Below are 113,115 nucleotides of genomic sequence, written 5' to 3'. Positions count from 1 at the left end.
CGACAGTGCTCACCGGCCGGCGGCTCGGTAATCAGCCTCCCGCTCGAGAACCAAGATCCCCGTCAAGGACACGCTGATCGACTCCCATTAGGCGATGTCGAGGCCTGGGCGAAGCGAAATGGTGCGTGTGATGGCACCCCGTTCTTCCTTGATCCGTGGGGCCGGGCGGATGCGTTGGTGAACGCCTACTAGCGAGATCCCCTGGTGAGGGGACGAGCAACGGGGACGTTGCGTCGTTACGCCTTGTCGTTGAAGGTTTGGCTGGATTTTCTGCACGCGATGGGCGTTCGATGGGATCAGGCGTCGCGATCCGAACTGGCTGCGTTCAAGGAGTGGCGGCTGTCGGCTGAGAAGAACCCTCAGCACGCATAAGGACAACAACCGCCGGCTACACAGCGGCCCGCCAGAGTGGGTGGGCGACGAGAGTGCCGAGAAGTGGGCGCACGCAGTGATGCCGTCGTACCGCGATGTGTCCTAACGCGTTGGCCAAGATTGAGTCGACGACTACGAGCCAGCGTGCCGTCCTCGCCGTGCTGGCGGGGCACGGTGTCTTCGTCGTCGTTCGGGCACGAACAGCCAGACAGCTCCGAGTGCGAAAATTGCACCCCAAATGAACAGCCACTTCGAGGTGCCCGGCGCAAACGGCCCGAGGTGATGCCCGTAGACCTGGTATGCGCCGAACCCGAAGCACAGCAGTGAACCCACCGCACTCAAGACGCCGTGCACCCGATTTGACTTGGTCTGCCAGCGCCGACGGTTATCGAGTAGCTGCGATGCGACGGTCGGTTCCGGCGGCGCAGTCAGTCCCGACGTCGGGTTAGCGGGGCGTTGTGTGACCGAGAACTCCTGCAACTGGCCGGCCAGTTCTGCGGCGATGCCGCGGCCGCTGTGGGCCATTTCCAAGTCCAGTTCCGCCGAGTGGGCGCGGGATTTCAGGTGATAGAGCCACACCCCGTCGTCGTCGTGGACGGCGGTCATCTCGGCGTCTCCACGTAGAAGCGTGAGTATCGGTGAGCTCAAAACCGGCCGGTAGCCGGAAACGAACATGCCTCTCTTGGTGTCGGTGATCAGGACTCGCGTCGGCGTCATAACGAGGAACATCGTTTGCGGCAGTCGGGTGTGCGGTTGCCCATTGACAATCAACGACGGCCGCCACAACGGATTAAGACTCTCCATTTCCATCCTGTCGTGCATGGTCGCGGCGTGCAGCGCGATGCAGCGCAGGATCGGCTCGCCGAGCTCCGATGACAGTTGCGGCTCCAACCGTTGCTCATACTTTCGGAGAAACATGCTCACCGTCCCCACTCAGGTAGAAGCATGAATAAGCGGTGTCGCAGGCCGACGATGCTTCTTTGGGTACGCCTTTGCGACTGTGAAGGGTGGCCGGGTTACATCCCTCTCGGCATCCAGATGCATGCTCGTCCTCGCGCCGTGGCGTGGCGGTCAAAGCCCCCAAGCATCGCATTGCTGAGGCGGAAACTCGCTGCGGCACAGGAAAGGTGGAAGATTGGGCGGTGGGGCAGAGGCTGGCGGATCAGCACCTTCCCACATGTTGTCCAGCGGGGTGCCATCGGCGACGATAACTGTGCCGTCCAGATTGCCCTGCCCGTGATCGACCCTCCACCACGTGTGGCAGACACTCTGATCCCAGTCGACCTGGATGGGGCGCTGGCCTGGGCACCAGTGGTAGGGACCGACTGGTGATGCCTCGGCGGTGCCTGCGCCCAGGCCCGCTAGACCCAACCCGCCAGACGTCAGGACAGTCAAAGCCATTCCTACGAGTATTCGCTTCATCATGTTCCCCTTCGCTCGACACTGGCCCGAATTCCCCTGATCCCCGTGAGGGTTGCCCCGCCGGTGCCGTTGGTCAGAAGCAACCACGCCGGGGCCGCTGAGTCCCAACTACGGGCTTGACGCTAACGGTCTAGCGGGAGGCAGAGGAATAAGGAAAATCACTACAAACCGCCGATCGGGGTGAATCACAGCGCCTTCACAGTCGTCGCTGCGCGGCCGCGCCGCGAACCGGCTGCCGATAGGCTGTGTCGTTGCTGCAGTCCGCGCCTATTAGTGAGTTGCGAGTGCCCCGTTCGACGTCTCCGTGTCAGGAGTGGCTGTCGGCTGCGCGCGCGAGGTCAACCGAGTCGGTCGTCAGCGCTGACGCAGTCGGTCGCCAACGCGATGTAGGCGGCAGTGGTGGTCGCTGAAATCGAATCCGCGGCCGGCGGCGTGGTGAGCAGGGAACCGGAAGCGCAAGCAGTTGCCGACTTCCTGACGTCGGCATGCCACGGCCCCTCCGCCTTGATCATCGCTGGGGAAGCCGGCATCGGCAAGACCACCGCATGGCTAGCGGCCGTGGCGTCGGCGCACGAGCGTGGGTTCGTTGTGTTGTCGGCGCGGGCGGCGGCGGCGGAATCGGTGCTGGCGTATGCGGCGCTGGCTGACCTGCTGGCCGGCGTAGAACCAGCCGCGCTGTCGAATGTGCCTCTCCCGCAGCGCCTGGCGATCGATCGAATACTCCTTCGCGCCGGTGTAGGCGGGCCGCAAGTCGATCAGCATGCGGTGGCGGCGGGCTTCCTGTCCATCCTGGAAGGCCTCGGCGAACGGTCGCCGGTTCTGGTGGCGATCGACGACCTGCAATGGCTGGATCCCTCCAGTGCGCAGGTACTGGCGTTCGTTGTCAGGCGGCTCAACGGCCCGGTGGGCGTGTTGGGGACCGCTCGTGACGACGCCGACAGCGTGACGTCCTGGCTGCACCTACCCACGCCCGACGCGATTGGCCGAATTACGTTGCGCCCGCTGAGTGTGGAGTTAGCGCGTTCCGCTATGGCTCTGTTCGATGGACCAATCGCCGGGCCAGTTGACCGCGGGATTGGATGTCGAGTTTGCGGTAGACGCGGTACAGGTTGACGTCGACGGTCTTCGGGCTGATGAACAGCGCGGTGGCGATCTCGCGGTTGGTCATCCCCGATGCAGCTAGCTCGGCCACCCGCTGCTCCGACGGAGTCAGCTGCTGGTTGGTGCGCCCGCTCGGGCCGACCTTGGTTCGGGCCAACTCCTTGCGGACCCGGTCTGCCCACAGCGTGGTCTGCAGGTCCTCGAAGGTCTGCAGCGCCTCGGCGAGACTGGCTGTGGCGGAGCTCTTTTGGCGTTGCCGACGCTGGAGTTGGCCGAGCAGGAGCTGGGTCCGCGCACGCTCTAACGGCATGAGCAGGCGCTTGTGCTCAACCATTGCTCGTTCGACGGCGTCTACCGCCGCGTCGAGATCACCCTGAGCGGCCAGCAGCATACTGCGACAGCGAGCACCGACAGCCAACATCCAGGCCCTGTCAAGCCGGCAACCGTTGCGCTCCAACGTGTCGATCAGCGGCTCAGCCTCAGCGAGCCGGCCCAACTGGATCATGGCCTCGACGATGTCGGGCACAAACGAGGCGGCCACGATCTCCGTCGCCTCCGGTGCCGCGTCGAGGTGCGATAGCAGAGGTTGGAGCGCGGTCAGCGCCGCTCGATAGTTGCCCAGCGATACTTCCAGAAACCCCAGGATGGTGATCGGCCATTCCGCCAACCGATAGGAGCCGCAGCGCCGGCTGGCCGCCAAAGCCCCGGCAAGGTCACGACGAGCGTCGTCTTCGCGGCCGCCGTACGCGGTAGCCGCGGCCCGGATCGTCAACGCCACGGACAGTGAGACGTCCCCACCCAGCTGCATCGCGCGTTCCACAGCGTCCTCGGCGACGAGCATCGCCTCGATCAGGTCGCCCCGCCAGATCGCTACCAGAACGGCATGAAACGCGACGTACAAGAGGCCGCTCTCGTCGCCGTGATCGAGGCAGAGGCGCCGGATGGACAGCAACTCGTCGTGCGCCGAGTCAAGCTGCCCGGTCCAGCCCAGCATCATGGCGTTTTGCATGCTGGGGCGGAATGGCAGCGGAATACCCGTGTGGCGCCCTTCCATTTCCAGCGCGCGTCGCAGGCTGGGCTCATCGATGACGTCTCCGCGCATGAAGTGCATGATGACCCGCAAGCCCAGTGCCTGGCTCAGCAGATCAGGCTGGCCGAGGGACTCGGCACGCAGAACGGCGTCCTCGATGGTGTCCACGGCGGTACCGAGGTGACCAGAGTTGACCAACGCCCACGACAGCGCCACCAGCGTCTGGACCTGCATCACGAGATTGCCCTCGGCCTCGCCGAGCGCCCGTCGCAGCAGGTCGGCCGCCTCGACGAAGTTCTGGTCGAACACCCGCACCAAGGCAAGTTGGCACATCGCTTGGGCACGAAGCATCCCGGGTGCCAACCGCTCGATCGCCTCTCCAAGGAGGGCCCCGGCGCGTCCGGTATCGCCAGCATCGAAATGGTGTGCAGCCGAACCCATCTGGCGCTGCGGCGTGTCGTCGCCGAGCCGAAGGGCTAGGTCGAACAGTTCAGCTGCGGCCGCTGGCGCGCCACGGGTACGCGCCGAATCGGCCGCAGTATCGAGTGCGGCAAGCGTCAGCGGGTCCGGGCTAGTGGCACTCAGGGCGAGGTGGCGGGCGCGCAATTCGGGTTGATCCACGATTTCGCCCAAGCGGCGGTGCATCATCCGACGCTGCGCGGGCGCGGCATCGGTATAAACCCCGGTAGCCAGCAACGGGTGGGTAAACCGCAGCTGGTTGCCATCGATCCCGATGATTACCTTTTCCTCGGCCTCCGCGAGGATGTCGAGCAGCCGATCTGCGTCGGTACCGATCGCCCTCGACACCAACGAGACGGTCGGATCGGCCAGACAGGCCACGGCCAGCAAGGCGCCTCGCGCATCAGCGGTGAGACTGCCGAGCCGAGCCTGCACCAACTCGGCCAGCGACCTCGGCAGCAGCGGGTCAACGTTCGGCGACCTGGCGTCGATCCCCCGCGCCAGCTCGATGGCGTAGAAGGGGTTACCACCTGAGACTTCGTGGATGCGCTGCATCGTCGGACGCGAGAACGACCGCCCCAGCCGCTCCGAGATCAGCGAATACAGGGCGCCAACAGCTAACGGACGTAGCGTGATCCGCGCAATCGAGTCGAGTTTGGGCAGCTGTAGCCACGAGGCAGCACTGTCAGCATCCCCGCGCACGGTGACCAGTACGCCCACCGGTCCCGTGAGCCGCCGGGCAGCGAACGCGATCACCTGGGCACTGGAGGGATCGAGCCATTGCAGGTCGTCGATCGCCACCAACACCGGCGATTCCTCGCCAAGTCTCTCCATGACCGACAGGAATCCGGCCGATATCGCGTGCTGATCGACTGCGGCACCATCTGTGCTGGCGCGCAACAGGATCCGGTCTACTGCGAGCCGCTGTGGGTGCGGCAAATCTGCCAACGCGGCCGCATCAAGACCGGCCAGCAGGTCGGCCAACGCGCCATACGAAAGCACCGATTCTGCTGCTGCGGCGCGCGCGGACAACACTCGGAAACCACGTTGGCGGGCTGATGCCACAGCCGCCAACCACGAGGTGGTCTTGCCGATGCCAGGTTCACCCGCGATCACCAAGGCCGAAGGCGTACTACATGCCGAGGCCAAGAAATCGGTCACCGCCCGATCCTCGGGCTCACGGCTCACCACGCCGTCGGGCGTGCGCTCAACCTCAGCCGCAGTCGACATCGATACGTCCAATATGGCATTCGCAAACTCACTAGGAAGTGGCTCCAGCAACGGCTTAGCTTATCGGCACATGCGTTCCCGTGCGGCCCCGACAGGCATCCTGCGAGAAAGCTTGGAGTCAGCTGTTAAAACGTCGAGCAGATCGCTTCGGGTGATGCCGCGGTTCCATCGCGCAGGAAACGATCCCCGGCGAAGTGTCCGGGGTCGTTTCTGGTGCTTGCGGCGAGCACCTCATTTGTAGGGATATTCCTTATCCCATGTTCGGCAGTGGTTCGTTAGCGTCGACCGGGTACGTGCGGTATGGCAACTATTGTTTGGGGAGTCGAATGTCGAAGCGGGGCAGGGCAGTCGGCCGCAGTGCCGATGGTCGTCATCGGTGCGCACGTACGCCGTCGCGCAGTTTGGCGGCAGTCCGATCGGTGGGGCCGGTCTGGTGTTGGCCGTTCCGGCGGCGGCGTTGCTGGTGACGCCGGGGCGGGCGCAAGCCGCTCCGCTGTGTGTCCCGCCGACTTTGATCTGCAATGTGTCGGCGGCGGCTTCCCCGGTGGTGGCGAGCATCTTTGGGACAGCGTTTGGTGCGGCAGATCCGTTGTTGGACATTGCCGGTCAGATTCCGATCATCAATATCTTCATCGGCAACGGCGCAGCGGGCACCGCCTTGCATCCCGATGGCGGCAACGCAGGGATCCTCTTCGGCAATGGCGGGGCCGGCTTCAGTCCGACGACGGCGGGTACGGCCGGCGGTAACGGCGGCAGCGCGGGCTTCTTCGGCAACGGCGGGTCGGGTGGCACGGGTGGTCCCGGTGGTTTCAGCCCCCTTGGCGCGCCGATCGCGGGCGGTACCGGTGGCAACGGTGGTCGCGCGCGGTTCATCGGCAACGGCGGGAACGGTGGGGCCGGCGGCGCTGGCGCGACGGGGGCTGCCGGTGTGTATCTCGTCGGCGCCCCGAATCCGGTGCCCGGCGCGAACGGTGTGGGTCTGCAGAACGGTGGCGACGGGACCCCTGGCACCGGCCAAGCCGGTGGCAAGGGTGGAGACCTTGGCGGCGACGGCGAGATCGGCGGCAGCGGCGCGCCGGGCGGCAACGGCGGCAACGGCGTGACGCTCAGGCGGCAGGCGGCTCGGGCGGTATAGGCGGAGACGACGGCGGCCCCGGCACCAGCTCCGGGGACGGCGGCAATGGCGCGCCCGGAGCGAGCGGCGGCACCGGTACCAGTGGTGGCAATGGCGGGTCCGGTGGTACCGGCGGCGTGATCGGCCTCGGCGGCAATGGCGGCACGGCCGGTGCCGGTGGCAGCGGCGGAAACGGCGCGGGGGATGCTGGTGGTAGCGGCGGTGTCGGGGGCGGCGGCGGCTTCGGTGAGGGCGGCGGCGGCGGCGTGGGTCCTGGTGGCCAGGACGGTGACCACGGGTTGGGTGACTTCGGCGGATCCGGCGGTAAGGGCGGCACCGGGGGTACCAGCGGCACCGGCAAGACCGGTGACGGCGGGACCGGGGGTTCGGGTGGCAGCGCCAACAACACCTCCCTGGGCGGTGCGGGCGGCGCCGGTGGCGCCGGTGGCAACGGCGGGACCCCGTAGACCCCTGCGGCGCAACGACTTTAAGGGGCGCAAGTGGCGGCATGCAGGTAGTGGCGTTTGCGCCGTCGCTGAGGGCAGTCGTGGACGACCGCGGTGGAATCACCGCTGACGGCTTCCCGCTGACCAGTGCGCAGGTGGCGAGTTTCCCCGCACACATCACCGTCCCGATGGTCCTCGCCGTCCACACCCAAGGTGGCTCCGATCACGACCCACACCTCTACATAGTCGCCAGGTCCCAAGACGGCGAACGGCTCGGCTCGATCGCGTGCAGCTGGCATTGGCCCGACGTGCCAGGCTCGCCGGTCAAGTTCTGGGTGTCCGCCCCCCACCTACCGCTGGTGGTAACGGCTGCGGGAGTCGTCAACATCGGCCTGTACGGCAATCTCGACGACACAGAACCCTGGCACCTATTTCCGCTGCGCGTGTTCACCGCCAGTCCGCTACTGCGGCCACCGCCGCCGCCGTCGACGCGGATGTAATTGATTCCCGGACAGGCACATACGGGCGTATGCAGGCGCTCACTTGCACAGGTCGACGATCTGCTGTCTGAGCTGATCAGCGTGAACCAGCCGAGCTGCCTGACGTTGCCGTCGATCAGCTTCGCCTGCGACCCGATGGTCGTGGTCGATGGGTCGTCGGCAGCCGCGATGGGCGCCGATGATGCCCACGGAACCTGCTGGCAGCGGCTGCAACGTCGTCGCTGTTGGCAACGTGTCTGGGCACTGGGCCTTCCGGGTGAAGGGGCGGACGCGGCAAAAATCAGGCCGCGTTCAATTCGGCGCAGGGTCGGCGGCCGCGGGGTCTAGACGGCCGCCTCTCCCCCGAGGCGACCCTAGCCGAGGATGCGCAGGATTCCGTTCCGGCCGTCTCCGATGTTGACGGCACCGATGTTGCCCCCGCCGATCTGGACGAGGCCCAAATTGCCGCAGCCGACGTTGACGGCGCCTGCGTTCGCGCAGCCGACGTTGGCGACGCCCACCTGCCCGGCACCGATGTTGGCGATGCCCGACTGCAAGGTGCCGATGTTGGCGATGCCCCCCTGCAAGGTGCCGATGTTGAGCAGCCCGTTGTTCAGATTGCCCTGGTTGGCGATGCCCTGGTTGAAGGAACCGCCGAGCAGGCCGTTGGCCACCCCGAAATTCCCGGTGCCGGGGCCGAGGAGGTTGTTGGCGATGCCGGTGTTGCCCGTCCCGCCGTTGAGCAGGCCGTTGTTACCGGGCGTGAGGTTGATGCCGCTATCGGCGGTGGCGGCACCAGCGCCGACGAGGGCGATCGCACCTGCACCAATGAGCGCGCATCCGAAGACGATGCCTGAACGGATAGATGGCATGACCAAATCCTTAGCTAGCTGGAAACTGACGAGCATGACGTTAGGCCGCCAATTGACACCTGTAAACGCCGGTGGCAAACATTCTGAACAAGTATTTGCGTCATCAAGGAGCTGCGGCACGGCTATGCATCGGGTGTGCGAACCGCCAAGTCCAGAGGCGACTCATCGGTAGTCATGGCAAACATGTACTGGCATTGACATGAGTGCAGATTCGGCATTTACCTGCTTGTAAATAACCGAAAATGCCGTGACGAGCACCGGGTGACGAAATCTCAGCAATCAACCATGCAAGGCGTCGGCTACCGCAGGCGTGCTGTCGGGCGAAGAAACGCCCCCAGCGCGATTCGCGGAATCGCACGCGCCACCCTGGCGAATCACGCCAGCCGCTAGGAAACGTGCGTCCGTGGGCGTCGAATCCACTCCAAACGACTCTTGCCTACGCAAGGACTCTTTCGGGTGTTTGCTGAAACTGAATCGAGTTGCGGAATTCCGAGGAACTGAACCAGGCCCGACCGGCTCAGGCCGGGTTCAACTCGACGCCCGACAGCACGACGGCGTCATCGCGGCTGGGTGCCGTCAGCACCGCCACGAACCCGTCTTCGTGCTTCCAGATGCTGGCCTTGAGCGTCTCGCCGGGGAACACCACGCCCGCGAACCGGGCGCCGTAGGACCGCACCCGCGAGACGTCGCCGTCCAGGAAGGTGTCGACGATGGCCTTGCACCCGATGCCGTACGAGCACAGGCCGTGCAGGATCGGCATGGGAAACCCTGCGGCGGAAGCGAAGCCCGGATCCGAGTGCAGCGGATTGCGGTCGCCGCACAGCCGGTACAGCAGAGCCTGCTGCGGCAGGATCGGCAGGGCAACCTCGCCGTCGGGCGCGCGGTCGGGTGGCTCGACGGATCCGGCCGGGCCGCGGTCGCCGCCGAACCCGCCCTCGCCGCGGGCGAAGATCGACCGCTTCTGCGTCCAGAGCGGAGCGCCGTCCAGTGTGGTCACCGTGGTCTCGGACCAGATCACCGCTGCCTTGCCCTTGTCCCAGATCTCGGTGAAGCGGGTCACCGCCCGCCCCGTTCCCGACGGCGGGATGGGCCCTGGAACGGATACGGCCTCGCTGGCGTGCAGCACCTTGGACAGTTCGATGTCGATGCCGGGGTACTGCACGGTGGGCGGTTCGGTCTGATGGAAGGTCTGAGCCACGCTGCCGAACGTCGGCAGCACCTGCGGGGTGTCGTCGACGAGGTAGGCCAACTCGCGCGGGTCAAGAGGATCGGCACCCGCGCCGAGGCCCAGGTGATACAGCTGCACGTCGCTGCTGCTCCAGGAGAACTCGACCGGGGCGAGCTCGGCGCCGATGGCCTCGTCGAGATTGATCGGCACGCGCTACGCCCCTGGGCCTGCGGCAGCCAGGTGCAGCGCCGCAAGGTAGCCGAACGTCATGGCCGGGCCGATGGTCCCGCCGGGCCCGGGATAGGTGTGGCCCATGACTGGGGCGCTGACATTGCCTGCGGCATATAGGCCGTCGATGATCGAGCCATCGTCGCGCAACGCCCGGCCGTGTACGTCGGTGCGCACGCCGCCCTTCGTCCCGAGGTCGCCAGGCACCATCTTGGCCGCGTAGTACGGCCCGTGGCTGATCTCGCCGAGGTTGGGGTTGGGCTTGTTGGTCGGGTCGCCGTAGTAGCGGTCGTAGGCGCTCTCGCCGCGCTTGAAGTCCTCGTCGACACCCGTACGGGCGAAGACGTTGAACCGCTCGACCGTCGCCTTGAGCTCGTCGGCGGGCAGGCTCGTCTTCTCGGCCAGCTCCTCGAGCGTGTCGGCGATCAGCACCACGCCGGACTCCACCCACTTCTTCGGAATCCGTTGTCCCGGTTGCAGACCCGCGAAGATGTAACGGTCACGGTACTGCTGGTCGAAGATCAGCCAGGCCGGCACGTTCTCGCCGGGGCCCGCGCCCTGGCCGAACTCGCCGCCATACATCCGGTGGCACGCCTCGACATAGGGCATCGACTCGTTCATGAACCGCTTGGCGTTCACGTTCACGATGATCGAGCCGGGGGAGTTGCGCTCGGACAGCGCGAACCACGGCGCGCCGACCAGCGGCACCGTCGGCCCCCACCAGGCGTCCTCCATGATGTCGAGCGCAGCCCCGAGCTTCTCGGCGGCCAGGATGCCGTCGCCGGTGTTGGCGATCGCCCCGACGGTCCACTCCGTGGTGATCGGGGCGCGCTGGTACTTCACCCGCATCTGCTCGTTGTGCTCGAAGCCGCCGCTGCCGAGGATCACTCCGCGGCGGGCCCGGATCAGCCGGGGCTCAGACGATTCCGGGTCGCGGGCATCTCTCACAAAGACCCCGCGGACGACGCCGTCCTCCACGAACAGGTCCGTGAGCGCAGTGTTCAGCTGGACGGGCACGCCCGCCTTCTGCAGGCCGATCCGCAGCGGACCGATGAGCGCGCGGCCCATGCCGACGAGGTTCTTTCCGGTGACCTTGCCCCACGTCGCCCGGATGCCGACCTTGAGGCTGCGCAGCACACCGCGCGGGTGGCGCTTGAGCTGATTGAGCCGGACGTAGTCCTGCTGCATGACGACCATGTTCATCGGGACCTTGCCGTACGGCGGCTCGAGGCCAGGCATATCGGCGCCCAGCTTCTTGGCATCGAACGGCTTCGGCTCGATCGAGCGTCCGCCGGGACGCCCACCGGGTGCCTCCGGGTAGTAGTCGGAGTAGTTCGGCACCCAGCACATCTTCAACGGCGAGTGCTTCAGCACGAACGAGAGCATCTCCGGCCCGCGCTCGAGATAGGTGTCGATGCGGTCGGCGGGGACCACGTCGCCGACGATCGAGTGCAGGTATTCGGCGGCAGCGGCTGGACTGTCCTTGACCCCGTCGCGCTTCAAGATCACGTTGTTCGGAATCCATACGCCGCCGCCCGACCGCGCAGTGGAACCGCCATAGTGCGGGGCCTTTTCGACGACTAGTGTCGAGAGTCCGTGGTGGGCGGCAGTAAGGGCGGCGACCAGGCCCGCTCCGCCGCTGCCGACTACGACGACGTCATACTCCGTTTCCGTCATGTAGAACACGTTATAGAATTGCCCGGCCGACCCACAACTGTGCCGGTCGACGAAACGAGGGGACTTCACCGATGTTGTCCGAGGAAGTACGCGACGAACTGGCCGCCGAGCTGGCTCAGGCCGAGCGGAGCAAGGTGCCGCTGAAGCCGTTGACCGACGGTGTGCCCGGCATGGACGTCGTGGATGCCTACGAGATCCAGCTGATCAACATCAGGCAGCGGGTCGCCGAGGGCGCCCGCGTCATCGGGCACAAGGTCGGGCTGTCGTCCGAGGCGATGCAGAAGATGATGAACGTCGACGAGCCGGACTACGGCCACCTGCTCGACGACATGGAGGTCTTCACTGATAGGCCAGTCAAGACGGCGAATTATCTCTATCCACGCGTCGAGGTCGAGGTCGGCTTCATCCTGGCCGACGATCTTCCCGGCGAAGGCTGCACCGAGGACGACGTGCTGGCGGCGACGGCGGCGTTCGCCCCGTCGATCGAACTCATCGACACCCGCATCACCGACTGGAAGATCAAGTTGTGCGACACCATCGCCGACAACGCCTCGTCGGCAGGCTGGGTGCTCGGCAAGGAGCGGGTGTCGCCCAAGGACATCGACATCCAAAACATCGACGCGGTGCTGACCCGCAACGGTGAGGTGGTCGCCGAGGGCCGCAGCGATGCAGTGCTCGGCAACCCGGTCACCGCGGTGGCGTGGCTGGCCCGCAAGGTCGACCAGTTCGGGGTGCGCTTGAAGGCAGGCGACATCGTCCTGCCCGGATCGTGCACGCGCGCGATCGACGCCCGCCCCGGCGACGACTTCGTCGCCAAATTCGACGGACTCGGTTCCGTCCATCTGTCGTTCGAATAGAAGGAGCGCACATGCCGAACAAGGCAACCGTCGCGATCGTCGGATCCGGCAACATCAGCACCGACCTGCTGTACAAACTGCTGCGTTCGGAGTGGCTGGAGCCGCGCTGGATGATCGGCATCGACCCCGACAGTGAGGGTTTGGCGCGGGCCCGCAAGCTGGGCCTTGAGACCTCGCACGAGGGTGTGGACTGGCTGCTCGCACTGGATGAGAAGCCGGACCTGGTGTTCGAGGCGACCAGTGCCTACGTGCACCGCGACGCCGCACCGCGCTACGCCGAGGCGGGCATTCGCGCGATCGACCTGACCCCGGCCGCGGTCGGGCCTGGGGTGATTCCGCCAGCCAACCTGCGCGCGCACTTGGATGCGCCGAACGTCAACATGGTGACCTGTGGTGGGCAGGCCACCATCCCGATGGTCTACGCGGTCTCTCGCGTGGTCGAGGTGCCCTACGCCGAGATCGTGGCGTCGGTGTCGTCGGCGTCGGCCGGTCCGGGGACGCGGGCCAACATCGATGAGTTCACCAAGACCACCAGCAGTGGCGTCGAGGTCATCGGTGGCGCCAGGCGGGGCAAGGCGATCATCATCCTCAACCCCGCCGAGCCGCCAATGATCATGCGCGACACCATCTTCTGCGCCATCCCCGAGGATGCCGATCAGGACGCGATCGCGAAGTCGATCAAGGAGGTCGCCGCCGAGGTGCAGACGTATGTGCCCGGCTACCGGCTGCTCAACGAACCGCAGTTCGATCCGCCGTCGGTGCACTCGGGCGGGCAGGCGGTGGTCACCGTCTTCGTCGAAGTGGAGGGCGCGGGCGATTACCTGCCGCCGTATGCGGGAAACCTGGACATCATGACCGCGGCCGCGACGAAGGTGGGCGAGGAGATCGCCAAGGAACGGGCGTCAGTGTCCGAGGGAGCGCAAGCATGACCGATATCTTCTTCAGCCCAATCTGGGACGTCCGGCTGACCGATACGTCGCTGCGCGACGGGAGCCATCACAAGCGCCACCAGTTCACCGCCGACGAGGTGCGGGCGATCGTCGCCGCGCTGGACACCGCGGGCGTTCCCGTCATCGAGGTCACCCACGGCGACGGGCTCGGCGGGTCGAGCTTCAACTACGGCTTCTCCAAGACCCCGGAGCAGGAACTGATCAAGCTGGCCGCCGAGACGGCCAAGGAGTCCAAGATCGCGTTCCTGATGCTGCCCGGTTTGGGCACCAAGGACGACATCAAGGAGGCCCAAGGCAACGGCGGATCGATCTGCCGCATCGCCACCCACTGCACCGAGGCCGACGTGTCGATCCAGCACTTCGGGCTGGCCCGCGAACTGGGCCTGGAGACCGTCGGCTTCCTGATGATGGCGCACACCATCTCCCCGGAGAAGCTGGCCGCCCAAGCCCGCATCATGGCCGACGCGGGCTGTCAGTGCGTGTACGTCGTCGACTCGGCGGGCGCGCTGGTGCTCGAGGGCGTGGCCGACCGGGTCGCCGCGCTGGTCGCCGAGCTGGGCTCGGATGCCCAAGTGGGCTTTCATGGCCACGAGAACCTGGGCCTCGGCGTGGCCAACAGCGTGGAGGCGGTGCGTGCGGGTGCCAAGCAGATCGACGGCAGCACCCGTAGGTTCGGCGCGGGCGCGGGCAACGCGCCCGTCGAGGCGCTCATCGGCGTGTTCGACAAGATCGGGGTGAAGACCGGCATCGACTTCTTCGACATCGCCGATGCTGCCGAAGAAGTCGTTGCCCCCGCCATGCCGCAGGAGTGCCTGCTGGATCGCAACGCGCTGATCATGGGCTACTCCGGGGTGTACTCGAGCTTCCTCAAACACGCCATCCGGCAGTCCGAGCGCTACGGCGTGCCCGCGCACAAACTGTTGCACCGCGCCGGGCAGCGCAAGTTGATCGGCGGCCAGGAGGATCAGCTGATCGACATCGCACTCGAACTCAAGCGCGAGCAAGACGCAGCGGCCAGCTAAACCAACTCGCCCGACCGGGGCGGATCGTCGCTCGGCGCGCTTTCAACGGCCTGCCGCCGAGTTCGTCGACGCAGCGGTGTCTGCCTCCACGAAGTTTTTCGTTGCGTGTCACCAAAGTGGGCCGTACAGGTAGTACCATCAGCGAAGTCGAATCAAGTGCTCTCGTCATTAGCTGACGCAGATCTCTTGTGGACTGAAACGGGAGTGTTGTTCTTCACTGCCTTGCCACCGTGTCGGGGTCGAGGGAGGATTTGATGATCAGGACCGTTAGCTGTCTCACCAGTTTTGGAATCGCCGCGGCCGGCGTTGGGGCGTTGCTATTGACTCATTCCGGTTTGTTCACCGCTAACCCCGAACCTCGCGTCGTTCCCGAGGTTCAGCCTGCGGCCTTCAGCTTCGCCCAGATATATCCCTGGGTAGTTGCGCCGGGACCTGCGACCAGCACTGCTGGCGCCGCAGCCTTGTCGGCCAACGCGTTGACTGCCGCCGGTGGCGCCCTGCAGGTCGCAGCAAAGGGCGCCCTACAGACCGTCAATCAACTGGGTCCGCTCGCCTTCGATCTCAACTCGGTACGAGCATTCAGCGCCAGCCAACCGCCGCCAGGAAGCAACACGGCCACGGGCAACTACACCAGCATGGACCAGTGGGTGACCGGGGTGGCCGGCGTGGCCAACAGCACCGGCGCGGTGGGCTTCACCGACAACGTCGCCGCGTGGGACCCCATCCTCGCCACGCACGCCGGCGTCCTGCAGACCGCCAACAACGTCGGCCCATTCTTCTTCAACCTCAACGTCCTGAAGGCCATCGGCTTCACCCAGGCCGCGGGCGGTGGTCTTCTGCCGATCCCCAATGGTCTGAATGACAACTTCAGTGCCGTCGACATTGGCCGGTGGTCAGCCGGAATGCCTGGAGTCATCACGAATACCGGCACCACGGGCTTCGTCACCTCGACCAACTTCACGGGTGGCCCGCCAAACGACTTCCGGATCGGTGGCCTGCACACTACGACGCAGGTTGGCGGGATGCCCTTCGACTTCAACGTCCTGCCGTCCATCAGCCTCGGTCCGGGGGGCATCTCGTTCTCGCTGGCGCCCGACATGACCGCTGCCCCCACCCCGTTCGCGGGAATCACTCCGCCGACGCCCGGGGTGGTCCAGCCCGGTGGCGGCGTTCCGATTCCGTTGGCCGCACCCGTCAGTCCCCTTGCCGTCAGTAGTTCGGCACCGGCGGCCCTCGTCGACGACACCGAGACACCGAAGTCCGATACCTCGCGGGTCAGCACCCCAAAGCCAACGGTCGTGATCCCTGGCGTCAACGGGGCCCCCCTCGCCAAGCCACCGACGGGTACAGCCGGTGTCACCGGAGGCAATCCGTTCAACCCGCTCGCTCCCTTCACGCCGATCACCGACGCGTTCACCAACGGGATCGGCGCCATCACCGGCGCCCGCCCCGGGGCGGCCGGCGGCACCGACTCGAGCGGCGCGCCGTCTGGTGCAGGCACCGGCGGACCCAGTGGCGGTGCCGACTCTGATGGCAACGGATCCGGAGTGGGTTAGACCGGACGCTCCCGGCAACTCACTTGCAGAGTTCGACGACTCTCGCGCTGGTCGCCTCGAGGTCCTTGAGGCGCGCGACCTGCCCGGCGTCGCCATCGGTGGTCCCGGCCAATGCGTTGATCGCGAGACCTTGAAGGTCTGCCGCGACTGAACGGAGCAATCCAGCCAACTCGGACGGAACTGCAGGACTCAGACTGTCGACGAGATGCTGGCTACCGACGGCCATCGCCAAGCGCGCGTTCGCCGCGATCGCCTGTGCTGCGATCGGATCCGAGCCGGTGTCGGCACGAGTTTGGAGCGCGACCGCCGTGCGGGCCAGGCCGTAGGCGTCGCACGCACGCCCCTTCGCCTCGGCGATTTCCTGTGCAGTTGGCGACGGAGGGGCGGTGGACGGCCGGTCCGTCAGCGCCCAGATCGCGATCCCCAGAGCGACGACCGCGATCAGCGTGGGTGCGACGATGGCCAAACGCGACACGATGTCCGGTTTGGGTCGAGCCGGTGCGGCATCTGGCTCGGGCCGCGCGTGCGATACCGGCTGATGCGGCTGCTCGTCGTCCGGCTCAGCGCTATGGGTCATGGTCAACGGATCGTATCCGCTGGTTTTGCCACATACGCCACATCGGCACCGGCATGCCAGGCAATGTAGCCGGGCTAAGCAAGAAATTTCGGGTTTCCGACGCGCCGCGCTGGCCTGCACGGACGCCGTCGTTCCGGAATCGGACGGGTGGCTCGGGTGTTTGGCGTTCGGTGAGATGGCTAGGCCATGGGCTGCGATCAAACGCATCGCAGACCCAAGGAGGTAACCATGAGCACGACCGCTAAGACTGTTCGTCGCGGCCTGTACGGAATGATCGCCGGAGGCCTGCTCGGCGGTGTCGCCACCGCCACGATCGCACTGCCGAGCGCAAACGCCGCGCCGGACGAGTGCACCGCGAGCGGGGTGGCGACCACCCAGAGCTCGGTGCAGCTGTCGATGAGCACGTATCTGCAGACGCACCCGCAGACCAACCAGGCGATGACCGACATCGCCAAGCAGTCGCCGACGGAGGCGCAGGTGTCCTACCGCACCTACTTCGAGAAGAACCCGAAGGTCGCCGATGATCTCAAGGGCATTCAGCAGCCCGTCACCGACCTGTCGACGCAGTGCGGCATCGAGGTGTCGTCGAACCAGCTGACCGACGCGCTCAAGACGGCCGTCTAACAGCAATCAGAGGCAAGATGGGGCGGTGACGACCGCCGCCCCGACCGCGCACAAACGACGTGTCGGTTCTCTCGAGGTCTTGTTGTTCAGTCTCATCGCGCTGGCGGTTTCCGCCAGCGCGATGAGTGCGTTCGTGGCAGGCGATCCACGTCTGAGCACGGCGGCGACGGTGTTCTGCGGTGTGTTCGTCCAGGCGCTGCCGTTCCTGGTGCTCGGCGTCGTCGTCAGCGGACTGATTGCGGCATACGTCAACGCAGAGCGGCTGTCGCGGTGGTTGCCGCGCAGGCCCGCGTTGGCCGTCGCGCTCGCGGGCGTCGGAGGCGCCGCGCTCCCCGGGTGCGAGTGCGGATCCGTTCCCGTGGCGCGACGGCTGTTCGGCCCCGGCACGAATGGGGCTGCGGCGCTGACGTTCATGCTCTCGGCGCCCGCCATCAACCCCGTCGTCCTGGTCGCCACCGCCGTAGCGTTTCCCGGCCAGCCCGCGCTGGTGCTGGCACGGTGCGTGGCCTCGCTGGCCACCGCGGTGGTGATGGGGATGCTGTGGTCGCGCTTCGGGCGCGACGAGTGGGTGACGCGCGATCTGCCAGAGCCGCCTGCCGAGGGGTCCTCCCGGTGGACGGTCTTCACCGAGGCCGCTCGCCACGACTTCTTGCAGGCCGCGTCGTACCTCGTGGTGGGCGCCGCCGCCGCTGCGGCGATGCGAGTGTTGGTGCCGGCGTGGGTTTTTGAGCATCTTGCGGGCAACCTCATCGTCGGCGTGTTGACGATGGGCCTGCTGGCGGTGGTGCTTGCGCTCTGCTCGGAGGCCGATGCGTTCGTGGCGGCCAGCCTGACGATGCTGCCGCTGGTCCCGCGGTTGGTGTTCCTGGTCGTCGGCCCCGCGTTCGACGTGAAGCTTGCCGCCATGCAGGCGGGCATGTTCGGCAGGCGATTCGCGGTACGGTTCGGGCCCGTCACGTTCGTGGTGGCCACGGTGGTCGCGACGGCCGTGGGGCTGGCGCTGCTTGGCGGTGGCACGTGAGCCGGGGCACCCAGAACCTCGTCCTGCTGCTGGTTGGGCTGAGTACCGCGGTGATGCTCGTCAAGGGGACGTACCTGAACTACGTGAAACCGGGGCTGCTGCCGTGGCTGATCGCGGCCGCCGCGGTGCTCGTCGTCCTCGGGCTGGTGGCCGTCGTGCGTGACCTGCGGCATGCGGCAGCCGATCCCGATCACGACGCCGATCAGGATGAGCACGGCCATCGCCACCAGCCGTGGCTCGCGTGGCTGCTACTCATCCCGATCGCGATGGTGGCGTTCGTGGTGCCGCCCGCCCTCGATGCCCGCGGGGCCAGCCCGCAGGCCGCGGTCAGCACGCCGCACCGCAGGCCCTTCCCACCGCTGCCGCCGGGTCCCGCGCCGGTAGTTTCGCTGCCCGAGACGGTGATGCGGGCGGCCGCCGACTCAACCAATTCGCTTGATGGCAGGTCGATTACGCTGACCGGGTTCACGCTGCATCACTCGCAGGGAGTCGACCTTGGCAGGGTCGTGATCGTGTGCTGTGCGGCCGACGCGCAACTGGCGCGCATCCATCTCACCGGTCCCGGGCTCGACGCGGCGAAGGGGTTTCCCGACGACACCTGGCTGCAGATCCTTGGCGAGATCGTGCCAGGATCGGCGCAGGCGACCGACGGCTTCATCCCGACGATGTCGGTCGAGAGCGTGACGCGGATCGACAAGCCAAAGAACACGTATGCGTACTAGAGGCGATGAGTTCCGGCAGAGAGACAGGTCTGTTCCGATATGACCACCAATGATTCGCCAGGCCGCCCGCCCGTCGTCGACATGGCCACCTGGCAGGCCGCCCGTGACGAGCTCCTGATCCGCGAGAAGGCGCACACCCGCGAGGGCGACGCCATCGCCGCGGCCCGCCGTCGGTTGCCGATGGTGGAGTTCGACGGCACGGTCGAGGTCGTCGGGCCGGACGGGCCGGTCCCGTTCCTTGACCTGTTTCAGGGTCGCGACGAGCTCGTCGTCTACAAGCACATGTGGCACGACGGCGCGCCGCACCAGGGGCAGTGCGGCGGCTGCACCACCACGGCCTGGCACGTGAAGGACGCCGTCTACCTCAACGCCCGCGGCGTCTCCTACGCCGTGCTGACCGAGGGCCGCTGGGACGAGGTGGCTCCGTACGTCGAATTCATGGGCTACACGGAGCCCTGGTACTCGGTGCGCGATCTGGACGCGCCGATCGGCAACGACATGGGTTCGATCACCTGCTACCTGCGCGACGGTGACCGCGTGTTCCTCACCTACGCCACGACGGGCCGGGGCAACGAACCGGTCAATGGGTCCATGGGCCTGCTCGACATGACGCCGTACGGCCGCGGCGAGACGTGGGAGGTCAACCCCGACGGCTGGCCGGAGGGGCGCCAGTCGTGTTGGTACTGGTGCTCGGACGCCGACGGGAACGCCACCTGGGGTGAGACCAGCCGTCCCGTTCCGCAGTGGACTCGGCCCGGCGCCACCCCCGTTGAGACCCTTGGCAGGCACGGCGACCACGACTGATTTCACGCTGCACCACTCCGAGGGCATCGACCTGGGCAGGGTGGTCATCGTGTGCTGTGCGGCCGATGCGCAACTCGTCCGGCTTCATCCCGACGATGTCGGTGGAGAGCGTGACGCAGATCGACAAGCCGAAGAACACCTACGCGTACCAATGATGTTTGGATGACGCCCATGAGCACCTTTCCCGGCTTCGCCGACGAGGGCTTCGGACCGGTCGCCGACGCGTTCGTCGAGAATTTCCGCCGGGGCAGCGAGATGGGCGCGGGGTGCGCGGTGTACCACGACGGCCGACTGGTCGTCGACCTGTACGGCGGCACCGCCGACGCTGCTACGTCGAGACCGTGGACGGCCGACACCCTGACGATCGGCTTCTCCGTATCCAAGGGCTTGATGGCGCTATGCGGCTACCTGGCCCAGCAGCGCGGACTCCTGGACTTCGACGCTCCGGTCGTCACGGTGTGGCCGGAATTCGCCGGGAACGGCAAGCGGGACATCGTGATTCGCGACGTGTTCTCGCACAGGGCCGGACTGATCGCCCTCGATGCGGTGTTGACCCTGGATGACGTCCTGAACTGGGAGCCCGTGATCAGGGCCATCGAGGCGCAGCGACCGCTGTGGACGCCGGGCACGGCGTACTCCTACCACGCGCTGACCTTCGGATGGCTCACCGGCGAGATCCTTCGCCGCGCCACGGGCAAGATGCCGAGTGCGCTGCTGGCCGACTACCTCGCCGACGCCCTCGGCGTGAACGCCTGGATAGGGCTGCCCGCCGCCGAGCAGCACCGGGTGGCCCGGATGCATGCCCCTCGCTCGAGGATCCGGCGCACCGCCTTCCGCGTGCTGCCGAAGATCCTGCCGCGAATCGGTAGGGCGACCACGGTGCGGGCAGTCACGATGGGGGAAGCGTTCCCCTTCTCGTTGATCGACGGCTGCGCGGGTGATTTCAACACCCCCGCGGTGCATTCCGCCCAGATCCCCGCAGCCAATGCCATTCTCGACGCTCGAGCGCTGGCGACCATCTACGCCGCGGCGGTGTCCTCGGTGAACGATGTGCAACTGCTGACGGACGATTCCATCGCCGATGCCGTCAAGGTGCGCTCCGCTGGCCCCGGATGGCACGTTTCACTCACTCCGCCTGGCGTCCGCTTCTCGACCGGATTCCTCGTCAACGGCATCCCGTATCGACCGCTGCTGTCGGACTCGTCGTTCGGCCACGACGGTGCGAGCGGCAGCCTCGGCTTTGCCGACGCCGAGAGCCGCACCGGCTTCGGGTACGTCAACAACCTGATCGGCGGGGGCCGCGATCGACGCGCCAACGACCTGACCGCTGCCCTCCGGCGCTGCCTGGATCGTTAGCCGTCGGACCCTGCGGGCACTATTGCGGGATGGCGACCCGCGAGCAGGCGCAAGCAATCCTCGAGCAGCTGGCCGGACCGCGGGCCACGTTGCGCGACGATCAATGGACGGCCATAGAGGCGCTCGTCGTGCAACGCAGGCGCGCGCTCGTCGTGCAGCGCACTGGGTGGGGCAAGTCGGCGGTGTACTTCATCGCCGCGAAACTGCTCCGCGCCGCAGGCCACGGACCGACGGTGATCGTGTCGCCGCTGCTGGCGCTGATGCGCAACCAGGTCGCCGCCGCCGAGCGGGCAGGCGTCCACGCCGCCACCATCAACTCGAGCAATGTCACTGACTGGTCCGAGATCCACGATCGTGTGCGCAACGGCGACCTCGACGTCCTGCTGGTCAGCCCGGAACGGCTCAACAATCCCGACTTCCGCGATCAGGTGCTGCCCGCGCTTGCGCACGACGCCGGGCTCGTCGTGGTCGACGAGGCGCACTGCGTTTCGGATTGGGGCCATGACTTCCGGCCGGACTACCGCCGCATCCGGACGCTGATCGCCGAGCTCGGCGCGAATGTTCCGGTACTGGCCACCACGGCCACCGCCAACGACCGCGTGGTCGAGGACGTCGCGACCCAACTCGGCGTTGGCGGCGGCGAAACCCTGGTGCTGCGTGGCGGGCTGGATCGTGAGTCGCTGCGGCTGTCCGTGGTGAGGGCTGGCAATCCGGCACAACGCGCGGCATGGCTTGCCGCACACATCGATTCGCTGCCTGGCTCGGGCATCGTCTACACGCTGACCGTCGCACAGGCGCACGACGTCGCGGCACTGCTGCGCGAACAGGGCCACGCGATAGCCGCCTACACGGGTTCGACCGAGACGGCCGAGCGTGAACAACTCGAGGGCGACTTGCTCGCCAACCGAGTCAAGGCCCTGATCGCGACGTCGGCGTTGGGCATGGGATTCGACAAGCCGGACCTCGGGTTCGTCGTCCACCTGGGTGCCCCGTCCTCGCCGATCGCCTACTACCAGCAGGTCGGCCGCGCAGGCCGGTCGACGGCCAGCGCCGAGGTGGTGTTGTTGCCCGGCCGCGAGGATCAGGACGTCTGGCGCTACTTCTCGTCCGTCGCGTTCCCGTCGGAGTTGATGGTGCGCAACGTCATTCACGCACTCGAGCTCGACCGCCCGCAGTCAACGCCTGCGCTGGAGCCGCTGGTGGACCTTGGCCGGACTCGGCTGGAGATGGTGCTCAAGGTGCTCGACGTCGACGGGGCGGTGCGGCGCGTCAAGGGCGGTTGGGTCGGCACCGGCGAGCCATGGGAGTACGACGAGGCGCGGTACCGCAAGCTCGACGAGGCCCGCAAGCGCGAACAGCAGGCGATGCTCGACTATCAGGACACCGAAGGCTGCCGGATGGCCTTCCTGCGCAGCCAACTCGACGATCCCGACCTCGAAGACGGCGAGCGTTGCAGTCGCTGCGACAACTGCACGGGGTCGCGCTACGACGGTGCGGTCGACGCGACGGCGGCCGAGGAGACCAGGGCTCGCCTGATGCGTCCAGGGGTGGAGATCACGCCGCGCAAGCAGTGGCCGTCGGGTCTGGCCAAGCTCGGCGTCGACCTGAGCGGACGCATCGGCGACGGTCCATCGCCTGGCCGGGTCATCGGCAGGGTGACCGACCTGGGCTGGGGAGCCCGGTTGCGGCGTGTGCTCGACGAACCCGACGGCGAGGTGTCCGACGATGTCGTGCAGGCCGCCGTGAAGGTGCTTGCGTCGTGGGACTGGGCGACGCGGCCTACCGCGGTGCTCGCGCTCGACTCCGACAACCATCCGAAGCTGATCGGGTCACTGGCGCGCGAACTCGCCCGACTCGGCAAGCTCGCCGACCTCGGCACGCTGCAGTACGCGCCGGAGCGGAGGCCCGTGACCGCCGCCAACTCGGCGTACCGGGTCGCCGCGCTGCACGGTTCGTGGGTGCCGCCGGATCCGGCCGGGATCGCCGGCGCCGGTGGTCCTGTGCTCCTTGTCGACGACGTGACCGACACCGGGTGGACGCTGACGATGGCTGCCCGCGTGGTGCGGGCAGCAGGTGCACCGGACGTGCTGCCCTTCGCGTTGGCGGCCACCAGCTGACCAGCAACTTCCGTCACATCAGTAACAACACCGGCGAACGCCCCGAAGTCATCTGCAGTGGCCGAGTCACCGTCAGGGGTGTCGCCGGAAAGAAAGAGAGCTTGCCCATGATCGACTCCAAGACCGTGATTCGCCGATCCGCACTCGGAATGCTCGCAGCTGGCGCGGCCTTCGTCGCACTGACGGTGCCTTCGGCGAGCGCCGATCCCGTCGACGCCGATGACACCACCGCACCCACCACCGCGGCGGCCCCCGCCGTCACGGCGACGCCCGTCGCCGCGGCCGCGGGCGACTGCAACGCCGCTGGACTCGCGACGACCATCAGCTCGGTGACGGCGTCGCTGTCGACGTACTTCGCCGCTCATCCCGACGTCAACGAGGCGCTCATCGATGCGACCCGGCAGCCGGCGTACGCGGCGGTCGGACAGTTCGACGGTTACTTCAAGGATCATCCGGAGCAGGCCGACGACCTTCGCGCCATCCAGGCTCCGCTGGCCGCCTTCAAGGATCGCTGCGGTCTGCAGGTGGCGCCCACCGACGCCCTCTCCGTGCTTGCCGACGTCTAGCCCCTGTACTCGTCGTGGCGGGGCCGGTCACTGCTGCGGGTGAATCACCGCCTTGATCGAGTCGTTGACGCGGCTGGCCAGGGTCAGTGCGTCGGCGGATTCGGCGAGCGGGAAGTGGTGCGTGATTAGCTCGCTGACGTCGATCCGGCCCGACGACACCAACTCGATCGCCAGTGGCCAGGTGTGGTTGTACCGGTTGACGAGGCTCAGCGAGACCTCGTTGACGTTGAGCTCCGCCAGCGGCAGCGGGACGTCCTGCTTGGGCATCCCGATCATGGCGGCGCGCCCCGCGGGAGCCAGTCGGGCCATCCCGGCAGCGAGCGCGCCCTGGGCGCCCGAACACTCGAGCAGCACGTCGAACGTCTTGTCGCTGGCGGCATCGGGCGACTCGGTGGCGAAGCCCATCTTGCGGGCCAGCCCGATGCGGAACTCGGAGAAATCGCTCACCGTCACCGAGCCCGCCCCGAACGCGCGGGCGGTCGCCGCCGCCAGCAGCCCGACCGGACCGGCGCCGGTGACCAGCACGTCGTCGCCCGCAGTCAGATTGGCCCGTTTGCAGCCCCAGATTCCGACCGACAGCGGCTCGAGCAACGCACCCTCCTCGTACGACATCGCCTGCGGGATCGGGTACAGATTGCGGGCGTCGATCGCCATCAGTTCCATCAGCGCCCCGTCGTAGGGCGGGGTGGCCAGGAACACCAGATCGGGGCACAGGTGGTAGCGACCGGCCTTGCACTCCTTGCAGTCGCGGCAGGGGGTTCCCGGTTCGATGGCGACGCGGTCGCCGACCGATACGTTCGTCACCTCGCTGCCGACCTTGGCGACCTCGCCGGACACCTCGTGGCCGAGCACGATCGGACCGTCGACCACGTAGTCGCCGATCCGCCCGATCTTGAAGTAGGCGGTGTCGGATCCGCAGACGCCCACGGCGTGGATGCGCACGACCGCCTGCCTGGGGCCGGGCTCCGGCTCCGGAAGTTCTCGAATCTCAATGTGTTCGAGTTCGGTCATCACCGCTGCGCGATTGGACATGAGTTCGTCTCCTTATGGTCTTGGGCTTCGCGTTCAGGCGCGGGGCGAGCGCAGCGACGGGAGATTAGGCACGGCCGTGGCTCGCGCGTGACTTGCGCGCGACCGAGTCGATGGCGACCGCGACCGCAAGCACGAGGCCGGTGATGATGAACCGGTACGACGAGTCGAGGTTCAACAGCGTCAGCCCGCTGGCGATCGCCGCGATGACCAGCGTGCCCAGCAGCGCCGAGAATGCGCTGCCGCGCCCGCCGAACAGGCTGGTGCCGCCGATCACCGCGGCCGCAATCGCGTTGAGGTTCACGTCGCCGGTGCCGCTGGACAGGTTGGCCGATGCCAGTCGGGCTGCGGCGAGGATGCCGCCGACACAGGCGAGAAACGAGCACACCGCGAACGCGGTCAGGTAGATCCGCCGCACGTTGATGCCGGACCGGCGGGCTGCCTCCTCGTTGCCGCCGACCGCTCGCAGACTGCGTCCCCACTGGGTACGGGTGAAGCCGTAGTTCAGCACCAACACCAGGCCGACGAACATCACGACCATCCAGCCCACGCCGCGCTCCTGGTTGAGATACCAGGTGAACGCTGCGAGGGCCGCAACGAGCGCAACCGATCGCAGGATCAGGTAATTCATCGACTGCGCGGACAGATTGGACTTCCTGCGCCGTTGGCGGCGTTCGTAGCCGCTGACGAACAGTCCCAAACCGGCGAGCACGGCCAGCACGTACGACAGCCATGCGGGCACGAACGAGAGTTGAGCGAAATGCACCAACGTGGAGTCGAACGGGAGGTTGACCGAACCCTGATCGCCGAGGATCGCGAGCTGCAGGCCGAGGAAGGCGAGTAGCCCGGACAGTGACGCCACGAAGCTCGGCATGCCGAACCGGGTGAGTGCAACGCCGTAGGTCATGCCGATCAGGAGCGCGACGGCGCAGGCGAGGGCCACTGCGAGCATCCAGTTCCAGCCGTGCCTGACGAAGAGCACGCCGACGATTGCACCGGACAGGCCACTCACGGAGCCGACCGAAAGGTCGATCTCCCCGACCAGAAGGACGCAGACGATCCCGAGCGAGATGATGCCGACCGCGCAGGAGTCCAGCGTCAGGTTCACCAGGTTGGCGCTGGACAGGAAGATCGGATTGAGCGACTGGAAGATCGTGCAGATCACCAGAAGCCCGAGCACCACCGGCAGCACGCCGACGTCCCCGGCCTTGACGCTGCGCCAGAACGAGCGCAACGTCCCGCCGAAACCGGCGTCGTGTCGAAGGCGCTCGTCGGTCCTGTCGAGAGAAGGAGTGGTGGGGGTCGCGGTCATCATGTCCCCGCTTCGTCGTGGTCGGCTCCGGCGCGGTCCCGGCGGCGGGTGACCGCATTGTCGGAAGCGCCGGTGATCGCGGCCACCAGTTGCTCGGTGGTGACCGTCTTGGCGTCGAACTCGCCGTTGTTGCGGCCGAGCCGGAGCACGACGATGCGGTCGGCAACCGCGCGGACGTCCGCCATGTTGTGGCTGATCATGACGACGCCGAGCCCGCGGTGTTTGAGCCGTTCGATCAGATCGAGCACCTCCGCGGTCTGGGCCACGCCAAGGGCGGCGGTCGGCTCGTCGAGGATGATCACCTTGGGCTCACCGAGCAGTGATCGGGCGATGGCCACGGTCTGGCGCTGGCCACCGGACAGCGATGCGACCGGAATCCGGACGGTTGGTATCCGGGCAGACAACTGCTGCAACAGATTCCAGGCCTGCACCTCCATCTCGGTCTCGTCGAGTCGCCACGGGCTCATCTCACGACCGAGGAAGAGGTTTTCGACGACGTCGAGGTTCTCGCACAGCGCGAGGTCCTGGAAGACGGTGGCGATGCCGAGCTCGATGGCGGCGCTCGGGTCGGTGATGGCGACGGTGTCGCCCGCGAAGGTGACCGTGCCCGAGTCCGGCTGGTGCACGCCCGCCAGCACCTTGACGAGCGTGGACTTGCCCGCGCCGTTGTCACCGACGAGTGCGACGACCTCTCCGGCGGAGACGTCGAGTTCGATGGCCGTGAGCGCGTTCACCGCCCCGAAGGACTTGTTGACGCCCCGCAAGCTGAGCAGGCTGGTTGTCGAGGGGGCCGGTGCAGCTCCGGAGGCCACCACCGTCACTAGCCGATGCCCAGCCGTTTGCACGCCGCCGCGTACTCGGCGGTGCACAGCTCGGACGCGGGCGTGATGTTCTTGTCGACGATCTCGGCCTTCAGGTTCTCCTGGGTGACCAGCGTCGGGGTGAACAGTTCGGCGGGGGAGTCGAAGATGGTCGTCTTCGCCTCCGGCGTCTCGCCCTTGAGCAACTTGTCCGCGACGTCGGCCGCTGCGCCGCCGACGATCTCGCTCGGCTTGCTGATGGTGTTGTACTGGTCGCCCGCGATGATCAGCTGTAGTCCGGCGACCGTCGCGTCGTTACCGCTCACCGGCGGAACGGGATTGACGCCCGCGGCCTTGAGTGCGGCGATCGCGCCACCGGCGGTGCCGTCGTTCGCAGCTATCACGCCGACGATGCGCGGGCCGAACTGCGCGATCTGCCCGGCCACCCACTTCTGTGCGTTCTCGGGCTTCCACTCGATGGTGTCGTACTCGCCGAGCACCGGTACGCCGCTGCCGTCGACGGCTTCGTGGACGCCCTTCTTGATGAGGCCGGCGGCGGCGTCGGTGGGCGAGCCGTTGACGATCAGAATGCCCGCGCCAGGCGGCAACGGCTGGCCCTTGACCTTGTCGATCAGCGATTTGCCGATCTGCTTGCCGATGTCCTCGTTGTCGAACGACACGTAGTAGTCGACCCTCGTGTCCGGGATCGGCCGGTCGTAGGCGACGACCTTCACGCCCTGGCCCTTGGCCGCGTTGACCAGGGAGGCGGCTGCGGCCGAGTCGACGGGGTCGAGCACGATGACCTTGGCGCCCTGTGCGACCGCGGAGTTGAATTGCTGCTGCTGCTTGTCGGCGCTGCCGTCGGCGTTGTTGTACAGCGGCTTGCAGTCCGGACACAGCTCGCCGAGGCGCTTCTCGAAGCCGGGCCGGTCGTGCAGCTCGTAGCGGGTCGAGCCGGTGTCGGGCATCAGGAAGGCGACCGTTCCGCCGCCACCGGTCGAACCGGAGTTGCTACTGCACGCGGTCATGGAGGCGGCGACCAGCACGGCTCCCGCGATGGCGTATCCACGTGCTCGGTTCGAACTCTTCACGGACCATCTCCCTGGTTGTGCGACCTGAGGCCGTTCGATCGATTTTGAATCGTGTCAACTACTAGTGAGGAGGCTAGAATGCATCATTGAATCGTGTCAAGCGTCACATTGACGAGCACTCGGGAGCTGGGTAGGTGGATCGTCAGACGTCCAGACGCGCAACGACGAAAGACGTTGCCGAGCGGGCCGGGGTGTCGCAGGGGACCGTCTCCAACGTCCTGAACCACCCCGACTGGGTCAGCGACGCCAAGCGCAAGGCCGTGGAGGAGGCGATCGCCGACCTCGGCTTCGTCCGGCACGAAGTCGCCCGACACCTGCGGACGGGACACTCGCAAACAATCGGCATGCTGCTGCTCGATACCGACAACCCCGGGTTCCTCCACATCGCTCGCGGTGTCGAGGACTACGCGATCGCGCGCGGCTGGAACGTGCTCATTGCGAACAGCGCCCGTGATCTGGAGCGCGAGCGGGCTTACCTGAGGGTCTACGCGGAGGCGCGGGTGGCCGGTGTGATCGTCGTGCCACACGACGAATTCGACCAGGGAGCACACGACATCCGGTCGGGCGGAATGCCCGCCGTCGTAATCGACCGTCTCGAGACCGGCTCGGGCAACATCTCGGTGGGGGTCGACGACCTTGCCGGTGGCAGGCTGGCCGGCCAACACCTCATCGGGCTCGGACACCGGCGCATCGCGTTCGTCGGGGACGTGTCGACGGCAACCCCGGTGCACGACCGCATGGTCGGGCTGAGCACCGCGGTGAATGAGGTGCCGGGTGGTGTCCTCGAAGTCATGCCGACCGAGCTGAGCGTCGACGGTGGACGATCCTTCGGCACCCGGCTCGCGGGGCTGTCGCCATCTTCTCGCCCTACCGCAGTGGTGGCGGCGATCGACCTCATCGCCATCGGCCTGTTGCAGGCGCTGCTTCAGTACGGGATACGGGTTCCCGATGACATCTCCATCGTGGGTTATGACGACGTCCCGTTCGGCAAGCAGTTGTCCGTGCCGCTGACGTCTGTGCGGCGTCCGCACTACGAGATGGGCGCTATGGCTGCGGAACTCCTTCTCGCCGCCGTATCGGGGGACCCGCTCCCGCGACGGCACGTCGTGTTCGACCCCGAACTCGTCGTCCGGTCCTCGACGGCAACCGCACCCTCTGCGACGGAGCCCTGACGGCGCTAACCCGTAACTCCGCCCAACTGGGCCGTGAGGGTGGACGCCGCCGTCATCAGGCCGCGGGCGCACCTGGTGATCTCGCCATCGCTGAGCGCCCGACCGATCTGTAGCGACACCACCATCGCCTGGCGCCGGTGATGGTCGTAGACGGGTGCCGAGATGACGCTGACGTCATGTCGCTGCCGGGGTCCCGAGGCGTTGGCCTCGCTGCGCAGGTACACCCGCTCGCCGATGTCGGAGACCAGTTCGCCGAGCAGCGCCCGCAGTTCATCGGGCAGTGCGCTCGACATCCCCGCCATCAATGCGTAGAGCCGTCGTCCGCCCGGCGTCAGCAGCTCGACCAGGTAGCCCGTAGTGCGGCATTCGTCGATCACCCGGTCCAGCCGGTCGGTGTCGGTGCGCAGCGGAATCGTCGGCTCCTTCGCCAACCAGGTCCGCAGTGCGTCGTCGTCCCACAGCACGAACATCAGACCGACGGGCGGGGTGAACGGGTAGCTCTGTCCAACACGGACGCCGACGTCCGCACCCGGCGGCCCGACGAGTTCCAGCAGCGTGATGCGGTCGTCGATGACGGCCGACAGCGCGGCGGTGGTGTCGTACTTCGAGGAGAGGCGGCGCAACTCCTCGCGGGCGGCGGGGTTCACCCGCATCGATTCCTGCGCGGCGTGGCCGAGCGAGATCAGTGCGGGCCCCAGCCGATAGGTCTTGTCCTGCGCGTCGCGCACCAGGTAGTCGGCTGCCGCCAAGGTGCCGACGATGCCGAGGCAGGTCGGCTTGCTGAGGCCGAGTCGCCGCGCCAGTTCCGACACCCCGAAACGGTCGTGTGGATGCCGTGCCAGGAAGTCGAGAACGGCTACTACGCGCTCGGTGGGCGGGGACGCACGACCGGAGGAGTCGCTGCTCGGCATTTCAGAATTGTACCCACACGGTACAGATATGGACCGCTGGACGACCGATGCGGCGTTGACGGGAACTAGAACGCGTTCTAGTCTGGTGACGAAATATCTACCAGCACGGTCCAATATTGAACCGCGAAGGGTGAACGTCAATGTTCTCAACGCCGTTGGTCGAGGCGATCGCGGAGGCCGAACGCCTCGTCGCGGAAGCGCCCCTGATCGAATCCGAGGCCGACCTCCTCGAAGGTCTGCAGTACCTGGCCGGCTGCATCGCTGGGTGCACGCACGTCGCGTTCGACTACGACCGCGACCACCCGTTCCTGCACGAGGGCACCGGGCCGTTCACCAAGATGGGTCTGGACAACCCGGACACCATGTACTTCGGGACCCGGGTGCAGCCCAACCACGAGTACGTCGTCACGGGCCGGCGCGGTACGACGACCGACGTGAGCTTCCAGCTGCTCGGTGGCGAGTACACCGACGCCAACGTGCCCGACAGCGAGACGGCCTTCGACGACCGCAAGCTCGACATAGCCGCCGACGGCACCTTCGAGTGGCGATTCACGCCCACCGGTCCGGCCCAGCTCGTCATCCGCGAGGTGTACAACGACTGGTCGGCGCAGCGTGGCTCCTTCGCTATCGCGCGCACCGATACCGAGGGCACCGCGCCGCCGCCGCTGACCAAGGAACTCATCGAAAAGCGTTATGCCGTAGCCGGTAAGCAACTGGTCCAGCGGGTCAAGACGTGGCTGCAATTTCCGCAGTGGTTCTATACCGATCTTCCGGTCAACACCCTGGTAGCGCCCCGGCTGACGCCAGGAGGCCTTGCCACCCAGTACTCGTCGGTGGGGCACTTCGACCTGACGCCGGACCAGGCGCTGGTGATCACCCTCCCGGTCACCGATGCGCCATACCTCGGCTTCCAGCTTGGCAGCCTCTGGTACATCTCGCTGGACTACATCAACCACCAGACCTCGCTGAACGGCACTCAGGCGCAAGCTGATCCGGATGGCAAGATCCGCATCGTGGTATCCGATCAGAACCCAGGGGTGACCAACTGGGTGGAGACACTCGGGCATCAGAAGGGCTTCCTGCAGTTCCGGTGGCAGCGGGTATCGCGTGAGCTGACCGAGGCGGACGGCCCGACGGCCGAGCTGGTCGACATCGACCAGGTGGCCGCCGCGCTGCCGTACCACGAATCGAACAAGATCTCCGACGAGGATTGGCGGGCACGGATTGCGCTACGCCAGAAGCAAATTGGCGACAGGATGGTGGGGTAGGACATGACAGGATTGCTGGATGGCAAGGTGGTCGTGATCAGTGGCGTCGGCCCCGCGCTCGGTACGACGCTGGCTCGCCGATGTGCCGAGGAGGGTGCGGACCTGGTACTGGCGGCCCGCACGGTCGAGCGACTGGAGGACGTCGCCAAACAGATCACCGACCTTGGTAGGCGGGCCATCTCGGTAGGGACCGACATCACCGACGACGCTCAGGTGGCTCATCTCGTCGAGGAGACGCTCAAGGCGTACGGCAAGGTCGACGTGTTGATCAACAACGCGTTCCGGGTGCCTTCGATGAGACCCTTTGCGAACACCACCTTCGAGCACATGCGCGATGCCATGGACCTGACCGTGTTCGGTGCGCTGCGGATGGTCCAGGGCTTCACGCCTGCACTGGCGGAGGCCAAGGGCTCCGTGGTCAACGTGAACTCGATGGTGGTACGGCACTCGCAGGCGAAGTACGGCGCCTACAAGATGGCGAAGTCGGCGCTCCTTGCCATGTCTCAGACGCTGGCCACCGAGCTTGGCGAGCAGAACATTCGCGTCAATTCGGTTCTGCCCGGCTATATCTGGGGCGGCACCCTGCAGGGATACTTCGAACACCAGGCCAGCAAGTACGGCACCACCGTCGACGACATCTATAACGCGGCGGCAGTCAACAGCGATCTGAAGCGCCTGCCCACCGAGGACGAGGTGGCCTCGGCGATCCTGTTCATGGCCAGCGACTTGTCGAGCGGGATCACCGGACAGGCCCTCGACGTGAACTGCGGGGAGTACAAGGCCTGATGAGTGGGAGTTCACGCACAGACGTAGGCACCGTCGACGACCTGCATGCGTCGGCAGTCAAGGCCACCGGCCTCGACGACTTCGGCGTCGACGACGACAACTACCGCGAGGCACTCGGCACGCTGCTCGAGTCCTACCGGCGCGACGCCGACCTGACCGAGCTCGGAAGCAAGATGTGCCGCTTCTTCGTCAGGAATGCGCTGGTCGCTCGATTGGTTTCCGAGGCGGCGTGGAAGCAGTATCCCGAGCATGTCGACGTGTCGGTCGAGCGGCCGATCTTCGTCACCGGGCTGCCGCGCACCGGCACCACCGTGGTTCACCGTCTACTCACCGCCGACCCGACCCACCAGGGTCTGGAGTTGTGGCTGGCGGAGTTCCCGCAACCCCGGCCGCCACGCGAAACCTGGTCGGACAACCCGGTATTCGCACGGCTCGATGCACAGTTCGCCAAGGCACACGCGGAGGACCCCGACTACACCGGGCTGCACTACATGACGGCCGACGAGGTCGAGGAGTGCTGGCAGCTGCTTCGCCAGTCGTTGCACTCGGTCTCCTACGAGACACTCGCCCACCTGCCCACCTACTCGCAGTGGCTGGCCAAGCAGGATTGGACGAGGTCGTATCAGCGGCACCGCAAGAACCTTCAGCTGATCGGGCTCAACGACGCAGGGAAGCGGTGGGTGCTGAAGAACCCCAGCCACCTGTTCGCGCTCGACGCGGTGTTCGCGACGTACCCCGACGCGCTGGTGGTGCAGTGCCACCGGCCTGCGGAGACCATCCTGGCGTCGATGTGCTCGCTGGCTCAGCACACCACTGAGGGTTGGTCGAACACCTTCTCCGGCAACGTGATCGGGCAGGATGCGATCGAGACCTGGTCGCGTGGTTTGGAATTGTTCGACGCCGAACGTGCCAAGCACGATCCGGCCCAGTTCTACGACCTCGACTACTTCGAGCTCATCAAGGATCCGATCGGCGTCGTCGAGGCCATCTACCGCCAGTTCGGGCTGCACTTCACCGACGCAGCACGCGAGTCGATGGAGACCATGCACGCCGAGAGTCAAAAGGGTCCGCGGGCACCGAAACACACCTACTCACTTGCCGATTACGGGTTGACGCCAGAAGAGGTCAAGGACCGCTTCAAGGGGCTGTAGCCGCGGCTCAGAGGGCGAAAACCTGCCCGTCGCGGGCGATGGTGACCTTGCCCGAGAGGTTTCTTACCGGTACATGCCCCACCTGGACACGGTGACCCTCCCGAGCGGCAACACGATGACGGTCGACCCGATGATCGGCGAGGACGCGGCACCGGGTACCGCATCGAAGTTCGGGTTGGACTGCACCATCCCGATCAGCCCCAAGTTCAACAAGACCCCTTCGACCGCAGCACCGTGTTCGAACTCGGCGATCCACCGCCCGACGTGGTGGTGATGTCGGAGGCGGAACTGACGCTCGACATGGCGGCGCTCATCCGCGAGGCTCCCCGGACGTGGAAGGAGATCCTCCAGAACTATCACGGGCAGCCGTACCGTGCGGTCTACGGGGCGTTCAGCAATCTTCGCCACCAACTCGGCCGCTGTGACGACGAACCGTGGTACCGCTACACGTTCTCCGACACCGACTTCGCGGTGAGCCCGCAGGAAGGCCCGCCGTCCAACTTCGATCCGCGGCATCGCTGACGTCGCTATCCCTGCCACGGATCCACTGACAGGCCGCTATCGTGAGTCGGTGGAAGGGACGCCATTCGGCCGCTACCAGCTGATCGATCTGCTGGGCCGTGGCGGGATGGGCGAGGTGTGGCGCGCCCACGACACCGCAATCGACCGCGTGGTGGCGCTGAAGATGTTGCTTCCCCACTACGCCAAGGACCCCGACTTCGACAAGCGGTTCCGCCGGGAAGCCCGCATCGCCGCGCGCCTCAACGACCCGCACGTCGTGCCGATCCACGACGTCGGCGAGATCGACGGACGCCTCTACGTCACCATGCGGCTCATCGACGGCGTCGACTTGGACGCGCTCCTGAGAACCGGCCCGCTGGCGCCCGAACGCGCGGTGCACATCATCGAGCAGATCGCGTCGGCGCTCCACACCGCGCATCGCGCGGGCCTGGTGCATCGCGACGTCAAGCCGTCCAACATCCTGTTGGCCGACAACGACTTCGCCTACCTCATCGACTTCGGCATCGCGCGCGCCGCGGACGACACGGGGTTGACGTCCGAGGGGTCGACCATCGGCACCTGGGCCTACATGGCGCCGGAACGCTTCCAGTCCGGCGACATCGAGCCCAGTTCCGACATCTACGCCCTCGCCTGCGTCTTCTACCAATGCCTCACCGGTGAGCCACCCTTCCCCGGCAATACCCTCGAGCAGGTCGCGGTGGGCCACATGGTCGCGCCACCACCCAGAGCCTCCGAGGCGAAGGACACCGTCCCGACCGGACTGGACCGGGTGATCGAGACGGGGCTGGCCAAACAGACGACTGAGCGATACTCCACGGCCGTCGAGATGGCTGCCGCCGCACGGCGCGCCATCACGGAACCGACCAGCCAACCCCATGGCGGTCCAACACAACTGGCTCCGCTCAGCGACACCAGCCCGCGTTGGCCGGCCCCGCCAAACCCGGTACAGACCTATCCGACGCCGCCCCCGCACGGGCCACCACCGCAGTATGGCCCGCCACCTCCGTACGGCCCGCCCCAGTGGGCCCCGCAGCAGTGGGGCCCGCCGCAAACACCGCCGCCCATCGCGAAGCGCTCGGGGCGACGACGCGGCGTCCTGATTGGCGCCATCGTGTTCATCGTGACGATGATCGTGGTGGCAGGCACCGTGTTCGCGGTCGTCGGACTCAATCGGAGCGACGATTCGCCGGCCAAGCCATCAACCCCGGCTGGCGGTGGGCCCGTTTTCAGCGGTACCTACCGTGCCGATTACGGGCCTGGGACGGATCTCGACGACAAGCCGGTCCCGAATGCTCCTGCGACGACGAGCAGTTGGGATGTCCGCTCGGAGTGCGGTGCAAGGGGTTGCGCGGCGACGGCGGCGAGTGCCAGTGGCAATTCCCTCTTGTCGAACATGACATTCGATCAGTTGGGTGGCACCTGGGTGGCCGTTGGCCTCGCCTCTGCGGAGTGTGGCGCCGGAACCCCCTCCGAGGTCTGGGTGGTGGTGACGCTGCAGCCGCAATCCGACGGCAGACTCACCGGCGACACCATCAGATCCTCCACCGACAGTCTTTGCGCCGCAAAGCGTACCGTGAAGTTCACCCGCACTGGCGACCCCGACCTCGGCAAAGTTCCGGATCCAGCCGTCCTGCCGCCGCGGGTGGTGAGCCCTGCCGACGGGCTTCGCGGCAGCTACCGTCAGACGACGACCTTCACGAACGGCCAGGTGATTCCCGGACAGGTTCTCGCCGCCAATACGTACTGCCTTCGCACCGGCGATCGGTGCATGAGCCTGTTCCACGCGGGCGGTGGGGCCGTCACCTTGATGTACGCCGATGACAAGTGGACTCGCAACGAACAGGGCACCACGAGGTGCGGTGCCGGCGGCACGGCGCAGATCACGATCACCGCGGAGTACCCGATGCCCCGGCAATTGGATGACCCGATCGCGGTGCTCACCGGGCGTGGTAGTCAAACCGTCGCGGCGGGCGGGTCATGCACTGGCGGTGGGGATTTCGAGGATCAGTTCCAGCGCACGGGGGATTAGTGTCCTGTGCCATTGGTTCGGGTGCAGCCTCTGTCGGACTTGTGCCCGGTTGGTCAGAACGGGGGTGGGTCGTCGTCGATGGCGCGTTGGTTGCGTTGGCGTTCGGCGTGGAGTCGCTGGGCGGTTTGTTGGGCGCGGGTGTGCTTGCGGGTGGGCATGGTCAGGCCGCGTTCGGGTGAGCCGGTGGCCGCTTCTGGTGCGAGGGTGCCCGGCGGTAGCGGTGTGGTGGTGTCCCAGTGTGGGAAGTGCAGTCTGCTGCCCGGTGGTCGGGTGTAGCGGTGTCCGGTGGGACTGATCCACACGATGGTCCCGTCGGATAGCTGGTGGTCGGTCCAGCCGGTCGGGCCGATCCAGAAAGTCTTGAGTAGGTGGTGTTTTCGGCATAGGGCTTTGATGTTGCCGGGATGGGTCGGCCCGCCAGGGCCGTGGGGTGTGGTGTGGTCGAGGTCGCAGCGTTCGGCGGGGCGGTCGCAGTAGGGGAAGGTGCAGGTTTGGTCTCGGTTGCGGACGAAGCGCGCCAGCTTCGCTGAGGGTCGGTAGCGCGGCTCGCTGCACAGTTCGGCCGGGTGGGGTACGGGGCGTATGGGGGCGCCGAGGCGGACGAGTTCGGCGAGTAGTGGGGTGGGTACGATCCCGCCGCCGGCGATCACCGCCAATCCCGAACCGGTGCTGCGGTGTTCGGGCTGCGGCTGGTGCTCCGACGGTTCCGACGGTTCGGGTTCGGGGGTGGGTGCCGGTTCGGTTTCGAGGTCGGGTGTCGGCTGCGCTGCTGTCCCGCGTTGCGGCCCGGGCGGTGGTGTGTCGGCATTCGGCCCTGGGTCCGGCGGTGGTGGTCCCACGTCGGGATCATTCGGCCCTGGGTCGGGCGGTGGTTGGTCGGGCATCGGTCCGGCATTGGGCCCTGGGTCGGGTGGTGGCGGGGGTGGTGCAGTGTCGGGGTGGTGGTCGGTGAGGATGTGGATGACGATGGCCTCGGCGCGGGCGTCGGGTCCGGGGGCGGTGCAGTCGGGGCGTGCGCAGGTGCAGGGCAGGTGGGTGCCGCGGGCGCTGAGCACCCCGAGTGCTGCCGAGCGGCGTTCACCGGAGCTGCGGGGGTCGTGGGGGCAGACGGTGGCGGCGAGTTGATCGACACATCGCGCCACGAGTTCGGCGTCGGTGACGGTCAGCCGCCCCCAGATGGTGGTGGTGCCGGTGGTGTCGTCGCGGTCCCCGAACTTCACGTCGCAGCTTTTGGCGGCGGTCTGGAAGCGGCGGACGGCGGCGGGGTCGTGGACGAGGATGGCGGCATCGATGGCGTTTTCGAGTTTGGTCACCGACATCGGGCCGAAGGAGGCGGCGATGGCGGCCAGGTCGGCGTCGACGCGGGCCAGGATGTCGGGGTCGTCGATCAGTTGGGTGCGCCAGCTGATGGTGTGGGCCAGCGGGGCGGCCAGGGTGCCCTCGGCGACCAGTTTGGCGATCTGGGGCAGCCGATGACGCAGGGCCAGCCCTTGATGCATGTGGGTGGACGCTGCGCGTTGTCCGATGCCACTGGCGGCGGCGATTTCGGCGGCCGCGCTGTCCCAGCCGTCACAGGCCCAGAACTGCCGCCCCATGGCTTGTTCGGCGGCGCAGCGTCGGGTGGTGAGTTCGGCGATGGCGGCCATCCGGTGAAAGGCCACGGTGGCCTGGGCACGGGTCCAGCCGGTGACGGCATCAACCAGCGCCGCATCATCGACATGGGGCAGGTCATCGCTCTGGGCTAGTTCCTCGAACACGCTTCAATCATGCTGAGGAACCCAGACATTCATGCCCGCAGACCCAGACATCCAACCGACCCGCAACCCCGGGCTGTGGATGAATCGGTGACTGTGCACAACCCCGCCGAACACCGACGCCGAACACCCGAATGTCGGTACCGCGTGCTAGGGCTCAGGGTCCTAGACGGAAGCGATCAGCCGTCGCCGGGCGCCGGGGCGGTCGAGACCTCGTCGAGGCACCCCTCCGCAATGGCATGCTTGATGCTGTCGGCGAGCCGTGGGCAGGCGCGACTGCGGCTGCTGTCGCCGCCGCTCGCCCGCACCTCGGTGAACGTCGCGCACCGCTGCGTCGCCTCCGAATTCCACTGCACCGCAGTGTGTCCTGGGCCGAGCTTCTTGACGGCAACGGTGACGTGGCAGAACCGGCAGTCGACGGGCGCCAATCCAGAGTTGAGGTAGCGCTCGCGATCACGCGCAGTGGCCTCGTGCACCGCCGCCGCCCGCTGCGGGTCGTCGGCGAAATCCGGTGCCTTGCTCCACGAACGCGTGCTCGGGCCCGTGCCGACCGGATCATCGTCATCGTCATCGTCGTGCGCGCCGTGAAGGAGCAGCATCGAGCGGGCCAGACGGTCGACGTCTGGCGTTTGGATCCGCTCGTCGTGCGTGGTCATGTCGCCGGTTGCTCCGCGGCTTCCTTGTCCTGAGCCTCCTGCGCCTGCACTTTGAGGTTCTCCTCGACCTCGACGTGCCACTTCTCGTTGGCGGCCGTGGTGTCGACCTCGATCTCGAAGCGGTCGACCATGTCCGGCGACACGTCGGCGACATCGACGTAGAACTGCTGATACCAGCGGCGCATCTGATAGACCGCGCCGTCCTCCTCGACCAGCAAGGGGTTGTCGATGCGGGTCTTGTGTCGCCAGATCTCCACGTCCTGAAGGAAGCCCTTGCTGACGCCTTCGGTGAACACCCGGGCCAACCGCTCAGTGGTCTTCTCGTCCAAGCCCTTTGGCTTCTCGACGATGACGCCCCACTGCAGCATGAAGGAGTCCTGGTTCACCGGATAGTGGCAGTTGATCAGGATCGACTCGGCCTTGAAACCGCCGTAGTTGTTGTGCAGCCAGTTGATCATGAACGACGGCCCGAAGTAGGACGCCTCCGAATCCAGATGCGCCTCGCCGTATGACGTACCAAGGTCATTCACGTCGGGCCTGCCCACGTTGTGCAGGTACTGCGAGGCGATGTGACCCTCGAAGACGTTCTTGAAGTACGTCGGCAGACCGAAGTGGATGTAGAAGAAGTGCGCCATGTCGGTGACGTTGTCGATGATCTCGCGGCAGTTGGCGCCCTCGATCAAGATCGTGTTCCACCGCCACTCGGTCCAGTCGTCGCCGCCATACTCCGGGATGTCCGGGATGCGCACCTCGGGCGGCGGCGGATTGCCCTCGACGTCGTGCCAGACGAACAGCAGGCCGCTGCGGATGTCGGTGGTCCAGGAGCGGGTCCTGGCCAGCCGCGGCGTGCGCTTGGCGTACGGCACCAGCTTGCACTTGCCGTCGCCACCCCAGCGCCAGTCGTGGAACGGGCAGGCGACCTCGTCACCCTTGATGGTGCCCTGGGACAGGTCACCGCCCATGTGGCGGCAGTAGCCGTCGAGGATCTTGAGCTCGCCTTGCGAGTCGGCGAACACCACCAGTTTGGTGCCGAATATCTCGATGGAGTGCGGCTTGCCGTCCAGGAATTCCTTCACTGGACCCAGGCAATGCCAGCCGCGCGCGTACCGGTCCGGCAGGGCGCCGGTGTCGATCTCACGGACTCCTGCAGTTTCGGTGGTCACGGTGGGCCTCCCGTTCCTTGGTCTCTAACTAGAACACGTTACAGTTTTTAGGTACGGGTGCGCAACGTCTGGCGCATCTACCTGCGGTATATCTAGTTGATGCCGCTGTTTTCATTCGAGGGACGTTCCCCGGTCGTCGATCCGACTGCCTTCATCGCGCCGACGGCCACGCTGATCGGTGACGTCCACGTCGAGGCGGGCGCGTCGGTGTGGTTCAACGCGGTGATTCGGGCGGACTTCGCCCCGATCATCATCCGGGAGGGCGCAAACGTGCAGGACGGAAGCGTGCTGCACGCACCGCCGGGCATACCGACCGACGTCGGACCCGGCGCTACCGTTGCGCACTGTTGCGTGATCCACGGCGTGCACATCGGTCAGGAGGCGTTGATCGCCAACCACGCCACGGTGCTCGACGGTGCGGTCATCGGCCGGCGAAGCCTCGTCGCCGCGCACTCGCTGGTGGTCGGCGGAACGAAGATCCCCGACGAGGTGTTGGTCACCGGCTCACCTGCCAAGGTGCGCGGCCCGATCGCCGGCACCGGCGCCGAGGTGTGGGTGAACACCAATCCCGGCGCATACCAGGACTTGGCACGGCGCTACCTGGCTGGAATGCAGCCCGTACAGAGTTGATTCTGTGCTGAGGGCCTTGGCTACTCGCACTTTTGCGCCCTGGACGCAGAATCAACGGGTCTTAGAGCTTGCGGGCGCTCGCTGCGGCCTGGTCGAGCTCCCAATAGGCGCGCAGCGCAACGATCTCACCGGCGTCGTTGACCTTGTAGGTGAACACGCCCTCGGCGGTGACCTCGTACCCGGCGGCCCTGATGACTATGTGGCCCACGTTGGCTTCCTCGTTGCCGCACTCATAGGTCTTCTCGAAGTTGAACGTCAGCTCGCTCGGGGCGATCGCCATGTCGAAGAAGGCTGCGATCGCCTCCTTGCCGCGGTGACCCTTGCCCTCCGGGTCGAAGTGCGACGGTCCGATCGGATCCTCGACGATGGCGTCGTCGGCGAAGACGGCCAGCCAGGCCTCTTTGTTACGGGCGACGGCGGCCTCGCGGGAACGCTTGCCCGCTAGATGAACCGGGGAGTCGCTCACTGCTGCCATCCCGAGTGGATGTCGGTGTACTTCACGAGGGCTTCACCGCTGGTTTGTCCGAGCTGACGACCCACATCGAGTAGTACTGCGAGCCACCGCCATACGCGTGCCCGAGCGCCTTGCGAGCACCCTCGACCTGGTGGTCACCGGCCTTGCCCATCACCTGGATCGCGGCCTCGGCGAACCGGATCATGCCCGATGCACCAATGGGATTGGACGAGAGCACGCCGCCAGATGCGTTCACCGGAATCCGTCCGCCGATCGCGGTCTCTCCTGCCTCGGTCAGTTTCCAGCCCTCGCCCTCCGCCGCGAAGCCGAGGTTCTCCAGCCACATCGGCTCGAACCAGGAGAACGGCACGTAGATTTCGGCACAATCGATTTCGTCGATCGGACTGGTGATGCCTGCGTCGCGCCACAGCGCAGCGGCGGCGTCGCGGCCGGCCTGCGGGTTGACCTGGTCACGGCCCGAGTAGGCCAGTGGTTCGGTGCGCAAGGCCGTGGCGTGAATCCATGCCACCGGATGGCTTTCCTGGACACGGCGATCCGCCGTTTCCTCGTTACCGATCACCAGCGCACATGCGCCGTCCGACGATGGGCAGGTCTCGTCGAAACGGATGGGATCCCACAGCATCTGGGAGTCCATCACCTTCTCCAACGTGATGTCGGGCTGGTGGAGATGGGCCAGCGGATTCTTGGCGCCGTTGAGCCGGTCCTTCACCGCGACCATGGCACCGATGTGACTCGGCGCGCCGGAACGGCGGATGTAGGACCGCACGTGCGGCGCGAAGTAACCCCCGGCGCCTGCGCCGACTGGCTTGGTGAACGGCACCGGAATGCTCAACGCCCACATGGCATTCGACTCCGACTGCTTCTCCCACGCCATCGACAGCACGCGGCGGTACTTGCCGGACTGCACCAGGCTGGCAGCGACCACCGCGGTCGAGCCACCGACCGAACCTGCGGTGTGGACCCGGATGAGGGGCTTGCCCGTCGCGCCGACCGCGTCGGCCATGAACAGCTCGGGCATCATGACGCCCTCGAAGAAGTCGGGCGCCTTGCCGACAACGACGGCGTCGATGTCGTCGAACGTCGAGCCCGAGTCGGCCAGCGCCCTGTCGATGGCCTCGCGCACCAGGCCGTTCATCGAGACGTCCTTGCGCTTGGCGACGTACTTGGTCTGTCCGGTCCCGAGCACAGCGGCCAGGTTCTTCTGCGCTGCGCCTGCCATTAGCTCTTTCCTTCCAGAACGGCGACCAGATTCTGTTGCAGCGCAGGACCGCTGGTGGCATGCGCCAGAACCCGCTGTGCGGACCCGTCGAAGATGTGGCGGGCGGCGAGCCCGATGCGTTCAAGCCCCGCGGAGAACATCGGGTTGGCCGCCAGCGTGCCACCTGACGGGTTGACCTTCGTCGACTCGGGCAGCCCGATGGCCTCGGTGAGGATCAGGTGCTGATGGGTGAAGGGCGAGTAGATCTCCGCAACGTCGATCGAGCCGGTGTCGCCCCCCGTGGCGGCCCTAGCCGACGCTGCCGTCGACGGCGACGTCGTCAGATCGCGCGCGCCGAGCGCCGGGGTTTCGATGCGGTGCTCGATGCCGGTGATCCAGGCCGGGTTCTCCCGAAGCTCGCGGGCCTTGTCGCCTGCGGCCAACACGATCGCCGAGGCGCCGTCGGTGATCGGCGCAATGTCGTGGCGGCGCAACGGATCCGCGAAGTACGGCCTGGCGAGCAACTCGTCGATACTGCTCGCCGGCTTCTCGGAGTCGGTCCTGCCGGATACCGCGAACGAATCCAGCGCCACCTGGGCCATCTGCTCGGCGGTCCACTTGCCGGAGTCGAGCCCGAACCGCGCCTGCAGTCCGGCCATCGACACGGCATCCGGCCACAACGGGGCGACCGTGTAGGGATCGGTCTGCATCGCAAGCACCCGGCGAAGCGTGCCCGCCGACGACTTGCCGAACCCGTACACCAGTGCGGTGTCGACCTGGCCGGTCAACAGCTTGATGTAGGCCTCGTACAGCGCCCATGCGGCGTCCATCTCGACGTGTGACTCGTTGATCGGCGGCACCGCACCGATCGCGTCGATCGCCGAGATGAACGAAAAGGCGCGTCCGGCAAGGTAATCCGAAGAACCGGAGCACCAGAACCCAATGTCGGTCTGCTTGATGCCGAGGTCGGCGTACACCGAGGCGAAGCACGGCATCAGCATCTCGACGCCGTTGGTCGTGCCTTCGGTGCGGCGGACGTGCGGGGAGTGCGCGAAGCCGACGACGGCAACGTCACGAAGAGTCATGGGTGCGCCCTTTACAGGTGGTGCTTGTAGGTGTCGTACTCGGCGTCGGGCTCACCCGTCGGCCGGAAGTATTCGATGTTGTCGATGCCGAGACCCCACTCGTCGCGGGGCCGCCACACCGCTTCGACCCGCATGCCCATCCGCACGTCGGCGGCGTCGATCTCGGTGACCAGATGCAGGAACGGGATGTCGGCGCCGTCGAGCAGAACGTAGGCAGCGACGTACGGCGGCTTGATCTTCTGACCGGCGAACGGGATGTTGATGATCGCGAACGTCGTGACCGTGCCCTTGTCGGGCAACTCGACGAACTCGGTGAGCTGCCTGCCGGTGGCCGGATCGGCCTCGCGCGCAGGGAAGTACACCTTCCCCTTATCGCCGCCGTCCAAGATGGCATGGGCCCCGATCAGCTTGCCCTCCTCGAGGCCACGCAGGAACGTGCTCTCGGGCAGCGACGCGGTGTGCTGGATCTCGATAGCGCTCGGGACGACCAGCAGGGTGACGGGCTCGCGCTCGTCGGTTCTTTCCCCCGTCGCTTCGCTCGCCCCAGGCGTGCTTGCCGGAACCTCCTCCGCCACGTCGCCGAGTGCGAAGTACGCGATGTCGGTGATCGAACCCACCGGCTCGTCAGCCCAGTGCACGTGCACCCTCGCGCCCGTGCTGATGGCGTCCGAGGAACCGGCGTCTACGGCGTGCAAGAGCGGGGTGTCGGCACCGTCGAGCTTGATCAAGGCCCATGCGAACGGGCGGTCGAGGGGCTGACCCTCCAGCGTTTGCTCCTGCCACGTCCACGACACCACCGTGCCCACGCTCGCGACCGGCACGACCTCGGTCAGTGGCTGGTAGTCGACGGGGTCATACTCGGCTGGCGGCACATGCACCCGTCCGTCCGACCCGCGCACGCCGAGAACGCGTCGCTCGCGCAGGGCGGTGAAGAACTGGCTGAGGAGTGGTCCGACTGAACGGGTGTAGTCGAATGAGAGCCTCAGCGGAGCTGAAAGTGGCGGCTCATGTGTGTCGATCTGCACCGGGCTGCTTTGGCTGGCGGTCACAGCATCGAGTAGAACAGGTTCTAAGAATGGTTTCAACCACGGGTCGAGAGGTGAGCTAAATGAAGTTGGGCCTTCAGCTCGGATACTGGGGCGCGCAGCCGCCGACGAACCACGCCGAATTGGTCGCGACGGCCGAGGAGGCCGGGTTCGACACGGTCTTCACCGCGGAGGCATGGGGCTCCGACGCCTACACGCCACTGGCCTGGTGGGGTCGTGAGACCACGCGGATGCGGCTCGGCACGTCGGTCATCCAGCTGTCCGCCCGCACGCCGACCGCGTGCGCGATGGCGGCGCTGACGCTGGATCACCTCTCCGGCGGCAGGCACATCCTGGGCCTCGGCGTATCCGGACCCCAGGTGGTCGAGGGCTGGTACGGCCAGAAGTTCCCGAAGCCGCTGGCCCGCACCCGCGAGTACGTCGACATCCTGCGCCAGGTCTGGGCACGTGAGGCACCCGTGCACAGCGACGGGCCGCACTACCCGCTGCCGCTGACCGGCGAGGGCACCGCGGGCCTCGGCAAGAACCTCAAGCCGATCACCCATCCGTTGCGCGCGGACATTCCGGTCATGCTGGGTGCCGAGGGGCCGAAGAACGTCGCGCTCGCGGCGGAGATCTGCGACGGCTGGCTGCCCATCTTCTACTCGCCGCGGATCGCCGACATGTACAACGAGTGGCTCGACGAGGGATTCGCCAGGCCGGGTGCCCGGCGCACCAGGGAAACCTTCGAGATCTGCGCGACGGCGCAGGTGGTCGTGACCGACGACCGGCCGGGGATCATGGAGCTGATGAAGCCGCACCTCGCGCTCTACATGGGCGGGATGGGCGCCGAGGACACCAACTTCCACGCCGACGTCTACCGCAGGATGGGGTACGCCGACGTGGTCGACGAGGTGACCGCGCTGTTCAGGAACAACCGCAAGGACGAGGCCGCGGCCATCATCCCGGATGAGCTGGTCGACGATTCGGCCATCGTCGGCAACCTGGACTACGTGCGTGAGCAGATCAAGGCCTGGGAGGCGGCAGGCGTCACGATGATGGTGGTCGGCGCCCGCTCCCCGGAGCAGATCAGGGACCTCGCCGGGTTGGTCTAGGCGGGGTGTAGACACTTTCTTGCAGATTGTCTAGAACACGTTCTAGATTTGGCGTGTGACCCCCGTCTCGCAGCACACCATCGCAGGCACCGTCGTGACGATGCCCGTGAAGATCCGCGCCGCGACCCAGCACATGGCGATGTTCTCGGTGAACGCCGACGCCGCGCAGCGCATGATCGACTACAGCGGTCTGCAGGTCTGCCGCCACCGGCCGAACAAGGCCGTCGTCGTGCTGATGCTCATGCACTACGTCGACGGCGATCTTGGCCAGTACTACGAATACGGCACCAACGTGATGGTCAACCCGCCAGGATCGAACGCCGCCGGGCTGCGAGCGCTCCAGTCCGCAGGCGCGTTCATCCACCACCTCCCGGTCGATCAGGCGTTCACGCTCGAGGCGGGCCGATCGATCTGGGGTTATCCGAAGGTGATGGCGGACTTCATGATTCGTGACGGTCACCAATTCGGATTCGACGTGACCATCGACGGCAAGTTCGCGGTGGGCATGGAGTTCCTGCCAGGACTGCGCGTGCCGTCGTCCTTCACGTCCAAGCCACAGGTGCACCCCACGTACTCACATCTGGACGGCGTCACCCGCGAAACCGCAGGGGAGATGCGGCTTTCCGGTGTCCGGTACCGACCGGGCGGTGTCCGTGTCCGTCTTGGCGAACACGCGTACGGCAAGGAACTCGCGTCACTGGGCTTCCCCAAGCGCGCAATGCTCTCGAGTTCGGCCGACAACGTCGAGATGACCTTCGGTGACGCCAAGGAGATCGCATGACCCAGACGCTTGCCGGAACCAAGCCCGACGTGGACTTCACCGACGGCACCTTCTACGCCGACGGCGGGGCCCGCGAGGCGTTCAGCTGGATGCGAGCCAATCAGCCCGTCTTCCGCGACCGCAACGGGCTGGCCGCCGCGACGACGTATCAGGCCGTACTCGACGCCGAGCGCAACCCGGAGATGTTCTCCAACACCGGTGGAATCCGGCCCGACACTCCCGGCATGCCGTACATGATCGACATGGACGATCCCTCACATCTGTTGCGGCGCAAGCTGGTCAACGCAGGCTTCACCCGCAAGCGCGTGATGGACAAGCTGCCATCGATCGGCACCTTGTGCGACACGCTCATCGATTCGGTGTGCGAGCGAGGGGAGTGCGACTTCGTCCGCGACATCGCCGCCCCACTGCCGATGGCGGTGATCGGCGACATGCTGGGAGTGCTGCCCGAGGACCGCGAGTTGCTGCTGAAGTGGTCCGACGACCTGGTGACCGGGCTGAGTTCGCACATCGACGAACTGACGGCTCAGGGGATGGTGGACGCGTTCGCCGGCTATACGGCGTTCACGATGGAGATCATCGCCAAGCGCCGCGCCGAACCCACCGACGATCTGTTCTCCATCCTGGTCAACTCGGAGGTCGAAGGCCAGCGGATGTCCGACGACGAGATCGTCATGGAGACCCTGCTGATCCTGATCGGCGGCGACGAGACCACCCGTCACACCCTGTCCGGTGGCACCGAGCAGCTGTTGCGCCACCGCGACCAGTGGGATGCGCTGGTGGCAGATCCTCAGGGCCTGCCAAGCGCCATCGAGGAGATGCTGCGCTGGACGTCGCCGGTGAAGAACATGTGCCGCACGCTCATGGCCGACACCACCTTCCACGGCACGGACATGCGTGAGGGCGAGAAGGTCATGCTGATGTTCGAATCGGCGAACTTCGACGAATCGGTGTTCGAGAATGCCGACGAATTCCACATCGACCGGAATCCCAACAGCCACATGGCCTTCGGGTTCGGCTCGCACTTCTGCCTTGGCAATCAGCTGGCCCGTCTGGAGTTGTCGATGATGACCACCCGGGTGCTCGAGCGGCTGCCCGACCTTCGGCTCGCCGACGGTGCCGACGTGCCGTTGCGGCCCGCCAACTTCGTCAGCGGGCCGGAGGCCATGCCCGTGGTGTTCACGCCGACGGCACGGGTGCTCGATTGACGGCCGTCAGACGGGATTGATCTCCTCGAGGTTTCGGCGCGAGGTCTTTGGCCCGATCCACGCCACCGCCGCGACGGCGATCGAGAGTGCCACTAGCACGACCGTGAACATCGCGGAGGCGCCGTAGTGGTCGAGGACTGGGATGAGGACGAATGGCAGAACTGCGCTCGACAGCCGTGACAACGAATACGTCCATCCGATCGCTGTAGCCCGCACGTCCGTCGGGAAGATCTCCGCCTGGTAGACGTGGTACACGTTTGAGAAGACGTTGCTCGTCGCAGTGGTCAGAAAGCCGAACGCGACGATCAACACGGTGTTTTCGACGGTCGCGAACAACAGGCCGAATGCCGCCAGAGCGGCGATCGTCCCCATGACGAGATACTTGCGCTCGAACCACCCCATCAGGGGTATCGCGAGCACCGATCCGACCGGGTAGCCGAGGTAGGACAGTGCGGTGTACAGCAGTGACGAAGTGACGTCGTAGCCACGGCTGACCAATACCAGCGCAGCCAGGGTGCCGAATCCGTAGTACCCGAACGACTGGAAGGCGTGGAACACCGCCAGCATGCCGAGTCGCCCCCGGTACGGCGAGACTGAAAGGCGCGCAAGCGGATTGGTGACCTCGGCGGTTGGTGCCGGGGTAGCCGGTTCGTCTTTTGCGGCAGGCCCGCTCGGGCTTGTCTCGAATTTGCGAAGGGCGGCCCTTGCCTCGTCGGCCCGTCCGACGCTTGCCAGCCACCGCGGTGACTCCGGCAGGCTACGGCGCATCAGCATCACCAGTAGCGCGCCGATGGAGCCGATCACCAACAGGATTCGCCATCCGGGGATTCCCAAGGGGCTGTGCTTGGTCAACCCGAGCGACATGAACCCGAGTACTGGTACGGCGACGAATGAGCAGGTGTACGCCCACGCCGCCAGTCGGCCGCGGTGGTCCTTCGGCAGCACGTCGGACAGATACGCATCGGCGACGGGGTACTCGGCACCGACGCCGACGCCGGCCATGAACCGCGTCACGACCAGGAACCACGGGGTGGGCGAGAACGCCCCGATCAGCGTCCAGACCGAGAACCAGATCAGGTTGAACAGGAACGCGCGGCGACGACCGATCCGATCGGCGAGGCGCCCCAGCACGGCGGAACCGATGAACATGCCGAGGAACGTGGACGCCAGGAGCAGTTTGAGCGCAGTGCCATCGAGGTTGTACTGCGTCTTCAGCGTGGTGCTGATGGTGCTCGACAGGAAGATCTCATAGATCTCGAAGAACAGTCCGAGGCCGATGGCCACCACCACTTTGCGATGCATCGGACCGACTGCCAGGTGGTCGAGGCGCTGCCCGATTTCGGTCAGCAGTGCGCTGTTGGTCTGTGTCACCCCTAAATCTTGCGCCCCTGGCTGGGCTACTTCATCTGGAAGTTGGGCGCCCGCTTCTCCTTGAACGCCATCGGGCCCTCCTTGGCGTCGTCGCTGAGGAACACCTCGATGCCGATCTGCGTATCGATCTTGAACGCGTCGTTCTCGTGCATGCCCTCGGTCTCGTGAATCGCCCGCAGGATCGCCTGCACGGCCAGCGGCCCGTTGTTGTTGATCACCTCGGCGATCTCCAGCGCCTTGGTCAGCGCCTCGCCGTCGGGCACGACGTAACCGATCAGGCCGTACGACAGCGCTTCGGCGGCCTTGATGTGCCGTCCGGTCAGCAGCAGGTCGCACGCGATCGTGTACGGGATCTGGCGGACGAGTCGCACAGCTGAGCCGCCCATCGGGTAGAGGCTCCACTTGGCCTCGGAGATGCCGAACTTGGCGCTCTCGCCGGCCACCCTGATGTCGGTGCCCTGCAGGATCTCGGTGCCGCCCGCGATCGCCGGGCCCTCTACCGCCGCGATGAGCGGCTTCGTGAGCCTCCGGCCCTTCAGTAGGCCGTCGATGCGCGATGGGTCGTAGCTGCCGTCCTTGAATGAGTCGCCAGGCGGCTTGGCCGTCGCAGCCTTGAGGTCCATGCCTGCGCAGAAGTAGCCGCCGGCACCCGTCAGGATGCACGTCCGGATCTCCGGATCCTCGTCGACCCGGTCCCAGGCGTCGACCATTATCGAGAGCATCTCGGTGGAAAGCGCGTTGCGCGCCTCCGGCCGGTTCAGCGTCACGATCAACGTGTGTCCGCGCTGCTCAACCAGGGCGTCGGGGGCTTTTTGGGAGTCGCTCACGGATGTCCGCCTTCCAGCATCGTCGCCACAGACTTGTCTCGAAATGTAACACGTTCTAGTTTAGGGGCGTGGCCCTGAACATCGCCGACCTTGCCGAGCACGCGATCGACGCCGTGCCTGACCGTGTCGCCCTCATTTCCGATGACGAACAGCTCACCTACGCCCAGTTGGAGGAGAAGGCGAACCGCCTTGCGCACTACCTCATCGACCAGGGCGTGAAGAAGGACGACAAGGTCGGCCTGTACTGCCGCAACCGCATCGAAATCGTCATCGCGATGCTGGGCATCGTCAAGGCGGGCGCCATCCTGGTGAACGTCAACTTCCGCTACGTCGAGGGCGAGCTGAAGTATCTGTTCGAGAACTCCGACATGGTCGCGCTGGTGCACGAACGCCGCTACGCAGACCGGGTCGCGAACGTGCTGCCGGAGACGCCGAACGTCAAGACCATCCTGGTGGTGGAGGACGGCTCAGACGATGACTTCCTCAGATACGGCGGCGTCGAGTTCTACGTGGCGCTGGAGAAGGGCGCACCAGAACGCGACTTCGGCGAGCGCAGCGCCGACGACATCTACCTGCTCTACACCGGCGGCACCACGGGCTTTCCCAAGGGCGTGATGTGGCGCCACGAGGACATCTACCGGGTCCTGTTCGGCGGCACCGACTTCGCGACGGGTGAGTTCATCAAGGACGAGTACGACCTCGCGAAGGCCGCTGCGGCGAACCCGCCGATGATCCGCTACCCGGTTCCTCCGATGATCCACGGTGCCACGCAGTCGGCGACGTGGATGTCGATCTTCTCCGGCCAAACGACCGTGCTGGCACCGGAATTCGACGCCGACCAGGTCTGGCGTGCGATTCATCACCACAAGGTCAACATGCTGTTCTTCACCGGGGATGCGATGGCCCGACCGCTGCTCGATGCCCTCGAGGCATCACACGAAGGCGCGGAAGGGAAAGAAGCATATGACCTGTCGTCGCTGTTCCTGCTCGCCAGCACCGCGGCGCTGTTCTCGGCAAGCATCAAGGAGAAGTTCCTCGAACTGCTGCCCAACCGCATCATCACCGACTCGATCGGCTCCTCGGAGACCGGGTTCGGCGGCACCAGCATCGTCGCCAAGGGGCAATCGCACGCCGGTGGACCGCGCGTCAGCATCGATGCCCGCACAGTCGTCCTCGACGACGATGGCAACGAGGTGAAGCCAGGCTCCGGCGTTCGCGGCGTCATCGCGAAGAAGGGCAACATCCCGGTCGGCTACTACAAGGACGATGAAAAAACCCGGCAGACCTTCCGAACGTACAACGGTGTGCGCTATGCGATCCCGGGTGACTACGCAGAGGTCGAGGCCGACGGCGCCGTCACCATGCTCGGCCGTGGGTCGGTGTCGATCAACAGCGGTGGCGAGAAGATCTATCCCGAAGAGGTCGAGGCCGCGCTCAAGGGCCATCCCGACGTTTTCGACGCACTGGTGGTCGGTGTCCCCGATCCGCGGTTCGGCCAGCACGTGGCCGCCGTCGTACATGCCCGGGAGGGCACGCGGCCTGCGCTAGCCGAACTGGACGCGTTCGTCCGCAAGGAGATCGCGGGATACAAAGTGCCGCGCAGTCTTTGGTTCGTTGACGAGGTGAAGCGCTCGCCTGCGGGCAAGCCCGATTACCGGTGGGCCAAGGACCAGACCGAGGAACGACCTGCGGACGACGTGCACGCGAACCACGTTGGGACACCTTCTTAATGCGCACTGAGCTATGTGACCGGTTCGGCATCGAGTACCCGATCTTCGTCTTCACCCCTTCGGAGAAGGTGGCCGCGGCGGTCAGCAAGGCCGGCGGGCTCGGCGTTCTGGGCTGTGTGCGGTTCAACGACGCCGACGACCTCGAAGACGTGCTGTGCTGGATGGACGAGAACACCGGCGGCAAGCCGTACGGCGTCGACATCGTCATGCCTGCCAAGGTGCCCACCGAGGGCACGTCGGTGGACATCAACAAGCTGATCCCGCAGACCCACCGGGACTTCGTCGCCAAGACGCTCGCCGATCTCGGCGTGCCCCCGCTGCCCGATGACGAAGAGAAGTCCGAAGGCGTACTGGGCTGGCTGCATTCGGTCGCCCGCTCACACGTCGAGGTGGCGCTCAAGCACCCGATCAAGCTGATCGCCAATGCGCTGGGCTCCCCGCCCAAGGACGTCATCGACCAGGCCCACGCGGCCGGTGTGCCGGTGGCCGCGCTGGCGGGTAGCGCCAAGCACGCTCAGCGGCACGTCGACAACGGGGTCGACATCGTCATCGCCCAGGGACACGAGGCGGGTGGTCACACCGGCGAGATCGCGTCGATGGTGTTGGTGCCCGAAGTCTGTGACGCCATTGGTGGTTCGGCCGCGGTGCTCGCGGCGGGAGGCATCGGTAGCGGCCGTCAGGTCGCCGCCGCGCTGGCGCTCGGCGCACAGGGCGTGTGGATGGGCTCGGCGTTCCTCACGTCGGCCGAGTACGACCTCGGCGTGCGCACCGAATCGGGTACCTCGGTGATTCAGCAGGCGCTACTGGCGGCGAACTCGAGCGACACCGTGCGCCGCCGCATCTACACCGGCAAGCCCGCCCGACTCCTCAAGAGCCGGTGGACCGAGGCCTGGGACGCCGACAGCGCGCCAGAACCATTGCCGATGCCACTGCAGAACATCCTCGTCAGCGAGGCCCATCAACGGATGAGCGAGTCATCGGATCCGACGACGGTCGCGATGCCCGTCGGCCAGATCGTCGGGCGGATGAACGAGATTCGGCCGGTCGCCGACATCATCGCCGAACTGGTGGCTGGTTTCGAGGCCGCCTCGAAGCGTCTCGACGGGATCCGGGAGAGCTGAAACGAAAACGCCGCCGAAGTGGCTAACACTTCGGCGGCGCTTCGGGTTGATCGGGTCAGGGCGTGATCGTGGTGTCCGAGTCGATGACGTCGGTGGCCGCGCCGATGACTTCCTTCTGGCTGTCGAGGCCGTCTGCGTTGAGCTGAAGGACGTAGAGGCCGTCGGCGCCGGGGATGACGACCGTCTTCTGTGCGACGACCTTGGTCTCGCCGTCCGACTGCCACGTGCCGCCGAGCTGGTAGGCCGGGTACTCGCCGAGCGTGCTGGTGGCACCCTCGTTCAGCGGCTTGTAGCCGGACAGGTTGTTCAGCTCGCCCGGTGCGAGATCGATGATCTTCTGCGGGTCGACGTCACCGGTCAGCTTCGACACGATGGCGACGATGCTGGGGGTGTACTCCGCGGCTTCGGGGCCGGTGTACAGGATGGCGCCGTAAGCCCACTCGGGAGTGTTCTCACCGGCCGGCTCCCAGCCCTCTGGCACGGGCAGGTTGATCGTCGGCGAACCGGGATCGCCCATGTGGACCGGGGTTTCGGTGATGTTGTTGTCCTTGATGTAGCTGGCGATGCTCGGGTTGGGGCCCGCCGCCTCCGCCGGTGAGGACTCGACCGTTGGCTTCTTCTTCGTCGTCGACGACTTGGTCGATGACTTCGAGGACTCGGTGCTCGAACTGCTGGACGTTGCTGTCTTGGTGTCCGAGCCGCAGCCGGACAGCACGACGGCCAGGGCGGTGAATGCCGCGGCCACACCGGTGATCGCCGATGCTCTCATTTGTTAACTCCTTTAGTTTCCTATGATTCGTTCGTGGGCGCCGAAGCAAACACCATCAATGTCCATTTCCGCAGCGAAGCGTAGCTCAAAATGCCCCCTACGCAGGGTGAGTAGATCTACTCGAATTCGGTGATGCGAATTCGCTGCAATCGGTGTCACGCGGTTTAGGATGCTTTGCTCCGGCGCGAATCGTGCGGATGTGTCCGATTCGTTCACGATTGCCGCGGGCGCCCCGCCCTACGGTGTCGTCATGGGTATTCGCTTGACGTCCGCCGTCTTCCAGATCTTCGCCAACGACCTGCAGCGATCGTTGGACTTCTATCGGCTACTGGGCCTTTCAGTGCCGGACCCGGACGGGCCGCCGCATGTGGCGGTTGAACTCCCCGGCGGGAACACCTTGTCGTTCGACACCGAGGAAACGATCGCAGGCATGCACCCCGGTTGGGCGCCACCGGCCTCGTCATCCAGCCGCATCGCCCTGGCATTCGGCGTGGATGCCCCAGCGAAGGTCGACGCGTTGTTCGAGAAGGTCACTGCGGCCGGACATGCCGGAACATTGCAGCCGTACGACGCTCCGTGGGGACAGCGCTACGCGACGGTGGCCGACCCGGACGGGAACTGGGTGGATCTGTTCGCGCCGCTGGAGACGTGACGCAACGACGACAGCCCAGCCCCTGTGAGATCGCGCACCTCGCGATGCAGGTGCGGCTGGTCCGAATAACCGGCTCCCGCAGCGGCTTCCGTGTATGACGCGCCGAGGTCCATCAGCTGCAGTGCTCGCCGAAACCGCAGGATCCGACGTAGCGTCGCCGGGCCATAGCCGTAGACGGCCGTGCACTGGCGCTGCAGGGTACGGCTGGACCATCCGATCTGGTCGGCCACCCTGGCGACGGCGGCACCGCCTGCGAAACTGCGGGTGACGTGACCGAGCAAGGCCATCGACCACGGCGCCGTCTCGCCGTTGGGCGCCCCTGAGGCGAGCGCGGTGGCCAGCTCGATCAGCGAACCACCTTGGGCAGTGGGCACTCCCAGGTCGGCAAGCGGCACCCGGCTGTCGCGGAGTTCGGCCGCGGGGACACCGAGAAGCCGGGGCAGCATCCCCGGCCGAAAGCGTAGGCCGACGAACGGCTCCGCACCGTGCTGGCTGATGGATGCTCCTGTGTCGGGGCCTGCCACGACGACGCGCCCGTCCATCCGGATCAGGTCCATGCACCCGTCCGGCAGCACTCGCACCGGACCGCAGGGACCGTCCACCACCCACGCGCACTCGACGAGTTCGCGTAGCCGGGTGGGCGGCGGCCGTTCTCGGTATCCCACCGTTGCCACGCTACCGCTGGACGGGAAAGACCGGGTCGTCGCACTCGGTGCCCTCGGCGGACAGGATCCGCTTGAGCACCTTGAACGTCTCGGTCCGCGGGAGCGCGGCGCCGACTCGGATGAACGACGGCCACTGCTTGGGTCCGAGGTCGGGCTGGTCGTCGAGGAACGCCTCGAACTTCTCGACCTCGAATGCGGCACCCTCGCGGAGCACCATGGCCGCCATCACCCGGTCGCCGACCGCGGGATCCGGAATGGCGTAGACGGCGACCTCGACGACATCGGGGTAGCGCAACAGGATCCGCTCGATCGGTGCGGTGCCGAGGTTCTCACCGTCGACGCGCATCCAGTCGCCGAGCCTGCCCGCGAAGTAGGCGTAGCCGTTCTCGTCCCGGTAGGCCAGGTCACCGGTGTGGTAGACGCCGCCGGTCATCCGCTGAGCTTCGGCCGCCTCGTCGCGGTAGTAGCCGCGGAACCAGCCGCGGCCGGTGGGGTTGACCAACTCGCCGATCTTGCCTGCCGGGCAGGGCTCCCCGGTGTCGACGTCGACGATCGCGACCTCGTCGGTGAGCGGGCCAAGTGATCCGTCCGGGGTGTCAGGGGTGCGGGCGATCGCCACGCCACCCTCGGTCGAGCCGAAGCCGTCGACCACGATCACGCCGAACCTGTCGGCGAATCGCGGCACGTCCCGCGGCGCACCCTCGTTGCCGTACATGAACTTCAGCGGGTTGTCGGTGTCGTCGTCGCGTGGCGGCGTGGCCAGGATGTAGGACAGCGGCTTGCCGACGTAGTTGGCGTAGGTGGCACCGTAGCGGCGCACGTCGGGCATGAACCCGGATGCGGAGAACTTGCGCCGCAACGCAATCGAGGCACCGGCCGCCACCCCGACCGCCCAGCCCGCCATCACGGCGTTGGAATGGAACAGTGGCATCGACAGATAGGCGGTGTCGGCTGGCCCGAGACCGAACCGATCCGCGAGCATGCGACCAGGGAACGCCACCTTGTCGTGGGTGATGCGCACCGCCTTGGGCTCCCCGCTGGTGCCCGAGGTGAAGATCAGCATGAAGAGATCGTCGGGGCTCGGGTCGGCGAACGTGACCGGTGCGCCACGGTGCGCCTCGAGTTCGGCTGCCCACTCAGGGGATTCGACGTCGACGAATCCGACCCCGACGGGGATGCCCGATGAATTGTCCGTGAGCACCAGCTGACAGTCGGCGCGCGCGACGTCACGGGCAAGGGCCTCGCCGCGGCGGATCGGGTTCAGACCGACCGGGACCACCCCTGCCAGCCCTGCCGCCACCAGGACCGTCGAGAAGAACGGCGTATTGCCCAGCAGCACACCGACGTGCGGGGGCCGGTCCGGGTCCAGGCGCGCGGTCAACGCGGCAGCCAGTTCGGCCGCCGCCTGGATGTGGTCGCGCCAGCTGACGAAGGTGGCCTCGTCATGCACGCCGCGGTCGGTGACGTCGACGAGGGGTGCCAGCAGATCGGCGACGGTCGGGTTCGGCTGAGTGGTCACCTGGAACGGGTCGGGGTCAGACGGGTGTGTCGGCGAGTTCGCGGCCGATGCGCAGCAACTGGCGCGTCGCACCACCCACCGCGAACTCGGTTTGCTTGGCGGCCAGGAAGTAGCGGTGCACGGGGTGGTCGGTGTCGATTCCGACGCCGCCGTGCACGTGCACCGTGGTGTGCGCGACCCGGTGGCCGGCCTCGGCCGCCCAGAACGCCGCGGTGTTGACGTCGACGTCGGCAGGAAGATCCTCCGACAACCGCCATGCCGCCTGGGTCAGCGTCAGCCGCAGGCCCTTGATGTCGATGTACCCGTCGGCCAGGCGCGCCGAGACCGCCTGGAAGCTGCCGATCGGCCTGTCGAATTGTTCGCGCTCACGCGCGTAGACCGACGTGAGCTCCAATGCGCGCTCGAGCACGCCGAGCTGAAATGCGCTGCGGCCGAGCGTGCCGTGCGTGGTCAGCCAGTCGACGACGTCGCTGCCACCGACGACGCGGTCGGCGCCGAGTTCGACGCCCTGCAGGTCGAGGTGCGCGATGCTGCCGAGCCCGGTCGTCTTCAGCGATTCGACCGTCACCCCGTCGGCACCGGCATCCACGACGAAGACCTTCGCGCCTGAATCGGTTTCGGCGGGTACGAGGAATGCGTCGGCGATCGGGCCGTAGCCGACCTGCGCGCGGGTACCGGTCAGCCGGTAACCGGAGCCGTGAGCCTGAGCCTGCACTGGGCCTTCACCCATGTCGCCGTCGAGCGCGACGGCCAGTGTCTTCTGGCCGTTGATGGCGGGCACCGCCCATTCCTGCTGCAGGCCTTCTGGAGCAAACTTGGCGAGGGCGCCCGCCGCCAGCATCACGGATTCGAGGTACGGGACCGCGGCCATCTGCCTACCGAGCGCGACGAGCACCGCCGTCTGCTCGAGTACGCCGAACCCACCGCCGCCCAACGATTCCGGGGCGGCGGTCGACAGGATGTCGGCGTCGATCAGCTTGCTCCACAGGTCGCTGTCGAACCGTTCGTCGAACCCGTCGAGCTCGCGCTGATGCTCGGGAGTGCACACCGACTCGGTGATGGTGCGGACCAGTCCACCGAGGTCGTCGGAGGCTTCGGTTGTCTTGAAGTCCATTCTCAGTCCTTAACGATTCACTCGGGGCAGGCCGAGCGCGACCATGCCGATGATGTCGCGCTGAATCTCGTTGGTGCCGCCACCGAAGGTCAGGATCAGGCACGACCGGTGCATGCGCTCGATCTTGCCCCGCAGCAGTGCGCCGGGGGAGTCGGTGCGCAGCGTCGCCGACGTGCCGAGCACCTCCATCAGCAGGCGGTAGGCCTCGGTGGCCAGTTCCGTGCCGTACACCTTGGCCGCCGACGCGTCGGCGGGGGACGGCGCCTCGTCCGTCGAGGAGGCCAGCTCCCAGTTGATCAGCTTGAGCACCTCGGCCTTGGCGTGCACCCGGGCCAGGTTGAGCTGCACCCACTCCGAGTCGATCAGCCGGTTGCCGTGCACGTCCTTGGTGTTCTGCGCCCACTCGCGAACGCCGTTGAGCGCCACGTAGATCGGCTGTGCCGAGACCAGTGCGACGCGCTCGTGGTTTAGCTGGTTGGTGACCAGCTTCCAGCCGCCGTTCTCCTCACCGACGACGCTGGACGTCGGAACGCGCACGTCCTGGTAATAGGTGGCGCTCGTATCGATGCCCGACATGGTGTGTACCGGCGTCCACGAGAAGCCCTCCGCGGTGGTCGGCATGATCACCATCGAGATGCCGCGGTGCTTCTTGGCCTCGGGGTTGGTCCTGACCGCGAGCCACACGTAGTCGGCATAGGCGATCAGGCTGGTCCACATCTTCTGACCGTTGATCACGTAGTCGTCACCGTCGCGCACCGCGGTGGTGCGCAGGGCGGCAAGGTCGGTGCCCGCGCCCGGCTCGGAGTAGCCGATCGCGAAGTGCAGCTCACCCGCGGCGATCTTGGGGAGGAAGAACTTCTTCTGCTCCTCGGAGCCGAAGTGCATGATCGTCGGCGCGACGCTGTTGATGGTCAGGAACGGCACGGGGACGTTGGCAATCGAGGCTTCGTCGTTGAAGATCAGCCCGTCCATGGGTGGGCGGGCCTGGCCGCCGAACTCCTTCGGCCAACTCAGCGTCAGCCAGCCGTCCTTGCCCATCTGGGCGACCGTCTCCCGGTAGACGTTGCCGCGACCCATTTCGCCGTCATTCGAGGCCAGAGCCTCGGCGCGGTCGGGGGTCATCAGCTTGGTGAAGTACGCGCGCAACTCGCGACGCAGCTCCTCCTGCTCGGGGCTATAGCCGATCCGCATCGCTCGTTCCTATCTGGTCCGTCGCCTCTGGTCCGTCGCCGTTGCCGCCGGTACCCGTCGACATCCCCGGTTGTAACACGTTCTAGTCTTGGAATCCAGCCGGTGCCGAGGTGGTATCGGTCCGAGGCGTCGTATTCTGACGACTTACCGAGGGCGGGCCATCCGCGCGAGGGGTCCGATGAGCCGGGAGGAGATCGTCATGCGAGTCGAAGTCGACCGTGATCGCTGTGAAGGTAACGCGGTGTGCGTGGGTATCGCCCCAGATCTGTTCGATCTCGACGACGAGGACTACGCCGTCGTCAAGGCCGATCCCATACCCGCCGACGAGGAGGAGCTGGCGGACCAGTCGATCGCCGAATGCCCAAGAGCCGCCCTGATCCGGAAAGACTAGAGGTATTCATAAAGTGACTGTTGATCCCCATTCGGCCGACCTGTCTGGCCTGGTCGCGGTAGTGACGGGCGCCGCCGCGGGTTTGGGCCGCGCCGAGGCCATCGGATTGGCCCGTGCGGGTGCGACGGTGGTAGTCAACGACATCGCCGCCGGCCTCGACCAATCCGACGTCCTCGACGAGATCGCCGCTGCGGGTTCCAAGGGCGTCGCCGTCGCCGGTGACATCAGCGCGCGCAGCACCGCCGACGAACTGGTCGCCACCGCAGACGGCCTCGGCGGACTGAGCATCGTCGTCAACAATGCGGGGATCACCCGCGACCGGATGTTGTTCAACATGACCGACGAGGACTGGGACGCCGTCATCGCGGTGCATCTGCGGGGCCACTTCCTTCTCACGCGCAATGCCGCCACCTACTGGCGGGACAAGGCCAAGGAGAACGGCGGCACGGTCTACGGCCGGCTCGTCAACACGTCGTCAGAAGCCGGCCTGGCAGGTCCGGCGGGCCAGGCCAACTACGGGGCCGCCAAGGCGGGTATCACCGCGCTGACGCTGACGGCTGCCCGCGGGCTCGGTCGCTACGGCGTGCGGGCCAACGCCATCGCGCCACGGGCCAGGACCGCGATGACCGCCGACGTCTTCGGCGACGCTCCCGAGCTCGACGAGGGTCAGGTCGACGCCCTGTCGCCCGAGCACGTCGTCAACCTGGTCCGATTCTTGTCGTCGCCTGCGGCTGAAGAGGTCAACGGCCAGCTGTTCATCGTCTATGGTCCGACAGTGACGCTGGTTGCGGCGCCGACGGCGGAGAAGCAATTCACCGCAGCCTCCGATGTGTGGTCCGCAGCCGACCTCGACGCAACGTTGCGTGAATACTTTGCTGGACGTGATCCGGAGCGTGGATTCTCGGCCGCGGAGCTGATGCAGTCGCGAGACTGACGGTCTCGGATGAACGCTCGTCATAGAGGTAGAACACGTTTCAGGATGAGGTACGTCACATGTGTCCTGACCAGTGTAAATAGACTTATATCGATGGATTTCGCGGTTCTTTGACACTGCGAACGTGTTCTAGTTAATATGAGCCGGCTCACTAAGAGCACCGCTTTACGGTCGAGTGGAATTGCCGTAAGGACCGCTAGTCCCGGGTTTCTTCGCCAATAACCACTCAACCCCCCGTGCCGAGAACGGAGCCAAGGTTGATCGAACAGCTTGCGGCTCCGGCCCGGGCCGTGGGCGGCTTCTTCGAGATGTCCCTGGACACCTTCGTCAAGACCTTTCGGCGGCCATTTCAGTTCCGTGAGTTCCTCGATCAGACGTGGATGATTGCGCGCGTCTCCCTGGTTCCGACGCTGCTGGTCGCCATCCCGTTCACCGTTCTGGTGGCGTTCACGCTCAACATCCTGCTTCGCGAGCTCGGCGCAGCCGACTTGTCGGGTGCGGGCACCGCATTCGGCACAGTGACCCAGCTGGGTCCGGTGGTGACGGTGTTGGTGGTCGCGGGGGCCGGTGCCACGGCGATCTGCGCCGACCTCGGCGCGCGCACCATCCGCGAAGAGATCGACGCCATGCGGGTGCTCGGCATCGACCCGATCCAGCGCCTGGTCGTGCCGCGCGTGCTGGCCTCGACGTTCGTGGCGCTCCTTCTCAACGGGCTGGTGTGCGCGATCGGCCTGTCTGGCGGCTACGTCTTCTCGGTGTTCTTGCAGGGCGTCAACCCCGGCGCGTTCATCAACGGCCTGACGATTCTGACCGGCCTTGGCGAGCTGATGCTCGCGTTCTTGAAGGCCATGTTGTTCGGGGTCGTCGCCGGCCTCGTCGGCTGCTACCGCGGTCTGACCGTGAAGGGTGGCCCCAAGGGTGTTGGTGTCGCGGTCAACGAGACGGTGGTCTACGCGTTCATCTGTCTGTTCGTGATCAACGTGATCGCGACGGCGATCGGCGTCAGAGTGTTGGCGCGATGAGCTACGACGCCACGCTGCGCTTCCGCCGCCTCTTCCGCGGTGTGCCGAGGGCGGTCGACAACATCGGCGAACAGGCCCTGTTCTACGGCGAGTCGATGCGCTACATCCCCAATGCGCTGACCCGCTACCGCAAGGAGACCATCCGCCTCATCGCCGAGATGACCATGGGCGCGGGCGCTCTCGTGATGATCGGCGGCACCGTCGGCGTCGCGGCATTCCTCACGCTGGCCTCCGGCGGTGTCATTGCGGTGCAGGGCTATTCGTCGCTTGGCAACATCGGCATCGAGGCGCTGACCGGCTTCCTCTCGGCGTTCCTCAACGTGCGCATCGTTGCCCCGGTGATCGCGGGCATCGCCCTTGCGGCCACCATCGGCGCGGGCACGACCGCGCAATTGGGTGCCATGCGGGTTGCCGAGGAGATCGACGCCGTCGAGGCGATGGCCGTGCACTCCGTGTCCTATCTGGTGTCCACGCGCATCATCGCGGGCCTCATCGCGATCGTCCCGCTGTACTCCCTTTCGGTGCTCGCGGCATTCTTCGCGGCACGGTTCACCACCGTCTTCATCAACGGGCAGTCGGCAGGCCTTTACGACCACTACTTCAATACGTTCCTGGTGCCGACGGATCTGCTGTGGTCGTTCCTGCAGGCCATCGTCATGTCGATAGCCGTGATGCTGGTGCACACCTATTACGGCTACAACGCGTCCGGCGGCCCTGTCGGCGTCGGCATCGCGGTCGGCCAGGCCGTGCGCACCTCACTCATCGTCGTCGTCACCATCACGTTGTTCATCTCGCTCGCCGTCTACGGAGCGTCCGGCAACTTCAACCTCTCCGGTTAGGGCAGGGAACGAATGGCCAACGGTGACGCCAAGCGCAGCCACGTAAGGATCGCTGCGGCGATCCTGGGTGCCCTCTTGGTCGCGGCCACCGTGTTCACCTACCTCTCCTACACCGCCAGGTTCACCTCGGTCGACACCGTGACGGTGACCGCGCCGCGGGCCGGCCTGGTGATGGAGTCCGACGCCAAGGTGAAGTACCGCGGCATCCAGATCGGCCGGGTGAAGGGCATCGAGTACGCAGGCAATGAAGCCAAGCTCACGTTGGCGATCGACAGCAACCAGCTGCCCTACGTGCCGTCCAACGCGAAGGTCCGCATCGGCGGCACCACGGTGTTCGGCGCCAAGGCGGTGGAGTTCCTGCCACCCGACTCGCCTGCTGGCAACTCATTGCGGCCCGGCGCGCACGTACAGGCCGGGGACGTGCAGCTCGAGGTCAACACCCTGTTCCAGACGCTGTCCGACGTGCTGCAGAAGATCGATCCGATCAACCTCAACGGCACGATCTCCGCACTGGGTGAGGGTCTGCGCGGAAACGGCGACGACGCGGGCGCCACCCTGGCCGGCCTGAATTACTATCTGCAGCAGCTCAATCCGAAGCTGCCGACACTGCAGCAGGACTTCCAGAAGACGGCACAGGTCGCCAACATCTACGCCGATGCTGCGCCCGACCTGGCCTCGCTGTTCGACAACGTGCCCGTGATCAGCAAGACGCTGATCGACGAGCAGGACAACCTGAATGCCGCGTTGCTCGCCGCGACCGGGCTGGCCAACAACGGCACCGCGACGCTGCAACCCGCCGCCGAGGACTACATCGCCGCCATCCAGCGTCTGCGGGCGCCGCTGAACGTGTTGGGTGAGTACTCACCGGAACTCGGCTGCATCTTCACCGGCACCGCGAAGGCAATCGACACCTTCGCGCCCGTCATCGGCGGCATCCGCCCAGGCCTGTTCGTGGCGTCGAACTTTCTGCCAGGCGCACCCGCCTACACGTTCCCGGAGAGCCTGCCGATGGTGAATGCCTCCGGCGGTCCGAACTGCCGCGGCCTGCCGAACGTGCCAAGCAAACAGTACGGCGGATCCTGGTACCACACACCATTCCTGGTCACCGACAACGCCTACGTTCCGTTCCAGCCGAACACCGAGTTGCAGTTCGACGCGCCCTCGACCCTGCAGTTCCTGTTCAACGGGGCATACGCCGAACGGGATGACTTCTGATGAGCGCTTGCGCGAAGAACATGGTGCGCTGATGACTCGCGATACCAAGACACTGGTGAACGTCATCGTCTTCACCGTCGTGATGCTGCTCGTCGCTGCGGGGCTGGTGGTCGTGTTCGGCCAGTTCCGCTTCGCGTCCGGCAACACCTACCACGCCACCTTCGCCGAGGCGTCCCGGCTCAAGGCCGGTCAAGACGTCCGGATCTCCGGTGTGCCAGTGGGTTCGGTCAAGAAGGTCAAGCTCAATCCGGACAACAGCGTCGACGTCGCGTTCGACGTCAACGAGCGGTATCAGCTGTACACCTCGACCAGGGCCGTGGTTCGCTATCAGAACCTGGTGGGGGACCGCTACCTCGAAATCACCTCCGGCCCAGGGGATCTGCGCAAGCTGCCCCCTGGCGGCACCATCGCCAAGGACAACACCCAGCCCGCGCTCGACCTCGACGCGCTTCTCGGTGGGCTCAAGCCGGTGCTCAAGGGGCTGGACGGCAACAAGGTCAACGAGGTCAGCAACGCGGTCATCGAGCTGTTGCAGGGCCAGGGCGGCGCGCTGTCCAACCTGCTGGCCAGCACCGGATCGTTCACCCAAAACCTGGCGTCCCGTGATCAGCTGATCGGCGACGTGATCAACAACCTCAACACGGTCCTGGCCACCGTCGACGAGAAGGGCACTCAGTTCGACGCCAGCGTCGACCAGCTTCAGCAACTGATCACCGGACTGGCTCAGAACCGCGACCCGATCGCGGGCGCCATACCTCCGCTCGCCTCGGCGTCCAGCGATTTGACCGAAATGCTGCAGGCCAGCCGTCGTCCGCTGCAGGGCGTCATCGAGAACATCCGACCGCTGGCGCAGCGGCTCGACGAGCGAAAGGGCGACGTCAACAAGGTGATCGAGCCACTCGCCGAGAACTACCTGAGGCTCAACGCGCTCGGCGCGTACGGGTCGTTCTTCAACATCTACTACTGCTCGATCCGGATGAAGATCAACGGCCCGGCGGGCAGCGACATCCTGATTCCGTTCGGTGGTCCGCCGGACCCGTCCAAGGGGAGGTGCTCGGACAATGGCTAGGCTGGACGGCAACCCGACCCGAACCGGGATCTTCGGCATCGCTCTGGTGGCGTGCCTGGTCCTGGTGTCGTTCGGCTACACCAAGCTCCCGTTCTGGCCACAGGGCAAGAACTACCAGGCGTACTTCACCGACGCAGGCGGCATCTCGCCAGGCAACGACGTCGCCGTCTCGGGGATCAAGGTCGGACAGGTGTCGTCGGTGGAACTTGCGGGCGACGCCGCCAGGGTGACGTTCACGGTCCAACGCGACATCAAGGTCGGCGACCAGTCACTGGTGGCGATCAAGACCGACACCGTGCTCGGTCAGAAGTCGCTTTCGGTGACGCCCGGTGGCACGGGCAGCTCGACGACGATCCCGTTGGGCCGCACCACGACTCCGTACACGCTCAACACCGCGCTGCAGGACCTCGGCGGCAACGCCAGCGCACTGGACAAGCCGAAGTTCGAAGAGGCGCTACAGACGCTCACCGACACCCTGCATGACGCGACGCCCCAACTGCGCGGCGCACTCGACGGTGTCGCGAACCTTTCGCGCAGTCTCAACAAGCGCGACGAAGCGCTGGAACAACTGCTCGCCCACGCCAAGCGGGTATCCGACACTCTGGCCCAGCGCGCGGGACAGGTGAACCAGTTGATCACCGACGGCAACCTGCTGTTCGCCGCGCTCGACGAGCGCCGCCAGGCGCTGAGCAACCTGATCTCGGGCATCGACGACGTGTCACGCCAGCTCTCCGGCTTCGTCGCGGACAACCAGCGCGAGTTCCTTCCCGCGCTGCAGAAGCTCAACCTGGTGATGGACAATCTGCTCCAACGCAAGGCGCACATCGGCGAGGCCCTGCGCAGGCTGCCTCCGTATGCGACCGCGCTCGGCGAGGTCGTCGGCTCGGGCCCTGGCTTCCAGATCAATCTGTACGGCCTGCCACCCGCCACCATCTCCGAAGTGTTGCTCGACACCTACTTCCAGCCGGGCAAGCTGCCGGACAGCCTCGCCGACATGCTGCGCGGATACATCTCCGAGCGCATGATCATTAGGCCGAAGTCGCCATGACACAGGAGAATTCGAACTCGGGCCGCAACCGCTGGCTGCGGATCGCGCTGGCCGCCGTGCTGGTGGTGGTGCTGGCCGGTGGCGTGTACGCGGTGTGGCCGACGCGGGGCGGCAAGAAGGTCGTGGCGTACTTCCCGTCGGCGGTGGGCCTGTACCCGGGCGACTCTGTCAGCGTGGTCGGCGTGCCCGTCGGCACCATCGACTCGATCAAGCCGCGCGCCGCCGACGTCCAGGTCACCATGACCGTTCGTGACGACGTGAAGGTGCCCGCCGATGCGCGGGCGATCGTCATCGCCCCGAACCTGGTGTCGGCCAGGTTCGTTCAGCTCACCCCGGCCTACACCGGTGGCGCCGTGCTTGCCGACGGCGCCGAGATCGGGCTGGACCGCACCGGTGTTCCCGTGGAGTGGGACGAGGTCAAGGAACAGCTCACCCAGCTCAGCGCACAGTTGGGGCCGAAGCAGGGTGGGATGCAGGGCCCGCTCAGCGCGTTCGTGAACCAGGCGGCGGACACCTTCGACGGCAACGGCGACTCATTCCGCAAGGCGTTGCGCGAGCTCTCCCAGACCGCGGGGCGCCTCGGTGACTCGCGTACCGATCTGTTCGGCACCGTGCGCAACCTGCAGGTGCTGGTGAACGCATTGGCCAACAGCAACGAACAGATCGTGCAATTCTCCAACCACGTCGCATCGGTGTCCCAGGTGTTGGCCGACAGCTCAAAGGATCTCGACGTCACACTGGGCACGCTCAACCAGGCGCTCGGTGACGTGAAGGGCTTCCTCAACAAGAACAACGAGGCCCTGATCGGCCAGGTCGGCAAGCTCGCCGAGTTCACCCAGATCCTGACCGATCACAGCGACGACATCGAGCAGATCCTGCACATCACGCCGAACGGGTTGGCGAACTTCTACAACATCTACAACCCAGCCCAGGGCACCGTCGGCGGCCTGCTGTCGCTGCCCAACTTCGCCAACCCGGTGCAGTTCATCTGCGGCGGCACCTTCGACACGGGCTCGAACCCGGACAACTACAAGCGCGCCGAGATCTGCAGGCAGCGGATGGGCCCGGTGTTCAAGCGGATTGCGATGAACTTCCCGCCACTGCTGTTCCACCCGATCAACAGCATCACCGCATACAAGGGCCAGATCATCTACGACACCCCGGAGACCGAGGCGAAGGCGCAGACCCCCGTGCCGTACCTGCAGTGGAACCCCGCACCCGGCGTCACGCCCCCGACCGTTGGGCCGGACGGCAACCTCAGCGACCTGCTTCTGCCGCCGCCAGCCGTCGTCGGCCAGATCTCGCCCGCCGGCCCTGCGCCGGGACCGTCGCCGATGGGGGCGGGCGCCCTGCCCGGGCCGGCACCCACGCCGGAAGCGCCACCGCTTCCTGCGGAAGGAGCGGGCGGATGAGAATGAACATCTCTGCGGTAGCACGACGCGGCCTGGTGCTGGGTTCTGGCGTGTTGCTGCTGGCCGGCTGCCAGTTCGGCGGGCTGAACTCGCTCGACATGCCTGGCACCGCGGGCCACGGAAATGGGTCGTACACCATCACGGTCGAACTGCCCGATGTTGCGACGCTGCCGCAGAACTCGCCGGTGATGATCGACGACGTCACCGTCGGCAGTGTGTCGGGAATCGAAGCCATGCAACGGCCCGACGGGACGTTCTTCGCGGCCGTGAAGCTGTCCCTGGACGGGAACGTCAACCTCCCGCAGAACTCGACGGCGACCGTCGCGCAGACGTCCCTGCTCGGTTCTCAGCACGTGGAGCTTGCCCCGCCGGCCGACCAGTCCGGAGAGGGCAAGCTCAAGGAGGGCTCGAACATCCCGCTGGCGCAGGCCCGTCGCTACCCGACCACCGAAGAAGTGCTCTCCACTCTCGGCGTGGTGGTCAACAAGGGCAATCTCGGTGCGCTGCAAGACATCACCGACGAGGCGTACGCCGCCGTGGTTGGACGTGCGGGAAGCTTCACCGACCTGATTCCGCGGCTCGCGGAGCTGACCAGTTCGCTCGATCAGCAGACGACCGACATCATCGCCGCCGCCGATGGTCTGAACCGCTTTGCGGGCATTCTGGCCAAGAGCAAGGACAGCCTGGGCAAGACCCTGGATTCGCTGCCCGCCGCGCTGAAGGTGCTGAACGACAACCGGTCGAACCTCGTCGACGCGTTCACCGCGCTGCGCACCTTCGCCGGTGTCGCCTCACACGTGTTGTCGGAGACCAAGACCGACTTCGCCGCGGACTTCAAGGACCTCTACCCGGTGATCAAGGCGCTCAACGACAATGCCGACGACTTCATCAAGGACCTCGAACTGCTGCCGACGTTCCCCTTCCACTACAAGTACCTGCGCAACGCGATCCGCGGTGACTACATGAACGTGTTCGTGACGTTCGATCTGACGCTTCGGCGTTTGGGTGAGTCGGTGTTCACGACGTCAAAGGGTCTCGATCCGAACATGAAGCACATGGACGAGGTCATCAACCCGCCTGACTTCCTCGTCGGGGCCATGGCCAACCTCTCCGGCCAGGCGGCAGATCCGTTCAAGATCCCGCCGGGAACCGCAACGCAGCACGACGGGGGGACACCGTAATGCTGGACCGGCTGACGCGCCTGCAACTGTCGATCTTCGCGGTCGTCACGGTGATCTGTGTTGGCGCCATCTCGGCGTTCTATCTGCACCTACCTGCCGCGGCTGGCATCGGGGCATACAGCATCACCGCGAACTTCGTTGCGGGCGGCGGACTCTACGAGAACGCGAACGTCACCTACCGCGGCGTCACCATCGGCCGGGTGGAGTCGGTGGGGCTGTCCAAGGACGGTGTCGTCGCGGACATGCGGCTGAACTCCGACACGCCGATCCCGCAGAACGTCACGGCGACGGTGAAGAGCGTCTCGGCCGTCGGCGAACAGTACGTGGATCTGGTGCCACCGTCGGACCCCTCCAACGCCCTGCTCCGGGACGGCTCGAACATCGGCGTCGATCACACCGCCATCGGCCAGGACATCGCAGGACTGCTGACCCAGGCCGACAATCTGGTGAGCAGCGTCGGGGACAGCAGGATTCAGGATCTTCTGCGCGAAACGTTCAAGGCGTTCAACGGATCCGGCCCGGAGCTGTCGCGGCTGATCCAGTCGTCACGCCAATTGATCGACGAGGCGAACGCCAACTACGGGCAGACCACCCAGTTGATCGATCAGGTGGGGCCCTTCCTCGACGCGCAGATCCGCAGCGGCGACGACATCAAGTCGCTCGCCGATGGGCTTGCCCGGTTCACCGCCGAGGCCGCCCATGCCGATCCGCAGATTCGGAACGTGCTGCAGACCGTGCCAGGTGCGGCGGACGCCGCCAACACCACGTTCGACGGCATCAGGCCGACGTTCCCGATGTTGGCCGCCAACCTGGCCAACGTCGGCCGCATCGGTGTGATCTACCACAAGTCGATCGAGCAGGCACTGGTGATCTTCCCGGCGCTGATGGCGGCGCTGATCACGGTTGCGGGTGGGGTCCCCGTCGACGAGGGCGGCAAGCTGGACTTCAAGGTGGATCTCGGTGACCCTCCGCCCTGCTCGGTGGGCTTCGTCCCTGCCCCGTTGATCAGGTCGCCCGCCGACACCACGCTGCGGGACCTGCCAACGGACCTGTACTGCAAGACTGCGCAGAACGATGCGGCCGTGGTGCGCGGTGCGCGCAACTATCCCTGCCAGGAGTTCCCCGGCAAGCGCGCGCCGACCATTCAGCTGTGCCGCGACCCGCGCGGCTACGTGCCGATCGGCACCAACCCGTGGCGCGGCCCGCCGCTTCCGTACGGCACGCCGATGGACCAGTCCGAAGACAATCACTACGAGCCGCCGGGCCGAAGCATCGCGCCGTACAACAAGTTCCCGTTCATTCCGCCGCAAGCCGATTATGACCCGGGTCCGCCGTCGGTGCAGTTGCCGCCCGGCGTCGTGCCGGGTCCAGGACCCGCGCCGCAGGCGCCGTTCCCATTGCCGGTGCCGCCGAACGACAACGGCCCGCCACCCCCGTGGCCGTACTACGCGCCGCCCGACCAGATCGTGCCGCCGTACGGTCGGCCGGGACCACCCGGGGCGCCGGCGCCACCACCACCCGGACCGCTGCCTGCAGAGGCTCCGCCACCCGATGCGCCGCCGCTGCCCGCCGAGGGTGCGCCGCCGCCGCAGGCCAGCGGCCCGACGTCGACGACGTACGATTCGAAGACCGGCGTGTTCGCCGACCCTGCGGGCGGGACGGGCGTGTTCGCCGGAGGTTCGAGCAAGGTTGCGGTTGCGGAGACGTGGGTCGACCTGATGATGGATCCAAGGCAGGCATGAGCGAACAAGACACGGACGCGGGCGAATCGACCGACGAGGCGCCCGAGTCGGCGAGGAAGGCTGCCGCCCGCCGCCGCCGGGCCTCCCGGGCCGCGGGACCCGCGGCAGGGGCCGTCGTCGCGACCACGGGTGTCAAGGTCGAGACGCCTGCGACGATCAAGGTGCGGATGGCCCGAGTCGGGCCGCCGCCGCGCCGCAGGCCGAACGGTCGTCTGGTGGCCCTGGTGGGCTTGAGCGTCGCCGCGGTGCTGGTGGCCGTGCTCGGCGGTCTGGTGGCGCTGCTCGTCACTCAGCAGCGCACCGCCGATGCCGCGCAGGCACGTCAGCAGGAGTTCATCGACACGGGCACGCAGACAGTGGTCAACATGTTCAGCTACAACCAGAACAACATCGACGACAGCGTGAACAGGTTCGTCAACGGCACCAGCGGCCCACTGCGCGACATGATGAGCCAGCCGGGCAACGTCGACAACCTCAAGGCGATCTTCCGCGACACGAATGCGACTTCGGAGACCGTGGTCAGCGGAGCCGCGCTGGAGAAGGTCGACGAGATCGCCAAGAACGCCTCGGTGCTGGTTTCGGTGCGGGTGACGGTGACCGACATCGATGGCGTCAACAAGCCGTCGCAGCCCTATCGGTTGCGGGTCATCGTGCACGAGGACGACAACGGCCACATGACCGGCTACGACCTGAAATACCCGGACGGGGGCAACTGATGGGCCGCTGGACCACCAGACTGGCCGCGGCCTTCGGGATACTGTTCGCCGTCGCATTGGTGGCGCTCGCAGGCGTCGGTGGCTACCTGTACTGGAATCGCGTCGAGATCCGCGCCGAACAGCAAGCCAGCCAAGAACTTCCGCCGCTTGCGGCACAGCAGATCCCGCTGATCCTCGGCTTCGACTATCAGACGGTGGAGCGTAGTCGCACCGAGGTGTACAACCTGATGACGCCAGATTTCCGGCGTCAGTACGAGGACGACACCACCAAGAACGTGATCCCACAGGCAAGGGACCGGCAGGTGGTCAGCCAGGTGAACGTGGTTGGCACCGGAATGCTGTCCGCCGAACGTGATTCGGCTTCGGTGTTGGTGTTCATGAACCGCACCGTCACCGACAAGTCCAAGACACCCGTCTACGACGGAAGCCGCCTGCGCGTCGACTACCAGAAGATCGACGGCACGTGGCTGATCAAGGACATCAAGCTCCTCTGACGTCCGACCCGTTGCCGGTGTTGCGGGTGTCGGCAAGCGCGTCGAGGAACGAGCGCGCCCAACGGTCGACGTCGTGGGCGAGCACCTGGCGGCGCAGCGCACGCATGCGTCGCCTGCCCTCCTCGGGAGACTGGGTCAGCGCGGCTTCGATCGAGTCCTTCACACCGTCGAGGTGATGCGGATTGGTCAGGTAGGCCTGTCGGAGTTCTGCTGCGGCGCCGGTGAATTCGCTGAGCACCAGCGCACCGCCCAGGTCGCTGCGGCATGCGACGTACTCCTTGGCGACCAGGTTCATACCGTCTCGAAGAGGAGTCACCAGCATGACGTCGGCAGCCACGAAGAACGCGATCAGTTCATCGCGTGGAATCGGCCGGTGCAGGTAGTGCACCAACGGATGGCCCACCGTGCCGTACTCGCCGTTGATGTGGCCGACCTGACGCTCGATGTCCTCGCGCATCGCCTTGTAGCTCTCGACCCGCTCCCTGCTGGGTGTGGCCAACTGGACCAGCACCGTGTCCTCGGCATTGGCGCGGCCTTCGTCGAGCAGCTCGGAGAACGCGTGCAGCCGGACGTCGATGCCCTTGGTGTAGTCCAACCGGTCGACGCCGAGCAGAACCTTGCGGGGGTTGCCCATCTCAGCGCGGATCTCGCGGGCCCGTTGGCGGATGCCGCGGTCGCGGGCCTTGCGGTCGAGTTCTGCGGAGTCGATCGAGATCGGGAAGGCGCCCACCTTGACCGTTCGGAAGCCGACTTGGATCTCACCGAACCGGGACCGCACTCCGACCGTCGCACGCGAGGTGTTCGCACCGACCAGCCGTCGGGCCAGGATCAGGAAGTTCTGCGCGCCGCCGGGTAGATGAAACCCGACGAGGTCGGCGCCGAGCAGGCCCTCGATGATCTCGGTCCGCCACGGCATCTGCATGAACAGCTCGATCGGCGGGAACGGGATGTGCAGGAAGAAGCCGATGGTCAGGTCCGGCCGCAGCATCCGAAGCATCTTCGGCACCAGCTGCAGTTGATAGTCCTGGATCCACACGGTGGCGCCGGGCGCCGCGGCGCGCGAGGTGGCCTCTGCGAACCGGCGGTTGACGTCGACGTACCGATCCCACCACTGGCGGTGGTAGATCGGCTTGACGATGACGTCGTGGTACAGCGGCCAGAGGGTGGCGTTCGAGAAGCCCTCGTAGTACTCCTCGAAGTCGTCGGCCGACAGGCGCACGGGACGCATCTCGAGGTCGTCCTCAACGATGGGATCTTCGTCGCCGTCCGTGACGCCCGGCCAGCCGATCCAGGCTCCGCGGCGTTTCCTCAGCAGGGGCTCGAGCGCCGTTACCAGCCCGCCTGGGCTGCGTTTGAACGTCGTGGAGCCATCGGGCAGCCGCTCCATGTCGATGGGCAGCCGATTGGCCACGACGACGAAGTCGGACTCGCCGCTCTCCGCAACGAAGTCGGAGTCACCGGAGTCGGCATCCGCGCCGTCTCCTGATGTCACTACGCGTCTTGTTTCGCCGGCCCGATACCCAACATCGACAGGAACACGCGGCACTCGTCGGCATCGACGGCATAGGCAGCGACAACGCGTCGCGCCTGCCGAGCGGTGCTATCGGCCAAGGGTTCGACGTCACCGAGTTCGGCGGGATCAGTTTTCGCAGCCATGACACAACTCTAGGCGACTCGTCGAATCGCCTAGAGTTCCGCCTGCTCTTTTACCCTTCGCTACCGGTAATGGTCGGGTCGCTGCCGACCGTCGACTCGGGCGTGACGGCGGGCGCCGCGTCCTCGGCAAGGCCGATGCACTGGCCGCTGTTCCGGCCGGTGCAGGGGACGCCGTCGATCTCCGGGATGTCCGGGTTGCCTGCGGTCGTGCTGAAGGGTGAGTTCGGCACGGTGTGGGGGACGCACGCGTCCGTGTACAGGTCCTCTTCCTCGCCTGCGGGGCACGCGGCGACGTGCACACCGGGTGCAGTCGGCACGGTGAACGCGGCAACCGCGGGAGCCGCGGCGACGGCGAGCGCGAACCCACCGGCAAGGATAAGTCGTCGCGCTGAAATCTCGAATGGCGCCATCGTCACGCTTTCTGTCGTAATTGACTGTCTCGTCGGAAGGATTCTATGGAACCTGCCAGGAATCTGCATACGTTCCGAGAGTTCCCTGAGAACGCGCCGCTTCCTGGTGCGACGAGCGTGACGACTTAGCAGGCGGAATTCGCCGCGAAACTAGGGGCTCGAGCTGATCGACGAGTGCGGGACGGCGGCGGGGCCTTCCGCCTGCTGCTCCTCGGAAAGGCCGATGCACTGGCCGGAGTTGGCGCCCGTGCAGGGGACGTTGTCGACTGAGGGCAGTCCACCCGGAGACGACTGGAACTCAGGCGAATTCGGAACCAACTCGGGCGTGCAGGTGCCGGTGAACGTGTCTTCTGTCTCGCCGTTGGGGCACGCAGCGACGGACGGTCCCGCGGAGGCGGGGACGGTGAAGGCGGCGACCGCCGGTACGGCGGCGATCGCAACCGCGAACCCTCCGGCAAGGATCAGTCGTCGTACGGAGAACTCAAGGGTCGCCATCGTCACGCTTTCTGTTGTGTTGACCGACTCGACGCGGAATGGGCTGATTGCCAGCCGAATACCACCTCGAGAATACGCGCAGAGGAGCGGAAACATCGATCGATCACGAGTCGAAATGGTGCGCCCGTGCCGTTTCTGTGAGCTACCTGCCAGACCCCTGTGGCGTTGCTGATCGACGGAGGGCCCGGAATCTCCGTGCCGCGGCCGCGCGGCGTGGTTCGATGACGAGAACGTGTTCCAGTTTTGGTGCTCTATTCGGACAACCCGAAGGGAAAGCGGTGCAGCTCTCGTTGGCGGATCGGACCATCCTCGTCACTGGCGGGGGCAGCGGAATCGGCAAGGGCGTCGTGGCGGCGGTGGTGGCCGCCGGCGGCAACGCGATGATCGTCGGGCGTAACGCCGACCGCCTGGCAGCCGCCGCGGACGAGATCACCGCTGCGGCTGGAGATGGCGCCGGCTCGGTGCAGTACGAACCTGCCGACGTGACGAACGAGGACGAGGTCGGCGTGGTGGTGGAGGCCGCCACCGCGTGGCACGGCAGATTGCACGGTGTCGTGCACTGCGCAGGCGGATCGGAGACCATCGGGCCGATCACCCAGGTCGACTCGGACGCCTGGCGCCGCACCGTCGACCTCAACGTCAACGGCAGCATGTACGTGCTCAAACACAGCGCGCGCGAGCTGGTGCGCGGCGGGGGAGGCTCGTTCGTCGGCATCTCGTCGATCGCGGCGAGCAACACCCACCGCTGGTTCGGCGCCTATGGCGTGAGCAAGTCCGCGCTCGACCATCTGATGATGCTGGCCGCCGACGAACTTGGCGCATCCTGGGTCAGGGTGAACTGCATCCGTCCCGGCCTCATCCGCACGGATCTCGTTGCGCCCATTCTGGATTCGCCCGAGATCAGCGGCGACTACGCGAGTTGCACTCCGTTGCCGCGGCCCGGTGAGGTGGACGACATCGCCAACGCCGCGGTATTCCTCCTCAGCGACCTGTCGAGTTGGATCACCGGTCAGCTCATCAACGTCGATGGCGGGCACGGCCTTCGACGCGGCCCCGACATGTCAGCGATGCTGGGGCCCGTCTTCGGGGTGGACGCGCTGCGCGGGGTCGTCGGCTAAGGACGGACAGGGTGGTGGGCAGGATTAGTGCCGCCCGCCTCCCACGCGCTCAGCGCGCCGACAGCCGCCCAGTCCAGCTGGCCGCCACCGTTGGCCAGCAGGGTCAGGAAGCGGTCGCGCAGCAGGCTGGCGATCGGCAGCGGCACCTGCAGCTCCTCACCGGCGGCAAGGACCAGACGGATGTCCTTGAGCCCCAGCGTCGCGGCGAAGCCGGCGGGTTCGAACTGCTCGCGGGCGACCAGGCCGCCGTAGGTCGAATAGACCGGCGAGCCGAACAGGGTCGAGGTGAGGATGTCGAGGTACTGAAGCTTGTCGACGCCCGCCTTGCCCACCAACGCCATGGCCTCGCCGAGCGATTCGATCACCGAGGCGATGAGGAAGTTGCCGCTGAGTTTGACCAGGCTCGCGGCCGTCGGATCGTCGGCGACGACGAACGTGCGCTGACCGATCGCATCGAAGATCGGTGAAACCGTCTGCAGTACGGCAGGTTCGGCCGCGGCAATGACGTACAGCTTGGCGGCCTCGGCCGCCTCGGGCCTGCCGAAGACGGGTGCGGCGACGAAGCGCTGACCGGCCTCGGCGTGGGCCGCACTCAGGCGGGTGGCGAGTGCCACGCTGATCGTGGAGCACGACACGTGCACCGCCCCCTCGCCCAGTGATGCCAGGATCCCGTCCGCCCCGAACGTCACCGCTTCGACGGCGTCGTCGTTGGCCAGCATCGAGACCACCACCTCACCGCCGCAGGCCTCGGCGACCGTTCGGGCGGGCCGCGCGCCGCGTTCGGCGAGTGCGTCGACCTTGTCCAGAGAGCGGTTGTACGCGGTGACCCGATGGCCGGCCTTGAGCAGATTGGCGGCCATGCCCGAACCCATGTTTCCCAACCCGATGAATCCGATGTCCATGGGTGTACTTCTACTCCGGACAGTTGAGAATGAGCTGATGGGGTTTTCCACGATCATGTTCCGGGACGGCAACAACACCGGGATCGAGGTACCTGCCGAGGTCGTCGAGGCCCTCGGTTCGGGCAAGCGGCCCCCTGTCGTCGTCACGGTGAACGGCTACTCGTACCGCTCGACCATCGCCCCGATGGGCGGCAAGTACCTGATTCCCTTCAGTGCTGAGCGGCGCAACGAGTCCGGCATCGCCGGTGGCGACGCGATCGACGTGGAAGTGGTCCTGGACTCCGCACCCCGAGTGGTCGACGTGCCCGAGGACCTGCGGACCGCCCTCGACGACTCGCCGGAGGCGGCAGCGGCATGGGCGAAGCTGTCGTACAGCCACCAGAAGGCGCACGTGACGGCGGTACTGGGAGCCAAGGCGGCCGAGACCAGGGCGCGCCGGATTGCCGGGGCCGTCGCGAAGCTGGTGGGTTGAGCGGCTACTTGGGCGTCTTGTCGCGGCAGTAGGCGTACACCGCGACGCCGGCGAATGCGGTGATGTCGTCCACCGACCAATTGGTGGCGTTCTTCACGTGCAGCAGCGCGTCGTTGACGGTGCCACCGCGGTGCAGCAGGTCGCAGGTGGAGTGGGCCAGATCGATGGCGTCCTGGGAGGACTTGACCTGGACGCCCTTCTGTTTGATCGCGTTGACGAACGCCTGGTCCAGTTGTTTTGCCTGTTGTTCTTCCTGGGGGTCGGCGTGCGCAGGGATGGCGACCACGGTGGCCAGGCCGATGCTCGTGCCCATGGCAAGGACGACCGCAGCCACGATGTTCTTCTTCGACCTCATGTGTCTCCCCTGTCACGGACAACGCAAGTCACAACAGTACGACAGCAAACCGCACATTGAGTATCGAAGCAGGTCGGTTGGGTGTTACTCGACCGGCCCGCGAAGCCCCGACTCTTGGTGAACGTCGTGGTGAATTCGGGAATCGACCTCGGCAAGCGGACGGCCGCGGCCGCCCCAGCGCCTCGCGATGATCTCCGCGACGATCGACACCGCGGTCTCCTCGGGTGTGCGGGCTCCGAGGTCGAGTCCGATGGGGCTGGCCAGCGCGTTCGTCTCGGCCGTCGTCAAGCCCATCTCGTGCAGGCGGTCCAGGCGGTCGAGATGGGTCTTGCGCGACCCCATCGCGCCGACGTAGCCGACCCGCGGCAGGCGCAGCGCCACCTCGAGCACCGGCACGTCGAACTTCGGATCGTGGGTGAGCACGCAGATCACGGTGCGGGCGTCGATCGCGCCGACCGCCTCCTGGCCGGCGAGGTAGCGGTCGGGCCAGTCGACGACGACCTCGTCGGCGGCGGGGAAGCGGGCTGGCGTCGCGAACACGGGGCGGGCATCGCAGACGGTCACCCGGTAGCCGAGTAGAGCGGCCTGGCGCGTCAACGCTGCGGCGAAGTCGATGGCGCCGAAGACGATCATCCTCGGCCGAGGTGCGTGGCTGGCGACGAACACCTCCATGCCCTCACCTTGGCGTTCACCGTCGGATCCGTACGTCAGAACGGCGGTGCGGCCTGCGGCGAGCAGGCCGCGGGCGTCGTCGGCGACGGCATTGTCCGCGCGGGCCGAACCGAGTGAACCAGAGGTCGTCGACTCATCGATGACGAGTCGCCTGCCGACCCATTCCGGATCGGGGTGGGCGACGACGGTGGCCACCGCCGTCGGGCGGTGCAGGGCGATGTCGTTGGCCACCGCCCCCAATTGCGGGAACGTTTCGCGGGAGACCGGCTCGGCGAAGATGTCGATGATGCCGCCGCAGGTCAGGCCGACGGCGAAGGCGTCGTCATCGGTGATGCCGTAGCGCTGCAGCCGGGGCCGCCCGGTCAGCACCACCTCGCCTGCCAACTCGTAGACCGCGGCCTCGACGCATCCGCCGGACACCGAGCCCGCAACGGAACCGTCGGGGGAGACCACCATGGCGGCGCCTGCCGTGCGCGGTGCCGACTTGATGGTGCGCACCACGGTGGCAAGGCCGGCCGTACCACCGGCACTCCAGACCGAGATCAGCTCGTCGAGGACGTCGCGCACAGTTCGAGTGTAGGTTCGCACTCCGTGCACGGCACCCCACCTGAGTGACTGCTCAGCGGCCGGGGAGGGCCGCACGTAGGGGCTTCTGCAGCCCACCTTTGTACTCTCGGCTTAGGGTCACGTTGGCTCGTCGAAGGGACACTAGTGAATCTGCCCGTGTTGGGGCCAATGCCGCTCTCGGCTTTCGCGCATGCGTGGTACTTCCTGTTCCTCGTCCCGATCATCGGTCTGGTCGTGCTCTATCTGGCCGTGCAACGGTCCCGACGGCACCGGTTGGCACGGTTCGCCGACTCGGAGATGATCGAGAGCGTCTCGCCACTGCGCGCCAGTCGGTGGCGTCACGTACCGGCGGTGCTGCTTGCGCTCGCCCTGGTGTTTCTGACCATCGCGATGGCCGGTCCCTCCCTCGACCGCAAGATCCCCCGCAACCGCGCGGTGGTGATGCTCGTCATGGACGTGTCCACGTCGATGGGTGCCACCGACGTGGCGCCGACCCGGATGAAGGCCGCCCAGGAGGCGGCCAAGAAGTTCGCAGGCGATATCACCCCCGGCATCAACCTCGGCTTGATCTCGTATGCCGCGAACCCCACGATGCTGAGTTCACCGACCACCAACCACGACGCCACCAAGATCGCCATCGACAAGATGCAAATCTCCGACCGGACCGCCACCGGCGAGGCGATTTTCGCTGCGCTGCAGGCGATCTCGACGGTGGGCGCGGTGATCGGCGGAGGTGACACGCCGCCCCCCGCCCGCATCATCCTGTTCTCCGACGGCAAGGAGACCAGCCCGTCGAACCCCAACAATCCGCGTGGGGCATTCACCGCGGCGCGCGCCGCGCACGATCAGGGCATCCCCATTTCGACGATCTCGTTCGGCACCCCCGACGGCACCGTGACCGTCGACGGCAATCAGGTTCCGGTGCCGGTCGACGACACCACGATGAAGCAGGTCGCGCAGTTGTCGGGAGGCACCGCATACTCCGCGACCGACCTCAAACAACTCGAGAAGGTCTACACGTCACTGCAGAATCAGATCGGCTTCGAGACGATCAGGGGCGAGGCCAGCACCGGCTGGCTGCGACTGGGGGTCGGAGTGCTCGCCATCGCCGCGATCGCCGCACTGCTGATCAATCGGCGCATGCCGGTCTGAACTCGCCCGTTTCGGCGGCCCGGCGGTTGGGTATTGAACGAACATCCAATCGTCGGCTGCTGAAGGGATTTCCCATGGTTGACCAGGAGGTCGGCGGCCTCGAAGATCCGATCGCCGCCGTGTTGGCGACCCTCGGACTGCTGCTCATGTTCGTTGCGGTGATCGGTCTCGTCATGGGTGTGGCGTCCTTCGGCCTCGGTGGCGGCGTCTTCGCCATGATCAGCTGCGCCATCGCCGCGTTGAGTTTCGTCGGCAGCATCGCTTGCTTCGTCATCGACGGCAAACGACTCGCCGCAGCCGAGGAAGCGCTGCCCTTCCCGAGCATGTTGCGCAACCCGTCGACTCCGACCGGGTGATTGCCGGTACCGTCTGCTCATGCGGAAGGTGGTCGTCGGCATGTGCGTGCTGGCGCTGGCGTTGTTGCCTGCCTGCAGCCGCAATCGGACGCCCAACTCGTTGTTCGACGCCTCCGGCTATCACGTCACCGACGACAAGGTCTTCTACCTGAATGCCTTCCCTGGCAAGGCATTCCAGATCGACGGGGCGGATGTCGCGTCGTTCCAGGTGTTCGACCAGACCTACGCGCGCGACAAGTCGAACGTCTACCTCAACGGCGGGGTGCTGTCCGGCGCCGACGCCGCGACCTTCCTACCGCTGGAGCGGCCTGGCTTCGCCAAGGACGCACACCACGTCTATCAGCGCGACGTCGCGATCAGCGCCGACCCGGCCCACTTCGAGCTGCTCGACGGCGAGCTCTCCAAGGACGGGTCCGCGGTGTACTGGTCCGACGGGAGGGTGCTGTCGGAGGACCCCGCGCACTTCGTGATCATCTCGAACGTCGACCACTACCTGTTCACCAAGGACGCCGAAACCGTTCAGGTCAACGGCAACCCGATCGACCAAGCCGACCCCGCCACGTTCCGCGTGCTCGGCGGCGCATACGCGACCGACGGTCGGCGCGCCTTCTACTTCACCGACCGGATTCCGGATGCCAGCCTTGCATCGTTCCATCCGATCCGGCGACCTTCCGCGTGCTCAACGCGGCCTTCGAGTGCTCGGCCGATGCCGAACACGGCTACTACCGACAGACCGTCGTCGCGGGCGCGGATCCACGTGCGTTCCCGCCGGGGCGCGCCGTGACCGGGTGTTCGCATACGTCGATCACGTTCGCCGACTAGCGTGTGCGGGCATTGCCGCCGAAACCGGAATCCAGAGCGCTGCACCGGTGAAGGTCACCCCGGACAACTTCATCAGGGCGGAGTCCGACCTCTACTTCAGTCACATCGTGAGCGACAACGGGTTTGGGCACTTCAAGCACAGCCGTGAACTCACGCCGCTGGACAAGCAAATGGTCATCCGGCAGAACCGCGACACGCTCTACTCGGCGGCGGTGTTCGATCTCGACGCGGGCCCCGTCACGGTGACGACGCCGGACCCGGGCACTCGATTCACATCGCTGCAGATCATCACCGAAGACCACTACGTGCCCGAGGTGGTCTACGGCCAGGCCCGGCGCACCTTGACCCGTGACGACGTCGGAACGCGTTACGTCGCACTCGCCGTGCGCATTCTGGTCGACCCCGACGATCCCGCAGACCTCGACGCCGTGCACGCATTGCAGGACGCCATCACCGTCGAGCAGGCGTTGCCCGGCGGCTTCGAGACCCGCGTGGGACGCCGCGAGTCAGAAGGTCGTGCGCGATGCGCTCGTTGCGCTAGCGACCACGCTGCCCGACGCCAAGGGGATGTTCGGCACCAAGGACACCACCGATCCGGTGCGCCGGTTGATCGGTGCGGCGAACGCGTGGGGCGGCAACCCGGAACGGGACGCCTTCTATCTCACCGTCGTGCCCGCCCGCAACGACGGCACCACGGCCTACGAACTCGTGGTGCGCGACGTTCCCGTCGACGCGTTCTGGTCGGTCACCGTCTACGACGCGATGGGCTACTTCACCCCGAACGACAGGAACGCGTATTCCCTCAACAACCTGACGGCAACGCCGTCCGACGACGGGTCGGTCGTGATCCGGTTCGGCGGCCGCGAGGACCGGCCCAACTGCCTTCCGCTCGTGCCTGGATGGAACTACTGCGTGCGGCTATACCGGCCATGCGCGGCAATTCTGAACGGGGAGTGGACGTTTCCCGCCGCGGAGGTAGCCGAGTAGGAACACGTCGGCGCGCCAAAAAACCAATTCTTGACTGATTCCAGAAAAGGCGCAAGACTACGGGGCGTGGATGCGACCGCGGACTTCCGGGAGATGCTGCAGGCGTCAGCCCTGCGCGTGACCCGTCCCCGGGTGGCCGTCCTGAGCGCGGTGTACACGCTGCCGCACGCCGACACCGACACGATCATCCGTGCCGTCCGCGGCGACCTGCCCGACGTATCGCACCAGACCGTCTACGACTCGCTCAACGCGTTGACGGCCGCGGGTCTGGTGCGGCGCATCCAGCCATCGGGGTCGGTCGCCCGCTACGAATCGCGAGTCGGCGACAACCACCACCACGTCGTGTGCCGGGTGTGCGGTGTCATCGCCGACGTCGACTGCGCCGTCGGCGATGCGCCCTGTCTCACGGCTTCTGATGCCAACGGATTCTCGATCGACGAGGCCGAGGTCATCTACTGGGGCACCTGCCCCGATTGTTCAAACGTTCGAAGTTCCTGATCACATCCGTGAACACAGCCCTTAGTTCACCAACCCCGGAAGGAAAGTTGTGTCCGATAGCGAGAACCCAGCAATCGATTCGCCGAAGCCCAAGGCGCATGCACCGCTGACGAACCAGGATTGGTGGCCCGAGCAGATCGACGTGTCGGTCCTGCACGCGCACTCACCGAAGGGCAACCCCCTCGGCGAGGACTTCGACTACGCCAAGGAATTCGCGAAGCTCGACACCGACGCCCTCAAGGCCGACGTCATCTCGGTGATCACCACCTCGCAGGACTGGTGGCCCGCCGACTACGGCAGCTACGCAGGCCTGATGATCCGGCTGTCCTGGCACGCCGCAGGCACCTACCGCACGTTCGACGGCCGCGGCGGCGCAGGCCAGGGCATGCAGCGCTTCGCTCCGCTCAACAGCTGGCCCGACAACGCCAACCTCGACAAGGCCCGCCGCCTGCTGTGGCCGGTCAAGCAGAAGTACGGCAACAAGATCTCTTGGGCCGACCTGCTGGTGTTCGCGGGCAACGCCGCGCTGGAGTCGGCTGGCTTCGAGCCGTTCGGGTTCGGCTTCGGCCGTCCCGACTTCTGGGAGCCAGAAGAGGTCATCTTCGGCGAGGAAGACGAGTGGATGGGCACCGACAAGCGCTATGCGGGCGCCCCTGCGTCGGCGCGCCAGCTCGAGGAGCGCTACGGCGCCACCACCATGGGCCTGATCTACGTGAATCCCGAAGGCCCAGAGGCCAACCCGGATCCGTTGGCAGCCGCAATCGACATCCGCGAGACGTTCGGCCGGATGGCGATGAACGACGAGGAGACCGCGGCGCTGATCGTCGGCGGTCACACCCTCGGCAAGACCCACGGCGCCAGCGCCGACCCGAACGGCCCAGAGCCGGAGGGCGCGCCGATCGAGCAGCAGGGGCTTGGCTGGAAGTGCCCCTTCGGCTCAGGAAACGCCGGCGACTCCATCACCAGCGGCCTCGAGGTGGTGTGGACGCCAACCCCGACGCAGTGGAGCAACAGCTTCCTGGAGATCCTCTACGGCTACGAGTGGGAGCTGACCAAGAGCCCCGCCGGAGCGTGGCAGTTCCAGGCCAAGGACGCGGAGGCGATCATCCCGGATCCCTTCGGTGGTGCGCCGCGCAAGCCCACGATGCTGGTCACCGACGTCTCGATGCGCGTCGATCCCATCTACGGCCCGATCACCCAGCGCTGGCTGGATCATCCCGAGGAGCTCAACGAGGCGTTCGCGAAGGCCTGGTACAAGCTGCTGCACCGCGACTTGGGGCCGATCAGCCGCTACCTCGGGCCGTGGATCGCCGAAGAGCAGCTGTGGCAGGACCCGGTGCCCGCCGTCGAGGGCGCGCTGATCGACGATGCGGACGTCAAGGCGCTCAAGGCCAAGGTGCTCGACTCCGGCCTGTCGGTCCAGCAACTCGTCAACACCGCGTGGTCGGCGGCGGCGAGCTTCCGCAGCACCGACAAGCGCGGCGGAGCCAACGGTGCGCGGCTGCGTCTCGAGCCGCAGAAGAGCTGGGAGGCCAACGAGCCGTCCGAGCTGGCCAAGGTGCTACCGGTCCTCGAGAAGATCCAGCAGGACTTCAACGGTGCTGGTGGCAAGAAGGTCTCGCTGGCTGACCTGATCGTGCTGGCCGGTTCGGCGGCGGTGGAGAAGGCCGCCAAGGATGGCGGTGTCGAGATCGAGGTTCCGTTCGCGCCGGGCCGCACCGACGCCTCGCAGGAGAACACCGACGTCGAGTCGTTCGGGCTGCTGGAACCGCGGGCCGACGGGTTCCGCAACTACGTCAGGGCGGGCGAGAAGCTGCCGCTGGAGAAGCTGCTGCTCGAGAAGGCCTACTTCCTGGACGTCACCGCACCCGAGCTGACGGTGCTCATCGGCGGTCTGCGTGCGCTCGGGGCCAACCACGGCGGCAGCAAGCACGGCGTGTTCACCGACAAACCGGGCGTGCTCACCAACGACTTCTTCGTCAACCTGCTCGACATCGGCACGTCGTGGAAGTCGGGCACCGACGAGAACGTCTACGAGGGCGTCGACCGGGCATCGGGCAAGACGAAGTGGACGGCCACCGCCAATGACCTGGTCTTCGGCTCGCACTCGGTGCTGCGTGCGATCGCCGAGGTGTACGCCCAGGACGGCAGCCAGGAGAAGTTCGTCAAGGACTTCGTCGCCGCGTGGGTGAAGGTCGCGAACAACGATCGGTTCGACATCTGATCCCTGCAACGAACTGACACAACACCCCGCGAGCCCACCCGGCTCGCGGGGTGTTGTGTTTGTTGGGTGGTTCGAAGTCTCCGTCGAGAAAGTGAGGGAATCCGGGCCCGCGTCGCTCCTAGTTGGTGAACGTGGCAGATCGCCGCGACCAACCTCGAAGGAGACATCATGCCCACCAACCTCACCAACCGCATCGCAGCCGCTACCGTCGCACTGGGCGCAGGTGCCGCTGCCGTCGGCCTCCTGGTCATGGCCCCCGCGGCCCAGGCCAGCCCGATGACGTTCGCTCAAGCCTGCACCACCACGCACGGCTGGGTGGCGACCGTCGTCACCGCGGGCATCGAAGAGTGCCACTGGCAGGACCCGAACACCGGCAATGAGTGGATCAAGAAGAGCCCGATCGGTGCACCAGCCGTGTCGGCCAGTGGCGCAACTGCTTTCGCGCAGGCCTGCGTCATCACGCAGGGCTGGAACGCGGTCATTCCCGCCGCGGGCATCGAGCAGTGCCATTGGCAGGATTCCGACGGCAACGAGCACCTCATTTCGAGCAAGCTGCCGACGAAGCCGCCGCTCCCTACGAAGGTCCCCAACCTCCCGCAGGCACCGCGGTCGGTGAACTGATCACGTCAGGGATTCACCCTCTGCCACAGGCAGTCGCCGGTCATTTCGATGGAGAACAGCTTCGGCACCACCTGAAGCGAAAGTGGCTGTCCTGGCCCACCTTCGCTGTCGTGAGGTGGGCCGGCGCCAACGCCGGGAATGACGGCGATTTGCTCTGCGCCGCACCGGGCGTCGGGGTCCAGCGGTGTGGCCGTCCAATCGCCCGACTGGATGCTCGCGTTGCGCAGGCCCTCTCCGTGCAACTTCATCGGGGGACCGAAACTCACCCACCGGTCGCTGACCGGATACGGCGAATCGACGGTCGTCCATTGATGGCCGGCGGGCCCGCCTGCGCACACCAACGGCGCCGTACCGTCGGGCGGCCACGTCATCGCATCGCCGAGGTTCGCGCCGCAGGACGTACCCGGTTGCGGTGCAGCGGGATCGGCGACCGCGACAGCCGGTAGGGCCAACGCCAGTGCAACTGCGGCAACGATGAAACGCAGCACGCCGCCTCCTACACCTTGGTCAGGTCGGTCCGCATCAAGCCGACGTTGTACTCGCCCCACCACGACAGATTCCAGTAGAGGTCGGATCCGGTGCCCATCGTGGACGGGGACCACGGGTGCATCATTGGCGCGTAGATGCCGCCGGGTTGTTGTCCCATCAGCACTTTGGCCGTCGACCAGGTGCCCTGTGGGGTATCCGAGGTCCGCATCACGATGTTGTTGAACTGGTCGCCGTAATGCGTCACGTACTTCTTCAGCTGCTTGTTGTACTGCACCGACATCTCGCTGACCTGGTTGCCAGCGTTGGCGACACCGCAGGCTCCCTGGTCCTGGCCGAACACGGGGGTGGCCGCGGCGGGATTGTTCCTCTGCCACCCGGCTGGGGTGGCGCCCCATCCGAACCACCCGCCCGGGTTGCCCTTGCTGTAGTAGTCGTACTTCGACACGTCAAGGATGTCCTTCTCCAGGACGCGGGAGACGTACGCCGCGCCCTGCCTGCCGTTGGGGGTGCCGTACCAGTAGACGTAGCCGTCGCCCGGTCGCACGAAGGCGCCCTGCTGGAAGTTCGCGTTGCCGCTCCACGGATCGTTGTACCGGATGGAAGTCGGTGCCACGCTCCAGTTCTCGCCGTTGTCGGTCGAGTAGGCGATGCCGGAGAAGTTGGTGGTCCACTGGCCGGGTGAGCCCCAGTTGGTCACCGACATGAAGTTGACGTACTGGGTGACCCCGAACCGCGTCCCGGGCGTCGGCAGCGAGATACCCGCGGTCGGAATGAGCGTGATACCGGCCGAAGCGCCCGGCGGCATCGCTTCGGGATTGATGATCCGCCGCGCATAGTTCTCGTACGGCCGCCCCGGCGGAACGTCCCACAACGGCATGCCACCGAACATGTTGCCGTTGCCGAACTCTCCGTCCGGCACGTCAACGCCGTTCGTGAGATCGGTATCGGCGCTGCGCATTAGGACGTTGAACCTCCAGTCCTCGCCGGGAACGTTGCGCAGCCCGAACGTGTCGCCGAACGCCATCAGGATCTGATGTTCGTTGTAGGGCGTGCTCGGATCGTCGACCATGCCGTTGTCCCACATGACGCCGATGTCGGTGCCCGACACACCGAACCGGGCCAACGTGTCTGCGATCAAGGGGTTTCCGGTCTGATAGTTCCCGGTCACCCAGTTGACGAACTGCGTCGACGGGCTGAGCTGCGCGCCCGGCAGCGGGAAGCCGGGCACGTTGGCGACGGCAGCGGCGGCAAGCGCGAGGCTGGTCGTCGTCTGGGTGGCGGCGAGCGCGACGTTGGTGGCGTTACCGCCGCCCAACGACGAGACGAAGTCGTCGATCTCGCGCCGTGCGAAGGCAAGCAACGTCCAGGCCAACGGCGCCTGGGCAGGCGCGCTCGGGGCGGCGGCGCCTGCGAGCGGACCGAACGCCCAACCGAGGACGTTCGACACGATGTTCGACACCGCGCCTGCCACCATCTCCAGCGGGTTGGGGGCCGCCACCGGAGCCGCCGGTTGCGGGTCCGTGCCGGCTGCGACCCTGGCTGCCAATGGCGCCGCGATCGTGGCATCCGCTTCGGCAGGTGCGGATGCTGCGGCTAGCGCGTTGACGGTGTCGGACGTGTCGCTCGCCGATTTCGCCGCGGCACGCGCTTGCACCGTGGGGGCGGATGGCGTGACTGCCTTCGTCGGCGGCGCGGTTGCCGAGGCCGATGGGTTCTTGTTGGGCGTCGGGTCTGGTTCGACGGTCGGCTTCGGCGTTGCGGTCTCGGTGGGTTGGGGCGCCTCGGTCGGTTCCTCGGGTGTTCCCGTTTCTTCGGGGGTCTTGGCGTCGGGGGTCTTGGTGCTGCCCGACGATCCCGTCGTGGTTTGGGCGCTCACCACGACGCCGGGAGCGACGGTGTTCGTCGTGGTGTTCGTGGTCGTGGTGGGCTCGGTGCCGGTCGCGGTCTCCGCAGGCGTGGTCTTGGGTTCCGTGTCGGGCTTCGGCGACGCGATGTCCGGCCCTGCCGTGCCTGCGGTATCCGTCGACTGCACGGTTCCGGCGGACGAACTGTCCGATGACGGCGAATCGTCCGCGATTGCGACGCCGTGTCCGGTGGCGATCGCCGTCCCCACCCCTAGCGCGACCGCCAGACGACCGACACGACCGACGTAGGAAGCTGCTCCCATGCTCGAACCCCTCTGTGATGGATAGCCGCCCCCGACAGGTGGAGCTATTCAATCGCAGCGTCAGCGGGCACGTTGAGCAAAAGGACAAATTGGCATCAAAATTCACACCAGAATCATGATCATGGGCTTTTGGCCTTGATCCCCGCCGCAGGGCACCGGGTCAGCTACGCCGCGGGTCTCTGTCAGTCGAGCTTCTCGAGCGCTTCCTCGTAGAGCTCGATGGCTTCGGGGAGACCCTGGTTCAGCCACGCATCGACGATGCCGACCTTGTCGGCGACCAACTGAACCTGGGTGACCCACCGGCCGAAGTCGTGGTCGCCGCGCAGGGAGTCGATCTGCTGTTTGGTGCCCTGGATCAGGATGAAGCCGCCCAGTTCCGTGCTCTGCGGTTTGAGGACGGCTGTATCGAAGCGCTCGATCCGGCCGTCCCGGACGAGGCCATCGAGATAGTCGGTCGTCGTGTGCTTGAGCAGATCGAGCGCCTGCCGTTCACGCCCGCGGGCCGGAATTCCCCAAGCCACCCAGAACCCAGCTTCAGCCACGGTTTGCTCCTTCGTCCACTCACTGTCGACCCGTGACGAACATATCGGCGACGACGGGCAAGACCCGCGCAACATGCCCGGCGGACGAGCCGATGGACCGCTGGGTTGCCCACGTCGTCAGGACGTTAGAAGGGGCCGCGCACCGTGCGCGACCCCTTCAATTGAGTTCCGTTTCAGCTGATTGACTCCCTGAACTCCACGCCAGCCTGCGCCGATTGCGCCCAGTCGTTCATGTCGACGACTGGATAGATCTGGAACAGGTTGAACGGGGCGAACTTGCTAGTGCCGTCGAGCAACTCTGCCGGATCGTCGGTCTCCACCACGGCGAACCCTCCTTCGCCGTCGATCCGCCCGACGAATTGGTGGAACGTCGAGCCATCGGGTGGCTGCCACTTCGAGAACAGCTGCAAGGCGCGTTGCACGCCCGCTTCATTTTCCTTGCCAGAGCCGCCGAGACGGCTCGTCCAAGCCATGACGTACTTCATGTGTGCCTCCTATTGATGGGCCCCGAACGGGTTGTCATGCGGGGAGGGATCTCCCGGCATGGCTCGAACTCTCCTCGCAAGAGACGGCGCTCATGGCCGAACGACAAAAGGGTCCGCAGGCTGGTTCACACGGTGAAGATCTACGCGTCCCGCACCCGGATGGTGACCAGTGGGTAAATGATGGCGATGACACGCAATGTGGTGTCAACTGCAATTTGCACCGAGGTGCCGGTTGTTAGCAACGCTGATGACGTTGGAGCCAGCGCCTACCAGGCTCCGTACCGCAAACGGATTTTCATCCCGACGCCCAAGGCCTGCACGTGGGGCACCTCGACAGGCAAGGGGTCAGTCACGGCGTCGATCCACGCATCACGACCTGGACTCGAGAGCGCACCCATCAGTTGTTTGCCCGCCGCGGCGAAACAACGGCTGGGAATGCGGGCAAATTTGCCTCGGGTCGGGCGTTCGTGGCAGGCCATGACCGGCTGATGGCCACTGGAGACGGTCGTTTCCCAGAGGAGGCCTCGAACGGATTCTGCCTCTGGTGCCCGGGCATCCACGATGGCCGAGCACGTCTCCGCGTAAGGGGAACAGCCGAGTCCATTCTCAAAACGAGTAGTCGACTACGCATGCGTACCGCTGGTGATCACGTCATATTTGGACCACGTGGTCGTGAGCGGCCACCAAACGGACTCGGCCCCGCCACCAGGGGGGTAGGTGGCGGGGCCGAGTCCTTCGAGAGCGCCGGGCGACGCTCCCGATTTCCAACGTAGCCGAGTTTCCTGGCAGAACGCCGACAGCCATCGGATCCCAAGCGCGTGGTCGTTCTTAGCGGTGGTGGTAGAGCAGGGCACCCTCGTCGCCGCCGAAGGGCTGTTGGTTTTGGGCGGCTTCTTGCGACGCTTCCCCGGGAGTAGCGGTGATTTGCGCATTTCCCGGGCTCTGATTCACGGTAGCGTCGGCCGCGGCGATCGGTGCCAGGCCAATGGCTGCCGCGGAGGCGGCGAGAACCAGTGGTGCGACGATTCGCAGTTTCATCATTTCTTTCTCCTTGTTTGGATGACATCGCTTACAGCGAAGTCGGTCGAAAATCGGGTTTCCGCAGGCATGCTCGCGTCTACGGATACACGCGTGGCTCCAAAGGCTTTTCGTCCTCGCTATGTATCTCAAGACTGCTGGACGCGGGCACCGTTGTCGTCGGCGCTAGCCACCAAACCGCTTCAGGAGAATCGGCACTCCCGCATGGTGGCTAGCTGCAATGCTGAGCGCCACACCGTGGGTGAGGTCCGTTGGCTGACAAGGTGTTTCGGATCACAATGTGCGCTGATCGCCGGTGCGTCGACACATCGGCGACGACGGGCAAGACCCCGGCGCATGCCAGGGCGGACGAGCCGGCATGCGGTCGATTCGACACCCACGTCGTCAGGACGAAGAAGGCTGTCAGTACGACTGACCGTCGGCGTATCGCTGTCGGCGGTAGTGGCGCCCGTTGCCACGGTTCCGACTCTTGTACGTCGGCAGCTGCGAGTCACAGTTCGGACAGATCAGCCGCAAGTTTTCCCGTCCATTGTTCATCGGGTCGCCGTCGATGTGGTCCAACACGAATGCGAGGGGCAGGCTCAGCCACGCGTTCGCTCCGCCGCAGATCGCGCAGCAGCCCAACTGAGCGTCGGCGAGATACTCACGGATGTAGTGACCTTGGTGGCTATCGATCCGCGCCGTGCCCGATTCGAGCCAGCGCTTGGTACTGGTGTCTCGCCGCATCGAGGCCTGACAAGCGTTACTGCAGTAGATCTTCTGGCTGCGCTTCGACATTGCTGAACCGCAGCCGCGACATTGCCTCATGCTCCGAAGTTACGACCGGCTACCGACATCAGTCGTTGCCGAGTGGAGCCCCCTATCGGGATTGAACCGATGGCCTTCCGTTTACAAGACGGACGCTCTACCACTGAGCTAAGGGGGCGGGCCGAAACCGGCCTCATCGTATCGGCTCAGTCCTCGTGCTCGATGACCCGCTGTGAGGACACCGGCCGTGCGGACGGGCGGCGGCCGGGCCTGCGACCGGGGAACGGGAACCGATCGGCGATGTTGCTCAGCGGATTGACCACCGCGCTGAGGGTGCTGACGGCGTCGTACAACGCGTCGATCGTCGGCGTCAGCGCCTCCAGCCCAGGTGTCAGGCGGTTCAGCGTGTCGGCGACGTCGGCCAACTGCTCCAGCGGTCCATTCTGTGCGGTGAGCTTCTCGATCAACCCACCTTCGGCCAGAAGACGGTCGGCCAGGCCGTCCTCGGCGAGCAACCGCTCGACCAGCCCTTCCTCGTCGAGCAGTTGATCGACAAGGCCTCCAGGCTCGATGGCGCGCATCAGCCCGCCGTCCTCCTTGGTCAGCCGATCGAGGGCGCCGCCGGGTGCCGTCACCTTGTCGACGACCCCGCCTGGACGAAGCAGCCGGTCCAGCGGGCCGTCCGGGGCCAGCGCCCGGCCGAGTGGCTGGTCCTCGTCGATCAGGCGGGCGATGCGGTTGGCCCGCACGATGGCGTCGTCGATGCCGAGCATGTGCGCTACCGCCGTCGATCCTTGCCCTCCACTGGTATCTCCCAGCGAGGACCTCGCCATTCCCAGCGCACCCGTGGCCACGGACAATCCGGCATCGGCGGCGGCCAACCAGAGGCGCGCGGGGCCGAGGGCCAGGTCGACCAGTGTTTTGCCAAGATTCATCCCGTCAGTCTATGACGGCGGTCACAGCTGGCCCGCCCCGTGGCTTAACGCCCCCGAAACCAACTCACAGGAAGCTCACAGCGCTCGTGCAGTTCTAATGCAAGCAAATGGGTGGACTCTAGTTCCATGGCCATGGCTGCTGCTATCCCCGAGTCCACCCCCGAAGCGCGTGTCCTCGTCGTCGACGATGAAACCAACATCGTGGAACTGCTCTCGGTGAGCCTGAAGTTCCAGGGCTTCGAGGTGCACACCGCGTCCAGCGGTCCCGCTGCGCTGGACAAGGCGCGCGAGATTCGTCCCGACGCCGTCATCCTCGACGTGATGATGCCCGGCATGGACGGTTTCGGGGTGCTGCGCCGCCTGCGCGCCGACGGCATCGACTCGCCGGCCCTGTTCCTGACCGCGCGCGACACCCTGCAGGACAAGATCGCCGGGTTGACCCTCGGCGGCGACGACTACGTCACCAAGCCATTCAGCCTCGAAGAGGTAGTGGCCCGGCTGCGGGTCATCCTGCGGCGGTCCGGCCGCGGCGTCGAAGAGCCCCGCACGGCGAAGTTGGCGTTCGCCGACATCGAACTCGACGAGGACACCCACGAGGTGTGGAAGGCAGGCGAGCCCGTTTCGCTGTCGCCCACCGAGTTCACCCTGCTGCGGTACTTCATCATCAACGCGGGCACGGTGCTGTCCAAGCCGAAGATCCTCGACCACGTCTGGCGCTACGACTTCGGCGGCGACGTGAACGTCGTCGAGTCCTACGTGTCCTACCTGCGGCGCAAGATCGACACAGGTGAGAAGCGTCTGCTGCACACGTTGCGCGGAGTTGGGTACGTTCTGCGCGAACCGCGCTAGTTTTCGCCAACAATGGAGGGATGGCAGCACTGGGCGGACGCGGCGTACCCCTTCGGGTCGGGCTGGTAGCCGCCACCCTGCTTCTGGTGGCGTGCGGGTTGCTCGCATCGGGTATCGCCGTCACCTCGATCATCCGGCACAGCCTGATCAGCCGGGTGGACCAGACGCTGCTTGACGCGTCCCGGGGCTGGGCGCAGGCCCCGCGACGGACGCCGAGCGCCCCCGTCGAAGGCCCCAATCCGGCCCGCCCACCCTCGAACTTCTACGTGCGTGGCATCGACCCCGACGGTCGCGTGTGGATGGCGGTCAACGACCGCAAGGCCGAACCGGCGTTGCCCGACGACAACGACGTCGGCCCGGTCCCGGTGACCGTCGGCTCGATCGACCACTCCGACGTGCAGTGGCGGGCGATGACGGTGCGCGGCCTGCGGGGCGAGCTCACCACCGTGGCGATCGACCTGTCCGACGTGTCGTCGACGGTGCGCGCGCTGACCTGGTCGCAAGTCGGGCTCGGTGCGGCGGTGCTGTTGGTGTTGGGCATCGCCGGATACGCCGTCGTGCACCGCAGCCTGAGGCCGCTCGTCGAAGTGGAGCAGACCGCCGCCGCGATCGCGGCAGGTGAGCTCGACCGCCGCATCCCGCAACGCGATCCGCGCACCGAGGTGGGCCGATTGTCGTTGGCGCTCAACGGAATGCTCGCCCAGATCCAACGTGCCGTTGCGTCGTCGGAGGAGTCGGCCGAGCAGGCGCGAACCTCCGAGGACCGGATGCGCCGCTTCATCACCGACGCCAGCCACGAACTGCGTACACCGTTGACCACCATCCGCGGTTTTGCCGAGCTGTACCGCCAAGGGGCGGCGCGCGACGTCGAGTTGTTGATGAACCGCATCGAAAGCGAGTCGTGGCGGATGGGTCTGCTCGTCGAGGACCTGCTGCTGTTGGCGCGCCTCGACGCGCAGCGCCCACTGGAGCGCAACCGCGTCGACTTGTTGGCACTGGCCAGCGACGCCGTGCACGACGCCAGGTCGGTGGCGCCTGCGCGCGACATCAACATGGAGGTGTTCGACGGGCCGGGCACCCCTGAGGTGCTCGGCGACGAGGCCAGGCTTCGGCAGGTGCTGAGCAACCTGGTCTCCAACGCGTTGCAACACACGCCGGAGTCGGCGGGCATCTCGGTGCGCGTCGGCACCGACGTCGACAACGCGGTGCTCGAGGTCTGCGATGAGGGGCCAGGAATGACCGGTGAGGACGCCCGCCGGGTGTTCGAGCGGTTCTATCGCACCGACTCGTCGCGGGCACGGTCCAGCGGTGGAACCGGTCTCGGGCTGTCGATCGTGGACTCGCTGGTGTACGCACACGGCGGCACGGTCAGCGTCACCACCGCGCCGGGGAAGGGCTGCAGGTTCACCGTCAAGATGCCGCGCATCGCCGACGTGGCGGTTTCGGTCGGCTAGCCCAGTTCGGCGAGGGCCGCCTTGATCTTGGCCTGCGCCTCGTCGAGGGACTCGGGCGTCGGGTTGCGATCGACGTTCGCGAAGCCGAAGTCGGTCAGGTTGTAGGCCGGGAAGACGTGGACGTGCAGGTGCGGCACCTCGAGCCCGGCGATGATCAGCCCGGAACGCTCGGCGCCGAACGCCTTGCAGACCGCCTTGCCGATCTTCTGCGACACCGCCATCACGTGACCGAAAGCCGCCGAGTCGACGTCCTGCCAGTTGTCGATCTCGGCGCGCGGCACCACTAGCGTGTGGCCGTGCGTCATCGGCTCGATGGTGAGGAACGCGACCACGTCGTCGTCCTCGTAGACGAATCGGCCCGGCAGGTCCCCGTTGATGATCATGGTGAAGACGGACGGCATGCCTCGAGCATGCCATCCGGGCGGCGCTGCCAGTAAGTTCCCAGCCAGGGGTCAGATCGGTGGCAGCTTGCTCGGCGACGGTTGACGCCATGACCGACCTGGCAGGGCCCAGTGCGGCCGAGATGGATGCGCGCCCAGCGGCGAAGCGCGCCGCGGCCCGCGACTACGTCCTGGACATCGTCATCCCGGTGTTCGACGAGGAACGCGACCTGCCGGCCAGCGTCCGGCGTCTGCACCACTTCCTGGCCACCGAGGTGCCCTATCCAGCCCGGATCACGGTGGCCGACAACGCCAGCACCGACGGCACCCTCGCGGTGGCGCGACAGCTCGCGCGCGAACTGCCCGACGTCGACGTGATCCACCTCGACGCCAAGGGGCGCGGCGGCGCATTGCAAGAGGCGTGGATGTCGTCGACGGCGACCGTCGTGGCGTACATGGACGTCGACATGTCCACCGACTTGACCGCGCTGATGCCGTTGGTGGCACCCTTGATCTCGGGGCACTCCGACGTGGCGATCGGGTCGCGGCTGTCGGCGTCGTCGCGCGTGGTCCGCGGCCCCAAGCGCGAATTCATCTCGCGCAGTTACAACTTGATCCTGCGCGGCGCACTCGGTGCGCGGTTCTCGGACGCGCAGTGCGGGTTCAAGGCGGTCCGCGCCGACGTAGCGCACCAGTTGCTGCCGTTGGTCGCCGACACCGGATGGTTCTTCGACACCGAACTCCTGGTCATCGCCGAGCGAGCCGGACTGCGGATCCACGAGGTGCCCGTCGACTGGGTCGACGACCCCGACTCCCGCGTTGACGTTCTGCACACCGCGATCAACGACCTCAAGGGATGCTGGCGGGTCGGCAGGGCCCTTGCCACCGGGGCGCTGCCCGTGCGCGAGCTGCAGGTGAGCCTCGGCCGCGAACCGTTGATCCCCGGAGTACCCCACGGCATGGTCGGACAGTTGTTGCGGTTCGGCATCGTCGGCATCGCAAGCACGTTGGCCTACGCGCTGCTGTACCTGATGCTGCACTCGACGATGGGTGCGCAAGCGGCAAACCTGACGGCGTTGCTGATCACGGCCATCGCCAACACCGCAGCCAACCGGGCGTTCACGTTCGGCATCCGCGGCCGCGGTGGTGTCGCGCGCCATCAGATGCACGGTCTCGCCGTGTTCGCGTTCGGCCTGGCCATCACCAGCGGGTCGCTGTACGTGCTGCACCGTTTCGACCCCACGGTCGGCAAGGTCGTGGAATTGTCGATCCTGGTCGTCGCCAACCTGGTCGCCACCCTGGTCCGGTTCGTCGCGTTGCGGCGGGTGTTCGGAGTACACCGCATGTGAGTCGGAGTCGCTGGTCGCTCACCGCGCTGCTGATTGGCAGCGCGGTGTTGTATATGTGGGACCTCGGTGCGCAGGGCTGGGCCAACGCGTTCTATTCGGCTGCCGCTCAGGCGGGTTCGCAATCGTGGAAGGCATTCCTGTTCGGATCGTCGGACGCGGCGAACTCCATCACGGTGGACAAGCCACCGATGTCGCTGTGGCCCATGGCGTTGTCGGTGCGGGTGTTCGGCCTCAACCCGTGGAGCATCCTGGTGCCGCAGGCGCTTGCCGGCGTGGCGACCGTGGCGCTGGTGTGGGATACCGTGCGCCGCAGGTTCGGCGACATGGCCGCTCTGATCGCAGGTCTGGTGTTCGCCCTCACGCCGGTGGTCGTCGCGATCTTCCGGCACAACAATCCCGACGCGCTGTTGGTGCTGCTACTGGTGGCCGCGCTGTGGGCGGCGCTGCGGGCCGTCGACGACGGACGCACGCGCTGGCTGGTGCTGTGCGGCGTGTTGGTCGGCTGCGGCTATTTGACCAAGCAACTGGTGGTCGTGCTGATGCTGCCTGCGTTGTTCATCCCGTATCTGGTCGCGGGTCCGCCGTCCTTGCTGCGTCGGCTGTGGCAGGTCGCGCTCGCCATCGCGGTCGCGGTCGCGGCGAGCGGCTGGTGGGTGGCGCTGGTGCAGCTGTGGCCCGCCGATGACCGGCCGTGGATCGGTGGCTCGCAACACAACTCGGAACTGGAATTGACGTTCGGCTACAACGGATTCGGTCGACTCAACGGCCACGAGGTCGGCGCCGTCGGCGTGCCGCTGGACACCTCCGCGCCGCTGGCGCATGGCCCCGAAGGACCGGGCTTCGGCAGGCTGTTCCAGGAGGGGCAGATCGGGCAGATCGCGTGGCTGCTGCCCGCCGCGACGGTGTTCCTCGTGGTGTTGCTGGTATGGCGGTGGCGCGCACCGCGCCGCGATGCCGAGCGGGCGTCGGTGCTGGCGTGGGGGTTGTGGCTGATCGCCGCCGCCGGGGTGCTGAGCTTCATGGCCGGGATCTTCCACGCCTACTACACGGTGATTCTCGGCCCACCTGTCGCGGCGCTGGTGGGGATCGGTGTCGCGGTGTGCTGGGAGCGCCGCGTGCAGGTGTGGGCGCAGGCGACCCTTGCTGCGGCAGGAGCCGCGACGGCGGCGACGGGATACGCCGTGTTGCACCATGTTCCGCACTACCAGCCGTGGCTGCGGTGGGTGCTGATCGCTGCTGCCGTCGTGCTTCTGGTGTGGCTGATGCGGGTGGACGCGGCATGGACGCGGCGGCGCGGCGTCCACGCCGTCGTGTGGGCGGCGCTCATCGTGTTGGGCCTGGCGGGTCCGCTGGCATATGCGGTGACCACGGTGTCCCTCGGTGCGTCCGGGGCAATGCCTGCGGCTGGCCCGCCGTCGATCTTGGCCGCCGCCCACTCGGCAACTGCGGCCCTCAAGCGGGCCGAGTCCGGTGCGCCGCCGATCGTCGCGGGAGGGTGCAGTCTGCTGACGGCGGGCACGCCGCCCGCCGAAGTGGTCGCCCGCCTCGAGGTGGATGCCGATCGTTTCACCTGGGTCGCGGCGACGGTGGGCTCGACGTGCGCTGCGGGTTACCAACTGGCGACCGAGAAACCGGTCATGTCACTCGGCGGCTTCAACGGATCCGACCCGTCACCGACGCGAAAGCGGTTCGAGCAATTGGTCGCGGCACACGCCATCCACTACTTCATCGCGATGACGGGGGACCACCGCACCGACTACCGCTTTGGTCAGCATCTGCTCGACAGCGGCAAGATTCAGCAGTGGGTTCAGATGCGCTTCGCGCCGATCGTGATGGGCAGCGTCACGATCTACGACTTGACCGCGCCGCGGCCCTCGACGTGACGAGCCCGTCGAGCTCGTCGATCGACCACGGCGGCGAGTCGTGGTGATCCCGGTAGGCCACGATGCCAGGCGTCGCACGCTCGAATCGGCCCACGAAACCGCCTGCGGCGATGAAGATCTGGCCAGTGACGTCCTTGGCAAGGTCACTGACGAGATAGGCGTACGTGGGAGCGACGTACTCGGGCGGCGCGGCATCGAGCGCGCCCTGAGTGCTGACGTCGTCGAGCAGACCACGGCGATTCAGCTCACCGATGTGCTCTTCGTAGTCCGTACCGGTGGACAGCCGCGTCTTCGCGCCGGGGCACACCACGTTCGCCCGCACGCCCTGCGCCTTCAGCTCGGCGGCGATCGCCAGCGTCAGGCCGTTGACGCCACCCTTTCCTGCCGGGTATCCGGTGCCGCCGTAGTCGCCGAGGAACGCGAACGAGCTGGTGTTGACGATCGCGCCGCCGCCCCGTTCGATCAGCTTCGGCGCGGCCGCCCGGCACGTCTCGAACGCCGTGCCGAGGTGCGCGTCGAGCAGCTCGCGGAACTGCGCAGAGGTGACGTTCAGGATCGACGATCCGGCAGGCTCGGCGGTGCCTGCGCAGTTGATCAGAATGTCGATGCCGCCGAACTCGGCGACGCAGGACGCGATCAGCGCGTCGGCCGTCGCCGGGTCTGCGGGTGAACCCGCGAATCCCGTTGCGCTGCCCCCGATTCGTTCGACGGCCTCCGACACGGCGGTGCCATCGCGGCCGTTGACCACGACACCGGCGCCGAGGCTGGCCAACAGTTCGGCCACCGCAAGCCCGATGCCGCGCGAGCCGCCGACGACGACGGCCGCGCGGCCTGCCAGCGCGTCGCCCGTCAGCTCTGCTCTTCCTGGCCGAACTGCATCACGTCCAGGTTCCAGTAGCCGCGCATGTTGGCGATCAGCCCGGCGTCGTCGACGCGGTAGGTGAACACCCCGCGCACGGTGCTGGTGAAACCACCCTCGAACCTGCTGCGCAGCACCAGGATATGAGCGATCTCGTCGGGTGAGCTGGAGGGGAAGGTCTCCTCGCAGGTGATCCGGAGCTGGTTGGCCGAGATGTTCGCGTCGTAGAACGCGGCCATGGCCTCCTTGCCGCGCACGCCGGTGCCGTCGGGGTTGGTGACCGATGGGCCGATCGGATCCTCGACGACGACGTCGTCGGCCATCAACGCCAGCCAGCCCTCACGATCGTGGGCTTGCACGCAGCGCCAGGAGGCCTGCGATGCGGTGAGGGCGGGTGACTGCTGAGCGGTCTCCTGTGACACGGTCGGCCCCTAGCGGTCGGCGTCGGTGTAGCGGATGACGCCGCGGATGTTGCGGCCCTCGAGCATGTCGGTGTAGCCGTCGTTGATCTGCTCGAGCTTGTACTGCCTGGTGATCATGTCGTCGAGGTTGAGCTTGCCGGCCTTGTACATCGACAGCAGCTGGGGGATGTCGTAGTGCGGGTTGCCGCCGCCGAAGATGGTGCCCTGCAGGTTCTTCTGCATCAGGGTGAGCATCGCCAGGTTCAGCGTGACGTTGGTGTCCAGCATGCTGCCGATGGCCGTCAGCACGCAGGTGCCGCCCTTGGAGGTCAGGTTGACGTAGTTGTCGACGTCCTTGCCGTCCAGTTCACCGACGGTGACGATGACCTTCTTGGCCATGAGTCCCGCCGTCACCTCGGCGACACCCCCGAACGCGGTCTCGATGTCGGGATAGGTGTGGGTGGCTCCGAACTTCAGTGCAGCGTCGCGCTTCCACTCCACCGGTTCGATGACGAAGACGTTGCGGGCGCCCGCGGCGACCGCTCCCTGAAGGGCGGACATGCCGACGCCGCCGACACCGATCACCGCCACGTCGTCGCCGGGGCGGATGTCGGCGGTCCGGACGGCCGAGCCGTAGCCCGTCGTGACGCCGCAGCCGACCAGGCAGGCCACCTCGAAGGGGATCGACTTGTCGATCTTCACCACCGAGCTCTTGTGCACCACCATGTAGGGGCTGAACGTGCCGAGCAGCGTCATCGGGAAGACGGGCCGGCCGTTGGCGTGCACGCGGTGCGTGCCGTCGGAGACCGAGGTGCCGCTGAGCAGGAGTGCCCCGATGTCGCACAGGTTGCGCAGGCCGGCCTGACACGATGGGCACACGCCGCAGGACGGGATGAACGAGAGCACGACGTGATCGCCTGGTTCGAGTCCTTCGACGCCGGGGCCGACCTCGGTGACGATGCCCGCGCCCTCGTGGCCGCCGAGCACCGGGAAGCCCGCCATCGGGATGCCGCCGGTCACCAGATGGTGGTCGGAATGGCACATGCCCGCCGCTTCCATCTGGATCTTGACCTCGTCCTTGACCGGGTCGCCGATCTCGATCTCCTCGACCGACCACGGCTGGTTGAACTCCCAGATGAGAGCACCTTTTGTCTTCATCCGCACGTGCCTTCCACTAGAGCCGATGAGGCCAGACTAGAGTCATTAGTTAGATGCGTCACACGCGCCCCCAAGCAATCGCTTGGCCGGGTGTCACCAGATCGGAACGGGCGCCTTGCCGAGCGGGTAGTAGCCGGGCACCTTCCCGCCTGCGGTGGCCCGCTGGATGCGTTTCTGCATGCCGTCGGACAGATCGCCGGATCCGATGAGCTGGCCGAACATGTAGGCGACGTGCCCGAAGTCGAAGAAGTCGCGCTGCCACTCGATCAGCAGGTCACTGTTGAGCCGAAACCAGCTGCCGCCGATGCCGTAGATCTCGCCCTGGGTGCCGTCGGTCTTGTTGACGATCTGCTTCCAGAACCCGACCACCTCGCCCTGTTTGTCGTCGACGAGGACCTTCTGGTACTCGTAGACCCAGTTCTCCAGGCCTTCCATCTCCAAACCCAGTGCAACATCCCTTATTTCGTCCTTGCCGACACACATGACGTCTTCCTTCGGGCCGATGTTCCAGCCGTAGGTGGCGTCGTCGGTGTAGAAGTCGGCCAGCGGCTTCCAGTCGCCCTTCCGCTCGCATTCGCGGTTGGTTTCGAGCCATTGTTCGACCCACTTGTCGAGGTGTTCGCGGGGCAATGACGGCATTGGCTTCACCTTTCCTTACCATTCCTGGTTGTTCAGTCTTCGTCAACGATGGACAGTGCTTGCGTGGGACAGGCCCACACGGCTTGTTCGACCTCGGCGCGGTCGTCCTCGGACGGTCTGTCGTCGAGGATCTCGACCTTCCCGCGCTTGGGTACGGTGAAGTACTTCTCGGCCTCCAGTTCGCACATTGCGTGGCCCTGACACAGGTCGATGTCGACTTCGACTCGAAAGCCCATTCGTGAGTTCCTCGGCTTCTACGCGTTGCGCTTGCGGTAGCGGACCTTCGCGGGTCGGTCCAACTGAACGACCATCTTGGAGTGGTCGTTGCGGTAGGTGTCCGCCGGCTGCGCCATCTCGAACTCGTACTCGCGCAACAGAACCGAGAAGATCGCCTTGATCTGCATGGTCGCGAACGCCGCACCGACACAGCGGTGGCGTCCGGCACCGAACGGAATCCAGGTCCACCGGTTGGCGACGTCGGCCTGCTCGGGCTTGTCGTAGCGGTCCGGGATGAACGCGTCGGGATCGGGGAAGTCCTCGGGAATCCTGTTGCTGACCGCGGGGGAGGCGGCGACGAAGTCGCCGTTGCGGATCGGGAAGCCCTGCACCTCGAAATCACCCTTGGCGACCCGCATCAAGATGATCAGCGGTGGATGCAGGCGCAGCGTCTCCTTGACCACGTTGTCGAGTTTCGGAATCTGGCGCAGCGCATGGAAACTCACCTCCTGACCGTCGGCGTAGAGCTCCTCGAGCTCGCTCAGCACCTCGGCGTAGACCTCCGAGTGGCGGATCAGCTCGATGAGTGTCCACGAAGAGGTCCCGGAGCTGGTGTGGTGCCCGGCGAACATCAACGAGATGAACATGCCCGTGACTTCGTCGGCGGAGAACCGCGGCGTGCCGTCCTCGTCCTTGATGGAGACCAGCACGTCGAGCATGTCGCGGTCGGCCTTGTCCTTCGGCGGATTCGCCAGCCGAGCGTCCATGATCTCCTGCACCAGCGCCACGAGTTTCACCCGCGCCTCGTCGCGGCGCCGGAAGCTCTCGATCGGCAGATACGGATCGACGTAGCACAGTGGATCGGTGCCGCGTTCGAGTTCGTGGTAGTAGCTCGCGAATCGGGCGTCGAGTTGTTCGCGGAACTTGAGCCCGATCAGACATGCGGTGGAGGTGTAGATGGTCAGCTCGGAGAAGAAGTCGAGCAGCTCGATCTCGCCTTCGTCGCCCCAATCGGCGATCATCTTCTTGACTTCGCCCTCGATGGTGGCGGCGTGGCCCTTCATCTGTTCCCCGCGCAGTGCGGAGTTGTGCAGCATCTCCTTGCGCCGCTCGGGACTGGCGTCGAACACCACGCCCTTGCCGAAGATCGGCGTCATGAACGGGTAGGCCTCGGCCTGATCGAGATCCTCGTCGGCCGAACGGAAGAAGAACTCATTGGCCTCGGTGCCGGACAGGAACACGACGTGCTTGTCGACCAGCTGGAACCAGCCGACGTCACCACACTCGTCGCGAACGCGGTTCATCAAACCGATTGGGTCGGTGCGGAATTCCTCGAGGTGCCCGTGCTCCTCCTCCCCGCCGGAGACCCGCTGCACTTCCTTCGTGATCGTCACTGTTCCGAATCCCCTGTCGCTTCGCTCGTACCCTCCGAATCAGGCATCCCTTCTCCGCCCAATGAAAGCTTCTGGCGGTCCTTCGTGTCGGCCAATGGCGCTTCCGGCTGCAGTTCCATCGACGCGATGAAACCGCCGCGGGGCGTCTCGGCCACGAAGGTGATGGCGCGCGCGAGATCCTGCGCGCGCAGGAAGTAGTCGTGCCTGGCCTGGCCCCACTTGGCCCAGTCCTCGAGCGCGGGCCCGATCAGCTCGGCGGGCAGGCTCCAGCCCATCGATGTCTTCGTCGGGCCTGGGTGCACGATCGAGGCGCGGACGCCGGTTCCCTCGAGTTCCATCTGCAGGTTGGTCACCATCGCGATGAGCGCCGCCTTGGCTGCGCCGTAGGCTCCCATGTGCGGACGCTGGCGCAGTGCGACGTCGGATCCGACGAAGATGACGTCGCCACGCTGACGTTCCACCATCCCCGGCAACACCGCGGTGGCAAGACGATTGGCACCGATCAGGTGGACCTGGATCTGTGACTCGAACTGATCGGTGCTGATCTCGTGCAACCGACCGAAGTAGGTGTCGCCAGCACCGGCGACAAGCACCTCGATCTCGCCGAGCGCGTCGACGGACTGCGAGACGAACGCCTTTACCGAGTCGGGATCGGTGACGTCGAGGTGAAAGGCCACCGCCTCACCGCCACTGGCGCGGATCTGCTCGACCAGTTCGTCGAGCTTCTCCACCCGGCGGGCGCCGAGCGACACCGGGAACCCACGGCTGGCGAGGTCGATCGCCGTGGCGGCACCGATGCCCGACGATGCGCCGGCGACGAGCGCGGGCCTTCTGGCGGGAAGTGGGGCGAAACGGGGCATCAACGGGCCTTTACGGTGATGGGTAGGTGGGCGAATCCGCGCACGTTGCTCGAGTGCACGCGGACGGCGTTGGCCTCGTCCACCTCGAAATGGCTGATCCGCTTGAACAATTCGGCAAGGGCGACCCGAGCCTCCATGCGCGCGAGGTGTGCGCCGAGGCAGAAGTGTGCGCCGCTACCGAAACTCACCAGCTTCGAACCGATGTCGCGGCCGATGCGGTAGTCGTCGGGGTCCTCGAACACGCGGTCGTCGCGGTTGGCTGACCCCGGCAGCAGGAGCAGCACGTCGCCGTCGGGAATCGTGGTGTCGTAGATCGTCAGCTCACCGGCGACGCTGCGGGCAAGGATCTGGCTGGACGTGTCGTAGCGCAATGTCTCCTCGACCCACAACGGGATCAGCGAGTGGTCGTCGAACACCGGGGTCAGCTGATCGGGGAACTTGTGACCCCAATATGCCGCGTTGGCAAGCAGTTTGGTGGTGGTCTCGTTGCCGGCGACGACCATCAGGAACAGGAAGGCCATGATCTCTTCATCGGTGAGCCGGTCGCCTTCGATCTCGGCTTCGAGCAGCGCCGAGGTCAGGTCGTCGCTGGGCTTCTTGCGTCGTTGCGTGACCATGTCGGCGTAGTAGACCAGAAGCTCGGCCGAGGCCTGCATTGCCTCTGCGGGCACGTCGGCGACGCCTTCGTCGCGGTGCATGACGCCGTCGGCGAGGGCGCGAATGCGGTCGCGGTCGGGTACGGGAACGCCCATGAGTTCGGAGATGACGTCCATCGGCAGCTTGCCTGCGAACTCGTCGACGTAGTCGAAACTCTCCGACTGCAGGGCGACGTCGAGGTGCTGCACGGCGATCTCGGTGACACGTGCCTCCAGGTCGCGAATCCGCCTTGGCGTGAAGCCCTTCGACACCAGCGTCCGCAGCCGGAGATGGCCAGGATCGTCAAGGGCGAGGAACGACATCACCTTGTGGGCGTCACCGTTGCGTGAGACCGGATCGAGCGAGACACCGTACTTGTTCGACAGCGTGGTGCTGTTGCGGAAGCCTTGCAGCACGTCGCGGTGTCGCGACACCGCCCAGAACTTCAGCTCGTCGTTGCGATACAGCGGGGCCTCGTCGCGCAGTCGGCGGTAGTACGTATACGGCTCCTCGTGGAAGTCGTAGTCGTACGGGTCGAGAACCAGTTCACTGGCTGCGGACCCTGTTTCGATGCTCATTGTTCCTCTCCGACGATCAGGCCGACCACGTAGCTGAGCCTGTCGGCGATCTGGTGGTAGGTGAGGGCGCCGCTGCCCGCATTGATCACTGCTCCGAAGTACGTCATCTCCAGCGCCGCGACGACACGCGCGTCGGCGCCCGGTCCGACCGCCGACCTGATGCGGCGATGAATCTCGGCGCCGATGCGATCGCGCACCTTGTGGGTGGTCGGGTCGCCGCTGGCCAGAAGCGCCGTCGTGCAAGCCGCCGCCAACTCCGGCTCGTCGGCCACCGCCAGCGCCAGGCTGCGCAGCGCCTTCTCGACGCGACTCGGCATGGGCTCGTTGACGTCGGTGAAGTAGGGCACCTGGCGCATCAGGTCGAGGTACACCTCGGCGATCAGATGGTTCTTCGACGAGAAGTAGGTGTAGGCCGTCGCCGGTGCGACCTTCGCGCGCGCAGCGACCGCTCGCACGGTCAGATCGGCGTAGGACGATTCGCGCAACGTGGCCACGGCCGCGGTGAGAACCTTGCGGAAGGTCTCCTCCTGCCGCCGGTTGCGTGGCGGATCGGCAGGTCCGGCCTCGGAAGACTCTGCGCCCTCCGTGAGGGCAACCGCTGCATCGCTGGACACATGTCCAAGTTATCCGACGACAGCGTCCCAAGGCAAGCGTGTCGTCGAAAATGGCATTACGAACTGCATAAACTCGAATCCGTCGAGATGCCGTGGCGGGCCACCCTTGCGGCCCGGACGCGCCTGAGGTTATGGTTCGACTGAACGTGGCCGGACAGTTGTCCAGGCTGAGACATACCTACATCCAACCGAAACTTGGCACACGGGAGTTCCGATGGCGCTACTGGGCGATCGCGAGAGTCGACTGCTCATCGACGGGAAATTGGTGGCGGGCAAGGGGGGCACGTTCACGACGGTCAACCCCGCCACCGAGGAGGTGCTCGGCGTCGCGGCCGACGCGAGCACCGACGACATGGGCCTGGCGATCGGGGCGGCGCGCACGGCGTTCGACGACACCGACTGGGCCACCAACACCGAACTTCGGGTCCGCTGCATTCGGCAGTTGCAACAGGCGATGCGCGACCACGCCGAGGAACTGCGGGAGCTGACGATCGCCGAGGTCGGGGCGCCGCGCATGCTGACGGCGGGCGCGCACCTCGAAGGCCCGGTGGAGGATCTGAGCTTCGCCGCCGACACGGCGGAGTCCTACTCGTGGACCGTCGATCTCGGTCGTGCGACGCCGCAGGGCATCCCGACCAACCGCACCTTGGCTCGGGAGGCCGTGGGCGTGATCGGCGCGATCACGCCGTGGAACTTCCCCCACCAGATCAACCTGGCCAAGGTCGGCCCCGCACTGGCGGCGGGAAACACCTTGATACTCAAGCCCGCTCCCGACACCCCATGGTGCGCGGCGGTGCTCGGCGAGCTGATCACCGAGCACACCGACTTCCCCGCGGGCGTCATCAACATCGTCACCTCCAGCGACCACGGGGTCGGTGCGCTGCTGTCCAAGGATCCGCGCGTCGACATGGTGTCGTTCACCGGGTCGACGGTGACCGGGCGCGCGGTGATGACCGACGCCGCGGCGACCATCAAGAAGGTGTTCCTGGAGCTTGGCGGCAAGTCGGCCTTCTTGGTGCTCGACGACGCGGATCTGGCCGGCGCCTGCTCGATGTCGGCGTTCACCGCCGCCATGCACGCCGGGCAGGGCTGCGCCCTCACCACCCGCCTGGTGGTGCCGCGGGCGCGATACGAGGAAGCCGTCGAGGCCGCTGCGGCGACCATGGGTTCGATCAAGCCCGGCGATCCGACCAGCAAGCGGACCGTCTGCGGCCCTGTCATCTCGGCGCGGCAACGCGACCGTGTGCAGGGTTACCTGGATCTGGCGCTCGAGGAGGGCGGCAAGTTCGCTTGCGGCGGTGGACGACCGGCCGACCGCGATACCGGATTCTTCATCGAGCCGACGGTGATCTCCGGGCTGACGAACGATGCCCGGGTGGCGCGCGAGGAAATCTTCGGCCCGGTGCTGACAGTCATCGCCCACGACGGCGACGACGACGCCGTGCGCATCGCCAACGACTCGCCCTACGGGTTGTCGGGCACGGTGTTCACCGCGGACGACGACCGCGCTCAGGCAGTCGCGGCGCGGATGCGGGTCGGAACGGTCAACGTCAACGGCGGCGTCTGGTACTCCGCTGACGCGGCATTCGGCGGCTACAAGCAGTCCGGCATCGGCCGGGAGATGGGCATACCCGGTTTCGAGGAGTACCTCGAGACCAAACTCATTGCCACGGCAGCGAATTAAGGAACGAGGACTCTTCACATGGGACTGTACGGAGATCAGTTCAAGGACAAGGTGGCGATCGTCACCGGTTCCGGTGGCGGCATCGGCCAGGCGTACGCCGAGTCGCTGGCCCGCGAGGGTGCGGCCGTCGTCGTCGCCGACATCAACGTCGAGGGCGCCCACAAGGTCGCCGACGGCATCAAGGGCGAAGGCGGCGACGCACTGGCCCTTCGGGTCGACGTATCGGACCCGGACTCCACGAAGGAGATGGCCGCTCAAACGCTTTCGGAGTTCGGAGGCATCGACTACCTGGTCAACAACGCCGCGATCTTCGGAGGGATGAAGCTCGACTTCCTCGTCTCGGTCGACTGGGAGTACTACAAGAAGTTCATGAGCGTGAACCTCGACGGCGCACTGCTGTGCACGCGGGCGGTCTACCGCAAGATGGCCAAGCGTGGCGGCGGGGCGATCATCAACCAGTCGTCGACCGCGGCGTGGATGTACTCGAACTTCTATGGTCTGGCCAAGGTCGGCATCAACGGTCTGACTCAACAGCTCGCAACGGAGTTGGGCGGCCAGAACATTCGCATCAACGCGATCGCGCCTGGGCCCATCGACACCGAGGCCAACCGGACCACGACGCCGCAGGAGATGGTCGCCGACATCATCAAGGGCATCCCGCTGTCGCGGATGGGCGAACCCGAGGACCTGGTCGGCATGTGCCTGTTCCTGCTGTCGGATCAGGCCAAGTGGATCACCGGACAGATCTTCAACGTCGACGGCGGACAGATCTTCCGGTCATGAGCGCTTGCCCGAAGAACAGAGGGCCCAGATGAGCGAGCAAGACCTCAAGCTCGGCTACATCGGCCTCGGCAACATGGGCGCGCCGATGGCCAAACGCCTCGTCGAGTGGCCGGGCGGGCTTACGGTCTTCGACGTGCGAGCCGAAGCGATGACACCGCTGGCCGAAGCGGGTGCCACGTTGGCCGACAGCGTCGGGGACGTGGCGACCGCCGACATCATCAGCGTGACTGTGCTCAACGACGCGCAGGTGCGCGAGGTCATCGGCGAGTTGGCGGCCAAGGCCAAGCCCGGCACGGTGATCGCCATTCACTCGACGATCAGCCCCGAAACGGCCGTCGAACTCGCGGCTCGACTGCAGCCGCAGGGGATTCACGTCGTCGACGCGCCGGTCAGCGGTGGAGGCGGCGCGGCGGAAAAGGGCGAGCTTGCCGTGATGGTCGGCGCGGAGCGTGAGGCGTACGAGCGGATCAAGCCGGCGTTCAAGCAGTGGGCGTCACTGGTGATCCACGCGGGCGAGCCGGGTGCGGGCACCCGAATGAAGCTGGCCCGCAACATGTTGACCTTCACCTCCTACGCGGCGGCGTGCGAGGCGATGCAGTTGGCCGAAGCTGCGGGTCTGAGCCTGCAGGCCCTCGGCCGGGTGGTGCGGCACAGCGACGCCCAGACCGGTGGGCCTGGCGCGATCATGGTCCGCGAGGACATGACCCAGCTGGCACCCGAGCACTGGCTGCATGATGCGTTCACGCACACCCGGGGTCTCGGCGAGAAGGATCTGAGCCTGGCGTTGGCGTTGGGTGACGCGGTGGACGTCGACCTGCCGCTCGCAAAGGTGGCACTGAAGAACCTCGCGCCCGGCCTCGGCGTTCCACACACAAAGGAGTGAGCATGGACGAACAGCGCCGCAAGGGCCTCGACAAGATGAACGAGGTCTACGCGTGGGAGATGCCCAACATCGAAGGCGATGACTTCTTCGCGCTCACCGTCGACCACCTCTTCGGCAACATCTGGACCAGGCCGGGACTGTCGATGCGCGACAAGCGATTGATGACGCTGGCGGTGGTGACCTCGCTCGGTCTCCAAGACCTCGCCGAGGTACAGGTCAATGCGGCACTCGAGAACGACGAGCTCACCGAGGCCGAGCTCAAGGAGATGGCGATCTTCCTGACCCAGTACGTCGGCTTCCCGCTGGCGTCGGGGTTCAATGGAGTGGTGAGTCGCGTTGCAGGCAAGCGGAAGAAGGCGGCTGAAAGGGGTGACGGCGTGGACAAGAAGGCCAACGTCAACGCGGCCGTCAAGATGAGCACGGGACGCACCCTCGATGAATAGTAGATACGCCGCCCTCTCGCGCGACGAACTCGCCACGCTGGTACCCGAACTGCTGCTGATCGGGCAGCTCATCGACCGGTCCGGCATGGCGCATTGCATCAGTGCGTGGGGCCGCGACGAAATGTTGCAGATCGCGATCGAGGAGTGGGCGGCGTCCAGCCCGCTGTACACCAAGCGGATGCAGAAGGCGCTCAACTACGAAGGCGTCGACGTCTTCACCCTCTTCAAGGGTCTGCAGCTCGACATCGGCGCCCCGCCGCAATTCATGGACTTCCGCTACACCGTGCACGACCGTTGGCACGGAGAGTTCCATCTGGACCACTGCGGTGCACTGCTCGACGTCGAACCGATGGGCGAGGACTACGTCCACGGCATGTGCCACGACATCGAGGACCCGACGTTCGATGCCACTGCGCTGGCCACCAACCGCAAGGCGCAGGTACGCCCGATCCATCGGCCGCCGCGGGTGCCGTCCGGCAGGACCCCGCACTGCGCATGGACCGTGATCATCGACGAGTCCTACCCGGACGTGCCGTTCATCCCAGCGATGGACATCGTCGCCGCCACCCACGCACACTCGTGCGAATTGGATCCAATAGATCCGAATGACGAAGGGATGGCGGACTATTCGGGGGAGTTGTTGGCCGACGTCGACTTCGGTGCGTTCTCGCACTCAGCGCTGGTCCGCATCGCCGACGAGGTCTGCCTGCAGATGCACCTGTTGGTCAAGTCGTTCACGATCGCGGTCGAGGCCAGGGCAAAAGACGATACGGCGCTTGCGCGATCGGTCCGCACCAAGCAGCTGATCGGCATCGCCGGTGTGGCCGCCGAGCGGATCCACAAGGCGCTCAACCTTCCCGGCGGCGTCGAGGGTGCGTTGCGCGTGCTCGAGTTGCATCCGCTACTGAATCCGGCGACCTATGTATCAGCCGACGTCGACCCGGACTTCGTGCACGTGCGGAAGTCGCCTGCCTACGCTGATGACGCGTGGATCTCGTTGGTGTCGCCAGTCTCCGACAAGCCTCTGCAGGCCATCGCCGCAGCCGTCGACCCGCGCCTGCGCGCCGAGGTGTCCGGCACCGCGTCCGACTGGACCGTGCGGATGGTCGAGACCGACACCCCGGCCAAGGAATTCGGTGAGGTCTCGGTGACCAAGTTCAGCGGCGGTGCGTCGTGGGTGTTCGAAGAGCGAAAGTCGTTGCCGCTGACGGTCGTCTGATCAATCGATCACCGGCCCAGACGACGAGGGCGGCGGCGGCGAACGCGGCTCCGACGACACTTGCCTCGGTCCACCCGCCATCGGCGTAGGCGACGGTGGCCGCGATGGCGCCCGCGCCCGTGCCGATCGAGTAGTAGACCATGTAGCCGCCGATGAGTCGGGTGGTCGCCGCGGGGTCGGACTCCACGATGAGATGTTGATTGATGACGTGGATTGCCTCGCCTGCGAAGTCGAGGACGACGAGGCCGATCGCGAGAAGTAGCAAGGAGTTCGGGGTCTGGGCGATCGCCACCCACGACACGAGGAAGGCGATCAGCATGACGCCGGTCGCGACCTCGGCGCGGCCCCGGTCGGCCCACCGGCCCGCGCCCGACGCTCCGAGTGCACCGGCGGCCCCGACGATGCCGAACAGTCCGATCTGCGCGGTCGTCAGATGCCACGGCGTGGTGGCCAGCGGTAGCGCCATCGACCCCCATGCCGCGCCGAAACTCGCGAACATCAGTCCGCCGATGAGGCTGCGCACGCGGAAGGTCCTGTCGCGCATGGTCAGCGTGACGACTGAGGTGATCGCGTGGCGGTACGGCACGACCTCCTTGGCAATGGTGTCACGCGGTAGTACGAACGCCAACCACGCGGCGACGCCGAGCATGACCACGGCGGCGATGGCGAAGACCGCGCGCCACCCCCAGAGGTCGGCGATGAACCCGGAGATGGTGCGCGCCAGCAGAATGCCGAGGACCACACCGCTGGTCACCACGCCGACGGTGCGTCCACGCCTGCCGGGCGGACTTGCCGCCGCGGCGAACGCAGTGATCACCTGAACCACCGTCGATGCGGCGCCGAAGAATGCGGAGAAGACCAGCAACGTCCATGCCGAGGGTGCCACGGCGGCGCCGAGAAGCCCGACGGCGGTGAGGGCCAGCTGGGCGAGGATGATGCGACGCCGGTCGAAGCGGTCACCCAGTGGCACCACCATCACCAGGCCGACGAGGTAGCCACCCTGCGTCGCGGTGGTCACCCAGCCCAGGGCGGCGGCTGACATGTGCAGCTGCGAGCCGAGATCGTCGAGCAGCGGTTGGGCGTAGTAGACGTTGGCCACCGCGGCGCCACTGACGAACGCCAGCAGCAGGGCCATCCGCGAACCGATGGTCTGGGGCACCCGGCTGGCGATGTCGGCCGTGCTCGTCATCTGATCGGCTCGTTTCCTTGGACGTGAAGCAAGGTGGTACTAGATTGAAACCAGACCTTAGACTCAGTGGTTGCAAAATGCAACCAGAGTGTTTGGAGGAGGTGTCATCGACATGAGCACACGGCTGGGTCGATCCACGTGCCCCGTGGCGCGCACGGTCGACGTCGTCGGCGACAAGTGGACGCTCATGATCCTGCGCGACGCGTTCGAGGGGCTGACCCGATTCACCCAGTTCCAGCGCAGCCTCGGGGTGGCGAAGAACATCCTGTCGGGGCGTTTGCACCAGTTGGTCGAGGCGGGGGTGCTCTCGGTGCGGCCCGACGCGGGCGGCTCGGCCTACAACGAATACGTGCTCACCACGAAGGGCGAGTCCCTCTTCCATCTGATGGTCGCGCTACGGGAATGGGGCGCGGACAACGGCTTCGACGACGAAGAGGAGCCGCGGAGCACCTACGTCGACACGCGGACCGGCGGATCGCTACCCCGGTTGCGATACGAGACACCAGACGGCGACGAGATCCGGCCCGAGCACACCCAACCGGTCAGACCGGACGGCTGGACCTCGCCGTGACCGCCGAACCCACCCAGCGCCGCAGGTAGTCGCGCAGGTCCTCACCGGTCCGTGGCGGACGGCCGGGGTCGAGGATGAACGACTGGATGATCCGCAGCAGGTGCTCGGCGAGTTCGTCGAGATCGGCGTCGGTGAAACCCAACGAGGCCCAGTCGACGTCGAAGCGGCGCACCATCGAGTGCGCGAACTGCAGCGAGACGTCGGATGTCACGCCCTCGGTGTGCACGTTGCCCCGGTCGGGCGCGAGCAGCAGCCCGATGTGCTTGTCCTTCGGCAGCCATTCCAGCGCGGTGGCGATGGCTTCGGCGACGGCCTCAACGGGGTCGGTGATGCCGTGCAGGTGCTGGGCCAGCCGCTCGTGGAAGTCGGCAGCGGCGTGCACTGCGGCCGCCACCAGCAGTGCGTCGGTGCTGGGGTAGTAGCGGTACACGGTCTGGCGCGTGACACCCAGCGTGCGGGCGATGTCGGCGATGCTGAAGTCGGCGCCACGCTCGTCGATGGCCTTGCCCGCGGCGTCCAAAATCCGGGCGATGGCCTCGTCGTCCGTCGCGGGAGCCGATCCCGACCAGCCGTGGGTGCGCACCCGCAGATCCTAGCTGGGTCCGGACATCACGCGTGGTACGCGACCTGCAGCTTCTTGACTCCATTGATCCAGCCCGACCGAAGACGTTGCGGCTCGGCAAGTTTGGCGATGTTCGGAACCTGGTTGGCGAGCTCGTTGAAGATCAGCTTGATCTCCATCCTGGCCAGGTTGGCCCCGATGCAAAAGTGTGCGCCGTTGCCGCCGAAGCTCAAGTGCGGGTTGGGATTCCGCAGGACATCGAATGCGAATGGGTTCTCGAAGACGGCATCGTCGTAGTTGGCGGAGCTGTAGAACAGGCCGGCCCGCTGACCCTCGCGGATGGTCGCCCCGCCGAGTTCGACGTCGGTCAGCGCGGTGCGCTGGAAGCAGTGCACCGGGGTGGCCCAGCGGACGATCTCGTCGACCGCGGTGGCCGGACGCTCGCGCTTGAAGATCTCCCATTGCTCGGGGTTCTCGAAGAACGCGTTCATACCGTGGGTCATGGCGTTGCGGGTGGTCTCGTTGCCCGCGACCGCGAGCAGGATGACGAAGAACGCGAACTCGACCTCGTCCATCGACTCACCGTCGATGTCGGCCTCGATCAGCCGGGTGACGATGTCGTCGGCTGGGCAGCGGCGCCGCTCCTCGGCCATGTTGTAGGCGTAGCCCATCAATTCGGCGTTGGCGGCCATCGGATCCGAGTCGAAGTCGGGGTCGTCGGTGTTCATGATCGAGTTGGTCCAGTGGAACAACTTCTCCCGGTCGGCCTCCGGAACGCCGATCAGATCGGCGATCGCCATGAGCGGCAGGCTCATCGCCACGTCGTCGACGAAGTCGCCGCTCTCCTTCTCGGCCGCGGCGGCGACGATGTCGCGCGCGGCAACCGCCAACTTCTCCTCCAGTGACGCCACCGCCCGCGGCGTGAACAGCCTCGACACGATCTTGCGCAGCCTGGTGTGTTCGGGCGCATCGTGGTTGATCAGCAGCGCCTTGGTCAGCTCCAGTTGGTCGCTGGTAGTGCCGTCGGGCAGCACCATCACCGCGCCCTTGCGGTTGGTGGACCACAGCTCGCTGTTCTTCGAGATGGACTTGACGTCCTCGTGGCGGCTGATCACCCAGTACCCGCCGTCGTCGAAGATCGACTCACTCTGCTCGTTCCACCAGACGGGCGCGGTCTTGCGCAGTTGGGCGAACTCGGTCACTGGGATGCCCTTGAGCAGGACATCGGGGTCGACGAAGTCAAACCCCTGCGGCAGGAAGGGGCAGCCGGTCTCCGCAGTCGTCATGAGATTTCTCCTCGTGTGAGCCAGAGCACTTTGCCTAAGACCATACACCTGGAAGTCAAGTGTATGCCCGCCGATCGTCGGGATGGCGGCCCCGCCGACGGCGCTGCGATTAAGGTTGGCAACCGTGCGCGTCCTCGTCGTCGGATCCGGAGCCCGTGAACATGCGCTGCTGTTGGCGCTGCGCAAAGACCCCGAGGTGGAGGAGCTGGCGGTGGCGCCGGGGAACGCGGGCACCGCGATCATCGCCGACCAATACGACGTCGACATCACCTCCGGCGAGGCCGTCGTCGGGCTGGCCCGCCGCCTCGGCTCGGACCTGGTGGTGATCGGGCCTGAGGTGCCATTGGTGCTCGGCGTGGCCGACGCCGTAAGGGCCGCAGGGATCGCCTGCTTCGGGCCAACCAGGGATGCGGCGCGGATCGAGGGTTCGAAGGCATTCGCCAAGGACGTGATGACCGCCGCGGGCGTGCGCACCGCGACCAGTGAGATCGTCGACAACCCTGCACATCTCGACGCTGCCCTCGACCGGTTCGGCACGTCAGCAGGCGACCGGGCCTGGGTGGTCAAGGACGACGGTCTCGCTGCGGGCAAGGGCGTCGTGGTGACCGACGATCGCGACGCGGCACGGGTCCACGCCGCGGCCCTTCTCGACTCAGGCCACCCGGTGCTGCTCGAATCGTTCCTCGACGGTCCCGAGGTGTCGCTGTTCTGCGTGGTCGACGGCGAGACGGTGGTCCCGCTGTTGCCCGCACAAGACTTCAAACGGGTCGGCGACGGTGACACAGGCCCCAACACCGGAGGCATGGGCGCGTACGCGCCGTTGCCGTGGCTGCCCGACGACGTGGTCACGGCCATCGTCGACGACATCGTCAAACCCGTTGCGGCCGAACTCGTCAGCCGGGACTGCTCGTTCTCCGGTCTGCTCTATGCGGGGTTGGCGATCACGTCGACCGGCCCATCGGTGATCGAGTTCAACTGCCGGTTCGGTGATCCCGAGACCCAAGCCGTGCTTGCGCTGCTGGAGACCCCGCTCGGGCAACTGCTGCGGGCCGCAGCCACCGGCGAGTTGAACACCCAGCCGCCGCTGGTCTGGCGCGACGGCGCCGCGGTCGCCGTGGTGTTGGCCGCCGAGAACTACCCGGGCAGGCCACGCGTTGGCGACGTCATCGTCGGCTCGGAAGCCGACGGCGTGCTGCACGCAGGCACCAAGCGTCGTGACGACGGAGCGGTGGTGTCCTCGGGCGGCCGTGTGCTGTCGGTGGTCGGCACCGGCGCAGACCTGAGCGCCGCCCGCGACGCCGCTTACGCACTGATCGGGTCGATCCGCTTGCCGGGCAGCCATTTCCGCACCGACATCGGGCTTGCCGCAGCCGAGGGTCGAATCGCCCTGTAAGTCCTTCTCCCCGCGAGCAGTCGCAAAAAGCCCTGAAATCGCACGATTGAGGGCATTTTACGTCTGCTCGGCGAGGTTAGACATCCCAGGTTCGTAAGGTGTCAAGCGGCTTTGGCGGGTTGGCGGTGTGCCCAGGCGGTGTGTTCGTCGTAGGTGCTGTGGTGGCGGA

At 66.4% G+C, this 113,115-nt stretch carries 112 protein-coding genes, 1 tRNA gene and 2 pseudogenes; 61 read left to right on the top strand and 54 right to left on the bottom strand.

Translation table 11 applies throughout. The features are described 5' to 3' along the window. Positions 1-204: 204 nt before the first annotated feature. Positions 205-372: a site-specific integrase gene (locus tag HNP02_RS43430; protein ID WP_309241859.1), complete on the top strand. Its 168-nt coding sequence runs from the start codon at positions 205-207 to the stop codon at positions 370-372. Positions 373-504: 132 nt separating this feature from the next. On the opposite strand, the gene HNP02_RS39000 is transcribed toward HNP02_RS43430, so the two are convergent. Then, entirely contained in the window at positions 505-1,290 is a 786-nt protein-coding gene (locus tag HNP02_RS39000; RefSeq protein ID WP_184446011.1) for a hypothetical protein, read from the bottom strand. 842 nt (positions 1,291-2,132) lie between these two features. Then, positions 2,133-2,324, bottom strand: a complete 192-nt coding sequence (locus HNP02_RS42380) for a hypothetical protein (RefSeq protein ID WP_221318520.1) — start codon at positions 2,322-2,324, stop codon at positions 2,133-2,135. Here HNP02_RS42380 and HNP02_RS38995 point away from each other — a divergent pair. Continuing rightward, positions 2,269-2,907, top strand: coding sequence for an ATP-binding protein (locus HNP02_RS38995; RefSeq protein WP_221318519.1), 639 nt, complete (start codon positions 2,269-2,271; stop codon positions 2,905-2,907). The genes HNP02_RS42380 and HNP02_RS38995 overlap by 56 nt on opposite strands. Here HNP02_RS38995 and HNP02_RS38990 read toward each other — a convergent pair. Then, positions 2,822-5,614, bottom strand: coding sequence for an AAA family ATPase (locus HNP02_RS38990; RefSeq protein ID WP_184446010.1), 2,793 nt, complete (start codon positions 5,612-5,614; stop codon positions 2,822-2,824). The two genes, HNP02_RS38995 and HNP02_RS38990, sit on opposite strands and share 86 nt — an antisense overlap. A gap of 589 nt (positions 5,615-6,203) precedes the next feature. Between HNP02_RS38990 and HNP02_RS44240 the strand changes: the two are divergent. Beyond that, positions 6,204-7,186 (top strand): annotated as a pseudogene (locus HNP02_RS44240) (PGRS repeat-containing protein); the annotation flags it as partial. Between the two features lie 50 nt (positions 7,187-7,236). Further along, a complete protein-coding gene (locus HNP02_RS38975; RefSeq protein ID WP_184446007.1) occupies positions 7,237-7,674 on the top strand; it encodes a hypothetical protein in 438 nt (145 codons plus the stop codon). Between the two features lie 353 nt (positions 7,675-8,027). On the opposite strand, the gene HNP02_RS38970 is transcribed toward HNP02_RS38975, so the two are convergent. The 3 genes from HNP02_RS38970 to kstD all read right to left on the bottom strand — a co-directional run bounded on the left by HNP02_RS38970 (position 8,028) and on the right by kstD (position 11,598). After that, positions 8,028-8,525, bottom strand: a complete 498-nt coding sequence (locus tag HNP02_RS38970; RefSeq protein WP_184446006.1) for a hypothetical protein — start codon at positions 8,523-8,525, stop codon at positions 8,028-8,030. A 517-nt stretch (positions 8,526-9,042) separates the two neighbouring features. Beyond that, positions 9,043-9,903, bottom strand: a complete 861-nt coding sequence (locus HNP02_RS38965) for a MaoC family dehydratase (RefSeq protein WP_184446005.1) — start codon at positions 9,901-9,903, stop codon at positions 9,043-9,045. A gap of 3 nt (positions 9,904-9,906) precedes the next feature. Further along, positions 9,907-11,598 carry a 3-oxosteroid 1-dehydrogenase gene (gene kstD, locus HNP02_RS38960; RefSeq protein WP_184446004.1) on the bottom strand — a complete coding sequence of 564 codons (1,692 nt, stop codon included), beginning with the start codon at positions 11,596-11,598 and terminating at the stop codon, positions 9,907-9,909. A gap of 71 nt (positions 11,599-11,669) precedes the next feature. Here kstD and HNP02_RS38955 point away from each other — a divergent pair, with 71 nt between their 5' ends. The 4 genes from HNP02_RS38955 to HNP02_RS38940 all read left to right on the top strand — a co-directional run bounded on the left by HNP02_RS38955 (position 11,670) and on the right by HNP02_RS38940 (position 15,983). Next, on the top strand, positions 11,670-12,455 hold the full coding sequence (locus tag HNP02_RS38955) for a 2-keto-4-pentenoate hydratase (RefSeq protein WP_184446003.1): 786 nt from the start codon (positions 11,670-11,672) through the stop codon (positions 12,453-12,455). Between the two features lie 11 nt (positions 12,456-12,466). Continuing rightward, entirely contained in the window at positions 12,467-13,384 is a 918-nt protein-coding gene (locus HNP02_RS38950) for an acetaldehyde dehydrogenase (acetylating) (protein ID WP_184446002.1), read from the top strand. Next, a complete protein-coding gene (dmpG, locus tag HNP02_RS38945) occupies positions 13,381-14,427 on the top strand; it encodes a 4-hydroxy-2-oxovalerate aldolase (RefSeq protein ID WP_184446001.1) in 1,047 nt (348 codons plus the stop codon). Before HNP02_RS38950 ends, dmpG begins: the two co-directional genes overlap by 4 nt. Positions 14,428-14,681: 254 nt before the next feature. Continuing rightward, on the top strand, positions 14,682-15,983 hold the full coding sequence (locus tag HNP02_RS38940) for a hypothetical protein (RefSeq protein ID WP_184446000.1): 1,302 nt from the start codon (positions 14,682-14,684) through the stop codon (positions 15,981-15,983). A 19-nt stretch (positions 15,984-16,002) separates the two neighbouring features. Here HNP02_RS38940 and HNP02_RS38935 read toward each other — a convergent pair whose 3' ends face one another. Continuing rightward, positions 16,003-16,560 carry a hypothetical protein gene (locus HNP02_RS38935; protein ID WP_184445999.1) on the bottom strand — a complete coding sequence of 186 codons (558 nt, stop codon included), beginning with the start codon at positions 16,558-16,560 and terminating at the stop codon, positions 16,003-16,005. 228 nt (positions 16,561-16,788) lie between these two features. Here HNP02_RS38935 and HNP02_RS38930 point away from each other — a divergent pair, with 228 nt between their 5' ends. The 7 genes from HNP02_RS38930 (at position 16,789) to HNP02_RS38900 (ending at position 23,770) form a co-directional block, all read left to right on the top strand. Beyond that, complete coding sequence (locus HNP02_RS38930; RefSeq protein ID WP_184445998.1) at positions 16,789-17,184, top strand: heme-binding protein; 396 nt, start codon at positions 16,789-16,791, stop codon at positions 17,182-17,184. A gap of 25 nt (positions 17,185-17,209) precedes the next feature. Beyond that, positions 17,210-18,205: a permease gene (locus HNP02_RS38925; protein WP_184445997.1), complete on the top strand. Its 996-nt coding sequence runs from the start codon at positions 17,210-17,212 to the stop codon at positions 18,203-18,205. Further along, positions 18,202-18,927: a TIGR03943 family putative permease subunit gene (locus tag HNP02_RS38920; protein ID WP_184445996.1), complete on the top strand. Its 726-nt coding sequence runs from the start codon at positions 18,202-18,204 to the stop codon at positions 18,925-18,927. The genes HNP02_RS38925 and HNP02_RS38920 overlap by 4 nt, the downstream gene beginning before the upstream one ends. 39 nt (positions 18,928-18,966) lie before the next feature. Continuing rightward, entirely contained in the window at positions 18,967-19,731 is a 765-nt protein-coding gene (locus HNP02_RS38915; RefSeq protein ID WP_184445995.1) for a DUF899 family protein, read from the top strand. A gap of 171 nt (positions 19,732-19,902) precedes the next feature. Continuing rightward, entirely contained in the window at positions 19,903-21,087 is a 1,185-nt protein-coding gene (locus HNP02_RS38910) for a serine hydrolase domain-containing protein (RefSeq protein ID WP_184445994.1), read from the top strand. Positions 21,088-21,116: 29 nt separating this feature from the next. Further along, on the top strand, positions 21,117-23,204 hold the full coding sequence (locus tag HNP02_RS38905) for an ATP-dependent DNA helicase RecQ (RefSeq protein ID WP_184445993.1): 2,088 nt from the start codon (positions 21,117-21,119) through the stop codon (positions 23,202-23,204). Between the two features lie 107 nt (positions 23,205-23,311). Further along, on the top strand, positions 23,312-23,770 hold the full coding sequence (locus tag HNP02_RS38900) for a hemophore-related protein (protein ID WP_255507461.1): 459 nt from the start codon (positions 23,312-23,314) through the stop codon (positions 23,768-23,770). A gap of 27 nt (positions 23,771-23,797) precedes the next feature. Here HNP02_RS38900 and HNP02_RS38895 read toward each other — a convergent pair whose 3' ends face one another. From HNP02_RS38895 to HNP02_RS38880, 4 genes are all read right to left on the bottom strand, one after another. Continuing rightward, entirely contained in the window at positions 23,798-24,802 is a 1,005-nt protein-coding gene (locus tag HNP02_RS38895; protein WP_184445992.1) for an NAD(P)-dependent alcohol dehydrogenase, read from the bottom strand. 64 nt (positions 24,803-24,866) lie between these two features. After that, positions 24,867-26,114 carry a sugar ABC transporter permease gene (locus HNP02_RS38890; protein WP_184445991.1) on the bottom strand — a complete coding sequence of 416 codons (1,248 nt, stop codon included), beginning with the start codon at positions 26,112-26,114 and terminating at the stop codon, positions 24,867-24,869. After that, positions 26,111-26,884 (bottom strand): ATP-binding cassette domain-containing protein, encoded by a 774-nt coding sequence (locus HNP02_RS38885; protein WP_221318515.1) that lies wholly within the window; start codon positions 26,882-26,884, stop codon positions 26,111-26,113. The genes HNP02_RS38890 and HNP02_RS38885 overlap by 4 nt, the downstream gene beginning before the upstream one ends. Positions 26,885-26,931: 47 nt before the next feature. Then, positions 26,932-28,002 carry a sugar ABC transporter substrate-binding protein gene (locus HNP02_RS38880; protein WP_221318499.1) on the bottom strand — a complete coding sequence of 357 codons (1,071 nt, stop codon included), beginning with the start codon at positions 28,000-28,002 and terminating at the stop codon, positions 26,932-26,934. A gap of 134 nt (positions 28,003-28,136) precedes the next feature. Between HNP02_RS38880 and HNP02_RS38875 the strand changes: the two genes are divergently transcribed. Continuing rightward, entirely contained in the window at positions 28,137-29,174 is a 1,038-nt protein-coding gene (locus tag HNP02_RS38875) for a LacI family DNA-binding transcriptional regulator (protein WP_184445989.1), read from the top strand. Between the two features lie 5 nt (positions 29,175-29,179). On the opposite strand, the gene HNP02_RS38870 is transcribed toward HNP02_RS38875, so the two are convergent. Beyond that, positions 29,180-30,085, bottom strand: coding sequence for an IclR family transcriptional regulator (locus HNP02_RS38870; protein ID WP_184445988.1), 906 nt, complete (start codon positions 30,083-30,085; stop codon positions 29,180-29,182). 140 nt (positions 30,086-30,225) lie between these two features. Between HNP02_RS38870 and HNP02_RS38865 the strand changes: the two genes are divergently transcribed. From HNP02_RS38865 to HNP02_RS38840, 6 genes are all read left to right on the top strand, one after another. Then, positions 30,226-31,353: a hypothetical protein gene (locus HNP02_RS38865; protein WP_184445987.1), complete on the top strand. Its 1,128-nt coding sequence runs from the start codon at positions 30,226-30,228 to the stop codon at positions 31,351-31,353. A gap of 3 nt (positions 31,354-31,356) precedes the next feature. Next, positions 31,357-32,139: an SDR family oxidoreductase gene (locus tag HNP02_RS38860; RefSeq protein ID WP_184445986.1), complete on the top strand. Its 783-nt coding sequence runs from the start codon at positions 31,357-31,359 to the stop codon at positions 32,137-32,139. Next, a complete protein-coding gene (locus HNP02_RS38855; protein WP_184445985.1) occupies positions 32,139-33,290 on the top strand; it encodes a sulfotransferase in 1,152 nt (383 codons plus the stop codon). Before HNP02_RS38860 ends, HNP02_RS38855 begins: the two co-directional genes overlap by 1 nt. A 73-nt stretch (positions 33,291-33,363) precedes the next feature. Further along, positions 33,364-33,564 (top strand): hypothetical protein, encoded by a 201-nt coding sequence (locus HNP02_RS38850; protein ID WP_184445984.1) that lies wholly within the window; start codon positions 33,364-33,366, stop codon positions 33,562-33,564. Next, entirely contained in the window at positions 33,525-33,812 is a 288-nt protein-coding gene (locus tag HNP02_RS38845; RefSeq protein WP_184445983.1) for a hypothetical protein, read from the top strand. Before HNP02_RS38850 ends, HNP02_RS38845 begins: the two co-directional genes overlap by 40 nt. Positions 33,813-33,861: 49 nt before the next feature. After that, the gene (locus tag HNP02_RS38840; RefSeq protein WP_184445982.1) at positions 33,862-35,841 is read left to right on the top strand and encodes a serine/threonine-protein kinase; all 1,980 of its coding nucleotides are present in this window, start codon (positions 33,862-33,864) and stop codon (positions 35,839-35,841) included. A gap of 53 nt (positions 35,842-35,894) precedes the next feature. Here the strand turns inward: HNP02_RS38840 and HNP02_RS38835 are convergent, their stop codons facing one another. The 3 genes from HNP02_RS38835 to HNP02_RS38825 form a co-directional block, all read right to left on the bottom strand. Then, positions 35,895-37,598 (bottom strand): HNH endonuclease signature motif containing protein, encoded by a 1,704-nt coding sequence (locus HNP02_RS38835; RefSeq protein WP_184445981.1) that lies wholly within the window; start codon positions 37,596-37,598, stop codon positions 35,895-35,897. Positions 37,599-37,774: 176 nt separating this feature from the next. Continuing rightward, complete coding sequence (locus HNP02_RS38830) at positions 37,775-38,251, bottom strand: hypothetical protein (RefSeq protein ID WP_184445980.1); 477 nt, start codon at positions 38,249-38,251, stop codon at positions 37,775-37,777. Then, a complete protein-coding gene (locus tag HNP02_RS38825; protein ID WP_184445979.1) occupies positions 38,248-39,414 on the bottom strand; it encodes a Rieske 2Fe-2S domain-containing protein in 1,167 nt (388 codons plus the stop codon). Before HNP02_RS38825 ends, HNP02_RS38830 begins: the two co-directional genes overlap by 4 nt. A gap of 99 nt (positions 39,415-39,513) precedes the next feature. Here HNP02_RS38825 and HNP02_RS38820 point away from each other — a divergent pair, with 99 nt between their 5' ends. Beyond that, positions 39,514-40,044, top strand: a complete 531-nt coding sequence (locus HNP02_RS38820) for a gamma carbonic anhydrase family protein (protein ID WP_184445978.1) — start codon at positions 39,514-39,516, stop codon at positions 40,042-40,044. Positions 40,045-40,105: 61 nt separating this feature from the next. On the opposite strand, the gene HNP02_RS38815 is transcribed toward HNP02_RS38820, so the two are convergent. The 4 genes from HNP02_RS38815 to HNP02_RS38800 are packed head-to-tail and all read right to left on the bottom strand — an operon-like array spanning position 40,106 to position 43,851. After that, on the bottom strand, positions 40,106-40,519 hold the full coding sequence (locus HNP02_RS38815) for a nuclear transport factor 2 family protein (RefSeq protein WP_184445977.1): 414 nt from the start codon (positions 40,517-40,519) through the stop codon (positions 40,106-40,108). A 22-nt stretch (positions 40,520-40,541) separates the two neighbouring features. Further along, positions 40,542-41,738, bottom strand: a complete 1,197-nt coding sequence (locus HNP02_RS38810) for a thiolase domain-containing protein (RefSeq protein ID WP_184445976.1) — start codon at positions 41,736-41,738, stop codon at positions 40,542-40,544. After that, complete coding sequence (locus HNP02_RS38805) at positions 41,738-42,802, bottom strand: thiolase domain-containing protein (protein WP_184445975.1); 1,065 nt, start codon at positions 42,800-42,802, stop codon at positions 41,738-41,740. The genes HNP02_RS38810 and HNP02_RS38805 overlap by 1 nt, the downstream gene beginning before the upstream one ends. Before the next feature lie 11 nt (positions 42,803-42,813). Continuing rightward, the gene (locus HNP02_RS38800) at positions 42,814-43,851 is read right to left on the bottom strand and encodes a Zn-ribbon domain-containing OB-fold protein (protein WP_184445974.1); all 1,038 of its coding nucleotides are present in this window, start codon (positions 43,849-43,851) and stop codon (positions 42,814-42,816) included. Positions 43,852-43,910: 59 nt separating this feature from the next. On the opposite strand from HNP02_RS38800, the gene HNP02_RS38795 reads away from it, so the two are divergent. The 3 genes from HNP02_RS38795 (at position 43,911) to HNP02_RS38785 (ending at position 46,931) form a co-directional block, all read left to right on the top strand. Continuing rightward, the gene (locus HNP02_RS38795; RefSeq protein ID WP_184445973.1) at positions 43,911-44,942 is read left to right on the top strand and encodes an LLM class F420-dependent oxidoreductase; all 1,032 of its coding nucleotides are present in this window, start codon (positions 43,911-43,913) and stop codon (positions 44,940-44,942) included. A 100-nt stretch (positions 44,943-45,042) separates the two neighbouring features. Next, on the top strand, positions 45,043-45,723 hold the full coding sequence (locus tag HNP02_RS38790; RefSeq protein WP_184446020.1) for an acetoacetate decarboxylase family protein: 681 nt from the start codon (positions 45,043-45,045) through the stop codon (positions 45,721-45,723). Next, positions 45,720-46,931 (top strand): cytochrome P450, encoded by a 1,212-nt coding sequence (locus HNP02_RS38785; protein ID WP_184445972.1) that lies wholly within the window; start codon positions 45,720-45,722, stop codon positions 46,929-46,931. Before HNP02_RS38790 ends, HNP02_RS38785 begins: the two co-directional genes overlap by 4 nt. 6 nt (positions 46,932-46,937) lie before the next feature. Here HNP02_RS38785 and HNP02_RS38780 read toward each other — a convergent pair whose 3' ends face one another. Both HNP02_RS38780 and HNP02_RS38775 read right to left on the bottom strand, forming a co-directional pair. Further along, positions 46,938-48,302: an MFS transporter gene (locus tag HNP02_RS38780; RefSeq protein ID WP_309241858.1), complete on the bottom strand. Its 1,365-nt coding sequence runs from the start codon at positions 48,300-48,302 to the stop codon at positions 46,938-46,940. Between the two features lie 26 nt (positions 48,303-48,328). Further along, positions 48,329-49,129 carry a crotonase/enoyl-CoA hydratase family protein gene (locus HNP02_RS38775; protein ID WP_184445971.1) on the bottom strand — a complete coding sequence of 267 codons (801 nt, stop codon included), beginning with the start codon at positions 49,127-49,129 and terminating at the stop codon, positions 48,329-48,331. A 68-nt stretch (positions 49,130-49,197) separates the two neighbouring features. On the opposite strand from HNP02_RS38775, the gene HNP02_RS38770 reads away from it, so the two are divergent. Together HNP02_RS38770 and HNP02_RS38765 are read left to right on the top strand one after the other, a co-directional pair. Further along, positions 49,198-50,859 carry an acyl-CoA synthetase gene (locus HNP02_RS38770; RefSeq protein WP_184445970.1) on the top strand — a complete coding sequence of 554 codons (1,662 nt, stop codon included), beginning with the start codon at positions 49,198-49,200 and terminating at the stop codon, positions 50,857-50,859. Then, positions 50,859-51,980, top strand: coding sequence for a nitronate monooxygenase family protein (locus HNP02_RS38765; protein ID WP_184445969.1), 1,122 nt, complete (start codon positions 50,859-50,861; stop codon positions 51,978-51,980). Before HNP02_RS38770 ends, HNP02_RS38765 begins: the two co-directional genes overlap by 1 nt. Before the next feature lie 55 nt (positions 51,981-52,035). Here the strand turns inward: HNP02_RS38765 and HNP02_RS38760 are convergent, their stop codons facing one another. Beyond that, the gene (locus HNP02_RS38760) at positions 52,036-52,749 is read right to left on the bottom strand and encodes an LpqN/LpqT family lipoprotein (RefSeq protein ID WP_184445968.1); all 714 of its coding nucleotides are present in this window, start codon (positions 52,747-52,749) and stop codon (positions 52,036-52,038) included. A 250-nt stretch (positions 52,750-52,999) separates the two neighbouring features. On the opposite strand from HNP02_RS38760, the gene HNP02_RS38755 reads away from it, so the two are divergent. Then, positions 53,000-53,401, top strand: coding sequence for a VOC family protein (locus HNP02_RS38755; protein WP_184446018.1), 402 nt, complete (start codon positions 53,000-53,002; stop codon positions 53,399-53,401). Here HNP02_RS38755 and HNP02_RS43930 read toward each other — a convergent pair. Genes HNP02_RS43930 through HNP02_RS38735 form a run of 4 tightly spaced genes read right to left on the bottom strand, consistent with a single transcriptional unit; the run spans position 53,338 to position 57,890 of the window. Then, a complete protein-coding gene (locus HNP02_RS43930; RefSeq protein WP_184445967.1) occupies positions 53,338-54,066 on the bottom strand; it encodes a helix-turn-helix domain-containing protein in 729 nt (242 codons plus the stop codon). The two genes, HNP02_RS38755 and HNP02_RS43930, sit on opposite strands and share 64 nt — an antisense overlap. Before the next feature lie 10 nt (positions 54,067-54,076). Continuing rightward, a complete protein-coding gene (fadD17, locus tag HNP02_RS38745) occupies positions 54,077-55,585 on the bottom strand; it encodes a long-chain-fatty-acid--CoA ligase FadD17 (RefSeq protein WP_184445966.1) in 1,509 nt (502 codons plus the stop codon). 16 nt (positions 55,586-55,601) lie between these two features. Further along, positions 55,602-56,699 (bottom strand): acyl-CoA dehydrogenase family protein, encoded by a 1,098-nt coding sequence (locus HNP02_RS38740; RefSeq protein ID WP_184445965.1) that lies wholly within the window; start codon positions 56,697-56,699, stop codon positions 55,602-55,604. Between the two features lie 9 nt (positions 56,700-56,708). Next, positions 56,709-57,890 carry an acyl-CoA dehydrogenase family protein gene (locus HNP02_RS38735; RefSeq protein ID WP_184445964.1) on the bottom strand — a complete coding sequence of 394 codons (1,182 nt, stop codon included), beginning with the start codon at positions 57,888-57,890 and terminating at the stop codon, positions 56,709-56,711. Positions 57,891-58,089: 199 nt separating this feature from the next. On the opposite strand from HNP02_RS38735, the gene HNP02_RS38730 reads away from it, so the two are divergent. The 12 genes from HNP02_RS38730 to HNP02_RS38675 all read left to right on the top strand — a co-directional run bounded on the left by HNP02_RS38730 (position 58,090) and on the right by HNP02_RS38675 (position 69,953). Then, complete coding sequence (locus tag HNP02_RS38730; protein WP_184445963.1) at positions 58,090-58,281, top strand: ferredoxin; 192 nt, start codon at positions 58,090-58,092, stop codon at positions 58,279-58,281. Between the two features lie 13 nt (positions 58,282-58,294). Beyond that, entirely contained in the window at positions 58,295-59,215 is a 921-nt protein-coding gene (locus tag HNP02_RS38725; protein ID WP_184445962.1) for a 3-oxoacyl-ACP reductase, read from the top strand. 257 nt (positions 59,216-59,472) lie between these two features. Further along, a complete protein-coding gene (locus HNP02_RS38720) occupies positions 59,473-60,237 on the top strand; it encodes an ABC transporter permease (protein WP_184445961.1) in 765 nt (254 codons plus the stop codon). Beyond that, positions 60,234-61,076, top strand: coding sequence for an ABC transporter permease (locus tag HNP02_RS38715; RefSeq protein WP_184445960.1), 843 nt, complete (start codon positions 60,234-60,236; stop codon positions 61,074-61,076). The genes HNP02_RS38720 and HNP02_RS38715 overlap by 4 nt, the downstream gene beginning before the upstream one ends. Positions 61,077-61,088: 12 nt before the next feature. Then, positions 61,089-62,291, top strand: a complete 1,203-nt coding sequence (locus HNP02_RS38710) for an MCE family protein (protein ID WP_184445959.1) — start codon at positions 61,089-61,091, stop codon at positions 62,289-62,291. Between the two features lie 31 nt (positions 62,292-62,322). Beyond that, positions 62,323-63,360 carry an MCE family protein gene (locus HNP02_RS38705; RefSeq protein WP_184445958.1) on the top strand — a complete coding sequence of 346 codons (1,038 nt, stop codon included), beginning with the start codon at positions 62,323-62,325 and terminating at the stop codon, positions 63,358-63,360. Next, positions 63,353-64,408, top strand: coding sequence for a virulence factor Mce family protein (locus HNP02_RS38700; protein WP_184445957.1), 1,056 nt, complete (start codon positions 63,353-63,355; stop codon positions 64,406-64,408). The genes HNP02_RS38705 and HNP02_RS38700 overlap by 8 nt, the downstream gene beginning before the upstream one ends. Then, positions 64,405-65,820: an MCE family protein gene (locus HNP02_RS38695; protein ID WP_184445956.1), complete on the top strand. Its 1,416-nt coding sequence runs from the start codon at positions 64,405-64,407 to the stop codon at positions 65,818-65,820. The genes HNP02_RS38700 and HNP02_RS38695 overlap by 4 nt, the downstream gene beginning before the upstream one ends. Next, a complete protein-coding gene (locus HNP02_RS38690) occupies positions 65,817-67,001 on the top strand; it encodes an MCE family protein (protein WP_304611034.1) in 1,185 nt (394 codons plus the stop codon). The genes HNP02_RS38695 and HNP02_RS38690 overlap by 4 nt, the downstream gene beginning before the upstream one ends. After that, positions 67,001-68,743, top strand: coding sequence for a virulence factor Mce family protein (locus HNP02_RS38685; RefSeq protein ID WP_184445955.1), 1,743 nt, complete (start codon positions 67,001-67,003; stop codon positions 68,741-68,743). Before HNP02_RS38690 ends, HNP02_RS38685 begins: the two co-directional genes overlap by 1 nt. After that, the gene (locus HNP02_RS38680; RefSeq protein WP_184445954.1) at positions 68,740-69,459 is read left to right on the top strand and encodes a mammalian cell entry protein; all 720 of its coding nucleotides are present in this window, start codon (positions 68,740-68,742) and stop codon (positions 69,457-69,459) included. The genes HNP02_RS38685 and HNP02_RS38680 overlap by 4 nt, the downstream gene beginning before the upstream one ends. Continuing rightward, positions 69,459-69,953 (top strand): mammalian cell entry protein, encoded by a 495-nt coding sequence (locus HNP02_RS38675; protein ID WP_184445953.1) that lies wholly within the window; start codon positions 69,459-69,461, stop codon positions 69,951-69,953. The genes HNP02_RS38680 and HNP02_RS38675 overlap by 1 nt, the downstream gene beginning before the upstream one ends. On the opposite strand, the gene HNP02_RS38670 is transcribed toward HNP02_RS38675, so the two are convergent. The 4 genes from HNP02_RS38670 to HNP02_RS38655 form a co-directional block, all read right to left on the bottom strand. Then, entirely contained in the window at positions 69,940-71,364 is a 1,425-nt protein-coding gene (locus tag HNP02_RS38670; protein WP_309241860.1) for a trehalose-6-phosphate synthase, read from the bottom strand. The genes HNP02_RS38675 and HNP02_RS38670 overlap by 14 nt on opposite strands. An 80-nt stretch (positions 71,365-71,444) precedes the next feature. Beyond that, positions 71,445-71,609 (bottom strand): hypothetical protein, encoded by a 165-nt coding sequence (locus HNP02_RS38665; RefSeq protein ID WP_184445951.1) that lies wholly within the window; start codon positions 71,607-71,609, stop codon positions 71,445-71,447. A 50-nt stretch (positions 71,610-71,659) separates the two neighbouring features. Then, positions 71,660-72,019, bottom strand: coding sequence for an intersectin-EH binding protein Ibp1 (locus tag HNP02_RS38660; RefSeq protein WP_184446016.1), 360 nt, complete (start codon positions 72,017-72,019; stop codon positions 71,660-71,662). A gap of 150 nt (positions 72,020-72,169) precedes the next feature. Next, positions 72,170-72,514 carry an intersectin-EH binding protein Ibp1 gene (locus HNP02_RS38655; protein WP_184446015.1) on the bottom strand — a complete coding sequence of 115 codons (345 nt, stop codon included), beginning with the start codon at positions 72,512-72,514 and terminating at the stop codon, positions 72,170-72,172. Positions 72,515-72,792: 278 nt separating this feature from the next. Between HNP02_RS38655 and HNP02_RS38650 the strand changes: the two genes are divergently transcribed. Then, the gene (locus HNP02_RS38650) at positions 72,793-73,632 is read left to right on the top strand and encodes an SDR family oxidoreductase (RefSeq protein WP_184445950.1); all 840 of its coding nucleotides are present in this window, start codon (positions 72,793-72,795) and stop codon (positions 73,630-73,632) included. On the opposite strand, the gene HNP02_RS38645 is transcribed toward HNP02_RS38650, so the two are convergent. After that, positions 73,629-74,534: an NAD(P)-dependent oxidoreductase gene (locus tag HNP02_RS38645; protein ID WP_184445949.1), complete on the bottom strand. Its 906-nt coding sequence runs from the start codon at positions 74,532-74,534 to the stop codon at positions 73,629-73,631. The genes HNP02_RS38650 and HNP02_RS38645 overlap by 4 nt on opposite strands. Positions 74,535-74,571: 37 nt before the next feature. On the opposite strand from HNP02_RS38645, the gene HNP02_RS38640 reads away from it, so the two are divergent. Further along, complete coding sequence (locus HNP02_RS38640) at positions 74,572-75,006, top strand: YdeI/OmpD-associated family protein (RefSeq protein WP_184445948.1); 435 nt, start codon at positions 74,572-74,574, stop codon at positions 75,004-75,006. Between the two features lie 4 nt (positions 75,007-75,010). Here the strand turns inward: HNP02_RS38640 and HNP02_RS38635 are convergent, their stop codons facing one another. Together HNP02_RS38635 and HNP02_RS38630 are read right to left on the bottom strand one after the other, a co-directional pair. Beyond that, positions 75,011-75,361 (bottom strand): DUF732 domain-containing protein, encoded by a 351-nt coding sequence (locus HNP02_RS38635; protein WP_184445947.1) that lies wholly within the window; start codon positions 75,359-75,361, stop codon positions 75,011-75,013. Between the two features lie 84 nt (positions 75,362-75,445). After that, positions 75,446-76,600: an XdhC/CoxI family protein gene (locus tag HNP02_RS38630; protein ID WP_184445946.1), complete on the bottom strand. Its 1,155-nt coding sequence runs from the start codon at positions 76,598-76,600 to the stop codon at positions 75,446-75,448. A gap of 144 nt (positions 76,601-76,744) precedes the next feature. On the opposite strand from HNP02_RS38630, the gene HNP02_RS38625 reads away from it, so the two are divergent. From HNP02_RS38625 to HNP02_RS38600, 7 genes and pseudogenes are all read left to right on the top strand, one after another. Beyond that, on the top strand, positions 76,745-77,752 hold the full coding sequence (locus tag HNP02_RS38625) for a VWA domain-containing protein (RefSeq protein ID WP_184445945.1): 1,008 nt from the start codon (positions 76,745-76,747) through the stop codon (positions 77,750-77,752). 74 nt (positions 77,753-77,826) lie between these two features. Next, positions 77,827-78,108 (top strand): hypothetical protein, encoded by a 282-nt coding sequence (locus tag HNP02_RS38620; RefSeq protein WP_184445944.1) that lies wholly within the window; start codon positions 77,827-77,829, stop codon positions 78,106-78,108. A 19-nt stretch (positions 78,109-78,127) separates the two neighbouring features. Continuing rightward, positions 78,128-78,892 (top strand): DKNYY domain-containing protein, encoded by a 765-nt coding sequence (locus HNP02_RS42375; RefSeq protein WP_255507459.1) that lies wholly within the window; start codon positions 78,128-78,130, stop codon positions 78,890-78,892. An 85-nt stretch (positions 78,893-78,977) separates the two neighbouring features. Next, positions 78,978-79,917 (top strand): annotated as a pseudogene (locus tag HNP02_RS43410) (DUF1254 domain-containing protein). A gap of 93 nt (positions 79,918-80,010) precedes the next feature. Next, positions 80,011-80,415 carry a Fur family transcriptional regulator gene (locus HNP02_RS38610; protein ID WP_221318504.1) on the top strand — a complete coding sequence of 135 codons (405 nt, stop codon included), beginning with the start codon at positions 80,011-80,013 and terminating at the stop codon, positions 80,413-80,415. Positions 80,416-80,464: 49 nt separating this feature from the next. Next, on the top strand, positions 80,465-82,639 hold the full coding sequence (gene katG, locus HNP02_RS38605) for a catalase/peroxidase HPI (RefSeq protein WP_184445942.1): 2,175 nt from the start codon (positions 80,465-80,467) through the stop codon (positions 82,637-82,639). A gap of 168 nt (positions 82,640-82,807) precedes the next feature. Beyond that, complete coding sequence (locus tag HNP02_RS38600; RefSeq protein ID WP_184445941.1) at positions 82,808-83,260, top strand: hypothetical protein; 453 nt, start codon at positions 82,808-82,810, stop codon at positions 83,258-83,260. A gap of 5 nt (positions 83,261-83,265) precedes the next feature. Here the strand turns inward: HNP02_RS38600 and HNP02_RS38595 are convergent, their stop codons facing one another. From HNP02_RS38595 to HNP02_RS38560, 8 genes are all read right to left on the bottom strand, one after another. Next, a complete protein-coding gene (locus HNP02_RS38595; RefSeq protein WP_309241857.1) occupies positions 83,266-83,748 on the bottom strand; it encodes a hypothetical protein in 483 nt (160 codons plus the stop codon). Between the two features lie 8 nt (positions 83,749-83,756). Next, entirely contained in the window at positions 83,757-85,916 is a 2,160-nt protein-coding gene (locus HNP02_RS38590) for a DUF4185 domain-containing protein (RefSeq protein WP_184445940.1), read from the bottom strand. Positions 85,917-86,098: 182 nt separating this feature from the next. After that, a complete protein-coding gene (locus HNP02_RS38585; protein ID WP_184445939.1) occupies positions 86,099-86,458 on the bottom strand; it encodes a hypothetical protein in 360 nt (119 codons plus the stop codon). 173 nt (positions 86,459-86,631) lie between these two features. Further along, a complete protein-coding gene (locus tag HNP02_RS38580) occupies positions 86,632-86,943 on the bottom strand; it encodes a DUF3303 domain-containing protein (RefSeq protein ID WP_184445938.1) in 312 nt (103 codons plus the stop codon). Positions 86,944-87,771: 828 nt separating this feature from the next. Further along, positions 87,772-87,984 (bottom strand): hypothetical protein, encoded by a 213-nt coding sequence (locus tag HNP02_RS38575; protein ID WP_309241856.1) that lies wholly within the window; start codon positions 87,982-87,984, stop codon positions 87,772-87,774. Between the two features lie 399 nt (positions 87,985-88,383). Then, the gene (locus HNP02_RS38570) at positions 88,384-88,788 is read right to left on the bottom strand and encodes an HNH endonuclease (RefSeq protein ID WP_184445937.1); all 405 of its coding nucleotides are present in this window, start codon (positions 88,786-88,788) and stop codon (positions 88,384-88,386) included. A gap of 43 nt (positions 88,789-88,831) precedes the next feature. Then, a tRNA-Thr gene (locus tag HNP02_RS38565) sits at positions 88,832-88,906 on the bottom strand. Positions 88,907-88,934: 28 nt separating this feature from the next. Then, the gene (locus HNP02_RS38560; RefSeq protein WP_184445936.1) at positions 88,935-89,663 is read right to left on the bottom strand and encodes a hypothetical protein; all 729 of its coding nucleotides are present in this window, start codon (positions 89,661-89,663) and stop codon (positions 88,935-88,937) included. Positions 89,664-89,789: 126 nt separating this feature from the next. Here HNP02_RS38560 and HNP02_RS38555 point away from each other — a divergent pair, with 126 nt between their 5' ends. Next, positions 89,790-90,512: a response regulator transcription factor gene (locus HNP02_RS38555; protein ID WP_184445935.1), complete on the top strand. Its 723-nt coding sequence runs from the start codon at positions 89,790-89,792 to the stop codon at positions 90,510-90,512. A 20-nt stretch (positions 90,513-90,532) separates the two neighbouring features. After that, a complete protein-coding gene (locus HNP02_RS38550; RefSeq protein WP_184445934.1) occupies positions 90,533-91,966 on the top strand; it encodes a cell wall metabolism sensor histidine kinase WalK in 1,434 nt (477 codons plus the stop codon). On the opposite strand, the gene HNP02_RS38545 is transcribed toward HNP02_RS38550, so the two are convergent. Continuing rightward, positions 91,963-92,367 (bottom strand): HIT family protein, encoded by a 405-nt coding sequence (locus HNP02_RS38545; protein ID WP_184445933.1) that lies wholly within the window; start codon positions 92,365-92,367, stop codon positions 91,963-91,965. The two genes, HNP02_RS38550 and HNP02_RS38545, sit on opposite strands and share 4 nt — an antisense overlap. Positions 92,368-92,489: 122 nt before the next feature. Between HNP02_RS38545 and HNP02_RS38540 the strand changes: the two genes are divergently transcribed. Together HNP02_RS38540 and HNP02_RS38535 are read left to right on the top strand one after the other, a co-directional pair. Further along, complete coding sequence (locus HNP02_RS38540) at positions 92,490-93,695, top strand: bifunctional glycosyltransferase family 2/GtrA family protein (RefSeq protein ID WP_255507463.1); 1,206 nt, start codon at positions 92,490-92,492, stop codon at positions 93,693-93,695. Then, positions 93,692-95,578, top strand: coding sequence for a glycosyltransferase family 39 protein (locus HNP02_RS38535; RefSeq protein WP_184445931.1), 1,887 nt, complete (start codon positions 93,692-93,694; stop codon positions 95,576-95,578). The genes HNP02_RS38540 and HNP02_RS38535 overlap by 4 nt, the downstream gene beginning before the upstream one ends. Here HNP02_RS38535 and HNP02_RS38530 read toward each other — a convergent pair. The 9 genes from HNP02_RS38530 to HNP02_RS38490 all read right to left on the bottom strand — a co-directional run bounded on the left by HNP02_RS38530 (position 95,538) and on the right by HNP02_RS38490 (position 102,933). Further along, complete coding sequence (locus HNP02_RS38530) at positions 95,538-96,416, bottom strand: SDR family NAD(P)-dependent oxidoreductase (protein ID WP_255507462.1); 879 nt, start codon at positions 96,414-96,416, stop codon at positions 95,538-95,540. The genes HNP02_RS38535 and HNP02_RS38530 overlap by 41 nt on opposite strands. An 11-nt stretch (positions 96,417-96,427) precedes the next feature. Continuing rightward, positions 96,428-96,859: a nuclear transport factor 2 family protein gene (locus HNP02_RS38525; protein WP_184445930.1), complete on the bottom strand. Its 432-nt coding sequence runs from the start codon at positions 96,857-96,859 to the stop codon at positions 96,428-96,430. A 9-nt stretch (positions 96,860-96,868) separates the two neighbouring features. Next, positions 96,869-97,996, bottom strand: a complete 1,128-nt coding sequence (locus HNP02_RS38520) for an NDMA-dependent alcohol dehydrogenase (RefSeq protein WP_184445929.1) — start codon at positions 97,994-97,996, stop codon at positions 96,869-96,871. A gap of 93 nt (positions 97,997-98,089) precedes the next feature. Further along, a complete protein-coding gene (locus HNP02_RS38515; protein ID WP_184445928.1) occupies positions 98,090-98,635 on the bottom strand; it encodes a nuclear transport factor 2 family protein in 546 nt (181 codons plus the stop codon). Positions 98,636-98,667: 32 nt separating this feature from the next. Continuing rightward, the gene (locus HNP02_RS38510) at positions 98,668-98,871 is read right to left on the bottom strand and encodes a ferredoxin (protein ID WP_184445927.1); all 204 of its coding nucleotides are present in this window, start codon (positions 98,869-98,871) and stop codon (positions 98,668-98,670) included. 18 nt (positions 98,872-98,889) lie between these two features. Continuing rightward, positions 98,890-100,239: a cytochrome P450 gene (locus HNP02_RS38505; RefSeq protein WP_375373761.1), complete on the bottom strand. Its 1,350-nt coding sequence runs from the start codon at positions 100,237-100,239 to the stop codon at positions 98,890-98,892. Positions 100,240-100,241: 2 nt separating this feature from the next. Next, positions 100,242-101,105 carry an SDR family oxidoreductase gene (locus HNP02_RS38500; RefSeq protein WP_184445925.1) on the bottom strand — a complete coding sequence of 288 codons (864 nt, stop codon included), beginning with the start codon at positions 101,103-101,105 and terminating at the stop codon, positions 100,242-100,244. Then, a complete protein-coding gene (locus HNP02_RS38495) occupies positions 101,105-102,319 on the bottom strand; it encodes a cytochrome P450 (protein ID WP_184445924.1) in 1,215 nt (404 codons plus the stop codon). The genes HNP02_RS38500 and HNP02_RS38495 overlap by 1 nt, the downstream gene beginning before the upstream one ends. Then, positions 102,316-102,933 carry a TetR family transcriptional regulator gene (locus HNP02_RS38490; protein ID WP_184445923.1) on the bottom strand — a complete coding sequence of 206 codons (618 nt, stop codon included), beginning with the start codon at positions 102,931-102,933 and terminating at the stop codon, positions 102,316-102,318. The genes HNP02_RS38495 and HNP02_RS38490 overlap by 4 nt, the downstream gene beginning before the upstream one ends. Positions 102,934-103,147: 214 nt before the next feature. Between HNP02_RS38490 and HNP02_RS38485 the strand changes: the two genes are divergently transcribed. From HNP02_RS38485 to HNP02_RS38465, 5 genes are read left to right on the top strand one after another with little or no spacing between them, the layout of a single operon-like run. Continuing rightward, positions 103,148-104,617, top strand: a complete 1,470-nt coding sequence (locus HNP02_RS38485; RefSeq protein WP_184445922.1) for an aldehyde dehydrogenase — start codon at positions 103,148-103,150, stop codon at positions 104,615-104,617. A gap of 18 nt (positions 104,618-104,635) precedes the next feature. Continuing rightward, positions 104,636-105,400, top strand: coding sequence for an SDR family oxidoreductase (locus tag HNP02_RS38480; protein ID WP_184445921.1), 765 nt, complete (start codon positions 104,636-104,638; stop codon positions 105,398-105,400). 28 nt (positions 105,401-105,428) lie between these two features. Further along, complete coding sequence (locus tag HNP02_RS38475; protein WP_184445920.1) at positions 105,429-106,283, top strand: NAD(P)-dependent oxidoreductase; 855 nt, start codon at positions 105,429-105,431, stop codon at positions 106,281-106,283. A 2-nt stretch (positions 106,284-106,285) separates the two neighbouring features. Next, a complete protein-coding gene (locus tag HNP02_RS38470) occupies positions 106,286-106,726 on the top strand; it encodes a carboxymuconolactone decarboxylase family protein (protein WP_184445919.1) in 441 nt (146 codons plus the stop codon). Beyond that, positions 106,719-107,945 carry a hypothetical protein gene (locus tag HNP02_RS38465; protein WP_184445918.1) on the top strand — a complete coding sequence of 409 codons (1,227 nt, stop codon included), beginning with the start codon at positions 106,719-106,721 and terminating at the stop codon, positions 107,943-107,945. Before HNP02_RS38470 ends, HNP02_RS38465 begins: the two co-directional genes overlap by 8 nt. On the opposite strand, the gene HNP02_RS38460 is transcribed toward HNP02_RS38465, so the two are convergent. Beyond that, positions 107,884-109,134, bottom strand: a complete 1,251-nt coding sequence (locus tag HNP02_RS38460) for an MFS transporter (RefSeq protein WP_184445917.1) — start codon at positions 109,132-109,134, stop codon at positions 107,884-107,886. The genes HNP02_RS38465 and HNP02_RS38460 overlap by 62 nt on opposite strands. A 112-nt stretch (positions 109,135-109,246) precedes the next feature. Between HNP02_RS38460 and HNP02_RS38455 the strand changes: the two genes are divergently transcribed. Continuing rightward, positions 109,247-109,705 carry a helix-turn-helix domain-containing protein gene (locus HNP02_RS38455; RefSeq protein WP_184445916.1) on the top strand — a complete coding sequence of 153 codons (459 nt, stop codon included), beginning with the start codon at positions 109,247-109,249 and terminating at the stop codon, positions 109,703-109,705. On the opposite strand, the gene HNP02_RS38450 is transcribed toward HNP02_RS38455, so the two are convergent. Together HNP02_RS38450 and HNP02_RS38445 are read right to left on the bottom strand one after the other, a co-directional pair. Next, positions 109,677-110,288 carry a TetR/AcrR family transcriptional regulator gene (locus HNP02_RS38450; RefSeq protein ID WP_184445915.1) on the bottom strand — a complete coding sequence of 204 codons (612 nt, stop codon included), beginning with the start codon at positions 110,286-110,288 and terminating at the stop codon, positions 109,677-109,679. The two genes, HNP02_RS38455 and HNP02_RS38450, sit on opposite strands and share 29 nt — an antisense overlap. Positions 110,289-110,314: 26 nt before the next feature. After that, entirely contained in the window at positions 110,315-111,553 is a 1,239-nt protein-coding gene (locus tag HNP02_RS38445; RefSeq protein ID WP_184445914.1) for a cytochrome P450, read from the bottom strand. 124 nt (positions 111,554-111,677) lie between these two features. On the opposite strand from HNP02_RS38445, the gene purD reads away from it, so the two are divergent. Further along, positions 111,678-112,946, top strand: a complete 1,269-nt coding sequence (gene purD, locus HNP02_RS38440) for a phosphoribosylamine--glycine ligase (protein WP_184445913.1) — start codon at positions 111,678-111,680, stop codon at positions 112,944-112,946. Positions 112,947-113,115 lie beyond the last annotated feature (169 nt).

Source organism: Mycobacterium sp. AZCC_0083 (assembly GCF_014202335.1).
Taxonomy (GTDB): domain Bacteria; phylum Actinomycetota; class Actinomycetes; order Mycobacteriales; family Mycobacteriaceae; genus Mycobacterium.
The sequence above is the reverse complement of the archived record's forward strand: the minus strand, read 5'-3'. Positions and strand labels throughout refer to the sequence as shown.

Excerpts from the sequence above, each read along its gene's own strand:
- HNP02_RS38935 (WP_184445999.1), bottom strand. The coding sequence starts at position 16,560 with ATGACCCATAGCGCTGAGCCGGACGACGAGCAGCCGCATCAGCCGGTA.
- HNP02_RS39000 (WP_184446011.1), bottom strand. The coding sequence starts at position 1,290 with ATGTTTCTCCGAAAGTATGAGCAACGGTTGGAGCCGCAACTGTCATCG.
- HNP02_RS38665 (WP_184445951.1), bottom strand. The coding sequence starts at position 71,609 with ATGGCTGCGAAAACTGATCCCGCCGAACTCGGTGACGTCGAACCCTTG.
- HNP02_RS38805 (WP_184445975.1), bottom strand. The coding sequence starts at position 42,802 with ATGACTCTTCGTGACGTTGCCGTCGTCGGCTTCGCGCACTCCCCGCAC.
- HNP02_RS38860 (WP_184445986.1), top strand. The coding sequence starts at position 31,357 with ATGACAGGATTGCTGGATGGCAAGGTGGTCGTGATCAGTGGCGTCGGC.
- HNP02_RS38590 (WP_184445940.1), bottom strand. The coding sequence starts at position 85,916 with ATGGGAGCAGCTTCCTACGTCGGTCGTGTCGGTCGTCTGGCGGTCGCG.
- HNP02_RS38975 (WP_184446007.1), top strand. The coding sequence starts at position 7,237 with ATGCAGGTAGTGGCGTTTGCGCCGTCGCTGAGGGCAGTCGTGGACGAC.
- HNP02_RS38890 (WP_184445991.1), bottom strand. The coding sequence starts at position 26,114 with ATGATGACCGCGACCCCCACCACTCCTTCTCTCGACAGGACCGACGAG.
- kstD (WP_184446004.1), bottom strand. The coding sequence starts at position 11,598 with ATGACGGAAACGGAGTATGACGTCGTCGTAGTCGGCAGCGGCGGAGCG.
- HNP02_RS38680 (WP_184445954.1), top strand. The coding sequence starts at position 68,740 with ATGAGCGAACAAGACACGGACGCGGGCGAATCGACCGACGAGGCGCCC.
- HNP02_RS38465 (WP_184445918.1), top strand. The coding sequence starts at position 106,719 with ATGAATAGTAGATACGCCGCCCTCTCGCGCGACGAACTCGCCACGCTG.
- HNP02_RS38765 (WP_184445969.1), top strand. The coding sequence starts at position 50,859 with ATGCGCACTGAGCTATGTGACCGGTTCGGCATCGAGTACCCGATCTTC.
- HNP02_RS38695 (WP_184445956.1), top strand. The coding sequence starts at position 64,405 with ATGACACAGGAGAATTCGAACTCGGGCCGCAACCGCTGGCTGCGGATC.
- HNP02_RS38540 (WP_255507463.1), top strand. The coding sequence starts at position 92,490 with ATGGATGCGCGCCCAGCGGCGAAGCGCGCCGCGGCCCGCGACTACGTC.
- HNP02_RS38555 (WP_184445935.1), top strand. The coding sequence starts at position 89,790 with ATGGCCATGGCTGCTGCTATCCCCGAGTCCACCCCCGAAGCGCGTGTC.
- HNP02_RS38715 (WP_184445960.1), top strand. The coding sequence starts at position 60,234 with ATGAGCTACGACGCCACGCTGCGCTTCCGCCGCCTCTTCCGCGGTGTG.
- HNP02_RS38940 (WP_184446000.1), top strand. The coding sequence starts at position 14,682 with ATGATCAGGACCGTTAGCTGTCTCACCAGTTTTGGAATCGCCGCGGCC.
- HNP02_RS38785 (WP_184445972.1), top strand. The coding sequence starts at position 45,720 with ATGACCCAGACGCTTGCCGGAACCAAGCCCGACGTGGACTTCACCGAC.
- HNP02_RS38795 (WP_184445973.1), top strand. The coding sequence starts at position 43,911 with ATGAAGTTGGGCCTTCAGCTCGGATACTGGGGCGCGCAGCCGCCGACG.
- HNP02_RS38640 (WP_184445948.1), top strand. The coding sequence starts at position 74,572 with ATGGGGTTTTCCACGATCATGTTCCGGGACGGCAACAACACCGGGATC.
- HNP02_RS38475 (WP_184445920.1), top strand. The coding sequence starts at position 105,429 with ATGAGCGAGCAAGACCTCAAGCTCGGCTACATCGGCCTCGGCAACATG.
- HNP02_RS38790 (WP_184446020.1), top strand. The coding sequence starts at position 45,043 with ATGCCCGTGAAGATCCGCGCCGCGACCCAGCACATGGCGATGTTCTCG.
- HNP02_RS38515 (WP_184445928.1), bottom strand. The coding sequence starts at position 98,635 with ATGCCGTCATTGCCCCGCGAACACCTCGACAAGTGGGTCGAACAATGG.
- HNP02_RS38455 (WP_184445916.1), top strand. The coding sequence starts at position 109,247 with ATGAGCACACGGCTGGGTCGATCCACGTGCCCCGTGGCGCGCACGGTC.
- HNP02_RS38495 (WP_184445924.1), bottom strand. The coding sequence starts at position 102,319 with ATGAGCATCGAAACAGGGTCCGCAGCCAGTGAACTGGTTCTCGACCCG.
- HNP02_RS38810 (WP_184445976.1), bottom strand. The coding sequence starts at position 41,738 with ATGGCAGGCGCAGCGCAGAAGAACCTGGCCGCTGTGCTCGGGACCGGA.
- HNP02_RS38520 (WP_184445929.1), bottom strand. The coding sequence starts at position 97,996 with ATGAAGACAAAAGGTGCTCTCATCTGGGAGTTCAACCAGCCGTGGTCG.
- HNP02_RS38815 (WP_184445977.1), bottom strand. The coding sequence starts at position 40,519 with ATGGCAGCAGTGAGCGACTCCCCGGTTCATCTAGCGGGCAAGCGTTCC.
- HNP02_RS38970 (WP_184446006.1), bottom strand. The coding sequence starts at position 8,525 with ATGCCATCTATCCGTTCAGGCATCGTCTTCGGATGCGCGCTCATTGGT.
- HNP02_RS38660 (WP_184446016.1), bottom strand. The coding sequence starts at position 72,019 with ATGGCGCCATTCGAGATTTCAGCGCGACGACTTATCCTTGCCGGTGGG.
- HNP02_RS38755 (WP_184446018.1), top strand. The coding sequence starts at position 53,000 with ATGGGTATTCGCTTGACGTCCGCCGTCTTCCAGATCTTCGCCAACGAC.
- HNP02_RS38675 (WP_184445953.1), top strand. The coding sequence starts at position 69,459 with ATGGGCCGCTGGACCACCAGACTGGCCGCGGCCTTCGGGATACTGTTC.
- HNP02_RS38645 (WP_184445949.1), bottom strand. The coding sequence starts at position 74,534 with ATGGACATCGGATTCATCGGGTTGGGAAACATGGGTTCGGGCATGGCC.
- HNP02_RS38460 (WP_184445917.1), bottom strand. The coding sequence starts at position 109,134 with ATGACGAGCACGGCCGACATCGCCAGCCGGGTGCCCCAGACCATCGGT.
- HNP02_RS38610 (WP_221318504.1), top strand. The coding sequence starts at position 80,011 with ATGCTGCAGGCGTCAGCCCTGCGCGTGACCCGTCCCCGGGTGGCCGTC.
- HNP02_RS42375 (WP_255507459.1), top strand. The coding sequence starts at position 78,128 with ATGCGGAAGGTGGTCGTCGGCATGTGCGTGCTGGCGCTGGCGTTGTTG.
- HNP02_RS38700 (WP_184445957.1), top strand. The coding sequence starts at position 63,353 with ATGGCTAGGCTGGACGGCAACCCGACCCGAACCGGGATCTTCGGCATC.
- HNP02_RS38735 (WP_184445964.1), bottom strand. The coding sequence starts at position 57,890 with ATGCGGATCGGCTATAGCCCCGAGCAGGAGGAGCTGCGTCGCGAGTTG.
- HNP02_RS38870 (WP_184445988.1), bottom strand. The coding sequence starts at position 30,085 with ATGCCGAGCAGCGACTCCTCCGGTCGTGCGTCCCCGCCCACCGAGCGC.
- HNP02_RS38905 (WP_184445993.1), top strand. The coding sequence starts at position 21,117 with ATGGCGACCCGCGAGCAGGCGCAAGCAATCCTCGAGCAGCTGGCCGGA.
- HNP02_RS38740 (WP_184445965.1), bottom strand. The coding sequence starts at position 56,699 with ATGGACTTCAAGACAACCGAAGCCTCCGACGACCTCGGTGGACTGGTC.
- HNP02_RS38690 (WP_304611034.1), top strand. The coding sequence starts at position 65,817 with ATGAGAATGAACATCTCTGCGGTAGCACGACGCGGCCTGGTGCTGGGT.
- HNP02_RS38865 (WP_184445987.1), top strand. The coding sequence starts at position 30,226 with ATGTTCTCAACGCCGTTGGTCGAGGCGATCGCGGAGGCCGAACGCCTC.
- HNP02_RS38570 (WP_184445937.1), bottom strand. The coding sequence starts at position 88,788 with ATGAGGCAATGTCGCGGCTGCGGTTCAGCAATGTCGAAGCGCAGCCAG.
- HNP02_RS38480 (WP_184445921.1), top strand. The coding sequence starts at position 104,636 with ATGGGACTGTACGGAGATCAGTTCAAGGACAAGGTGGCGATCGTCACC.
- HNP02_RS38990 (WP_184446010.1), bottom strand. The coding sequence starts at position 5,614 with ATGTCGACTGCGGCTGAGGTTGAGCGCACGCCCGACGGCGTGGTGAGC.
- HNP02_RS38900 (WP_255507461.1), top strand. The coding sequence starts at position 23,312 with ATGATCGACTCCAAGACCGTGATTCGCCGATCCGCACTCGGAATGCTC.
- HNP02_RS38470 (WP_184445919.1), top strand. The coding sequence starts at position 106,286 with ATGGACGAACAGCGCCGCAAGGGCCTCGACAAGATGAACGAGGTCTAC.
- HNP02_RS38710 (WP_184445959.1), top strand. The coding sequence starts at position 61,089 with ATGGCCAACGGTGACGCCAAGCGCAGCCACGTAAGGATCGCTGCGGCG.
- HNP02_RS38685 (WP_184445955.1), top strand. The coding sequence starts at position 67,001 with ATGCTGGACCGGCTGACGCGCCTGCAACTGTCGATCTTCGCGGTCGTC.
- HNP02_RS38655 (WP_184446015.1), bottom strand. The coding sequence starts at position 72,514 with ATGGCGACCCTTGAGTTCTCCGTACGACGACTGATCCTTGCCGGAGGG.
- HNP02_RS38895 (WP_184445992.1), bottom strand. The coding sequence starts at position 24,802 with ATGTCCAATCGCGCAGCGGTGATGACCGAACTCGAACACATTGAGATT.
- HNP02_RS38560 (WP_184445936.1), bottom strand. The coding sequence starts at position 89,663 with ATGAATCTTGGCAAAACACTGGTCGACCTGGCCCTCGGCCCCGCGCGC.
- HNP02_RS38510 (WP_184445927.1), bottom strand. The coding sequence starts at position 98,871 with ATGGGCTTTCGAGTCGAAGTCGACATCGACCTGTGTCAGGGCCACGCA.
- HNP02_RS38545 (WP_184445933.1), bottom strand. The coding sequence starts at position 92,367 with ATGCCGTCCGTCTTCACCATGATCATCAACGGGGACCTGCCGGGCCGA.
- HNP02_RS38500 (WP_184445925.1), bottom strand. The coding sequence starts at position 101,105 with ATGCCCCGTTTCGCCCCACTTCCCGCCAGAAGGCCCGCGCTCGTCGCC.
- HNP02_RS38855 (WP_184445985.1), top strand. The coding sequence starts at position 32,139 with ATGAGTGGGAGTTCACGCACAGACGTAGGCACCGTCGACGACCTGCAT.
- HNP02_RS38760 (WP_184445968.1), bottom strand. The coding sequence starts at position 52,749 with ATGAGAGCATCGGCGATCACCGGTGTGGCCGCGGCATTCACCGCCCTG.
- dmpG (WP_184446001.1), top strand. The coding sequence starts at position 13,381 with ATGACCGATATCTTCTTCAGCCCAATCTGGGACGTCCGGCTGACCGAT.
- HNP02_RS42380 (WP_221318520.1), bottom strand. The coding sequence starts at position 2,324 with ATGCCGGCTTCCCCAGCGATGATCAAGGCGGAGGGGCCGTGGCATGCC.
- HNP02_RS38730 (WP_184445963.1), top strand. The coding sequence starts at position 58,090 with ATGCGAGTCGAAGTCGACCGTGATCGCTGTGAAGGTAACGCGGTGTGC.
- HNP02_RS38600 (WP_184445941.1), top strand. The coding sequence starts at position 82,808 with ATGCCCACCAACCTCACCAACCGCATCGCAGCCGCTACCGTCGCACTG.
- HNP02_RS38830 (WP_184445980.1), bottom strand. The coding sequence starts at position 38,251 with ATGACCACGCACGACGAGCGGATCCAAACGCCAGACGTCGACCGTCTG.
- HNP02_RS38485 (WP_184445922.1), top strand. The coding sequence starts at position 103,148 with ATGGCGCTACTGGGCGATCGCGAGAGTCGACTGCTCATCGACGGGAAA.
- HNP02_RS38445 (WP_184445914.1), bottom strand. The coding sequence starts at position 111,553 with ATGACGACTGCGGAGACCGGCTGCCCCTTCCTGCCGCAGGGGTTTGAC.
- HNP02_RS38950 (WP_184446002.1), top strand. The coding sequence starts at position 12,467 with ATGCCGAACAAGGCAACCGTCGCGATCGTCGGATCCGGCAACATCAGC.
- HNP02_RS38915 (WP_184445995.1), top strand. The coding sequence starts at position 18,967 with ATGACCACCAATGATTCGCCAGGCCGCCCGCCCGTCGTCGACATGGCC.
- HNP02_RS38575 (WP_309241856.1), bottom strand. The coding sequence starts at position 87,984 with ATGATGAAACTGCGAATCGTCGCACCACTGGTTCTCGCCGCCTCCGCG.
- HNP02_RS38850 (WP_184445984.1), top strand. The coding sequence starts at position 33,364 with ATGCCCCACCTGGACACGGTGACCCTCCCGAGCGGCAACACGATGACG.
- HNP02_RS38820 (WP_184445978.1), top strand. The coding sequence starts at position 39,514 with ATGCCGCTGTTTTCATTCGAGGGACGTTCCCCGGTCGTCGATCCGACT.
- HNP02_RS38635 (WP_184445947.1), bottom strand. The coding sequence starts at position 75,361 with ATGAGGTCGAAGAAGAACATCGTGGCTGCGGTCGTCCTTGCCATGGGC.
- HNP02_RS38955 (WP_184446003.1), top strand. The coding sequence starts at position 11,670 with ATGTTGTCCGAGGAAGTACGCGACGAACTGGCCGCCGAGCTGGCTCAG.
- HNP02_RS38550 (WP_184445934.1), top strand. The coding sequence starts at position 90,533 with ATGGCAGCACTGGGCGGACGCGGCGTACCCCTTCGGGTCGGGCTGGTA.
- HNP02_RS38580 (WP_184445938.1), bottom strand. The coding sequence starts at position 86,943 with ATGAAGTACGTCATGGCTTGGACGAGCCGTCTCGGCGGCTCTGGCAAG.
- HNP02_RS38910 (WP_184445994.1), top strand. The coding sequence starts at position 19,903 with ATGAGCACCTTTCCCGGCTTCGCCGACGAGGGCTTCGGACCGGTCGCC.
- HNP02_RS38930 (WP_184445998.1), top strand. The coding sequence starts at position 16,789 with ATGAGCACGACCGCTAAGACTGTTCGTCGCGGCCTGTACGGAATGATC.
- HNP02_RS38705 (WP_184445958.1), top strand. The coding sequence starts at position 62,323 with ATGACTCGCGATACCAAGACACTGGTGAACGTCATCGTCTTCACCGTC.
- HNP02_RS38620 (WP_184445944.1), top strand. The coding sequence starts at position 77,827 with ATGGTTGACCAGGAGGTCGGCGGCCTCGAAGATCCGATCGCCGCCGTG.